Origin of the sequence: Terrabacter sp. LjRoot27 (genome assembly GCF_964254175.1) — a bacterium.
GTDB lineage: Bacteria > Actinomycetota > Actinomycetes > Actinomycetales > Dermatophilaceae > Terrabacter.
Map to the genome: position 1 here is coordinate 4,031,684 of NZ_CAXUSS020000001.1, position 112,423 is coordinate 4,144,106.

The 112,423-nt window shown below is 71.9% G+C and carries 104 protein-coding genes, 3 tRNA genes and 1 riboswitch (2 of these 108 cut by a window edge); of the genes, 50 read left to right on the forward strand and 57 right to left on the reverse strand.

Translation table 11 applies throughout. The annotated features are described in order from the left end of the window. Nucleotides 1-415 carry the 3' portion of a lactococcin 972 family bacteriocin gene (locus ACSQ2D_RS18570; protein WP_435987389.1) on the forward strand. The gene continues 68 nt to the left of window position 1, outside the view, so the window shows 415 of its 483 coding nt (coding positions 69-483); its start codon lies off the left edge, out of view; its stop codon occupies nt 413-415. Next, nucleotides 412-1,014, forward strand: a complete 603-nt coding sequence (locus tag ACSQ2D_RS18575) for a hypothetical protein (RefSeq protein ID WP_435987390.1) — start codon at nt 412-414, stop codon at nt 1,012-1,014. The genes ACSQ2D_RS18570 and ACSQ2D_RS18575 overlap by 4 nt, the downstream gene beginning before the upstream one ends. Nucleotides 1,015-1,199: 185 nt before the next feature. On the opposite strand, the gene ACSQ2D_RS18580 is transcribed toward ACSQ2D_RS18575, so the two are convergent. The 3 genes from ACSQ2D_RS18580 to cysK form a co-directional block, all read right to left on the reverse strand. Further along, nucleotides 1,200-1,287, reverse strand: a tRNA-Ser gene (locus ACSQ2D_RS18580). A 168-nt stretch (nt 1,288-1,455) separates the two neighbouring features. Continuing rightward, a complete protein-coding gene (gene cysE, locus ACSQ2D_RS18585; RefSeq protein WP_435987391.1) occupies nt 1,456-2,205 on the reverse strand; it encodes a serine O-acetyltransferase in 750 nt (249 codons plus the stop codon). A 69-nt stretch (nt 2,206-2,274) separates the two neighbouring features. Further along, a complete protein-coding gene (gene cysK, locus ACSQ2D_RS18590; protein WP_435987392.1) occupies nt 2,275-3,204 on the reverse strand; it encodes a cysteine synthase A in 930 nt (309 codons plus the stop codon). A 276-nt stretch (nt 3,205-3,480) separates the two neighbouring features. Between cysK and ACSQ2D_RS18595 the strand changes: the two genes are divergently transcribed. The 5 genes from ACSQ2D_RS18595 to ACSQ2D_RS18615 all read left to right on the forward strand — a co-directional run bounded on the left by ACSQ2D_RS18595 (nt 3,481) and on the right by ACSQ2D_RS18615 (nt 8,966). Then, complete coding sequence (locus tag ACSQ2D_RS18595) at nt 3,481-5,817, forward strand: heterodisulfide reductase-related iron-sulfur binding cluster (protein ID WP_435987393.1); 2,337 nt, start codon at nt 3,481-3,483, stop codon at nt 5,815-5,817. 171 nt (nt 5,818-5,988) lie between these two features. Continuing rightward, on the forward strand, nt 5,989-6,717 hold the full coding sequence (locus ACSQ2D_RS18600) for a hypothetical protein (RefSeq protein ID WP_435987394.1): 729 nt from the start codon (nt 5,989-5,991) through the stop codon (nt 6,715-6,717). A 9-nt stretch (nt 6,718-6,726) separates the two neighbouring features. Next, the gene (locus ACSQ2D_RS18605) at nt 6,727-7,530 is read left to right on the forward strand and encodes a hypothetical protein (RefSeq protein ID WP_435987395.1); all 804 of its coding nucleotides are present in this window, start codon (nt 6,727-6,729) and stop codon (nt 7,528-7,530) included. 13 nt (nt 7,531-7,543) lie between these two features. Then, nucleotides 7,544-8,236, forward strand: a complete 693-nt coding sequence (locus ACSQ2D_RS18610) for a hypothetical protein (protein ID WP_435987396.1) — start codon at nt 7,544-7,546, stop codon at nt 8,234-8,236. Between the two features lie 4 nt (nt 8,237-8,240). Further along, nucleotides 8,241-8,966 (forward strand): transporter substrate-binding domain-containing protein, encoded by a 726-nt coding sequence (locus ACSQ2D_RS18615; RefSeq protein ID WP_435987397.1) that lies wholly within the window; start codon nt 8,241-8,243, stop codon nt 8,964-8,966. 125 nt (nt 8,967-9,091) lie between these two features. Here the strand turns inward: ACSQ2D_RS18615 and ACSQ2D_RS18620 are convergent, their stop codons facing one another. The 3 genes from ACSQ2D_RS18620 to ACSQ2D_RS18630 all read right to left on the reverse strand — a co-directional run bounded on the left by ACSQ2D_RS18620 (nt 9,092) and on the right by ACSQ2D_RS18630 (nt 12,566). Then, the gene (locus tag ACSQ2D_RS18620; protein WP_435987398.1) at nt 9,092-9,541 is read right to left on the reverse strand and encodes a DUF779 domain-containing protein; all 450 of its coding nucleotides are present in this window, start codon (nt 9,539-9,541) and stop codon (nt 9,092-9,094) included. 14 nt (nt 9,542-9,555) lie between these two features. Then, nucleotides 9,556-11,079: an acetaldehyde dehydrogenase ExaC gene (exaC, locus tag ACSQ2D_RS18625; protein WP_435987399.1), complete on the reverse strand. Its 1,524-nt coding sequence runs from the start codon at nt 11,077-11,079 to the stop codon at nt 9,556-9,558. A 251-nt stretch (nt 11,080-11,330) separates the two neighbouring features. Continuing rightward, the gene (locus ACSQ2D_RS18630) at nt 11,331-12,566 is read right to left on the reverse strand and encodes a GAF domain-containing protein (RefSeq protein WP_435987400.1); all 1,236 of its coding nucleotides are present in this window, start codon (nt 12,564-12,566) and stop codon (nt 11,331-11,333) included. Nucleotides 12,567-12,732: 166 nt separating this feature from the next. On the opposite strand from ACSQ2D_RS18630, the gene ACSQ2D_RS18635 reads away from it, so the two are divergent. Together ACSQ2D_RS18635 and pip are read left to right on the forward strand one after the other, a co-directional pair. Beyond that, nucleotides 12,733-13,458, forward strand: a complete 726-nt coding sequence (locus ACSQ2D_RS18635) for a hypothetical protein (RefSeq protein WP_435987401.1) — start codon at nt 12,733-12,735, stop codon at nt 13,456-13,458. Nucleotides 13,459-13,483: 25 nt separating this feature from the next. After that, nucleotides 13,484-14,455 (forward strand): prolyl aminopeptidase, encoded by a 972-nt coding sequence (gene pip / locus ACSQ2D_RS18640; protein ID WP_435987402.1) that lies wholly within the window; start codon nt 13,484-13,486, stop codon nt 14,453-14,455. Between the two features lie 143 nt (nt 14,456-14,598). Here the strand turns inward: pip and rpmG are convergent, their stop codons facing one another. The 7 genes from rpmG to dcd all read right to left on the reverse strand — a co-directional run bounded on the left by rpmG (nt 14,599) and on the right by dcd (nt 19,931). After that, nucleotides 14,599-14,766 carry a 50S ribosomal protein L33 gene (rpmG, locus tag ACSQ2D_RS18645; protein ID WP_435987403.1) on the reverse strand — a complete coding sequence of 56 codons (168 nt, stop codon included), beginning with the start codon at nt 14,764-14,766 and terminating at the stop codon, nt 14,599-14,601. A gap of 216 nt (nt 14,767-14,982) precedes the next feature. After that, on the reverse strand, nt 14,983-15,906 hold the full coding sequence (locus ACSQ2D_RS18650) for an ABC transporter substrate-binding protein (protein ID WP_435987404.1): 924 nt from the start codon (nt 15,904-15,906) through the stop codon (nt 14,983-14,985). Further along, nucleotides 15,903-16,760: an ABC transporter permease gene (locus ACSQ2D_RS18655; RefSeq protein ID WP_435987405.1), complete on the reverse strand. Its 858-nt coding sequence runs from the start codon at nt 16,758-16,760 to the stop codon at nt 15,903-15,905. The genes ACSQ2D_RS18650 and ACSQ2D_RS18655 overlap by 4 nt, the downstream gene beginning before the upstream one ends. Next, entirely contained in the window at nt 16,757-17,398 is a 642-nt protein-coding gene (locus ACSQ2D_RS18660; protein ID WP_435987406.1) for an ABC transporter permease, read from the reverse strand. The genes ACSQ2D_RS18655 and ACSQ2D_RS18660 overlap by 4 nt, the downstream gene beginning before the upstream one ends. Further along, a complete protein-coding gene (locus tag ACSQ2D_RS18665; RefSeq protein WP_435987407.1) occupies nt 17,395-18,546 on the reverse strand; it encodes an ABC transporter ATP-binding protein in 1,152 nt (383 codons plus the stop codon). Before ACSQ2D_RS18665 ends, ACSQ2D_RS18660 begins: the two co-directional genes overlap by 4 nt. Before the next feature lie 51 nt (nt 18,547-18,597). After that, nucleotides 18,598-19,356: a serine aminopeptidase domain-containing protein gene (locus ACSQ2D_RS18670; RefSeq protein WP_435987408.1), complete on the reverse strand. Its 759-nt coding sequence runs from the start codon at nt 19,354-19,356 to the stop codon at nt 18,598-18,600. Further along, on the reverse strand, nt 19,353-19,931 hold the full coding sequence (gene dcd / locus ACSQ2D_RS18675) for a dCTP deaminase (RefSeq protein WP_435987409.1): 579 nt from the start codon (nt 19,929-19,931) through the stop codon (nt 19,353-19,355). The genes ACSQ2D_RS18670 and dcd overlap by 4 nt, the downstream gene beginning before the upstream one ends. Before the next feature lie 138 nt (nt 19,932-20,069). Between dcd and ACSQ2D_RS18680 the strand changes: the two genes are divergently transcribed. Further along, complete coding sequence (locus tag ACSQ2D_RS18680) at nt 20,070-21,611, forward strand: AAA family ATPase (protein WP_435987410.1); 1,542 nt, start codon at nt 20,070-20,072, stop codon at nt 21,609-21,611. An 82-nt stretch (nt 21,612-21,693) separates the two neighbouring features. On the opposite strand, the gene ACSQ2D_RS18685 is transcribed toward ACSQ2D_RS18680, so the two are convergent. Together ACSQ2D_RS18685 and ACSQ2D_RS18690 are read right to left on the reverse strand one after the other, a co-directional pair. Beyond that, nucleotides 21,694-22,563 (reverse strand): SMP-30/gluconolactonase/LRE family protein, encoded by an 870-nt coding sequence (locus ACSQ2D_RS18685; RefSeq protein ID WP_435987411.1) that lies wholly within the window; start codon nt 22,561-22,563, stop codon nt 21,694-21,696. Further along, a complete protein-coding gene (locus ACSQ2D_RS18690; protein ID WP_435987412.1) occupies nt 22,563-22,994 on the reverse strand; it encodes a hypothetical protein in 432 nt (143 codons plus the stop codon). Before ACSQ2D_RS18690 ends, ACSQ2D_RS18685 begins: the two co-directional genes overlap by 1 nt. A 109-nt stretch (nt 22,995-23,103) precedes the next feature. On the opposite strand from ACSQ2D_RS18690, the gene ACSQ2D_RS18695 reads away from it, so the two are divergent. After that, a tRNA-Gly gene (locus ACSQ2D_RS18695) sits at nt 23,104-23,177 on the forward strand. An 83-nt stretch (nt 23,178-23,260) separates the two neighbouring features. On the opposite strand, the gene ACSQ2D_RS18700 is transcribed toward ACSQ2D_RS18695, so the two are convergent. Then, nucleotides 23,261-23,812 carry a C40 family peptidase gene (locus tag ACSQ2D_RS18700; RefSeq protein ID WP_435987413.1) on the reverse strand — a complete coding sequence of 184 codons (552 nt, stop codon included), beginning with the start codon at nt 23,810-23,812 and terminating at the stop codon, nt 23,261-23,263. 1 nt (nt 23,813) lies between these two features. Continuing rightward, a riboswitch (cyclic di-AMP (ydaO/yuaA leader) is annotated at nt 23,814-23,956 on the reverse strand. A gap of 419 nt (nt 23,957-24,375) precedes the next feature. On the opposite strand from ACSQ2D_RS18700, the gene ACSQ2D_RS18705 reads away from it, so the two are divergent. Next, nucleotides 24,376-24,870 carry an FBP domain-containing protein gene (locus tag ACSQ2D_RS18705; RefSeq protein WP_435987414.1) on the forward strand — a complete coding sequence of 165 codons (495 nt, stop codon included), beginning with the start codon at nt 24,376-24,378 and terminating at the stop codon, nt 24,868-24,870. Between the two features lie 159 nt (nt 24,871-25,029). Beyond that, nucleotides 25,030-25,103, forward strand: a tRNA-Gly gene (locus tag ACSQ2D_RS18710). Nucleotides 25,104-25,239: 136 nt separating this feature from the next. On the opposite strand, the gene ACSQ2D_RS18715 is transcribed toward ACSQ2D_RS18710, so the two are convergent. Beyond that, nucleotides 25,240-25,455, reverse strand: coding sequence for a hypothetical protein (locus tag ACSQ2D_RS18715; RefSeq protein WP_435987415.1), 216 nt, complete (start codon nt 25,453-25,455; stop codon nt 25,240-25,242). A gap of 278 nt (nt 25,456-25,733) precedes the next feature. Here ACSQ2D_RS18715 and ACSQ2D_RS18720 point away from each other — a divergent pair, with 278 nt between their 5' ends. Next, complete coding sequence (locus ACSQ2D_RS18720) at nt 25,734-27,596, forward strand: acyl-CoA dehydrogenase (protein ID WP_435987416.1); 1,863 nt, start codon at nt 25,734-25,736, stop codon at nt 27,594-27,596. 122 nt (nt 27,597-27,718) lie between these two features. On the opposite strand, the gene ACSQ2D_RS18725 is transcribed toward ACSQ2D_RS18720, so the two are convergent. The 9 genes from ACSQ2D_RS18725 to ACSQ2D_RS18765 form a co-directional block, all read right to left on the reverse strand. Then, on the reverse strand, nt 27,719-28,345 hold the full coding sequence (locus tag ACSQ2D_RS18725; RefSeq protein ID WP_435987417.1) for a CGNR zinc finger domain-containing protein: 627 nt from the start codon (nt 28,343-28,345) through the stop codon (nt 27,719-27,721). A gap of 75 nt (nt 28,346-28,420) precedes the next feature. Further along, nucleotides 28,421-29,428 (reverse strand): N-acetyltransferase family protein, encoded by a 1,008-nt coding sequence (locus ACSQ2D_RS18730; protein WP_435987418.1) that lies wholly within the window; start codon nt 29,426-29,428, stop codon nt 28,421-28,423. Between the two features lie 96 nt (nt 29,429-29,524). Continuing rightward, entirely contained in the window at nt 29,525-30,904 is a 1,380-nt protein-coding gene (locus ACSQ2D_RS18735) for an acyltransferase family protein (RefSeq protein ID WP_435987419.1), read from the reverse strand. 166 nt (nt 30,905-31,070) lie between these two features. Next, nucleotides 31,071-31,364, reverse strand: a complete 294-nt coding sequence (locus ACSQ2D_RS18740; RefSeq protein WP_435987420.1) for a DUF6458 family protein — start codon at nt 31,362-31,364, stop codon at nt 31,071-31,073. 99 nt (nt 31,365-31,463) lie between these two features. Continuing rightward, entirely contained in the window at nt 31,464-32,342 is an 879-nt protein-coding gene (locus ACSQ2D_RS18745; protein WP_435987421.1) for a hypothetical protein, read from the reverse strand. A 72-nt stretch (nt 32,343-32,414) separates the two neighbouring features. Further along, a complete protein-coding gene (locus ACSQ2D_RS18750) occupies nt 32,415-34,310 on the reverse strand; it encodes an NHL domain-containing thioredoxin family protein (RefSeq protein ID WP_435987422.1) in 1,896 nt (631 codons plus the stop codon). Then, nucleotides 34,307-35,113 (reverse strand): carbon-nitrogen family hydrolase, encoded by an 807-nt coding sequence (locus tag ACSQ2D_RS18755; RefSeq protein ID WP_435987423.1) that lies wholly within the window; start codon nt 35,111-35,113, stop codon nt 34,307-34,309. Before ACSQ2D_RS18755 ends, ACSQ2D_RS18750 begins: the two co-directional genes overlap by 4 nt. Nucleotides 35,114-35,245: 132 nt before the next feature. Continuing rightward, the gene (locus ACSQ2D_RS18760) at nt 35,246-35,449 is read right to left on the reverse strand and encodes a DUF6767 domain-containing protein (RefSeq protein ID WP_435987424.1); all 204 of its coding nucleotides are present in this window, start codon (nt 35,447-35,449) and stop codon (nt 35,246-35,248) included. A 55-nt stretch (nt 35,450-35,504) separates the two neighbouring features. Continuing rightward, nucleotides 35,505-37,616 carry a cytochrome c oxidase assembly protein gene (locus ACSQ2D_RS18765; RefSeq protein ID WP_435987425.1) on the reverse strand — a complete coding sequence of 704 codons (2,112 nt, stop codon included), beginning with the start codon at nt 37,614-37,616 and terminating at the stop codon, nt 35,505-35,507. A gap of 26 nt (nt 37,617-37,642) precedes the next feature. On the opposite strand from ACSQ2D_RS18765, the gene ACSQ2D_RS18770 reads away from it, so the two are divergent. Beyond that, the gene (locus ACSQ2D_RS18770; RefSeq protein WP_435987426.1) at nt 37,643-38,506 is read left to right on the forward strand and encodes a maleylpyruvate isomerase family mycothiol-dependent enzyme; all 864 of its coding nucleotides are present in this window, start codon (nt 37,643-37,645) and stop codon (nt 38,504-38,506) included. Nucleotides 38,507-38,698: 192 nt separating this feature from the next. Next, complete coding sequence (locus ACSQ2D_RS18775) at nt 38,699-39,487, forward strand: sigma-70 family RNA polymerase sigma factor (protein WP_435987427.1); 789 nt, start codon at nt 38,699-38,701, stop codon at nt 39,485-39,487. Nucleotides 39,488-39,594: 107 nt separating this feature from the next. Here ACSQ2D_RS18775 and ACSQ2D_RS18780 read toward each other — a convergent pair whose 3' ends face one another. Next, on the reverse strand, nt 39,595-40,350 hold the full coding sequence (locus ACSQ2D_RS18780) for an ANTAR domain-containing protein (RefSeq protein ID WP_435987428.1): 756 nt from the start codon (nt 40,348-40,350) through the stop codon (nt 39,595-39,597). 231 nt (nt 40,351-40,581) lie between these two features. On the opposite strand from ACSQ2D_RS18780, the gene ACSQ2D_RS18785 reads away from it, so the two are divergent. Both ACSQ2D_RS18785 and ACSQ2D_RS18790 read left to right on the forward strand, forming a co-directional pair. Continuing rightward, the gene (locus ACSQ2D_RS18785) at nt 40,582-41,094 is read left to right on the forward strand and encodes a MarR family winged helix-turn-helix transcriptional regulator (protein ID WP_435987429.1); all 513 of its coding nucleotides are present in this window, start codon (nt 40,582-40,584) and stop codon (nt 41,092-41,094) included. A gap of 1 nt (nt 41,095) precedes the next feature. Continuing rightward, a complete protein-coding gene (locus ACSQ2D_RS18790; RefSeq protein ID WP_435987430.1) occupies nt 41,096-42,841 on the forward strand; it encodes an MDR family MFS transporter in 1,746 nt (581 codons plus the stop codon). Between the two features lie 164 nt (nt 42,842-43,005). Here ACSQ2D_RS18790 and ACSQ2D_RS18795 read toward each other — a convergent pair whose 3' ends face one another. The 7 genes from ACSQ2D_RS18795 to ACSQ2D_RS18825 form a co-directional block, all read right to left on the reverse strand. Then, nucleotides 43,006-44,235, reverse strand: coding sequence for an MFS transporter (locus tag ACSQ2D_RS18795; RefSeq protein ID WP_435987431.1), 1,230 nt, complete (start codon nt 44,233-44,235; stop codon nt 43,006-43,008). A 64-nt stretch (nt 44,236-44,299) separates the two neighbouring features. Then, nucleotides 44,300-45,037 carry an enoyl-CoA hydratase-related protein gene (locus ACSQ2D_RS18800; protein ID WP_435987432.1) on the reverse strand — a complete coding sequence of 246 codons (738 nt, stop codon included), beginning with the start codon at nt 45,035-45,037 and terminating at the stop codon, nt 44,300-44,302. A gap of 55 nt (nt 45,038-45,092) precedes the next feature. Then, nucleotides 45,093-46,169 (reverse strand): acyl-CoA dehydrogenase family protein, encoded by a 1,077-nt coding sequence (locus ACSQ2D_RS18805; protein ID WP_435987433.1) that lies wholly within the window; start codon nt 46,167-46,169, stop codon nt 45,093-45,095. Next, nucleotides 46,169-47,314, reverse strand: coding sequence for an acyl-CoA dehydrogenase family protein (locus tag ACSQ2D_RS18810; protein ID WP_435987434.1), 1,146 nt, complete (start codon nt 47,312-47,314; stop codon nt 46,169-46,171). Before ACSQ2D_RS18810 ends, ACSQ2D_RS18805 begins: the two co-directional genes overlap by 1 nt. Nucleotides 47,315-47,737: 423 nt before the next feature. After that, on the reverse strand, nt 47,738-48,994 hold the full coding sequence (locus ACSQ2D_RS18815; protein WP_435987435.1) for an Nramp family divalent metal transporter: 1,257 nt from the start codon (nt 48,992-48,994) through the stop codon (nt 47,738-47,740). Between the two features lie 126 nt (nt 48,995-49,120). Then, entirely contained in the window at nt 49,121-50,584 is a 1,464-nt protein-coding gene (locus ACSQ2D_RS18820) for a hypothetical protein (RefSeq protein WP_435987436.1), read from the reverse strand. Nucleotides 50,585-50,628: 44 nt separating this feature from the next. Further along, nucleotides 50,629-51,261 carry a hypothetical protein gene (locus ACSQ2D_RS18825; RefSeq protein WP_435987437.1) on the reverse strand — a complete coding sequence of 211 codons (633 nt, stop codon included), beginning with the start codon at nt 51,259-51,261 and terminating at the stop codon, nt 50,629-50,631. Nucleotides 51,262-51,502: 241 nt separating this feature from the next. Between ACSQ2D_RS18825 and ACSQ2D_RS18830 the strand changes: the two genes are divergently transcribed. After that, complete coding sequence (locus tag ACSQ2D_RS18830) at nt 51,503-51,862, forward strand: TraR/DksA C4-type zinc finger protein (protein WP_435987438.1); 360 nt, start codon at nt 51,503-51,505, stop codon at nt 51,860-51,862. An 83-nt stretch (nt 51,863-51,945) separates the two neighbouring features. On the opposite strand, the gene ACSQ2D_RS18835 is transcribed toward ACSQ2D_RS18830, so the two are convergent. Further along, on the reverse strand, nt 51,946-56,625 hold the full coding sequence (locus ACSQ2D_RS18835; RefSeq protein WP_435987439.1) for a multicopper oxidase domain-containing protein: 4,680 nt from the start codon (nt 56,623-56,625) through the stop codon (nt 51,946-51,948). A gap of 326 nt (nt 56,626-56,951) precedes the next feature. Between ACSQ2D_RS18835 and ACSQ2D_RS18840 the strand changes: the two genes are divergently transcribed. Next, nucleotides 56,952-57,296, forward strand: a complete 345-nt coding sequence (locus ACSQ2D_RS18840) for a helix-turn-helix transcriptional regulator (protein ID WP_435987440.1) — start codon at nt 56,952-56,954, stop codon at nt 57,294-57,296. Nucleotides 57,297-57,341: 45 nt separating this feature from the next. Here ACSQ2D_RS18840 and ACSQ2D_RS18845 read toward each other — a convergent pair whose 3' ends face one another. After that, nucleotides 57,342-58,019, reverse strand: a complete 678-nt coding sequence (locus ACSQ2D_RS18845) for an NADPH-dependent F420 reductase (protein WP_435987441.1) — start codon at nt 58,017-58,019, stop codon at nt 57,342-57,344. A gap of 97 nt (nt 58,020-58,116) precedes the next feature. On the opposite strand from ACSQ2D_RS18845, the gene ACSQ2D_RS18850 reads away from it, so the two are divergent. Beyond that, entirely contained in the window at nt 58,117-58,737 is a 621-nt protein-coding gene (locus ACSQ2D_RS18850) for a TetR/AcrR family transcriptional regulator (RefSeq protein ID WP_435987442.1), read from the forward strand. A gap of 6 nt (nt 58,738-58,743) precedes the next feature. On the opposite strand, the gene ACSQ2D_RS18855 is transcribed toward ACSQ2D_RS18850, so the two are convergent. Beyond that, nucleotides 58,744-59,352, reverse strand: coding sequence for a TetR/AcrR family transcriptional regulator (locus ACSQ2D_RS18855; RefSeq protein ID WP_435987443.1), 609 nt, complete (start codon nt 59,350-59,352; stop codon nt 58,744-58,746). Nucleotides 59,353-59,417: 65 nt separating this feature from the next. On the opposite strand from ACSQ2D_RS18855, the gene ACSQ2D_RS18860 reads away from it, so the two are divergent. Next, nucleotides 59,418-61,559: an MDR family MFS transporter gene (locus ACSQ2D_RS18860; protein WP_435987444.1), complete on the forward strand. Its 2,142-nt coding sequence runs from the start codon at nt 59,418-59,420 to the stop codon at nt 61,557-61,559. 221 nt (nt 61,560-61,780) lie between these two features. Then, nucleotides 61,781-62,602: an oxidoreductase gene (locus tag ACSQ2D_RS18865; protein WP_435987445.1), complete on the forward strand. Its 822-nt coding sequence runs from the start codon at nt 61,781-61,783 to the stop codon at nt 62,600-62,602. 71 nt (nt 62,603-62,673) lie between these two features. Here the strand turns inward: ACSQ2D_RS18865 and ACSQ2D_RS18870 are convergent, their stop codons facing one another. The 3 genes from ACSQ2D_RS18870 to pdhA are packed head-to-tail and all read right to left on the reverse strand — an operon-like array spanning nt 62,674 to nt 66,293. Beyond that, nucleotides 62,674-64,131, reverse strand: coding sequence for a dihydrolipoamide acetyltransferase family protein (locus ACSQ2D_RS18870; RefSeq protein ID WP_435987446.1), 1,458 nt, complete (start codon nt 64,129-64,131; stop codon nt 62,674-62,676). 15 nt (nt 64,132-64,146) lie between these two features. After that, a complete protein-coding gene (locus tag ACSQ2D_RS18875; protein WP_256794467.1) occupies nt 64,147-65,139 on the reverse strand; it encodes an alpha-ketoacid dehydrogenase subunit beta in 993 nt (330 codons plus the stop codon). Further along, a complete protein-coding gene (gene pdhA, locus ACSQ2D_RS18880) occupies nt 65,139-66,293 on the reverse strand; it encodes a pyruvate dehydrogenase (acetyl-transferring) E1 component subunit alpha (protein ID WP_435987447.1) in 1,155 nt (384 codons plus the stop codon). The genes ACSQ2D_RS18875 and pdhA overlap by 1 nt, the downstream gene beginning before the upstream one ends. Nucleotides 66,294-66,526: 233 nt before the next feature. Between pdhA and ACSQ2D_RS18885 the strand changes: the two genes are divergently transcribed. Next, complete coding sequence (locus ACSQ2D_RS18885) at nt 66,527-66,910, forward strand: hypothetical protein (protein ID WP_435987448.1); 384 nt, start codon at nt 66,527-66,529, stop codon at nt 66,908-66,910. Between the two features lie 54 nt (nt 66,911-66,964). Here ACSQ2D_RS18885 and ACSQ2D_RS18890 read toward each other — a convergent pair whose 3' ends face one another. The 7 genes from ACSQ2D_RS18890 to hisC form a co-directional block, all read right to left on the reverse strand. After that, complete coding sequence (locus ACSQ2D_RS18890) at nt 66,965-68,350, reverse strand: AAA family ATPase (protein ID WP_435987449.1); 1,386 nt, start codon at nt 68,348-68,350, stop codon at nt 66,965-66,967. A gap of 75 nt (nt 68,351-68,425) precedes the next feature. Continuing rightward, nucleotides 68,426-68,947: a hypothetical protein gene (locus ACSQ2D_RS18895; protein WP_435987450.1), complete on the reverse strand. Its 522-nt coding sequence runs from the start codon at nt 68,945-68,947 to the stop codon at nt 68,426-68,428. A 13-nt stretch (nt 68,948-68,960) separates the two neighbouring features. Next, the gene (locus ACSQ2D_RS18900; protein WP_435987451.1) at nt 68,961-69,368 is read right to left on the reverse strand and encodes a glyoxalase superfamily protein; all 408 of its coding nucleotides are present in this window, start codon (nt 69,366-69,368) and stop codon (nt 68,961-68,963) included. A 77-nt stretch (nt 69,369-69,445) separates the two neighbouring features. Next, nucleotides 69,446-70,213, reverse strand: a complete 768-nt coding sequence (locus tag ACSQ2D_RS18905) for a hypothetical protein (RefSeq protein WP_435987452.1) — start codon at nt 70,211-70,213, stop codon at nt 69,446-69,448. Next, nucleotides 70,210-70,989, reverse strand: a complete 780-nt coding sequence (locus ACSQ2D_RS18910) for a hypothetical protein (RefSeq protein ID WP_435987453.1) — start codon at nt 70,987-70,989, stop codon at nt 70,210-70,212. The genes ACSQ2D_RS18905 and ACSQ2D_RS18910 overlap by 4 nt, the downstream gene beginning before the upstream one ends. A gap of 10 nt (nt 70,990-70,999) precedes the next feature. Continuing rightward, nucleotides 71,000-71,716, reverse strand: a complete 717-nt coding sequence (locus ACSQ2D_RS18915; protein WP_435987454.1) for a hypothetical protein — start codon at nt 71,714-71,716, stop codon at nt 71,000-71,002. Between the two features lie 80 nt (nt 71,717-71,796). Continuing rightward, nucleotides 71,797-72,954: a histidinol-phosphate transaminase gene (hisC, locus tag ACSQ2D_RS18920; RefSeq protein ID WP_435987455.1), complete on the reverse strand. Its 1,158-nt coding sequence runs from the start codon at nt 72,952-72,954 to the stop codon at nt 71,797-71,799. A 146-nt stretch (nt 72,955-73,100) separates the two neighbouring features. Here hisC and ACSQ2D_RS18925 point away from each other — a divergent pair, with 146 nt between their 5' ends. Both ACSQ2D_RS18925 and ACSQ2D_RS18930 read left to right on the forward strand, forming a co-directional pair. Further along, entirely contained in the window at nt 73,101-74,189 is a 1,089-nt protein-coding gene (locus ACSQ2D_RS18925) for a 6-phosphofructokinase (protein WP_056774416.1), read from the forward strand. Between the two features lie 4 nt (nt 74,190-74,193). Beyond that, nucleotides 74,194-74,571, forward strand: a complete 378-nt coding sequence (locus ACSQ2D_RS18930) for a phage holin family protein (protein ID WP_435987456.1) — start codon at nt 74,194-74,196, stop codon at nt 74,569-74,571. Between the two features lie 85 nt (nt 74,572-74,656). Here ACSQ2D_RS18930 and ACSQ2D_RS18935 read toward each other — a convergent pair whose 3' ends face one another. Continuing rightward, nucleotides 74,657-75,373 (reverse strand): RibD family protein, encoded by a 717-nt coding sequence (locus ACSQ2D_RS18935; protein WP_435987457.1) that lies wholly within the window; start codon nt 75,371-75,373, stop codon nt 74,657-74,659. A gap of 121 nt (nt 75,374-75,494) precedes the next feature. Between ACSQ2D_RS18935 and ACSQ2D_RS18940 the strand changes: the two genes are divergently transcribed. The 3 genes from ACSQ2D_RS18940 to ACSQ2D_RS18950 all read left to right on the forward strand — a co-directional run bounded on the left by ACSQ2D_RS18940 (nt 75,495) and on the right by ACSQ2D_RS18950 (nt 80,440). Then, entirely contained in the window at nt 75,495-76,691 is a 1,197-nt protein-coding gene (locus ACSQ2D_RS18940; RefSeq protein WP_435987458.1) for an exonuclease SbcCD subunit D, read from the forward strand. A gap of 1 nt (nt 76,692) precedes the next feature. After that, entirely contained in the window at nt 76,693-79,686 is a 2,994-nt protein-coding gene (locus ACSQ2D_RS18945) for an AAA family ATPase (RefSeq protein WP_435987459.1), read from the forward strand. A 373-nt stretch (nt 79,687-80,059) separates the two neighbouring features. Further along, nucleotides 80,060-80,440 (forward strand): DUF1304 domain-containing protein, encoded by a 381-nt coding sequence (locus ACSQ2D_RS18950; protein ID WP_435987460.1) that lies wholly within the window; start codon nt 80,060-80,062, stop codon nt 80,438-80,440. Nucleotides 80,441-80,463: 23 nt separating this feature from the next. Here ACSQ2D_RS18950 and ACSQ2D_RS18955 read toward each other — a convergent pair whose 3' ends face one another. Further along, complete coding sequence (locus tag ACSQ2D_RS18955; RefSeq protein ID WP_435987461.1) at nt 80,464-80,844, reverse strand: VOC family protein; 381 nt, start codon at nt 80,842-80,844, stop codon at nt 80,464-80,466. Between the two features lie 146 nt (nt 80,845-80,990). Here ACSQ2D_RS18955 and ACSQ2D_RS18960 point away from each other — a divergent pair, with 146 nt between their 5' ends. Continuing rightward, the gene (locus ACSQ2D_RS18960; protein WP_435987462.1) at nt 80,991-81,644 is read left to right on the forward strand and encodes a TetR/AcrR family transcriptional regulator; all 654 of its coding nucleotides are present in this window, start codon (nt 80,991-80,993) and stop codon (nt 81,642-81,644) included. 82 nt (nt 81,645-81,726) lie between these two features. Here ACSQ2D_RS18960 and ACSQ2D_RS18965 read toward each other — a convergent pair whose 3' ends face one another. Together ACSQ2D_RS18965 and paaN are read right to left on the reverse strand one after the other, a co-directional pair. Beyond that, nucleotides 81,727-83,067 (reverse strand): MFS transporter, encoded by a 1,341-nt coding sequence (locus ACSQ2D_RS18965; RefSeq protein ID WP_435987463.1) that lies wholly within the window; start codon nt 83,065-83,067, stop codon nt 81,727-81,729. Between the two features lie 43 nt (nt 83,068-83,110). Then, complete coding sequence (gene paaN, locus ACSQ2D_RS18970) at nt 83,111-84,835, reverse strand: phenylacetic acid degradation protein PaaN (RefSeq protein ID WP_435987464.1); 1,725 nt, start codon at nt 84,833-84,835, stop codon at nt 83,111-83,113. A gap of 104 nt (nt 84,836-84,939) precedes the next feature. Between paaN and ACSQ2D_RS18975 the strand changes: the two genes are divergently transcribed. Together ACSQ2D_RS18975 and paaI are read left to right on the forward strand one after the other, a co-directional pair. Then, nucleotides 84,940-86,160: a 3-hydroxyacyl-CoA dehydrogenase NAD-binding domain-containing protein gene (locus tag ACSQ2D_RS18975; RefSeq protein ID WP_435987465.1), complete on the forward strand. Its 1,221-nt coding sequence runs from the start codon at nt 84,940-84,942 to the stop codon at nt 86,158-86,160. Further along, nucleotides 86,157-86,609, forward strand: a complete 453-nt coding sequence (paaI, locus tag ACSQ2D_RS18980) for a hydroxyphenylacetyl-CoA thioesterase PaaI (RefSeq protein ID WP_435987466.1) — start codon at nt 86,157-86,159, stop codon at nt 86,607-86,609. The genes ACSQ2D_RS18975 and paaI overlap by 4 nt, the downstream gene beginning before the upstream one ends. A 150-nt stretch (nt 86,610-86,759) precedes the next feature. Here paaI and ACSQ2D_RS18985 read toward each other — a convergent pair whose 3' ends face one another. Next, nucleotides 86,760-88,298: a DEAD/DEAH box helicase gene (locus ACSQ2D_RS18985; RefSeq protein ID WP_435987467.1), complete on the reverse strand. Its 1,539-nt coding sequence runs from the start codon at nt 88,296-88,298 to the stop codon at nt 86,760-86,762. Nucleotides 88,299-88,713: 415 nt separating this feature from the next. Between ACSQ2D_RS18985 and ACSQ2D_RS18990 the strand changes: the two genes are divergently transcribed. The 6 genes from ACSQ2D_RS18990 to ACSQ2D_RS19015 all read left to right on the forward strand — a co-directional run bounded on the left by ACSQ2D_RS18990 (nt 88,714) and on the right by ACSQ2D_RS19015 (nt 94,972). Further along, the gene (locus ACSQ2D_RS18990) at nt 88,714-89,730 is read left to right on the forward strand and encodes a ScyD/ScyE family protein (protein WP_435987468.1); all 1,017 of its coding nucleotides are present in this window, start codon (nt 88,714-88,716) and stop codon (nt 89,728-89,730) included. Nucleotides 89,731-89,929: 199 nt separating this feature from the next. Further along, nucleotides 89,930-90,835, forward strand: a complete 906-nt coding sequence (locus tag ACSQ2D_RS18995) for an ABC transporter substrate-binding protein (protein ID WP_435987469.1) — start codon at nt 89,930-89,932, stop codon at nt 90,833-90,835. 8 nt (nt 90,836-90,843) lie between these two features. Continuing rightward, on the forward strand, nt 90,844-91,788 hold the full coding sequence (locus ACSQ2D_RS19000) for an amino acid ABC transporter permease (protein ID WP_435987470.1): 945 nt from the start codon (nt 90,844-90,846) through the stop codon (nt 91,786-91,788). Beyond that, nucleotides 91,788-92,699 (forward strand): amino acid ABC transporter ATP-binding protein, encoded by a 912-nt coding sequence (locus tag ACSQ2D_RS19005; RefSeq protein WP_435987471.1) that lies wholly within the window; start codon nt 91,788-91,790, stop codon nt 92,697-92,699. Before ACSQ2D_RS19000 ends, ACSQ2D_RS19005 begins: the two co-directional genes overlap by 1 nt. A gap of 174 nt (nt 92,700-92,873) precedes the next feature. Next, nucleotides 92,874-94,193: a phenylacetate--CoA ligase PaaK gene (gene paaK / locus ACSQ2D_RS19010; protein WP_435987472.1), complete on the forward strand. Its 1,320-nt coding sequence runs from the start codon at nt 92,874-92,876 to the stop codon at nt 94,191-94,193. Next, nucleotides 94,190-94,972, forward strand: coding sequence for a DUF402 domain-containing protein (locus tag ACSQ2D_RS19015; protein WP_435987473.1), 783 nt, complete (start codon nt 94,190-94,192; stop codon nt 94,970-94,972). Before paaK ends, ACSQ2D_RS19015 begins: the two co-directional genes overlap by 4 nt. A gap of 39 nt (nt 94,973-95,011) precedes the next feature. Here ACSQ2D_RS19015 and ACSQ2D_RS19020 read toward each other — a convergent pair whose 3' ends face one another. Further along, nucleotides 95,012-97,069 (reverse strand): galactose-binding domain-containing protein, encoded by a 2,058-nt coding sequence (locus ACSQ2D_RS19020; RefSeq protein ID WP_435987474.1) that lies wholly within the window; start codon nt 97,067-97,069, stop codon nt 95,012-95,014. A gap of 179 nt (nt 97,070-97,248) precedes the next feature. Between ACSQ2D_RS19020 and ACSQ2D_RS19025 the strand changes: the two genes are divergently transcribed. Further along, nucleotides 97,249-97,470: a hypothetical protein gene (locus ACSQ2D_RS19025; protein ID WP_435987475.1), complete on the forward strand. Its 222-nt coding sequence runs from the start codon at nt 97,249-97,251 to the stop codon at nt 97,468-97,470. Nucleotides 97,471-97,507: 37 nt separating this feature from the next. Here ACSQ2D_RS19025 and ACSQ2D_RS19030 read toward each other — a convergent pair whose 3' ends face one another. After that, nucleotides 97,508-97,885, reverse strand: coding sequence for a GntR family transcriptional regulator (locus ACSQ2D_RS19030; protein WP_435987476.1), 378 nt, complete (start codon nt 97,883-97,885; stop codon nt 97,508-97,510). After that, nucleotides 97,882-98,610: a hypothetical protein gene (locus ACSQ2D_RS19035; protein ID WP_435987477.1), complete on the reverse strand. Its 729-nt coding sequence runs from the start codon at nt 98,608-98,610 to the stop codon at nt 97,882-97,884. Before ACSQ2D_RS19035 ends, ACSQ2D_RS19030 begins: the two co-directional genes overlap by 4 nt. 175 nt (nt 98,611-98,785) lie before the next feature. Between ACSQ2D_RS19035 and ACSQ2D_RS19040 the strand changes: the two genes are divergently transcribed. Genes ACSQ2D_RS19040 through galE form a run of 7 tightly spaced genes read left to right on the forward strand, consistent with a single transcriptional unit; the run spans nt 98,786 to nt 107,355 of the window. Further along, entirely contained in the window at nt 98,786-100,264 is a 1,479-nt protein-coding gene (locus ACSQ2D_RS19040) for a cytochrome ubiquinol oxidase subunit I (protein ID WP_435987478.1), read from the forward strand. A gap of 16 nt (nt 100,265-100,280) precedes the next feature. Continuing rightward, nucleotides 100,281-101,330 (forward strand): cytochrome d ubiquinol oxidase subunit II, encoded by a 1,050-nt coding sequence (cydB, locus tag ACSQ2D_RS19045; RefSeq protein ID WP_435987479.1) that lies wholly within the window; start codon nt 100,281-100,283, stop codon nt 101,328-101,330. Between the two features lie 51 nt (nt 101,331-101,381). Further along, nucleotides 101,382-103,052 carry a thiol reductant ABC exporter subunit CydD gene (gene cydD, locus ACSQ2D_RS19050; RefSeq protein ID WP_435987480.1) on the forward strand — a complete coding sequence of 557 codons (1,671 nt, stop codon included), beginning with the start codon at nt 101,382-101,384 and terminating at the stop codon, nt 103,050-103,052. After that, nucleotides 103,049-104,920 (forward strand): thiol reductant ABC exporter subunit CydC, encoded by a 1,872-nt coding sequence (cydC, locus tag ACSQ2D_RS19055; protein ID WP_435987481.1) that lies wholly within the window; start codon nt 103,049-103,051, stop codon nt 104,918-104,920. The genes cydD and cydC overlap by 4 nt, the downstream gene beginning before the upstream one ends. Before the next feature lie 11 nt (nt 104,921-104,931). Beyond that, nucleotides 104,932-105,345: a BlaI/MecI/CopY family transcriptional regulator gene (locus ACSQ2D_RS19060; RefSeq protein WP_435987482.1), complete on the forward strand. Its 414-nt coding sequence runs from the start codon at nt 104,932-104,934 to the stop codon at nt 105,343-105,345. Between the two features lie 55 nt (nt 105,346-105,400). Then, nucleotides 105,401-106,297 carry a M56 family metallopeptidase gene (locus ACSQ2D_RS19065; protein ID WP_435987483.1) on the forward strand — a complete coding sequence of 299 codons (897 nt, stop codon included), beginning with the start codon at nt 105,401-105,403 and terminating at the stop codon, nt 106,295-106,297. A 41-nt stretch (nt 106,298-106,338) separates the two neighbouring features. Continuing rightward, entirely contained in the window at nt 106,339-107,355 is a 1,017-nt protein-coding gene (gene galE / locus ACSQ2D_RS19070; RefSeq protein WP_435987484.1) for a UDP-glucose 4-epimerase GalE, read from the forward strand. Nucleotides 107,356-107,744: 389 nt separating this feature from the next. On the opposite strand, the gene ACSQ2D_RS19075 is transcribed toward galE, so the two are convergent. Both ACSQ2D_RS19075 and ACSQ2D_RS19080 read right to left on the reverse strand, forming a co-directional pair. Next, the gene (locus tag ACSQ2D_RS19075) at nt 107,745-109,088 is read right to left on the reverse strand and encodes an MFS transporter (RefSeq protein WP_435987485.1); all 1,344 of its coding nucleotides are present in this window, start codon (nt 109,086-109,088) and stop codon (nt 107,745-107,747) included. Nucleotides 109,089-109,097: 9 nt separating this feature from the next. Beyond that, on the reverse strand, nt 109,098-109,541 hold the full coding sequence (locus tag ACSQ2D_RS19080) for a YybH family protein (RefSeq protein ID WP_435987486.1): 444 nt from the start codon (nt 109,539-109,541) through the stop codon (nt 109,098-109,100). A 157-nt stretch (nt 109,542-109,698) separates the two neighbouring features. On the opposite strand from ACSQ2D_RS19080, the gene ACSQ2D_RS19085 reads away from it, so the two are divergent. The 4 genes from ACSQ2D_RS19085 to purB all read left to right on the forward strand — a co-directional run. Continuing rightward, on the forward strand, nt 109,699-110,244 hold the full coding sequence (locus tag ACSQ2D_RS19085) for a low molecular weight protein-tyrosine-phosphatase (RefSeq protein ID WP_435987487.1): 546 nt from the start codon (nt 109,699-109,701) through the stop codon (nt 110,242-110,244). A 4-nt stretch (nt 110,245-110,248) separates the two neighbouring features. After that, nucleotides 110,249-111,040, forward strand: a complete 792-nt coding sequence (locus tag ACSQ2D_RS19090) for a VOC family protein (protein WP_435987488.1) — start codon at nt 110,249-110,251, stop codon at nt 111,038-111,040. A 27-nt stretch (nt 111,041-111,067) separates the two neighbouring features. Continuing rightward, the gene (locus tag ACSQ2D_RS19095) at nt 111,068-111,862 is read left to right on the forward strand and encodes a VOC family protein (protein ID WP_435987489.1); all 795 of its coding nucleotides are present in this window, start codon (nt 111,068-111,070) and stop codon (nt 111,860-111,862) included. A gap of 107 nt (nt 111,863-111,969) precedes the next feature. Then, nucleotides 111,970-112,423, forward strand: the 5' portion of a protein-coding gene (gene purB / locus ACSQ2D_RS19100) for an adenylosuccinate lyase (protein WP_435987490.1). It continues 959 nt past the right edge of the window; 454 of the gene's 1,413 nt are visible here — the first part of the coding sequence; the start codon lies at nt 111,970-111,972; the stop codon falls past the right edge of the window.

Genomic DNA, 112,423 nt, shown 5'->3' on the forward strand with positions numbered 1-112,423 from the left:
GATGACCGTCTCGGCCGCTGCAACCGGCCCCGCCGGACACTCGCCCGCGTCTCCCCGCTCCGGCACCGTCGTCGACAGCTCCGGTCGGGTCATCGGTGGGTGGCTGGAGCTCGGCGCACCCGGCCCGTCCACCCATGGAACGTCGTCCACGACGTCCCTGACGTCTGGACCCCAGTCCTCGTCCGGGCGCCAGGACGTCGGCGGCGGTGTGTGGACGTACGGCTCGTACGACGAGAACGGCTACAAGCACTGCTGGTCGAAGTACTACAACATCTACGACTACCACTCGGCGACCGCGGCGATGAGCACGACGAAGAAGGTCTACGCCTGGCAGTTCGAGTACGCCGACGCGCACATCGCCGAGTCCATCGGCATCGGCGTCACGTGCAAGGTCTACTGGGGCGTCTACCCGTGAACGCCGTCGTGGGCCGGCGCGTCCTCGTCGCCGCCGTCCTCCTCGGCGCCGGCTCGGTGCTGCTCGGAGCCCTCGCCTCCGGCTACGGCCCGCTGTCGCTGCGCCCCGACCCCGGCCTGCCGTGGCTGAGGGTCGTCAGCACCTTCATGGGAGCCCCGTGGGCCTGGGCGCTCTTCGGGCTCGTGCTCGGGTATGCCGTCCCGACGGTGCGCGCGTCGGCGCTGACCGCGACGGGCGGGCTCCTCGTCGCGGTCCTCGCGTGGTACCTCGCCAAGGCGGCGGTCGGCATCACGCCCTGGCTCGAGTGGGACGCGATCGCGCTCTGGTCTGCGGCGGCCATCCTCGCCGGACCGGTGCTCGGGCTGCTCGGGCACCTGGCCCGGCGCCCGACCTGGACGGCGCTGCCCGCGGCCCTCGTCGCACCGGCCCTCATGGTCGTGGACGCACGACGGACGTCCGGCGTCGGCGGACTCAGCACGTCCGACACCCGGGCCCTCGTCTACGGGGCTGCCGTCGGGCTGGCCTTGGCGCTCGTGGCCCGTGTCGCCCTGGCAGGACGCAACGGCCTCGACCACGAGGGACGACGCGCTCCGTCCTGATCGCCAACGGCGCGAGACTCCGCAACGCGCGGAGGGCGTGGGACTCCGCGCCGACGGAGCGGTTCGCGGAGGGCGTGGGACTCCGCGCTGGTACCCGGCTCGTTCCTCGCCCGGGCCCAGCGCTCCCCTTCATCTCACGCCTCCGCAACGGCTCCGAAGGCGCTCCGCGCCGACGGAGCAGTTTGCGGAGGGCGTGGGATTCGAACCCACGATGGGCTGTGAACCCATAGCGGTTTTCAAGACCGCCGCACTCGGCCACTATGCGAGCCCTCCAGTGTCCGCGGAAGTCTAGCCGCGGCCTCCCCACCCGTCCGAATCATCCCGGCGACGGCCTTCGCGCGTCGTGATGCGCGGCATGGTGCTGCCTCTGGTGGGGTCCTCACGCCGCCGGACGCAGGACCATGTGCAGCACCAGTCGGCAACCATCACCGAGCGGATGGGTCAGATGTACATCGCCGGGTCGAGCCACTGGTTGGTGGCGTCGCGCTTCGGGAACCGGATGACCGCCGGGATGCCCGTCGCCACGGCCCCCGCGGGGACGTCCTTGACGACGACGGAGTTCGCGCCGATCTGGACGTCGTCACCGACGCGGATCGGCCCGAGGACGCGAGCGCCGGCGCCGATCGTCACGCGGTTGCCGACCGTCGGGTGACGCTTGACGTGCTCCATGGACCGGCCGCCGAGGGTGACGCCGTGGTAGATCATGACGTCGTCGCCCACCTCGGCGGTCTCGCCGATGACGACGCCCATGCCGTGGTCGATGAAGAAGCGCCGCCCGAGCCGGGCCGCCGGGTGGATCTCGACGCCCGTGATCGAGCGCGCCACCGTCGCGAGCACCCGAGCCGGAAGCCGCCCACCCGGGCGCTTCCACAGCTCGTGCAGCCCGCGGTGCGCCCAGATGGCGTGCAGGCCGGGCGACGTCAGGACCATCTCGAGCCGTGAGCCGGCCGCGGGGTCGCGCTCGATCGCGCCGTCGACGTCCTCGAGGACGCGGTCGGCGAGCTTCCACACGCGGCCGAGCGGGCCGGCATACGACCGCTCGCCGGGGACGACGGCGGCTGCGTGGGAGGTCGCAGTCGCCGCCGGCTCCCCGGTCACCCCGACCGCCTCGGCCGCGCCGTCACCGCGCACGAGCGTCAGCGGCTTCTCGGCCGGCCTGGGCTCGTGGTCGATCTGTGGTGCGGTGCTCATGCACGACTCCTCGGTGGCGATGCAGGTGGGGCGGGCGGACCCGGGCGGACCCGGGCTGACGGGACGACGTCAGTCGACGAGACCCTCGAAGAGGATCGTCGACAGGTAGCGCTCGCCGAACGACGGGATGATGACGACGATCGTCTTGCCGGCGTTCTCGGGGCGCTGGGCGACCTGGACGGCGGCGGCGATGGCGGCGCCGGACGAGAGGCCGACGAGCAGCCCCTCCTCGGTCGCGGCGCGACGGGCCCACTTCACGGAGGTCTCGGCGTTGACGTCGATGACCTCGTCGTAGACCTCGGTGTCGAGGATCTCGGGGACGAAGTTGGCGCCGATGCCCTGGATCTTGTGCGGACCGGGCTGGCCGCCGTTGAGGATCGGGGACTCCTCGGGCTCGACGGCGATGATCTGGACACTCGGCTTGCGGGCCTTGAGCACCTGGCCGACACCGGTGATGGTGCCGCCCGTGCCGATGCCGGCGACGACGATGTCGACCTCGCCGTCGGTGTCCTTCCAGATCTCCTCCGCGGTGGTCTTGCGGTGGATCTCCGGGTTGGCCTCGTTGGCGAACTGGCGGGCGAGCACGCCGCCGCGCTCGGCGGCGATCTCGTCGGCCTTGGCGACCGCACCCTTCATGCCGGTCGACGGGTCGGTGAGGACGAGCTCGGCTCCGAAGGCACGCAGCAGCGCGCGGCGCTCCTTGCTCATCGACTCGGGCATCGTCAGCACGACCTTGTAGCCGCGGGCCGCGCCGACCATGGCGAGAGCGATGCCGGTGTTGCCCGACGTGGCCTCGACGATGGTGCCGCCGGGCTCGAGCTGCCCGCTCGCCTCGGCCGCGTCGATGATCGCGACGCCGATGCGGTCCTTGACGGAGTTGGCGGGGTTGTAGAACTCGAGCTTGGCGGCGACGGTCGCCTGCGCCCCGTCGGTGACCTTGTTGAGGCGCACGAGCGGCGTGTTGCCGATCAGCTTGGTCACGTCGTCGTAGATCGGCATTGCTGGAGCCCTTTCGGCTGGGTATGGCGGAGCGGTCTGTCGCCTCGATTGTCTCCGACAACCGAGTTCTCGTTATGCATATTCCAACACGTCGTTATCCGTTGCCAAGCCCGCGCCCATGATCCGGGCGTCCCTTGAGCCGGCCACACGGCATACGGCCTCCCTCCTACCCCGCCGGCGCATGCCGCCCACCGCGGGACGAAGGGGACGAGCGTCACGCCGCGACGGCCGTCACAATCACTAAGCGCTTGCTCACGCGTCAGTAGACTCCCCGGCATGAGTGCGCTCCAGATCGTCGCCGTCGTCGTGTGCCTCGGCGTCACCGCTGTCGCCGTCGCCCTGCTCGTCAAGACGGTCAACCACTTCCTCGCGACCTTCCGCCTCGGCCAGCCCGAGGACCGCGGCGACGACAAGGGAGCCCGCACCCGCACGCTGCTGCGCGAGTTCCTCGGCCACACGCGCATGTCGCGGCTGCCGGTCGTCGCGATCGCGCACTGGTTCACGATGGTCAGCTTCGGCGTCCTCTTCTTCACCCTGCTCAACGCGTTCGGCCAGCTCTTCGCGCCGGAGTTCGTGCTGCCGGTCATCGGCCACTTCTTCCCCTACGAGTGGATCACCGACTTCTTCGCCTTCGCGGGCTTCATCAGCATCCTCGTGCTCATGGCGATCCGCCAGAAGAACCACCCGCGCTCCGCCGCCGGTGAGGACGGGCGCCGCAGCCGCTTCTTCGGCTCCACGTGGTGGCAGGCCTACTACGTCGAGCTGACGATCCTCGGCGTCACGCTCTGCATCGGCCTGCTCCGCGCGCTCGAGTGGACCCTCGCCCGCAAGACCGGCACCGGCATGGACACCGCGCTCCACTTCCCGCTGACGGGCTGGATCGGCAACTTCTTCACCGGCCTGTCGGTCGGCGCCATCGAGAACCTCATCGTCGTCATCGCCGCGATCAAGATCCTCATCTCCTTCGCGTGGATGATCACCATCGCGCTCCAGCCGACGATGGGTGTCGCCTGGCACCGCTTCCTCGCCTTCTTCAACATCTTCTTCAAGCGCCACGCCGACGGCCGCACGAGCCTCGGCGAGCTCCAGCCGATCAAGGTCGACGGCAAGCCGCTCGACTTCGAGAACGTCGACGAGCTCGACGAGGACGCCGCGCTCGGCGTCGGCAAGGTCGAGGACTTCACGTGGAAGGGCCTGCTCGACTTCACGACGTGCACCGAGTGCGGGCGCTGCCAGAGCCAGTGCCCGGCCTGGAACACGGACAAGCCCCTCTCCCCCAAGCTGCTCGTCATGACGCTGCGCGACCACGCGCACGCCAAGTCCCCGTGGCTGCTCGCCTCCGAGGAGGTGCGCGCGGGCGGCATCGAGTCGGCCGAGGGCTTCAGCGACGCCACCAAGGGTGCGGTCGCGACCGAGCAGCTCGTCGGTGAGACCGGCTACGACATCCGCCACCCGCTCCAGGCCTACAACCCGCACGGGCCCGACGCCGTCATCGACGAGGACGTGCTGTGGTCGTGCACGACGTGCGGCGCCTGCGTCGAACAGTGCCCGGTCGACATCGAGCACGTCGACGCCATCGTCGACATGCGTCGCTACAAGAACCTCATCGAGTCGGCCTTCCCCGCCGAGCTCAACGGCCTCTTCAAGAACCTCGAGAAGAACTCCAACCCGTGGGGACTCGCGCCGCGCCTGCGGATGGACTGGGCCAAGGACCTCCCCTTCGAGGTCAAGCAGGTCGGGCAGGACGTCGAGGACCTCTCCGAGGTCGACTACCTCTTCTGGGTCGGCTGCGCCGGCGCCTACGAGGACCGCGCCAAGAAGACGACCCGCGCCGTCGCCGAGCTGCTCGACACCGCGGGCGTCTCCTTCGCCGTCCTCGGTGACGGCGAGGCCTGCACCGGCGACTCGGCCCGCCGCGCCGGCAACGAGTTCCTCTTCCAGATGCTCGCCCAGCAGAACGTCGAGACCCTCAACGAGGTCGGCGCGACGAAGATCGTCGTCACGTGCGCGCACTGCTTCAACACCATCAAGAACGAGTACCCGCAGCTCGGCGGACAGTACGAGGTGCTGCACCACACGCAGCTGCTCAACCGCCTCGTCCGCGAGAAGCGCCTGACCCCCGTCGCCCGCCCGGGTGACGCCGTGGCCACCGGTGCGGCGTCGACCGGCGCCAAGGTCACCTACCACGACCCCTGCTACCTCGGCCGCCACAACCAGGTCTACGCGCCGCCGCGCGAGCTGCTCCAGATCCTGCCCGGCGTCGAGTACGCCGAGATGGAGCGCAGCAAGGAGAAGTCCTTCTGCTGCGGCGCCGGTGGCGCGCGCATGTGGATGGAGGAGAAGCTCGGCACGCGGATCAACACCAACCGCACCGAGGAGGCCCTCGCGACGGGCGCCGAGCGCATCGCCGTCGGCTGCCCGTTCTGCAAGGTCATGCTCTCCGACGGACTCAACGCCGCGATCCAGGACGGCAAGGCCACCGACGCCGTCGAGGTCGTCGACGTCGCCCAGATGCTGCTCGCCGCCGTGCGTCGCGGCGACGGCGGTGGGGAGCCCGACGAGGCGGAAACGCCTGAGCCCCAGCCGGACCCGGAGCCCGCACCGGTCGCCTGACCGCGCCGGACGGCATACGCCCGCTGCCTGACGAAGGCCCCCTCCGCACCCGCGGAGGGGGCCTTCGCGTATGCCGTCCGGCGGCGTCGGCGTGTATCAGCGGGTCGCGCCGGCACCACTGACTCCCTGCAGCCGGCGCACCGCAGCCGGGCCGAGCACCGGGGGGAACCCATGAGCCTGACCGACACCTCCGAGGTCTTCGTCTCCGCCGAGGAGTCAGCCCTCAACGACCTCGTGACGGCGCTGTGCACCGCCAGACCACACCTGCTGTCGTACGGGTCGCCGGCCTTCGTGCCGGTCTCGGACGTCAACGACACGCAGATGCCACCGATCCTCTTCCCCGGCACCGGAGGGATCCAGTGGCACGTGCGCTTCGCCGTGCCCCACCTCGACCTCTACGACGAGGACACGCCGCTCCCGCCCGAGCTGACACTCGGGCCGGGGCAGTTCAGCGTGTCGACGAAGGTCCGGATCTGCGTCGACTGCCCGAAGGACCGGCACGACCCGAAGGACGACCCGCACGACCCCCAGGATCCGCACGGGGACCATGGCGGGGACCACCCGAACGAGCCGGACGACCCGCGCTGGGACGACAAGCCGGGCAAGGCGCAGAACCCCGTGTGCACGTCCGTCGAGCTGTATGCCGTCGGGCACCTCGTCGGGACGACGCTCGACGGGCAGCCGGCACTCGGCTTCGCCGTCGACGCGGTCGAGCTCGTCGACGTCGCGCCGAACGACCTCGAGTCGGTGCTCGAGTGCCTCATCGGCCAGATGCTCCGCGCCGTCCTCACGACGATCCGCGTCCCGGTCTCGGCCCTGCGCGTCGGCGCCTTCACGCTGACCCCGACGGTCGGCCCGCTCATCGACATCGACCGCGTGCTCGCCCGCGGCAACCTCTAGGAGACCACCATGTCCGAGATCATCGCCGCCATCGACGAGGGTGCGGCCAACGACTTCCTCGACACCGTCGTCGCCGGGCTCGGCCCGCAGTCGACGAGCGGCTCGTCCAGCCTCGGGCCGTTCGCGGTCAGCTACTCCGTGAGCGGCACCCTGAGCAACGGCTCCGTCGACCTCATCCCGCCGGGCACCATCCGGGTCGCCGACCTGCGCCTCGACTGGAGCGCGAGCGCCACGCTGTCGCTCGACCTCGGCGACTTCCTCCCCGAGATCCACATCCCCCAGGTCTGCATCGACATCCCGTGCGTCGGTACGGTCTGCACGCCGCGGATCGACATCACGTGGCCCACCGTCTCGGTGCCCGTGTCGTTCGGCGACTTCGTGCGGGCCACCGTCGACCTCGGGCTGTCCGTGGCGCTCGTCGGCGGCCTGTGGAAGGTCGAGGGGATCGTCCAGGGCGTGCCGAGCCTCGCCTTCGGCCCGGGGACCGCGGCGATCGTCGCCGGCATCGGGCTCGCCGTCGCGGCCGCCGTCGCGTGGGTGCCGCTCATCGGACCGTTCCTCGCCGGTCTCGCCATCGCCGTCACCGCGGCCATCGGGATCGCCGGTCTCACCGGCTGGCTCGGGCCGATCATCACGCCGTTCATCTCGGGCACCCGCTTCCCGATCTACGAGCAGCCCGAGTGGTTCGAGGTGCTGCCGGCGACGTCGGCGATCGACCCGGCCGTCTCGGTCCACATCGACGCCATCGGCGCCGAGGTCCAGCACAACGCGCCCGAGGACGAGCTCGTCCTCAGCGCCGACATCAGCGCCTGAGGAGGGCGGAACCATGAGCGACCACTTCGACAGCAGGGCGCTGCGCCAGACCGACTGCTACGGGCAGCGGTTCATGAGGCCCGGCACCTACGCCTACGCGATCGGCCACGCCGGCACCGCCGCCATGGCCCAGGACCACCCGTACGTCGTCGTCGTCGAGGGTGACTCACCCAAGCGCGGCGAGATGGCCCAGACGCTCGTCACCGTGCGGGCCGAGGGCAAGGCCTTCGTGCCGGACGCCCCGAAGGTGACCGTCAACGCGGGCGACATGGTCATGTGGCACTGCCCCGACCCGCACGCCCGACCCTTCGCCGTCTCGGGCGAGAAGGACTTCTTCTCGAGCGACCGCCTCGTCAACGAGTCGGGCTACTCCCACGCCTTCACGTGCACCGGGACCTATGAGTGGGCCGATGCCCACGGCTCCGGCGCCACGGGCGTCGTGCGCGTCTCGGCGCCGGACTCGAGCTCGGACAAGGGCATCCGGGCCTGGCAGAGCCAGCAACGACAGGGCGTCCTCGTCATGGTCAAGGACGGCCAGGCGGAGCCCGCCGAGGTCGACGTCGTGCTCGGCCAGACGGTCTTCTTCGCCGTCGTCGCCGGTCCCGGCATCTCGGTCACCGACACGGCCGTCATCGAGGCCGAGCGGCCCGTGCCCGGGATCGCCTTCTACCGCAAGCCCACCCGTGGGAAGGACGCCGTAGCCTGACCAGGTGAACGCGACCCCGACGCCCGCCATCGCCCAGGACCTCGCGCCGACAGGCGTCCTGCGCGCCTCGATCAACCTCGGCAACCCCGTGCTCGCCCAGGGCACGCCGGAGGCACCCAGCGGGGTGACCGTCGACATCGCGCAGGCCGTCGGGGAGCGGCTCGGTGTGCCCGTCGAGCTGGTCTGCTTCGACGCGGCGCGACGATCGTTCGAGGCCATGGCGACGGGCGCGGCCGACCTGTGCTTCCTCGCCGTCGACCCGGCCCGGGCGACCGAGGTCGCCTTCACGGCGCCCTACGTCGTCATCGAGGGCGTCTACGTCGTGCCCGTCGGCTCCCCCGTGCGGTCGGCCGCCGACGTCGACCGCGACGGCATCCGGGTCGGGGTCAAGCAGGGCTCGGCCTACGACCTCTTCCTCACGCGCACGCTGGCGCACGCGACCGTCGTGCGCGGCGACGAGGGCGTCGACGTCTTCGTCACCGAGGGGCTCGAGGTCGGTGCCGGCATCCGGGAGCCGGTCACGGCCTTCGCCGCGGGCCACGACGACGTGCGGGTCGTCGACGAGGCGTTCATGCAGATCGAGCAGGCCGTCGGCACGACACGGACCCGCACGTCCGAGACCGTCGCCTTCCTGCGCGACCTCGTCGAGGAGCTCAAGGCCAGCGGCTTCGTCGCCGATGCGTTGGCGCGGTCGGGGCAGTCCGGCGCCGCGGTCGCCCCGCCCGCCTGACGGCATACGCCCGCCTGACGCCACACGCCCGCCTGACGGCTCAGGGCACCGCCGGAAGACGGGCCGCGACGACGTGGAGGTCCGCACCCCCGCACAGGGGTGCGAACCTCCACGGCCGCGTCGGCTCAGCCGACCCGGCCCACGGTCGGAGCGGTGATGCCGAAGGCGTCCAGCTCCTCGCCGGTCAGCAGTCGCGAGCGGATGAGGAAGCGCACCCCCTCGGGCGCCTCGACGGAGAAGCCGCTCCCGCGGCCCTTCACGACGTCGACGGTGAGGTGCGTGTGCTTCCAGTACTCGTACTGCGAGACCGACATCCAGAAGCCGATGGGCGCCTCGACCCCGTCGACGGCGAGGTCGGCCAGGTGCACGTCGGCCTCGCTCGTGATGAAGTCACCGGCCGGGAAGCACATGGGAGAGCTGCCGTCGCAGCAGCCACCCGACTGGTGGAACATCAGCGGACCGTGGATCCCGGTGAGGCGACGGAGCAGGTCCGCCGCCTCACCGGTGAGGTCGACCCGGCTGGGGGAAGCCGATGGCTCACCGGGTGCGACCGTCTCTGGGGGCGTGGTGGCCACGGTGGCCGACCCGCTCAGAAGAACCCGAGCGCGTCGGGCGAGTAGGAGACGAGGAGGTTCTTCGTCTGCTGGTAGTGGTCGAGCATCATCTTGTGGTTCTCGCGGCCGATGCCCGACTGCTTGTAGCCACCGAACGCGGCGTGCGCCGGGTACTGGTGGTAGCAGTTCGTCCAGACGCGACCGGCCTTGATGCCACGACCCATCCGGTACGCGCGCGAGCCGTCGCGGGTCCACACGCCGGCGCCGAGGCCGTAGAGCGTGTCGTTGGCGATCGAGAGCGCGTCGGCCTCGTCGTCGAAGCTCGTGAGCGAGACGACCGGACCGAAGATCTCCTCCTGGAAGATCCGCATCGAGTTGTCGCCCTCGAAGATCGTCGGCGCGACGTAGTAGCCCTCGGCGAGGTCGCCGTCGAGCACGTTGCGGTCGCCGCCGGTGAGGATCTTGGCGCCTTCCTGACGGCCGATGTCCATGTAGGAGAGGATCTTCTCGAGCTGGTCGTTGCTCGCCTGGGCGCCCATCGTCGTCTCGGTGTCGAGCGGGTTGCCCTGCTTGATCTTCTCGACGCGGGCCACGGCGTCGGGCACGAAGTCGCTGTAGATCGAGCTCTGCACGAGGGCACGCGACGGGCACGTGCACACCTCGCCCTGGTTGAGGGCGAACATCGTGAAGCCCTCGAGTGCCTTGTCGTAGAAGGCGTCCCGCTCCTGCGCGACGTCGTCGAAGAAGACGTTGGGGCTCTTGCCGCCGAGCTCGAGGGTGACGGGGATGATGTTCTGGCTGGCGTACTGCATGATGAGGCGGCCCGTCGTCGTCTCGCCGGTGAAGGCGATCTTGGCGATGCGGGGGCTCGAGGCGAGCGGCTTGCCGGCCTCGACGCCGAAGCCGTTGACGACGTTGAGCGTGCCTGGGGGCAGCAGGTCGCCGATGAGCTCGACCACCTTGAGGATCGACCACGGGGTCTGCTCGGCCGGCTTCAGCACGACACAGTTGCCGGCGGCGAGGGCGGGGGCGAGCTTCCACACGGCCATGAGGATCGGGAAGTTCCACGGGATGATCTGTCCGACGACGCCGAGCGGCTCGTGGAAGTGGTAGGCGACGGTGTTCTCGTCGATCTCGCTGCTCGAACCCTCCTGTCCCCGAAGGACGCCCGCGAAGTAGCGGAAGTGGTCGACGGCCAGCGGGAGGTCTGCGGCGAGGGTCTCGCGGACGGCCTTGCCGTTCTCCCACGTCTCGGCGACGGCGAGCGACTCGAGGTTGGCCTCGATGCGGTCGGCGATCCGGTTGAGGATGAGCGAGCGCTCGCCGAGGCTCGTCCGGCCCCAGGCGGGTGCGGCGGCGTGGGCGGCGTCGAGAGCGGCCTCGATGTCCTCCTCGGTGCCGCGGGCGACCTCGCAGAACGGCTTGCCGTTGACCGGCGAGATGTTCTCGAACCAGAGGCCCTTCTTCGGGTCGACCCAGTTGCCGCCGATGAAGTGGCCGTAGCGGTCGAGGACGGTGACGAGCGAGTCCGGTGAGCCGGGCGGTGCGTAGACGGTCATGGTTGATCTCCCAACATCCTTGGTGGTTCCCCTCCCAGGGGTTGGCGTGACCGTAGGCAGCGCAACGTTGCAACCACGTTGCGTGGCGTATGCCGGGTGGCGGAGTGACGGCATACGCCCGGTTTGTGGCCTCTCGACGTTGGGAAGGCGGCCACTCGTGGCCTCTCGACGTTGGGAAGACGGCCACTCGTGGCCACTCGTGGCCGCTCGACGGGTGACTTGAGACGTCGAGAGGCCACGAACCGGGCGGGTCAGGCGGGGCCGAGCTCGCGGTCGAGGCGGTGGATCTGGTTCTGGACGAGGGGCATGAGCGGGGATCCGGGGCCGAGCACGCGTGCCTGCGCCCGCCACATCTCGTAGTCGTCGGCCCCCGAGGCCGAGCGGGTCCACGCGGACATGAGGTCGGCCCGCCCGCTGCCGAGGACCGCGCGCCGCAGGTCGCCCTCGACGCTCACGCGCAGCCGGACCACTCCGGGGGCCGTCGACCGCGGCAGCAGGGGACCCCGGTAGGCCCGCATCGCACTCGCGACGTCTCCCGCGGCGAGGTGGGCCTCGACGCCGAGCCAGTCGCCCGACAGCTCGGCGACGAGCCGGTACGGCCGCGAGGCGAGGAGGTCCTCCCCGAGCAGGCTGCGCAGCCGACCCATCTCGACCCGGAGCGTCGAGGCGCTGCTGTCCTCCTCGTAGAGCAGAACGGCGAGCTCGTCACCCGAGAGCCCACGGGGCGCCGAGGCGAGCAGGAGCAGGATCTCGCTGTGCCGTGGGCTGAGGCGCACCGTCCGGCGGTGGCCACGGCCGTCGTCGACGGTCAGCAGGGCGTCGTTGCGGCCGAGCGACTCCATGAGCACCGAGAGCCCGCGCGCCGTCGCCTCCGGCTGGGCACCGCGGCCGCTGACGAGCATCTCCCGGGCCAGCTCGGACTCGGCCATCCGCGCCGCGGCGCGCACCATGGCCATCGTCTGCGGCACGACGATGTCGTCGCCGCCGGTGATGTCGAGGACCCCGAGGACGCTCTGGTCGGACGGGTCGTGGATCGTCGTGGCCGCGCAGCTCCAGCGCTGGACGGAGTGCCGGAAGTGCTCGGCGCCGATGACGTTGACCGACTGGTCGAGGCGCAGGGCCATGCCGGGGGCGTTGGTGCCCGCGAGGCGCTCGTCCCAGTTGCTGCCCTCGACGAAGCCGATGGACTCGGCGCGGCGCAGCACGCTCGGGGTGCCGCACACCCAGAGCAGCTGGCCGGACGCGTCGGAGACGGCCATGACGGCGTCGCAGTCGCGGGCCGCCTGCCCCAGCACGTCGTCGAGCAGCGGGAACACGCGCGCCAGGGGGTGCGCCTCGCGGTGGTCGCGCAGGGCGTCCGCCGGGAGCGTGATCGGGGCGTCGACGGTGTCGACCTGCACCCCGGCCGCGGCGGAGCGCAGCCACGAGTCGGCGACGTGGGCGCGGACCCCGCTGCTCTCGGACTCGGCGTGCGCGTCGACGGGCATGGGCCGATTGTGCACGCACCACGACGTCCGGCGAGGGGACTGCGGGCAATCCCACAGCGACCAGCCCGGTGCCGGGTTGGACAGAAGGGGTGGTCAAGCAGCCGATTGAGGCGCACCATGAAGGAACCCGCGCAGGATCCTTCATGGGAAAGTCCGAGGAGCGACGATGTCACGACGAGCCCCCTTCGTGCCCGACGGCGTGCCGGTGCTGTCGCGCGGCCGCCACCGCAGCTCGCGCAAGGGCGCGTGCTTCATGGAGATGGCCTCGTTCCTGGCCGGCGAGCGGTGGAGCGACCACCCGGAGTGCACGCACCCGGTGCTCGCGACCCTCGCACGCTGCGTCAACGACATGCTCGACGAGACCCACCGCCAGCGCCTCGTGACGATGATCCCCGAGGTGGTCGGCCTCAACCCGGACGACCCGAGGGTCACGACCGCGCTCGTGCTGACCACCGCCCGGGCCGCGCTCCCCGTCGCTGCAGAGGAGCGCCAGAACGTCATGGCGCTCGCCATCCTCAACGCCGAGGGCATCCTCGCCGAGCAGGACGGCCGCAGTCCGGGGCAGCTCTCCGCGGCCTCGCGCGCCGCCCTGACCACCGCGCCCGCAGCAGAGCGCTGGGCGCGGATCCACTTGGCACGGATGGGGTTCAACACCGCCGCCGTGCGCCCGGCCAACGCCGCCAAGGTCGTCGCCCTCGCCGTGGACGGCATCGCCCGTGCCTGTGTCGACGACCCCGAGGAGCGTCTCGTCACGCTCCTGCGCGACGGCATCGACGTCGTGGCCGCCTTCGCGCCGCTGGCGCCGGAGCCGGTGCGCGTCACCTGGGCCGTGCCCGAGTCGACGCCCGCGACCCCCGAGCCCGCCCGGCAGGCCAGGACGTTCGCGCGCTGACCCCCCGGGTGGCATCCTGACCTCTGTGTTCGCCGCCCATGAGCCGTTCGAGACCGGCACCCTCGTCACGGGTGACGGGCACGAGGTCCACTGGGAGCAGTCCGGTCGCCCGGACGGCACGCCGCTCCTCGTCGTGCACGGCGGTCCCGGGTCGGGTGCGTCACCGTGGTGGACCGAGTTCTGCGACCCCGATCGCTACCGCGTCGTGCTCGTCGACCAGCGGGGCGCAGGACGCAGCCGACCGCATGCGGGCGACACCCGGGATGCCCTGCGGCACAACACGACCGCCCATCTGATCGGCGACTTCGAGCGGCTCCGCGAGCAGCTCGGCATCGACGCCTGGGTGCTCTTCGGCGGGTCGTGGGGCTCGACCCTCTCGCTCGCGTATGCCGTCGCGCACCCCGAGCGCGTCAGTGCGCTCGTGCTGTGGGCCGTTGTCACGACCCGGCGGCACGAGGTCGAGTGGCTGACCCGGACGATGGGCGAGGTCTACCCCGCGGAGTTCGACGCGCTGCTCGCGTCACTGCCGGCGGATGCCGACCGAGGCAACGTGCCGCTGGCGGTGAACCGGCTGCTCCTGCACGACGACCCCCTCGTGTCCGACGAGGCCGCCCGGGCGTGGTGCGCCTGGGAGGACCGCATCGCGACCCTCTCGGGGCCGGTGGTCCCGAGTGCCCGCTTCCAGGACCCCCGCTTCCGACTGGGCTTCGCGCGCCTCGTCACGCACTACTTCGGGCACCACGCCTTCCTGCCCGACGACGCCATCACGGGACGTCTCGACCGGATCGCCGACGTCCCGGCCGTGCTCGTGCGCGGCCGACTCGACATCGCCTCCCCGCTGCGGGTCGCGCACGAGCTGGCACAGGCGCTGCCCCTGGCCGAGCTGCACGTCGTCGAGGACGACCTGCACGGCCCGGGCAGCGAGGGCGAGCGGATCCTCGTCGAGGCGCTCGACCGCTTCGCCGACCCCGCAGGACCACCCCACCCTCGCCCCTGACCCACGCCTGCCCCCTGACCCGACCACGAAGGCACTGCCGGAGCCCAGGTGACGGTGCCGGACGGCATACGACGGTGGCCACGTCCGAGGTCGGACGTGGCCACCGGGTCGTGCGCCGCCGGTCTCGCGGCGGGCACCTGACGTCAGCGGGTCTCGCGGAAGTCGACGTGCTCGCGGGCGACGGGGTCGAACTTGCGCAGCACCATGCGGTCGGGGTCGGTGCGGCGGTTCTTGCGCGTCACGTAGCTGTAGCCGGTGCCGGCGGTCGAACGCAGGGTGACGACGGGACGCAGGTCGGTGCGCTTGGCCATATGGGTGCTCCTCGGGTCTCGGGGTCGCGGATCTTCGCGACTGTAATGAGAACCATTCTCGATGGTGCTACATTCCCGGTACGGCCGAGTCAGCCCGGCCGGGTCCCGTCGGGGCACGACCGAGGCCCCCGCATCCGACGCGGGGGCCTCTGTCGTGTCCGGTCGACCGCAGACGTGTGCCGTCAGCCGCCCGGTAGCTGCCGAGAGTCGGGCGGCTCAGGCCAGACCGGCGCTCGCGAGCCAGGTCTTGGCGACCTCGCTCGCGTCCTTCTTGTCGACGACGACCTGCTTGACCATGTCGGCGAGCGACGTCGTGTCGAGCTTGGCCGAGACCGCGTTGAGAGCTGCCTTGAGCGAGTCGGCCTTGTCGGAGCGGACGAGCGGCACGACGTTGTCGGAGCCGAAGAGGCTCTGCGGGTCGTCGAGCACGACGAAGCCGTTGGCAGCGATCGACGGGTCGGTGCTGAAGATGTTGGCGGCCTTGACCTGGCCGTTCTTCAGCGCCTCGACCGTGGCCTGGCTCTGCAGCGGACGGAACTCCTTGGGCGTCACCTTGTAGACGGACTCGAGGCCGACGAGGCCGCGCTGGCGGGTCTTGAACTCCGGCGGGGCGCCGAGGGTCAGCTCGTCCTGGTGCGCCGCGAGGTCCGGGATGGCCTTGAGCGACCACTCGTCGGCCGTCTGCTTCGTGACGGCGATCGAGTCCTTGTCCTCGGCCACCGACTTGTCGAGGACCGTGAGGCCCTGCGGCACCGCCTTCTGGAGGCTGGCGTAGACCTCGTCGGGCTGCGTGGCCTTGGCGGCCTTGTCGTAGTAGGTGAGCAGCGAGCCGGTGTACTCGGGGAGCACGTCGACCTCGCCGCCGGAGATCGCCTTGAGGTAGGTCTCACGGCTGCCGATGTTGAACTGGCGGGCGGCCGTCATGCCCTTGGCCTCGAGCGCCTGGGCGTAGATCTCGGCGAGCAGGGCGCTCTCGGGGAAGTCGGCGGAGCCGACCTTGACCGAGCCGGCGGCGCCGGTCGATCCGCCGGCAGCGGGGCTCGAGGCGGGGGCGAGGGGGTCACCGCCGCCACCGCAGGCGGCGAGCGGCACCACAGCGGCGAGGAGCAGGCCCGCGGCGAGGAAGCGCGTGCGTGTCATGGTCGGTCCCTTTCGGATGGGGTGCCCGTGGCGGCGGTCGCCTCCACGGGGCCGGTGCTGCCGGAGCCCACGAGCGCGGCCTGCCGCGGGTCGGGGTCCGAGCGGTCTGCACCGTCGGGGTCTGGTTCGGAGTGGGGATCGGAGTTTCGTGCGCGTGAACGGGCAACACGCGCAGCCCGCCCGGAGATTCCCGGTGAGACGGCCCTCTTCTCGAGCAGGGCCAGGAGGCCGTCGGCGACGAGGGCGAGGACGGCGACGAGGATCGAGCCGCAGACCATCTGGACGTAGTCGCGCGAGGCGAGCCCGTCGATGAGGTAGCGGCCGAGGCCGCCGAGGCTGACCGAGGCGGCGATGGTGGCGGTGGCGATGACCTGGAGGGTCGCGCTGCGCAGCCCGCTGAGGAAGAGCGGCAGCGCGCACGGCGCCTCGACCTTGGTCAGCACCTGCCAGCCCGTCATGCCCATGCCGCGCGCCGCGTCGCGCGCGGCGGGGTCGACGCTCTCGATGCCGGCGTAGGTGCCGGAGAGCAGCGGGGGGATCGCGAGCAGGACGAGCACGGTGATGCTCGGGATGACGAACGCGAGGTCGCTCTGGATGAGCGGCCCGACGAACATCGACACGGCGAAGAGCAGCCCGAGGGTCGGGACGGCGCGAGCGGCGTTGGCGCCGGTGACGAGCCAGCGCAGGCGTCCGGAGTGACCGACCCAGGCCCCGAGCGGCACAGCGATGACGAGCGCGATGAGCAGCGTCAGGACGGTGTAGAGCAGGTGCTCGAGGAGGCGGTTGGGCACGCCGTCGGTGCCCTGCCAGTTGGCCGGGTCGGTGAACCAGGCCCAGATCGTCGCGAGGCTCATGCGGCCACCGCCCGGGTCCACGGCGTCAGGACGCGCGACACGACCTGGATGACGAGGTCGAAGACGAGCGCGAGGAGCAGGCACGCGACGATGCCGACCCACACCTCGGTCGGGAACGAGCGGGCGTAGCCGTCGGTGAGGAAGTAGCCGAGCTGCGAGATGCCGATGAGCGAGGCGACGCTGACGATGCTGACGTTGCTCACGGCCGCCACGCGCAGGCCGGCCGCGATGACCGGCACCGCGAGCGGCAGGTCGACGGCGCGGAACCGGGCGAACGAGCCGTAGCCCATCGCGATGGCCGCCTGCTGCGTCGACCCGTCGACCGAGGAGAGCCCGTCGGCGACGGTGCGGGTCAGCAGCGCCACCGTGTAGACGGTCATCGCGACGATGACGTTGACGGGGTCGAGGATCTTCGTGCCGAGCAGCGGCGGCAGGAGGATGAAGAGGGCGAGCGACGGGATCGTGTAGAGCAGGCCGGTCGTCGTGAGGAGCACCGCGCGCAGCCGCGGACGGCGCGCAGCGAGCCAGCCGAGCGGCATGGCGATGACGAGACCGAGCACGAGCGGCAGCCCCGCGAGCCAGGCGTGCTGGCCGGCGCGGGACATGATCTCGCCGATGTGGTCGAGGGCCCAGGTCACCGGGCGGTCGCCTCCTCGGCCGGGGTCGAGGAGGCGGCTGCGTCGCGCCGGGCCTCGATCGCGGGGATCACCTCGGCGGCGCGGATCGTGCCGACGAGCCGGCCGTCCTCGTCGGCCACGACACCGCGCCCGCTCGGCGAGGACAGGGCCGCGTCGAGCAGGGCCCGCAGCGACCCGCTGGTCGAGGCCACGGTGCCGCCGCGGTGCAGGACCGTGCGCGTCACCTCGGACTCGACGGCAGCCGCCCGGACCCAGCCCAGCGGCTCACCCGCGTCGCCCACGCACAGCACCCATGGCGTACCGATGGCCCTGACCTCGTCGGCGGTGGCGCCGAGGGCCACCGTCGGCTCGTCGGTGAGCGACAGCTCTGGGGCCGCGGCGAAGGACAGCGCGCGGTAGCCGCGGTCGCGGCCGACGAAGCCGGCGACGAAGTCGTCGACGGGGTCGGCGAGGAGCGTGGCCGGCGAGTCGAGCTGGGCGAGAACGCCGCCCACGCGCAGGACCGCCACCTGGTCGCCGAGCTTGACGGCCTCGTCGATGTCGTGGGTGACGAAGAGGATCGTCTTGCCGAGGTCGGACTGGAGCCGCAGGAACTCGTTCTGGAGCTGCTCGCGCACGACGGGGTCGACGGCCGAGAACGGCTCGTCCATGAGCATGACGGGCGGGTCGGCCGCGAGCGCCCGGGCCACGCCGACGCGCTGCTGCTGGCCGCCGGAGAGCTGGGCGGGGTAGCGCCTGGCCATCGCCGGGTCGAGGCCGACGCGCTCGATGAGCTCCATGGCTCGCGACCGCGCCGTGCGCTTGTCGGTGCCGAGCAGCCGCGGGACGGTCGTGACGTTGTCGAGGACCGTGCGGTGCGGGAAGAGACCCGCGTGCTGGATGACGTAGCCGATGCCGCGGCGCAGCTCGGCGACGTCGAGCGAGGCGGTGTCACGGCCGTCGATGGAGATCGTCCCGGACGTCGGGGTGATCATGCGGTTGACCATGCGCAGGGTCGTCGTCTTGCCGCAGCCCGAGGGCCCCACCAGGACGGTGATCTTGCCGGTCGGGGCCTCGAGGGTCAGGTCGTCGACGGCGACCGACCCTGCTCCCCCGTCGGTGCCGGACGCATCGGCGTAGCGCTTGGTCACGCCCTCGAAGCGGATCATGCCCCACAACGTACCCGTCTGCGCCGACCGCGCCGCGATCGTCGTCGAGGGTCAGATGTCGACCGTGACGCCTCCGGCGTGCACGACCCGGGCCACGACGGCCCCGATGGGGCCCGAGCGCGGCTCCCCGCTGCCGCCCAGCTCGCGCGCGAAGGTGGCCTCGACGACCTCGGTGACGAGGGCGGTCCAGAGTCGGGCTCGCACGAGCATCGCGTGGTCGGCCCGGGCGACACGCACGAGGGAGGCGTCGAGCCCCTCGGCCTGCATCTGCTCGACGGCCCGGCGGGTGCGGGCGAGGGAGCAGATGACGTCGCGGTCGCCGTGGATGAGCACGGTGCGCCGACCGGCCCCCGGCTGCGGGTCGCCCGGCTCGACCCACGGCGCGAGCCCGACGACGAGGCGCACGTCGGGCTCGTCGCCGACGAACATCGCGACACGTCCGCCCATCGAGTGGCCCACGAGGGCGATCGGCACGCCGGGGTATGCCGCCCGCACCTGTGCCAGCGCCCACCGCGCGTCCTCGACGGGCATCGCGTCGCCGTTCCAGCCACGGACCCGGAAGCGGAGTCGGGCGACGGCCATCGGACCGGGCACCCTCTTGAGGGACCGGGCGAAGGGCACGAGGCGCGCGACGTTGTGCGACCACGGCCGGTTGGGCTCGTGGCCGTCGACGGCGCCGCCGTGCATGACGAGGGCGACGACGGTGGCGCCCGCGGGCCGGGCGTCCCAGACGAGCGAAGCGAACGGCATACCTTCGCCGTCGGCCGCAGCGGCCGCAGCGGCCGCAGCGGGCGCGAGGTCGGCGCTCACACCTGGGTGCGGTGGAAGCTCGCGAACGACCGGCTCGCCGTGGGACCGCGCTGGCCCTGGTAGTGCGAGCCGTAGGCCGCTGAGCCGTAAGGGTTCTCGGCCGGCGAGCTGAGGCGGATGAAGCAGAGCTGACCGATCTTCATGCCCGGGTAGAGCATGATCGGCAGCGTCGCGACGTTGGACAGCTCGAGGGTGACGTGGCCGGAGAAGCCGGGGTCGACGAAGCCGGCGGTCGCGTGGGTCAGCAGGCCCAGGCGCCCGAGCGAGCTCTTGCCCTCGACGCGCGCAGCGAGGTCGTCGGGCAGCGTCACGGTCTCGAGCGTCGAGCCGAGGACGAACTCGCCCGGGTGCAGCACGAAGCTGTCCTCCTCCGGACCGACCTCGACGAGGCGCGTCAGCTCGGGCTGCTCGGCGGCCGGGTCGATGTAGGGGTACTTGTGGTTGTCGAAGAGCCGGAAGAACTTGTCCAGCCGGACGTCGACGCTCGACGGTTGGACCATCGCGGGGTCCCACGGGTCGAGCACGACCCGCTCGGCAGCGATCTCGGCCCGGATGTCCTTGTCGGAGAGCAGCACGGGACGAGGCTATAACGCCGCACCGGTTTCGCCCCGACAGTCCCGCCGACAGCCCCCCGACAGTCCCCCGACAGTCCCGCGCGACTCTCCCGCCCCGTGGACGCCCCACGGACGCCGCCGGCGACCTATCGTCACGTCATGGACCCCTCGGACCCCTCCGCCGCCTCTGGCACCGGCGCCCGGCGCGCCGACGACGCCCTGCTCGCCGACTTCCACTCCGTCCTCCGCCGGATCCTCGAGTCGCTGCCGGCCGACGACGCCGGACAGCGCCTGTCGGATGCCCTGCGCGAGCACCTCGGGACCCCGCCGCACCTGCTCGCCGTCGTCTCGTCGACCGTGCCACCCCACCGGCTCGTCGACGCGGACATCGCCCTCTCCGAGGTCGCGGGCGCCGACCCGGACGCCACGGTCATCGGGATCGCCGGCGACGCGCGCCACCACATGTCGCTCGGCGACCTCGTGCAGCGCATCCACGGTCCCGGCATGTCGGTGGGCCAGGTCGACTACGACCGGATGCCGACCGGCCCCGGCAAGGACGACCAGCGACAGGTCGTGACGTCCGGGATCCGCCTCTTCCACTTCGACGGCCACCCGGTCGCGGTCCGGCAGCAGGGCATGAACCGGCAGTTCGGGCGCGAGTCCGGGACCATCGAGGTCGTCGCCCGCGACCGCGACGTGTCCGACGCGCTCATGGCCCGCATCCAGGAGCTCATGGACGAGCGGAGCGTCATCCGCGGACAGGTCGTGACCTTCGGCTCTGACCCCTACGGGCCGGGCATGGCCGGCGTGACGTTCATCGAGCGTCCGACGGTCGACGCGGCGGCCGTCGTGCTGCCCGACGGCGTCCTCGACCGGGTGGCCCACCACGTCATCGGGATGGGTGAGCACCGCGAGCGGCTCGTCGCGCACGGCCAGCACCTCAAGCGCGGCGTCCTGCTCTACGGCCCGCCGGGCACCGGCAAGACCCACACCGTCCGATACCTCCTCTCGGCGACGCCGGGCACGACGGCCGTGCTCCTCAGCGGCGGCTCGCTGCGCTTCATCCACGACGCCGCCAAGGTCGCCCGCGCCCACCAGCCGGCGATCGTCGTCCTCGAGGACTGCGACCTCGTCGCCGAGGACCGGTCGTTCGCCCCGATGGGGGCCTCTCCCCTGCTCTTCGAGGTGCTCGACGCCCTGGACGGCCTCGACTCCGACTCGGACGTCGCCTTCGTGCTCACGACGAACCGCGTCGAGGACCTCGAGGTCGCCCTGTCGCAGCGGCCCGGCCGGGTCGACCTGGCCGCCGAGATCCCGCTGCCCGACGCCGAGGGCCGACGCGAGCTGCTCCGCCTCTACGGCGGGCACCTCTTCGGTGCCGAGGCCATCTCGGCCGCGGCCTCGCGGGCCGAGGGCACGACGGCGTCCTTCGCCAAGGAGCTCGTGCGCCGCGCCGTCCTCGCGGCGGCCGTCGCCGACGAGCCGCCCGGGGACGACCACCTCGGCCACGCCCTCGACGAGCTCCTGTCCGACGCGCAGGCCCTGACGCGCAGCCTCCTGGGCGTCGGCGCCCCGGACGAGGACGGCGTCGCCGTCGACCCCGGTGGTATGCCGTCCGGCCGGCTGCGGTCGCGTCGCCCCGTCATGCTCCTCGGCCCGTCCACCGACGGAGGCATGACCCGCCCGGGACCACCGCCGTGAGGTGACGCAGACGAGCGGGGCCGGGGCCGCTCGCGCGACCCGGGCACACGGCATACGCCCCCGGTGGCGTGCAGGCCGCCGCTCAGCCGGCGAAGGCGCGCACCGGCTGACCCGGCACCGCGACGCGCACGCGGAAGACGGCACCGGCCACGGGCTCGGGGTCGTCGAGGTTCTCGCGGGACGTCGTGACGTAGAGGTCGCGCAGGTCGTCGCCACCGAACGTGCACGCCGTCGTGAGGCGCGCGGGGACGATGACCTCGGCGAGCACCTCGCCCCCGGGCGAGTGGCAGCGGACGCGGCCCGCACCGTTGAGCGCGACCCAGACGTTGCCGGCGCTGTCGACCGTGAGCCCGTCCGGATGGCCGACGTCGTGGGTGACGAAGGGCCGCCGGTCGGTGAGCTCGCCGTCGACGACCGTGAAGACGTCGGTGCGACCGGTCGGGGTGTCGTCGTAGTAGGCCAGCCGGCCGTCGGGCGAGAGGTCGATGCCGTTGGAGATCGTCACGTCGGGCAGCAGGGTCGTGACCTCGCCGGTGGCGTCGACGCGGAAGAGGGTGGCGCTGCCGGGCACGCGGTCGTAGCCCATCGTCCCCGCCCAGAGGCGGCCGAGGCCGTCGACCCCGCCCTCGTTCATCCGGACGGACGGGTCGTCCCAGAGGTCGAACCACGGGGTGGGTGCGCCGTCCGGCTCGTCCGCGCGCGCCAGCCCGCGCTCGGTCGCGACCACCCATCCGCCGGACCGGCGGGGCCGCACGAACGCTGCGACGTCGCCGACGTGCAGGCGGTCGACGGAGCCGTCGGCACGCAGGGTCAGCACGTCACCGGCGAGGAGATCGACCCAGCGCAGACCGCCCCACGTCGGCGACCAGACAGGTCCCTCGCCGTGGTAGCAGAGGGCATCGGTGACCTGCTCGAGCTCGCCCGTGACGACCGGGCCGCGGTCGGCGGCCATCAGTCCCACCACACGCCGACGTAGTGGTGGCCCTCGGGGACGACCGGTCCGTCGACGAGCCACTCCGCGCTCGCGGCGGGACCCCCGCTCGACTCGGTGTCGGCGTCGATCGTCATGGCGTCGACCTCCTCGGGCAGCAGCGTCGTGATGACGGCCACCCCACTGGCATACGGCCACTCGTCGTCGGGGAAGTCCTGGAACTCGAGCACGTCGAGCTCGACCCGGACGTCGTGGACCTCCGGGTGGTCGCGCAGCTCGAAGAGCACCCGGCGCACCGTGTCGAGCGGCATGTCCTCGGGACGGTTGGGCGCGATGCACCACTCGCAGTCGTTGCCCTCGAAGAACTGCTCGAGGGTGACGGCCACCTGGGCACTCGCCCCACCGCGCTCGCGGACGTGGTCGACGAAGGCGGTCTGCTTGGCGAGATCCATGACGGTTTCGGCCCCTGGGGTCGCGTTCCTGGCACTGGCGCGGTGTCGGCTACACTGACGCCGCGTGCCGCCTTGCGGACCCTTCGCGGGGCACCTCCGGGCGGCCCGTGCGAGCGTAGCTCAATGGTAGAGCGCCAGCTTCCCAAGCTGGATACGCGGGTTCGATTCCCGTCGCTCGCTCCACACGACACGAGGGCCCCGACCGTATGCCGGTCGGGGCCTTCGTGCGTCACGGGCCGTCGGGGCCGTCGGTGCGATCGATGGGGTCAGGGCATGCGGCCCGCGACCCAGCTCGTCGTCCAGATCCTCGAGAGCTGGACGCGCTGGCCGGGCTTGGGCGAGTGCCAGACCTTCCCGTAGCCGGCGTAGATGCCGACGTGGTAGGCCCGACCTCCGGACATGAAGAAGATGAGGTCGCCCTGCTGGAGGTTCGACTTGCTGATGCGGACGCTGGCGAGCCTCTGGGCGTTGGCGGTGCGCGGGACGCCGACGCCGAGACGGGTGCGGTAGGTGTAGTAGACGAGGCCGGAGCAGTCGAACGCCGACGGCCCCGCCGCGCCGTAGCGGTACGGGTCGCCCTGCTGGGCGGCCGCGACCTTGACGGCCGTCCGTCCTCGCGCGGCTCGCACGGCGGCCGAGACGTAGGCGACCGGTTTGGCCTTGATCGTGACAGGCGCGGTGCCCGCGCTGGGGGCCGCCTGGTGCGTCACCGACGATGTCGGCGCGCTACCCGTCCCGACGAGGAGGGCGGCTGCGAGAAGTGGCGTGATCGCCAGGGACTGCAAGGGAATTCGGCGTGCAAGGGTAGAAGTGGGCATGGTGGATTCCTTCCCACGCCTGTGAGGTGAGCTGTCGGGTTCGGGCGGAAGATGCCCGGCCGCTGATGCGGCTTCACCCCAAGGACCGGCTGGCCGGCCCGAAAGTGGGTCCCCCACTCCTGTCCGTTATTGCGTGGCTGCCCCACCGGTGGACAGGACTCGGCGTCCGGTGGGCCGCTCGGGGGAGACCCCGGGCGATGAGCATCCATCGACGGTGACAGACAGGTCACGAAAAGGTCGCGAAACGGCAGATTATGGCAATAGTTGACAGGTCAAATGCCGCCTCGGCGGACATTCGACACATCCGCGGAGGCTGGATGGGCACTCCCGGACGCCCACGGCATACGCCCTCGGGGGCCGGGCGGCCGGATATTCGGTGGACCACCGGGGACGTCGCGACGCACCATGGACGCTGCTCCGTCGGAGCACGTCAGTCGTCAGCGGGGAGGCCCGCGGAGAGGTGGGTGGCCGTCATGGCCTGCTCAGCGGTCACGGTCCCGCTCCACCTCCCCCACCCCGGCTGACCGGGTCACCCGGTCCTGCCCGTCTGACAGGAACAGACCGTGAAACCATTGACGGACAACGAGATCCGCGCCTCCTTCGTCAACGCCTCCCGGCGTGAGGCGAAGCAGGCCACCCTTCCCGCCGACCTCGACCTCGGCGCCCGATGGGAGTCGCTCGACTACCTCGGCTGGGTCGACCGCAGCAACCCGCAACGGGCGTATGCCGTCGTCCCCGTCGACGACGAACCCGTCGGCTTCCTCCTCCGGACCGCTGAGCGGACGCGCAAGGCGAGCGCGATGTGCGCGTGGTGCGAGGACGTCTTCGCGACGAGCGAGGTGGCACTCTTCGTGGCCCGCCGGGCCGGGGCGTCCGGCCGCGAGGGCAACAGCCTCGGCACCCTCGTGCACGCCGACTTCAGCTGCTCGACGCACGTCCGGCGCCTGCCGAACGGCATGGAGGGCGGCCTCGACCCGCTCGCCCTCGTCGAGCGACGCGTCGAGGAGCTGCGGGCTCGGTCGTCGGCCTTCGCCCGCCGGCTGCGCGACGGCTCCTGACGGTCGCCCGGGCCTGACGCGCTGGGGCTCGACCTCGGCGCTCGGCCGGGTCAGGCCGGGGCGGCGGGCGGCTGGGACCTGCGGGCACCACTGGGTCGAGTATCCGGCGCGTCCGTTTGGACGACGCACCCCGAGTCTTGCTACGGTTGGCGACGCCTCGCAGGCGTAGTTCAGTAGCAGAACAGCCTTCTTCCAGAAGGAAGACGTACGTGCAATTCGTGCCGCCTGCTCCAGTCCAGAAGGGCCCGGTCACCGCGACCGGGCCCTTCTGCTGTCCGAGCACAGGTGCCGTCCGAACACGTGTGCCGTCCGGGCACGCATGCCGTCCGGCCCGGACCCGAGCGCCGCGTCGGCAGCCGCTCAGCGCGGTCAGCGCTCGTTGCCGCGCCGGTAGTTGCCGGTCGCCCGGGCCAGGGCGTGCTGGACGGCGTCCTCGTCGTCGCCGTCGAGCACCCGGTCGAGCCGGCGGGCCGCGGCGCCGGCGATGACGGCGACGAGCCGTCCCCTGCGGGTCACCCGAACCTGGCCCGAAGCGGTGCGCTGCCAGCCGAAGGGGTCGTCGACGAGGCGGCGGCGGGCGTCCATGGCCCCATCCCAGCGGGTCCCGGCCCGCGGCGCACCTCGTGTGCGCCCCGCCGCCTCGGGGACGATGGTGTGGCACACGCACGGGCCCGGCGGCATACGCCCTCAGAGCCGCTCGTGCCGGTCGTGCCGCTCGTGGCGCTCGTGGCGGAACCGTGACCTCTCCCCCTTGCGATCGTTACCCGTCAGTAGCATCATGGAAGTGACCGGCCAGTAACTTGGCGCGCCCGCCGACGACAGTGCGGACGCACGACGAGCGACAGAACGCGGAGGGTCCCCGGATGGGCCACTACAAGAGCAATGTGCGTGACCTCGAGTTCAACCTCTTCGAGGTCTTCAACCGTCAGGACGTCCTCGGCACCGGCATCTACGCCGACGTCGACGTCGACGCGGCCAAGGACATCCTCCGCGAGGTCTCGCGCCTCGCCGAGCACGAGCTGGCCGACAGCCTGCTCGAGAGCGACCGCAACCCGCCCGTCTATGACCCGGTCAGCCAGTCGGTGACGATGCCCGAGTCGTTCAAGAAGTCGTTCAAGGCCTACGTCGACGGCGACTGGGGCAACCTCGACGTCCCCGCCGAGCTCGGCGGCATGGTCGTGCCGGCCTCGCTGCGCTGGTCGGTCGCCGAGATGGTCTGCGGCGCCAACCCGGCCATCCACATGTTCACGGCGAGCTACTCGTTCGCCAACCTCCTCTGGCACCTCGGCACCGACGACCAGAAGAAGCTCGCCAAGCACATCGTCGACCGCGCGTGGCACACGACGATGGTGCTCACCGAGCCCGACGCCGGCTCCGACGTCGGCGCCGGCCGCACCAAGGCCGTGCAGCAGCCCGACGGCACGTGGCACATCACCGGCGTCAAGCGCTTCATCACCTCGGCCGAGAGCGACATGGTCGACAACGTCGTCCACTTCGTCCTCGCCCGCCCCGAGGGTGCCGGCCCGGGCACGAAGGGCCTCAGCCTCTTCATCGTCCCGAAGTTCCACGTCGACCTCGAGACCGGTGAGCTCGGCGAGCGCAACGGCGCCCACGTCACCAACGTCGAGCACAAGATGGGCCTCAAGGTCTCCACGACGTGCGAGGTCACCTTCGGCGAGCACGAGCCGGCGGTCGGCACTCTCCTCGGCGACGTCCACGACGGCATCGCCCAGATGTTCAAGGTCATCGAGAACGCCCGGATGTTCGTCGGCACCAAGGCGATCGCGACGCTCTCGACCGGCTACCTCAACGCGCTCGAGTACGCCAAGGAGCGCGTCCAGGGCGCCGACCTCACGCAGATGACCGACAAGGCGGCGCCGCGCGTCACCATCACGCACCACCCCGACGTCCGCCGCTCGCTCATGCTGCAGAAGGCGTATGCCGAGGGCCTGCGCGCGCTCGTCATCTACACCGCGAGCCAGCAGGACGCCGTCAACCAGGCGCAGGCCGGCAACCCGACCGTGCCGCTCGAGAAGGGCTCGGCGGCCGAGGTCGCCAACCGGATCAGCGACCTCATGCTGCCCCTCGTCAAGGGCCTCGGCTCCGAGCGCGCCTGGGTGCTGCTCGGCACCGAGTCGCTCCAGACCTACGGCGGCTCGGGCTTCCTGCAGGACTACCCCGTCGAGCAGTACGTCCGCGACGCCAAGATCGACACCCTCTACGAGGGCACGACCGCCATCCAGGGCCTCGACTTCTTCTTCCGCAAGATCGTCAGGGACAAGGGCCAGGCCCTGCAGCACGTCGCCGGGCAGATCCAGGAGTTCGCCAAGGACCTCGGTGGGTCGCTCGACACCGAGCGCGAGCTGCTCGGCCGGGCGCTCGAGGACGTCCAGGGCATCGTCGGCCACATGATCGGCGACGCCATGAAGAGCGACCCGCGGATGGGCGGCGACACGGCCAACCTCTACAAGGTCGGCCAGAACACGACCCGCCTGCTCCTCGCGGCCGGTGACCTCGTCGTCGGCTGGCTGCTGCTCCGTCAGGCCGAGGTCGCGCAGGCGGCCCTGGACGGCGGTGCGTCCGGCAAGGACGCCGACTTCTACCGCGGCAAGGTCGCGGCGGCCTCCTTCTACGCCAAGAACGTCCTGCCGAAGCTCGCCGCCGAGCGCGCCATCGCCGAGGCCGTCGACAACGACCTCATGGACGTCCCCGAGTCCGCGTTCTGACGCGCACCACCCCTCACCTCGAGGCGCCCCTCCCCACGTGGGAGCGGGCGCCTCGTCGTTCCCGGGCCGTGTGCGTATGCCGTCCGGCCCGGCACGCGCGGGGCTGACCGGTCGGCGGCGGCTCAGGAGAGAGCCGGGTCGCGCGACGCCTGCTGCCGCGCCGCCCAGGCCCGGGCCTTGGCACGGTTGCCGCAGACGGACATGATGCACCAGCGCCGGCGGCCCGACGGGTTGAGGAACACCCAGCCGCACCCGTCTCCCGGGCAGGCCGAGACGTGCCCGCCCGCCTCGGACGTCAGCAGGGCAGCGGCGGCCAGCGCGACGGCATACAGCGGCTCGTGCAGGCCGGCGTCGCGCGTGAAGTGCCAGTGGACCGATCCGCCTGTCGCCATGAGCGTCTGGGCCTGTCGGGCCTCGACGGCGAGGGTCGACACGCGCGTCAGGGCCGCGCGCCTGGCGACGCCGACCACGAGGTCGTGGACGTCGCGGCGCAGCCTGCGGATCTCCCGGAGCACCGCGTCGGCCGTCACCCGGTCGCGTCGGGCCGAGCGTCGGAGACGGGCCGCCGCGACCTCGTCGACGAGGCCGCACTCCCGGGCCCAGACGACGAGGTCGTCGTAGTCGTGGAGGTGATCGACCTGGTCGGTCGCGACTGCCGCCCAGCCGGCGAGGGTGTTGACGAGCTCGAGGGCGGGGTCGCCGGCGATCCGGAGAGGGAGCTCGCATCCGTCGACGTCGTACGTGTGCACGAGACGATCATGGCCTGTGACAGCTCGGCCGCCCAACCCGTCTTGTGTAGATAACCGGTTAACCGGTTCTGTCGGTCAGGCCAACGACCGCTGGTAGGCCGGGCACAGCTCGACGATCTGGAAACCGAGATCCTCGTTGATCGAGACCATCCACGCGTTCGTGTCGTCGTTGCCGGTGACGACACGCTGCCGCTCGGGGTGGTCGGCCTGCAGCCGCCTGAGGTTCTCGACCTTGAGGGCCATCCCGAGCCGGCGTCCCCGGTGGTCGCGGTGCACGAGCGTCCCCCACTGCCAGGCCACGCCGGGTGCGCCCGAGGGGAGCATGAGGTCGGTGTAGGCCACGACGTCGCCACTGTCCTCGTGGACCGCGACCGTCGTCAGGCGCACCCGCCCCTGCGCGCTCGTGACCTCGAGGTACTCCCGGTAGCGGGCGGGTGTCAGCGACTCCTCCTCGAACGCGATGTCACCCGTGGGCGCGTCGACGGCGAGCTGGTTCATGACCGCGCAGAGCGACTCCTGCAGGTGCTCGGGCACGCCGCCGACGTGGGTCTCGAGGCGGTAGGCGCCCTCCCAGCGCGGGCGCGCCTGCTCGGCGTGCCGGGCGAGGAGCTCTTCGTCGACGGGCAGCCGGAGGTGGCGCATGATCTCGGTGTTGCTGAGGTGGAAGCCGTGCCGCTCGGCGAAGCGGCGGTAGTCGTGACCCTCGGACTCCGGGGGCACGAGGAAGTCGACGACCATCGTGACGCGCCCTTCCTCGCGGGCCCGCTCGACGAGCCGCTCGACGAGGGCGGAGCCCGCGCCTCGCCCGCGGTGGGCCGGGTCGACCTGCACGTCGAACCACGCCATCGTCGTGTTGTCCGACAGGGGCAGCCACAGCGACGCGACTCCGACGAGGTCGTCGCCGTCGAAGGCTCCCCACATCTCCATGCGCTCGGCATCGTCGACGTGGCGCCACTCGACGAGCGTCTCGGCGAGGGAGGGCGGCTCGTTCCACGGGCGCTCGTGACCCTTGCTGGCGATGATGACGTCGTACGCGCGGGCGCAGACCGCGTCGTCGTGCACGTCGATGAGGGTCGTCTCCATGCCACGACGGTAGGGGGCCACGCGTCGGCGCGGCCATCGAGTTTCCGTGGGACGGGGCGCTCACTCGACGGGGACGGAGCGCTCACTCGCCGGGGGTCAGGTCAGGGGCGCGCGCGGGCGGGTCGAGCGCAGCAGGAGCAGCCCGACGGCCAGGACGACGAAGCCGACGATCGGGGTGACGTCACCGACGAGGAAGAAGACGGGCCGGTTGCCCAGCACGTCGACGCCGACGATCGAGATGATGAGGATCCCGAAGAAGAGCACGCCCGCCGACACCGCGGCGACGGGGTCGACCCAGCCGCGCGTCTCCGGCGAGGCGTCGGCCACCGAGCGTGACCCGCGGTCGAAGCGGACGAAGACGGCGACGAGCAGCGCCGTGACGACGGCGAGCACGGCGAAGAGGATCGGCCGGGTCAGCCACCACTGCCACGACGCGACGGGCGGCTGGACGATCCCGAGGGCGCGCATCGCGAGGAGCACCGTCATGAGCGCCGTGAGGTGCCAGAGGAAGGCGGTCATCGCGAAGGGGCCGGCCAGCACGACCGCTCGCCAGACGCGGGGACGGGCGAGCACACGCGCCATGACCGGTCGCAGCACGACCGCGAGGCCGCAGATGCCGATGCCCTGGGCGAGCAAGGCCGCGGTGGGTGGCGCCATGTTGGAGACGGCCTCGCCGGGCAGCCCCACCATCGAGGTCGGGTAGGGACCGAACGCGATGGCCAGGCCCATCGCACCGAAGCCCACGACGGCCATCACCCACCCACGGCCGGTCGTGAGCAGCCCGTCGCGCCAGGCGAACCCGAGCTGGTGCAGCGCCAGCCACACGAGGGCGAAGTTGAGGTTGCCGACGAGCTCGGGCCCGCCGCCGAAACGCACGACGTCGACGATGCACGCCAGCGCGACGAGCACCACGACGACGCCGAAGCCCCAGCGCCGGTGCAGGCTACGCATGAGCGGGGCGAAGGCGCAGGCCCCGAGGTAGATCCCGACGAACCACAGCAGCTGCGGCACCATGACGAGGGCGTCGCGCGCGAGCCGCCCCGCGTCGCCGGGCCGTGACGTGAGGCCCGACAGGTCCGCGACGACGCCGAGCGCGACCCAGACGGCGAGGAAGGCGAGGGTGGGACGCAGCAGGCGCGCCGCGCGCGCCCGGAAGAACGCGGCATACCGTCCTCGGCGGTCCGGGTGGCGACGCTCGAGCGACTCGAGCGTGTGGGCGTGGGCGACGCCCCCGACGAGGAAGAAGAGCGGCATGACCTGCAGCAGCCAGGTGAGTGGCTGGAGAGCCGGCACCACCGCGAGCGCGTTCGTGATCTGCCCGTCGGTCGTGATCGCGACCATGAGCCAGTGTCCGAGGATGACGACGAGGAGCGAGCCGACGCGGAGGGTGTCGACCCACCGGTCGCGGTCGGCAGGGGTCGCGGCGTCGATGTCGGACGCCGTGCGGGGCGCTGCGTCGGGGTGGGTCCTGCTCACGTCTCATCGAAGCACGAACAGGGGCCCGCGCAGGTGAGTTCCCCTGCTCAGACCGCCACCCGACAGGAGGTGTCGCAACCCCGCCCCACACGTCGAGAGGCCACGAACCGGGCTCCGGTTCGTGGCCTCTCGACGTGCGGGGCCCGGTTCGTGGCCTTTCGACGGTCTAGATGGTCCCGTCGCGGGGCTCGACGCGCCGCTCGACGACCTCGTCGCCGTCGACCCGGCGCTCGACGACGTCGGGAGCGCCACGGCGCTCGGTGACGACCGTGTGCTGGGTGCGCGCGCGCTGGGCGTTGAGGACGAGCGCGAGGATGATCGCGAGCGCGCCGGCCACCATGAGGATGATCCCGATCGTGTTGCCCGTGCTGCTGCTCAGGTTGAGGACGCTGGAGTCGATGTTCGTGAAGTAGAAGATCGCGCCGACGACGAGCAGGAAGATCCCGAGTCCGATACCCATGAGGTCTCCTTGGCTGGGGTACGCCCTGGACGCGCACCTGCGTGGCACATACCCGCAGGTGGGCCCACCGTCACGTTCCCGGCGACCGCGGGGCCGGGATCAGCGGGCGCGGCGGCGCCCGAACGCCAGCGACACCGCGGAGACGACGAGCATGACGACCCCCACACCCACGGCGATCGCGATCTCGTAGTAGAGGTTTCGCGCAGCGAGGCCGTAGGCGGCGTCGGCGATGGTGCGCGCCACCTCGGGGTCGACGCGGCGCATGAGCGGCTCGCGCGACACCATGACGACGAGGGCGAGCGCGAGGGACGTCGCGATCCAGCCGATCGCGATGAGCGTCGTCGCCGTGCGCCAGCGCCGCGCCAGCGCGATCGACAGCAGCGCGAGGGCGCCCACCACGAGCGGCGCCCAGGGTCCCCAGGCGTCGGCGATGCGGTATGCCACCTGCGCCTTCTGCAGGTCGGTGGCCTTGACGAGGGGGATCGTCACGACCGGCGCGATCGACCCCGCGTCGGGCACCCCCGCCTGCTCGAGCGTCGAGGTCAGGGCCGGGACGGGGATCGTCAGGCGCACCGAGACGCGCCCCTGGTCGTCGAGCTTCGTGTCGGCCCGACCCTCCATGACGGCGATGAACTGCGTGTGGAGCGCCCGGATGCCGGTGGTCCATGCGGCGGTGACCTGCGGGCTCGCGACGAGGGCGGCCGCCTGGGTGCGGATCGGCGCCTCGAGGGCCTTCTCGATGGCCGGCTGGAGGTCGACCGCGCCGAGGACGCCCTGGACGACGCCGTCGGTGAGAGCCTCCTGCACCTGCGGCTTGGTGACCACGGGCCGCAGCTCCTCGACGAAGACGTCGGTGCGCGTCAGCATGACCGACGCCCAGAAGCCGAGGAGCGAGACGGGCAGCAGCACGATGGCCAGCAACCCGCACACCGCCGAGAGGACCGAACGTCCGCCGCCACCGGATGCCTGTCGTGCCACGCCTGCCGCCTTGTCGTCGTCGTCGTCGTCGTCCGCTGGTCTCGCCCCGACCTCCCGACCTCCCGGGTCGGGTCAGGTCGGCTGGTCCCCGGCCTGGACCCCCCGGAGGTCGAGAGTCAGTGTGGCATCGGCGCTGGGGTCGAGGGTGACCGGGATCCCCCAGTCCTGCTGGAAGAGGTGGCACGCGGCGTGCTCGGGCACCTCGCCCGTCTCGGGGTCCCCGTCGCACGCGGCGGCCTGCACCGAGATGTGGAGCGTGCCTGACCCGATGCCGTCGCGCAGCACGAGCGTCCGCGTCAGGCCCTCGGCCCGCCCGGCGCCGGAGACGAGGAGGGCGTCGGGCGTCGCGGACACGTCGAGGCGCGTCGGGTCTCCCCACCGCAGGTCGAGCTTCTGCCCGGTCGGCGGCACGAATGTCACCTCGAGGGCGACCTCGCCGGCGGGTAGCGGCGTCGGTGGCCGCTGGGTGCGGTGAGCGGGTCCGTCGACACGCTGGGCGGCCTCGGGCAGGGCCACCCGGGTGAGGCGGTGGGCGGCGGACTCCACGACGACGAGGCGCACCTCGCCGGTGTCGGGGTCGTGCTCGACGACGGCGTCGCTCGGTTCGGACAGCCCCTGGGCCAGCGTCGACACCTGACCCGTCACCGGGTCGAAGCGTCGGACCGCCCCGTTGTAGGTGTCGCTGACGGCGACGGACCCGTCGGGCAGCTCGGTGACCCCGAGCGGGTGCTGGAGCAGCGCCTCGGCGGCGTCCCCGTCACGGTGCCCGAAGTCGAAGAGCCCTGTGCCGACGTGGGTCTCGACGACGAGGCCGCCGTCGGCGTCCGTCGTCACCGACCGCACGGCGGAGGTCTCGGAGTCGGCCACCCAGACGCGGTCGCCGGAGGCGGAGGCGGCGAGCCCGGACGGCTGGGCGAACCACGCCTCGCGCGCGGGCCCGTCGACGAGTCCCTCGTTGGACGTGCCCGCGACGACCTCGACGTGACCGTCCTCGAGCGTGGCACCGGGCGTCCACGCCCACAGCTGGTGGGTGCCCGCCATCGCGACGATGAGCCGGCCGCCGAGCCAGGCGAGGTCCCACGGCGTCGACAGCGCCTGCTCGAGGGCGGGGCCCCCGCCGGTGCGTTCGCGCAGCTGCGAACCGGTGCCGGCCACGACGTGGACCGACCCGTCGGAGAAGCGGATCCCCTTGAGCTGGTGGTTGACGGAGTCGGCCACGAGCAGGTCGATGCCGAGCCGGTCGGCCACCTCGGGCGTCGCGAGCAGGACACCTTGCGGCTCGTTGAGGACGCCTTCGCCACCCCAGCGGGCGCGCTCGCTCTCCAGGTCCTCCTCGAGGTGCACGACCTCGTGGTCGGCCGTGTCGCTGACGACGAAGGACCCGTCGGGCAGGGCGACCGCCTTGCCCGGGAAGCGCAGCGCCGTGTCGGGGGCGGGCGGCGGGACGTAGGGGTCGTCGCCCGGCTGGAGCGTGCCCTTGGCCCGGTGCTCCTCGACGAGCTCCCTGACCAGGGACGCGAGACCGGGACCGTGCCCCTCCCCCGACATCGACGCGACGACGTAACCCTCGGGGTCGAGCACGACGAGCGTGGGCCAGGCGCGGGCGGCGTAGGCCTTCCACGTCACGAGCTCGGGGTCGTCGAGCACGGGGTGGTGGACGGCATACCGCTCGACGGCGGCGACCAGCGCGTCGGCATCGGCCTCGTGCTCGAACTTCGGCGAGTGGACGCCGATGATCGTCAGCGCGTCGGGGAACTGCGCCTCGACCGGCCGCAGCTCGTCGAGCACGTGGAGGCAGTTGACGCAGCAGAAGGTCCAGAAGTCGAGGACGACGACGCGGCCGCGCAGGTCGGCGAGGGACAGCGAGCGGCCGCCGGTGTTGAGCCACCCGCGGCCGACGAGCTCGGGCGCCCGGACCCTGACGCGGGAACGCAGCGAGGCGGGCTCCACCCCGGCGCCGGCGCTCACGGGAGCCTCCGGTCGGTCAGCACGGGGAAGGTGCGGCGCCACTCCGGCGTCGCCGCGGTGTCGATGTCGATGCTCAGCACCTCCTCGTCAAGGCCGGCGGCGGCCAGAACCTTCCCGGTGGCGTCGACCACCTGCGAGTGCCCGCCCATCTCGTGGCGGGCGTGCGTGCCCGCGGTGTTGCACTGGATCACGACGCACTGGTCCTCGACGGCCCGAGCCTGGCCGAGCAGGGTCCAGTGCGCGACGCGCTTGCGCGGCCAGGCCGCCGGGATCACGAAGACCTCGGCCCCGCGCTCGAGGAGGCGCCGGTAGAGCTCGGGGAAGCGCAGGTCGTAGCACGTGGAGAGGCCGACCGGGACGGTGCCGCCGTCGGCGACGGGCACGTCGACGACGACGAGCTCCTCGCCTGCGTCCATGAGGCTCGGCTCGCCCTCGCCGAAGCCGAAGCGGTGGATCTTGCGGTACGTCGCGACGAGCTCGCCCTCGGGCGAGAAGACGAGGCTCGTGTTCCACAGGCCACGACCGCCGGCTCCGGTCGGCTCGGCTCGCTCGACGATCGACCCGCCGTGCAGGGTCACGCGCGCGTCGCGGGCCGCGGCGGCGAGCGCCTGCGCGACGGGACCGTCGACGGCCTCGGCCCGCTCGTCCCACGCGGTGTAGTCGAAGCCGCCCGCCGGCCAGAGCTCGGGGAGGACGACGAGGTCGTGGCCCGCCTGGGCGCGCACGAGGTCCGCGACGCGGGTGGTGCGGGCGGCGACCGACTCGTCGTCGCCGTAGGCCAGCTGGATGAGCGCAACCTTCATGGTCCAACTCTCACACGCCCGCGTGGGGCCCTGGCGCGTGGTCCCGTCACCCGGGCAGCGCGTCGGGGCTCACGGCACACGGCCGCGGTCGGGTTCTCCGTCCGGACGCCTGGGGACGACGCGACTGGTGGGTCAGGAGGCTGCAGCAGGCGGGGTGCCGAGCTGCGCCGCATGGCGCTCGCGGCGCCGCTCCGCGAGCTCCTCGCGCAGCTCCGGGTCGGTCCGGACGAGGTAGACGAGTCCGCAGTCCTGCGGTCCGCTCGCCCCCGGGAAGCACAGGGTGCACGGCTCACCGAGCCGGACCGGGCACCGGGGATTCGACGTTCGCTGCGACATGCGGCCTCCTCGACCTCGATACTACAGGTCGTAGTAGCAAGGTCGGGTGCGCGGGTCAGCGCCGGCGGCCCTCGTCACGGCGGGCGAGCGCGGCCAGCCGCTCGTTGTATGCCGTGAGCTCGGCATCGCCGTCACGGTCGGCCCGGCGGTCCTGCCGCACCGACTCCGCACTGTCGGTGCGGAACCACTGCAGGGCGACGGTGAGCGCGAGCACGAGGCTGGGCAGCTCGCCGATGGCCCACGCGACACCGCCGCCGTAGCGCTGGTCGGCGAGAGGGTCCGTGACCCAGGGGATCTTGATCGTCTCGAAGAAGTCGCCGCCGAGCAGGGTGGTGCCGCTGATCATCGCGACGCCGAAGAAGGCGTGGAAGGAGATCGTCGCGAAGAGCACGACGAGGCGCAGCGCCGGGCTCCAGCGCTTGGGGCCGGGGTCGACCCCGACGAGCACCCACGCGAAGAGGTAGCCCGTGAGGACGAAGTGGGCGGTCATGAGCAGGTGCCCCGTGTGCGTCTGCAGGGCGAGCTGGAACAGGCCCGTCCAGTAGAAGACGACGAGGCTCATGAAGAAGAGGACGGCCGCGAAGACCGGGTTGCCGACGACGGCGAGGAACCGCGAGTGGACGAGCGAGAGGAGCATCTCGCGCGGGCCCAGCGTGCCGTCCCGGCGCGGCCGGACGGTGCGCAGCGCGAGCGTCACCGGCGCACCGAGCACGAGGAAGATCGGGACGACCATCGCCTCGAGCATGTGCAGCGTCATGTGCCACGAGAAGGCGACCCGGCCGTAGATGCCGAGCACCCCGTTGGTGGCATAGAGGAAGAGCAGCCAGCCGACGACCCAGCTGAGCGTGCGCATCACCGGCCAGGCGTCGCCGCGGCGGCGCAGGCGCACGACGCCGGCGACGTAGAGCCCGATCGCGAGCAGGCCCGTGGCGAGGAACAGCCACTCGACCCGCCAGGCCGTGAGCCACGACATTGCCGTCGGGGCGGCAGGTGCGGGGTAGCCGGTCAGCGAGAGCGCGGCGCTCGGGTCGGAGACCGTCTCGGGCACGGGGGGCTCGCTGCGCGCGAGCGCGGTCGCGACACCGAAGGCCAGCGCCATGACGAGGGACTCGGCGACCGCGAGGCGCACGAAGAGCCGCCCCCGGAGTCCCCGCAGGGCGTCGGCGCCCGAGGCGTCCGTGCCCGACGTGCCTGCGCCTGAGGTGCCGGTCGCGTCGATGCGGTCGAGGGTGACACGCCGGTGCCAGACGCCGGCGACGCCCAGGACCGCGAACGCCAGCACCTTGACGAGGACCAGGACGCCGTAGGGCGTGGCCAGGTCGGACCACGACCCGAGCCGGGTCGTCGCCGACATGACCCCGGAGACCCCGAGCGTGACGAAGCACCAGAGGGCGACGGTCGAGTAGCGGCGCGCGACGACGCCCAGGGCATCGCCGAGGGGACGGCGCAGCACGATGAGCGCGAGGAGGCCACCGACCCAGACGGCGGCGCTCAGCAGGTGGGCGGCGATGGCGTTGACGGCGGTCTCGTGGTCGGCGGAGCCGCCCGCGTGGCCTGCGAGGCCGAGGACGAGCAGGCCGAACGCCGAGACGACGGTCAGTGCCAGAGCCACCGCGCGGGAACGGCCCACGGCGGCGACGGATGCGACGACGAACGCGACGACCGTGCTGATGAGCCCCACCCGGAGCGGCTCGATCGACCACACCGACCCGGTGAGGTTGCGGCCGAAGAGGGGGTCACTGAGCGGCATACCCGCGGCGTCCGCGAACGTGAAGACGACGCCGACGGCCCCGGCCACGGCCCAGACGAACGCCGCGGACGTGGCGACCCGGAAGGCCGCCGTGCGGCGCGGCTCGTCGAGCGCGGCGCTCTCGGCGCGGGTGCGGCCCGGGATCATCGTCGCGGCGAGGAGCAGCGAGCCGATGGTGAGCGAGGCGGCGACGTCGTGGACGACCCGGACGAGCGGCAGCGCCCAGCGCACGACCGGGCCCGCGTCGGTCAGACCGCCGGGCAGCGGGGCGGCTGCGCCGGTGTACCGGGCAGCGACGAGGCTCGCGAGCAGGCCGACGACGACGACGCCGGCGAGGACCGCCGCGACGCCACCGGACCGCGGGGAGGCGGGACCCGTCCGCGGACCGGCGAGACCGTCTCGCTGCAGGGTTGGCATGCCTCAAGGGTAAGTAGTCTGATGACATGCCCATGCACCCGGCCGCCCCCGACGACCGCAACGGACTGATCGACGCGTTCGACCACTCCGTGCAGTCGATCATCGACCTCGGGCACTCCTGCCGAGACGAGGACTTCGAGATCCAGACGGAGTGCCCCGGCTGGACCGTCAAGGACCAGATCGCCCACATCGTCGGAGCCGAGAAGTCCTTCGCCGGGATGCCCCGTCCGCAGGTCGACGTCCCGGACTACCCGCACGTCCACAGCGACTTCGCCCGCTACGTCGAGGTCGACGTCGAGGCCCGGCGCGGGATGTCGGGGCGCGAGGTCGTGGCCGAGCTCGCCGAGTTCCACCCGCAGCGCGTCGCCGACCTGCGCGCGTCGGACGCCGACGTCGACACCGTGATCGGCGGCTTCTTCGGCCCCGAGACGACGTTCGGCCAACACCTGCACCGCCGCATCGTCGATGCCTGGGTGCACGAGCAGGACCTCCGCGCCGCCCTCGACCGCCCCGGCAACCTCGACTCCGCGAGCGCCGCGGTCTTCACCGCCGACATCCTCGCCGCCCTCCCGCGCATCGCCTCGCGCGTCGCCGGCATCGGCGCCGGCCATGCCGTCGTGCTCGACGTGAGCGGTCCCGTCGTCGCGCGCGGTGGGGTGCGCATCATCACCGGCGACGATGGGCGCCCTTACGGGGAAGCGCTTTTCAGCGGAAACGACCGACCCGAGGGCGAGGAGCAGCTCGACGTCACGTCGATCCACCTCACGACAGATGCGCTGACGAGACGCGCTGCCGGACGGCGTGGGGTCGACGAGATCCACTACACCGTCACCGGTGACGAGGAGATCGCCCGGCGGGTGCTCGAGGCGCTCGTCGTCGTCACGCACTGAGGCCTTGCGCCTGTCGGCAGCCCTCCCCTTCGGGAACACCCGCGGGCTCCGCGCTGCTCGCGCCCGCGTATACACCTCCGGACCCCTCGACGGGGTCGAAGTCCACCTTGTGTATATGGGGGCAACGGCCTAGCGTCATTGGTAGTCGGTCAAGCCAGCGCCGCATCGGGGATCCGATCCATCGGAGTTGAAATGACCGACCCATCCGTGGGTCCGCGCAAGGATGCGCGAACCAGAGAGCTCATCAAGACCCTGCGCACGTCGGACTCGTCGTCCGAGCGCGCCACCGCCCTCGAGACCGTGACCGTGCTGCACATGCCGCTCGCCCGTTCTCTCGCCCACCGCTACTCGGGCAAGGGCCTCGACCGAGAGGACCTCGAGCAGGTCGCGTTCCTCGCACTGCTCAAGGCGCTCCAGCGGTTCGACCTGTCCAAGCCGACCGAGTTCGGCGCCTACGCGACGCCCACCATCACCGGTGAGCTGCGCCGCCACTTCCGCGACCACGGCTGGCTCGTCCGCCCGCCGCGCGAGCTGCAGGAGCGACGCCAGCTCGTCACCGACACGAGGTCACGGCTCGAGCAGCGACTCGGCCACGACCCGGACGTCGGCGAGCTCGCCGACGAGCTCGACATCACGCTCGACGCCGTCAAGGAGGCCCAGGTCGCGGCGACCAACCTGCGCCCGGCCTCCCTCGACGCGACGACGGCGGACGGGGGCCGCCCGGTCCTCGACCTGATCGACGCGCGAGGCGACTCGGGGTCCGACCCGGCGCTCGACGAGAGCATCGTCGTGCGCACGGCCCTCGGGCGGCTGCCCGCCCGGGACCAGAAGCTCGTCGAGCTCCGGTTCGGCGGCGACATGACGCAGGCCGAGATCGCCGAGTCCATGGGGCTCAGCGCCATGCAGGTGAGCCGTCTGCTCCGCCGCACGCTCGACGAGCTGCGCCGCCAGCTGTCCGCGGAGGGCATGGCCTCGGCCTGACCCTCCGCAGCTCCGTCCAGTGGTCCCGACGCCCGTGAGGCGCGTCGGGGCCACTCGTCGTTCGTGGGCCCCTCCGGGATGCGCCCGTGAGCCGGGAGCCGGCCCGGTCAGACCTGCGAGTCCGCGGTGGCGCCGCCACCCGGGCCGGCGTGGCCGAACTGCGACTCCTGGCCCTCGATCACCTGCGAGGCCACCTGGGCCAGCTTCATGTTCAGCTCCTGCGAGGTGCTGCGCAGCAGCTCGAACGCCTCCTGGCCGGTGATGTGGTGCGCGGCCATGAGCAGCCCGACGGCCTTGCCGATCTCGCGGTTGCTCGTCAGCCCCTGTCGCAGGGTCGCCGCCTCCTCGCGCGCCCGGATCGCCATGAGCGCGACCGAGGCGAACGAGGCGATGACGGCACCGACGTCGGCCGACTTCGAGGTGAGTCCGCCGGGGGTGTCCGAGAAGAGGTTGAGGGCACCGACCTTGTCCCCCTCGAGGAGGAGGCGGTAGCCGATGGCCGACCGGACCGGCGTCTCGGCGACGATGCGCTCGGTGAAGCGCGGCCACGGGGTCTTGGCGTCCGTGAGGTCGGCGTCGTGCTGGTAGGCCTCGGAGACGATGGCGTCGACGCAGGGGCCCTCGCCGACCTCGAGCTCGATCTGGTCGATGCGCCGGGCGATGTCGTCGGTGCTGGCGGCCGTGACGTAGCGGTCGCGCGTGCGCACGAGGAGCGAGGCGCGGTCGCAGCCCTCGACGAGCCGGTGGGCTGAGTCGACGAGCGACTGGTGGATCGAGCCGGCGTCGGCCCCGGCGTAGATCAGGGCCGACATCTGTCGGAAGGCGTCGTTGATCGTCGGATCGACGGGAACGTCGCTCGTCATGTCACTCCCTGCACATCTGGCCCGGCGATTCCGCACACTGCTGGACGGTTCGGGCGCGTGAGTCATCCTCGCACCTCCCCGAGGGCGCGAGACCACAGACAACCACATGAGTCCCGTGCGTGGCGAGGGGATCCGATGGCTGGACAAACCTTCGACATGCAAGTTGACACCAGGGCCTCTCCGGCAAATACTTGCGTGCTGCAAGCAAGTAGTTGGCTGAGGGGGCACGCGATGGCGGTGAGCAAGGACGAGGCGAACGACGTCTTCCTCGGGCTCCTGCGCGTCCAGAAGCTGCTCGTCGCGGCCAAGCACACCGCCCCGCGGCTCGAGGACGGCGTGGACGTCACGGCATACCCCGTGCTCTTCGTCGTCGCGGGCCAGGGCACGGTCCGCATCTCCGAGCTCGCGACGACGCTGCACAACGACGTCTCCACCGTGAGCCGCCAGGTCAGCTCGCTCGTCACGAGCGGCCTGCTCGAGAAGAGCGCCGACCCCAGCGACGGTCGAGCCTGGGTCGTCTCCCTGACCGAGCACGGCCGCGCGGCCGTCGGCCGCATCCAGGCCAGCCGCGCCACGTGGTTCCAGGGGCTGCTCTCCGACTGGGACGGCCCCGCCACCGAGGAGTTCGTCGACCGGCTCCGCGAGCTCGGCGACGCGCTCGACGCCAACCTCCGGGCCCGGGGTGCAGCGCCGCCCCCCATGCCCTTCGACTCCACCAGAGCCCAGAAGCAGAAAGAGGACTGACATGTCCGACACCACCGCCGAGCCGCCGCGCGTCGACGCGACCGCGGACTCACCCGCCGGTGCAGGCCCCGACCCGCGACCGGTGCTCTCCCACAAGGAGATCCTGACCATCCTCGTCGGGCTCATGATGGGGATGTTCCTCGCCGCGCTCGACCAGACCATCGTCGCGAGCGCGATGCGCGTCATCGCCGACGACCTCAACGACCTCGCCGGACAGGCCTGGGTCACGACGGCATACCTCATCACGAGCACCATCGCGACGCCGCTCTACGGCAAGCTCGGCGACATCTACGGGCGCAAGAAGCTCTTCATCTTCGCCATCACGATCTTCACGCTCGGCTCGATGCTCTGCACGCTCGCGTGGTCGATCCCGTCCCTCGCGGCCTTCCGCGCCGTCCAGGGCATCGGCGCCGGTGGCCTCTTCTCGTTGGCGCTCGCCATCATCGGCGACATCGTGCCGCCGCGTGAGCGCGCGAAGTACCAGGGCTACTTCCTCGCCGTCTTCGGCACCTCGAGCGTGCTCGGCCCGGTCATCGGCGGCTTCTTCGCCGGCCAGGAGACGATCCTCGGCGTCACCGGCTGGCGCTGGGTCTTCCTCGTCAACGTGCCGATCGCCGTCGCGGCCCTCATCGTCGTGACCCGCACCCTGCACCTCAAGCACACGCGCCTCGACCACCGCATCGACTACTGGGGAGCGCTCAGCCTCTCGGTCGCGCTCGTGCCGCTGCTCATCGTGGCCGAGCAGGGCCGCGAGTGGGGCTGGGACTCGGCGACGTCCATCACCTGCTACGCCATCGGCCTCGTGGGTCTCGTCGCGTTCTTCCTCTTCGAGCGCGCCATGGGCGAGGAGGCACTCATCCCGCTGCGGCTCTTCACGAACCGCACCGTCGCGTCGTCGTCGGTCGCCTCGGTGTTCATCGGCATGGGCATGTTCGGCGGTCTCGCCGCGATCCCGCTCTACCTGCAGATCGTCAAGGGGTCGAGCCCGACGCAGGCCGGCCTCCAGCTGCTCCCGATGACCCTCGGGATCATGGCCGGCTCGATCATCTCGGGCCAGCTCATCTCCCGGACCGGTCGCTACCGCCACTTCCCCATCATGGGAGCGGCGATCCTCGTCCTGTCGCTCTACGGCTTCCACTTCGTCGGCGCGGACACCCCGCTGTGGAAGACGATGATCGGGATGTTCTTCTTCGGCATCGGTCTGGGCTTCAACTTCCAGCCGCTGACCCTCGCCGTGCAGAACGCCGTCGACCGCCGCGACATGGGCGTGGCCACGTCCTCCGCGACGTTCACGCGCCAGATCGGTGGCACGCTCGGCACCGCGGTCTTCCTGTCGATCCTCTTCTCGCAGGCCGGCACGAAGATCTCCGAGGCGTTCACGGCGATCGCGCCGACGCCGGCCTTCCAGGCGGCCCTGCGCAACCCGACCGGCGGCGACCCGGCCGCGAACAAGGCGTTCATCGAGCAGCTGCAGGCCGCGCAGCAGTCCGGCGGCACGGGTGCGGGCGTCGGCGGGGCAGCCCTTTCGGACAGCTCGTTCATCAACCAGCTGGACCCGCGCCTGGCGCAGCCGTTCCTCGTCGGCTTCTCCGACGCCATGTCGGTCGTCTTCGTCGTCGCGGCCGGGGTGCTCGTCTTCGCGTTCATCGCGACGCTCTTCCTGCCGAACATCGACCTCGGCCCCAAGCCCGGCCAGGCGGCCCCGGCGAAGGACGAGGACGTCGTGGTGGCCCCCGCAGGCCACTGAGCCAGGGGCTCCGCCCAGCTCAACCGTCGAGAGGCCACGATCTGTGGCCTCGTAGCACTCGAAAGGCCACTTCTCGTCAGAGAAGTGGCCTTTCGACGTGGTGGCACCCGCGAAACGTGGCCTTTCGACGGTTCGAGCCGGAGGACGTATGCCGTGGGCTCGGGTCAGCGGAGGTCGTGCAGCTCGCGGCGGGTGAGGAACGCGCGCGTGCCGAGGGCCATGACGAAGGCAAAGCCGCCGGCGATGATCGCGACCCAGTAGCCGTGCTGCGGGCCGACGTGGTCGACGACGGTGCCGGACACGGCGGAGCCGGCGGCGATCCCGATGATCAGGCCCGTGAGCACGATCGTCATGCCCTCGTTGAGCTGGGCCTTGGGGACGATGCGCTCGATGAGGTTCATCGTCGTGATGAGGGTGGGCGCGGTGGCCATGCCCGCGACGAGCATGAGACCGGCGAGGATCCAGAGGTTGCCGGCGAAGAGCACCGGGATCTCGAGGACCGCCATCCCGAACGTCCCGGCGATGAGGAGCTTGACGAGGCTGCGGCCGTGCGAGACGTGCCCGAAGACGAGGCCCGCGGAGGCCGACCCCACGGCATACAACGCGAGGATGGCGCCGGCGGCGCTCGGGGCACCCGCCTCCTGGGCGACGGCGAGCGTCACGACCTCGTTGACGCCGAAGATCGCGCCCGTCATCACCATGATGAAGGCGAGCGGGATGAGGCCCGGCACGGTGTAGGCGTGCTCGGTCGGGCGCTCGTGGTGCGGGACGACCGGTGGCTCGGTCGAGCGCGCCGAGATGAAGGTCAGGACGCCCACCGTGTAGGCGAGCGCGGCGAAGGCGAAGCCGGCCTCGGGGAAGAGCGTCGTCGAGAGCCAGATCGCGAGGACCGGGCCGATGACGAAGGTGACCTCCTCCATGACCTGCTCGAACGACATCGCCGCGTGGAGGTTCTTCGGGTCGTCGGCGAAGATGTGCGACCACCGGGCGCGGGCCATCGTGCCGAGGTTCGGGATGGCCCCGCACAGCGGGAAGGTGATGAAGAGCAGCCACGACGGCCACCCCCGCATCGAGACGAGCAGGGTCATGACGACCCAGAAGCCCGACCAGAGGAAGAAGGGGATGGCGACCCGGCGCTGGCCGTAGCGGTCGACGAGCCGGCCGAGGAAGGGCGCACAGAGCGCCAGGGAGACCATGCCGACCGCCACCACGGCTCCGGCGAGCGCGTAGGAGCCGGTGCGTGCCGCGACCATCGCGACCACGGACACGGCGAACATCGAGCCTGCCGAGCGGGCGATCAGCCCGCCGGTGATGAAGACGCGTGCCCCCGGTACCTCGAAGAGAGGTCGGTAGGACGCCAGCACTGGTGCTCCTTCGCGGTGGGGGACGGCCAACTTCCCCATCCTTGCACCACGACCCCGGAGGATCCGAAATGCCCGTTTCGTGGTGAGGCGTGCCTCACACCCCGTGCTTGCGGCGCAGCGACCACATCTGCGGCGAGCGCTCGAGCTCGACGGCGACGTCCCAGGGCAGACCCCCGGGCGCCGTCTCGCGGCGGAAGCTCGCGACCGTCCGTCGGGCGAGCGCCGGGTCCTTGGCGACGCGTCCGGCGATCGCCATCGCCTCGTCCAGCACGTCACCGTCGTCGTATGCCGCCCAGGCGAGACCCAGCGCCACCGCGCGGTCGCCGTCGACCTCGTCGCCGAAGAGACCGAGGGCCGCGGCGGCCTCGCGCCCGGCGACGCGGTTGATGAGCGTGAAGTGGCCGCCACCGGGGTGGATGCCGATCTGGGCGAAGCCGGGGAGCAGCCGGGCCGTGCGCGAGACGATGCGCAGGTCGGTGGCGAGCGCGAGGTTGAGGCCGGCGCCGACCGCGGCGCCGCGCACGGCCGCGACGGTCGGGACGGCGACCGCGCCGATCGTCGTGAAGGCGGCATAGACGGTCTCGAGGTTGCGGTAGGCCTCGTCCTCGACGGGGTCACGACCCGTGTCGGCGAGGACGCTGCGGACCGCTCCCGCGCAGAAATGGGCCCCGCCCGTGACGACGACGGCGCCGACCTCGTCGTCGGCCTCGGCCGTGCGGGCGGCATCGATGAGCGCGCGCGACATCTCGACGGAGAGCGCGTTGCGGCGCTCGGGCGCGTCGAGGGTGATGAGCGCGACGCCGTCGGTCACGTCGTAGCGGATCTCGGTCATGCGGCGAATCTCCTTGCCTGCCAGCCAGGCCGGCGGTTCAGGTGCGTGAGGGTCTTCAGCGGGCGCGCTGCGTCTTGGCACGGCCCGTCGTGATGAGGGTCCAGAGACGGTCGTGGCCGGCCGACGAGGCGAGCGCCGTGAGGGTCTCGTCCCAGTCCTGGAGCGAGCCGTACTCGCTGCGCCGGGCGAGGATCGGGCGGGTCAGGGTGTGCAGATCGTGCTCGAGGGTCGTGCCGATCGCCCCGAGCACCTGGTGCGAGCCACGGACGACGACCGAGGCGGCGTGCCCGACGCACGACTTGGCGACGCCGACGGCGAAGAGCATCCCGGGGTCGGTCCAGTCGGACGCGGCCGCCCGGGCGACGGCGGCGTCGGTGGCGGCACGGGCCAGGGCCGTCTCGCAGGCGATGTCGGACACGAGGTGCTGCACCGCCTGGAACCGCCCGATCGGTCGGCCGAACTGCTCGCGCTCGCGCACGTGCTCGAGGACGACGTCGACGACGCGTTCCATGGCCCCGACGACCTGGGCCGAGCGGGCCAGCGCCCCGCGGAGGTGGAACTGCTCGCCGATCGCGTGGTCCACCACGGTGCCGGCCTCGAGGTCGTCGAGGTCGAACTCGACCGTGTCACTGGGCTCCCCGGCCAGGTTGCGGCGCTCCTCGACGCCGACCCGGTCGATCGGCACGTCGGCGACCCGCCACTGGTCACGGTCCTCCCAGAGGGCCACGATGCTGCTCGCGTCGCGCGCCCACGTGACGTTGAGGGCGACCCCGGACGGGTCGGGACGGCATACGGTCCGCAGGCCACCGTCGTTGGGCAGCCCGGCCGCCTCGAGGAGCCAGCCGCCGAGCACGTCGTGCTCGGCGAGCGGCACCGGGGCGGCGGCCCCGGCGGCGAGGCCGAGCAGGGCCGCGGCATCGACCCAGCCTCCGCCGCTGCCGCCGGCGGACTCCGTGCCCGTGAGGCGGGTCAGGCCGAGGTCCTCGAGCCGTTGCCACAGGCCGCGGTCGAGGTCGACGACGGCGGTGGGCGTCGCGCGGGTGGCGCGGTAGTCGGCGAAGAGGTCGGTGAGGACCGCGACGAGGTCGGGGTCCGGCGTCGTGGGGGCGGCGAGGTCGCGGAGGTCGGTCATCAGCGCATCCCCAGACCGCGGGCGATGACGCCGCGGAGGATCTCGTTGGTGCCGCCACGGAGCGTGAAGCCGGGACGCTGGAGGATCGCCGCGTGCAGGAGCGTGTCGAGCTCCTCGTCGAGGGCCCAGCCCGTCGCGGTCAGCGTGTCGACGTAGTCGGCGATGTCGCCCTCGCCCGTCGTCCCGAGCACCTTGACGACCGCGGCTGCGGTGTCGGCGTCCTCGGCGTTCTCGAGCGCGGTCGAGACGGCGAACGACATGTGGTGCAGGGCCGCGACCCGGGCGACGTGGCGGCCCAGGCCCGGGTCGGTGGGCAGGCGGCCGTCGTCCATGGCCTGCGCGGCGGCGGCGAGGAGCTGGAAGGTGGACAGGACGCGCTCGGGCCCGCTGCGCTCGTGGGCGAGCTCGGACGTGACCTGCGACCACCCCTCCCCCACCTCCCCGAGCACGCGGTCGTCGGGGATCAGGACGCCGTCGAGGTGCACCTCGTTGAAGTGGTGGTCGCCGCCCATCGAGATGATCGGGCGGATCGTGACGCCCGGCGCCCGGAGGTCGACGATGAACTGGCTCAGCCCCTCGTGGCGGTGGGCCGGGTCGAGCGGCGCCGACCGGGCGAGCGCGAAGAACGCGTCGGCCTCGTGGGCGCCGGAGGTCCACACCTTGGTGCCGGTGAGCCGCCAGCCGCCGTCGACCCGCTCGGCGCGCGTGCGGACGCTCGCGAGGTCGGAGCCCGAGTCCGGCTCGCTCATCCCGATGCCGAAGACGACCTCGCCGCGGCTGATCCCGGGCAGGAACGCCTGCTTCTGCTCCTCGGTGCCGTAGCGCAGCAGCGACGGGCCGATCTGGCGCTCGGCGATCCAGTGGGCCGCGACGGGAGCCCCGACGACGAGCAGCTCCTCGGTGACGACGAAGCGCTCGAGGAAGGTGCGTCCCTGGCCGCCGTACTCCGTCGGGATGACCATGCCGAGCCAGCCGCGCCGCCCGAGCTCGCGGGTGAAGTCGCGGTCCCAGCGGGTCAGCCACGTGTCGACGTGCGGCACGAACGCGCCGGCCGCGACCTGCTCGGCGAGGAAGGCGCGCACCTCGAGACGCAGCTCGGTCAGCGCGGGCAGCTCGCGGGCACCCGGAGGGACGAGACGGGCCATGCTCACCTTCCTCACGCGACGTCGCAGCGGTTCGTGCGCCACTCTCCCACACGGTCCCTCGCGGGACCCGAGGCCGTATGCCGTCCCGCCGAGTGCCGTCCGCCACACCCCTTCCGCACCCCGCTCCACCCCATCAGCTCGAGTAAGCGCCCGGCCCCACTCGAGTGAGCGCTCGTTCACAGTCGAGTGGCCCCGCCGTCACACCAGCCCCAGGTCGAGTGGCCCCCTCGCCTCACGTGCCCCAGCAGCCACAGGACGGGTGGGGCCATGCGGCCACTCGAGGGGGAGGTCCCCTGTCCGGGTGCGGCGGGTGGGGCCATGCGGCCACTCGAGGGGGAGGTCCCCTCCCCGGGTGTGGCGGGTGGGGCCACGAGGCCACTCGAGTGGGACGGGGCGCTCACTCGACCGGCGTGCGGGGGTGGGTCAGAAGCCGGTGGCGACGAGGTAGCCGCAGAGGCCGACGATGACGGCGGTGATGAGCACGGCGACGGCCGTGGTCAGGCGGTGGTTGACGAGCACGCCCATGATCCGGCGGTCGCGGGTGAAGAGCAGGAGCGGCACGAGCGTGCCCGGCAGCGCGAACGACAGGACGACCTGGCTCCAGACGAGCGCGTTCGTCGGCTCGACGCCGAGGCCGAGGATGACGAGCGTCGGCACGACGGCGAGCATCCGGCGCAGGAGTGGCGCGATGGGCCGGCGGCCGAAGCCCTGCATGACGACGTCGCCGGTCTGGACGCCGACGAGGGTCGAGGCGAGACCCGACGCGAGGAGCGCGACGGCCAGCATCGTCGCGGCGATCTGACCCGCGTTGGCCGCCAGGGCGGCATACGCCGTCTCGATGCTCGCGCCCGCCTCCGAGGGGAGGGCTGCCGCGAAGACGACGAGGCTGATGTTGGCGGCCCCCGCGATCGTCATGGCGATGACGACGCTGCGCACCGTGCGGCGGCCGCTACGCAGCCGCTCGGCGTGGCTGGCCTCGGTGCCGTCGTCATGACCGCGCGACGCGGCCGAGTGGAAGTGCAGGGCGTGCGGCATCACCGTGGCGCCGACGATGCCGACCGCGAGCAGGGCCGCCGAGGAGTCGAGCGGCCCGGGCACGACCGAGCGCAGCAACGCGACCCGGTCGACGTCCGCGACGAGCACCTGCCACAGCAGCGACCCGATGATGACGACGAGCAGCACGAGCACGACGGAGTCGAAGTGGCTGCGGCCGCGGACCTTGAGGGCGAGGACGACGAGGCTGAAGAGGGCCACGCAGACGGCCCCGGCCATGAGGGGCATGCCGAAGAGGAGCTTGAGCGCGATGGCGCCGCCGACGACCTCGGCGAGGTCGGTCATGATGACGACGAGCTCGGCCTGCGCCCAGAGCAGCAGCCGGCCGACACCCGGGAAGCGCTCGGCGCTGTGCTCGGCGAGGCTCTTGCCGGAGGCCATGCCGAGCTTGGCGGCGAGGTACTGGATGACCATGGCCGAGCAGCTCGCGAAGACGACGACCCACACGAGCGTGTAGCCGTGCTCGGCCCCGGAGGTGATGTTGACGCCGAAGTTGCCGGGGTCGACGTAGGCGATGGCCGCCAGCAGCGCCGGGATGAGGGTGCGGGGCGCGCCGATGGTGCCGCCGAGCCCGCGCTCCGGCGACCGGTCGTCCACGCGCGGCTGCTGCGCCACTCGCTCACCCATGGGACACAGCATCGAGCCTCGGGGACGCGCGCGCCAACTCCCCGGGCACGAGTGCGACCAAGGCCTCACCCCGCGACGACCCCGCGACGGCCCGGCGACGCGTCCGGGAGCCCCGGGCGCGCGCCCTCAGCGGGCCGACGCCACCCCGAGGAGCGCGGCGATCCCGAGGGCGCTGCGCGGGTCGTAGGCGGCGGTCCACAGGCCTCCGTGCGCGGCGGCGTACGCCTCGTCCTGCCAGGCCGTCGGCTGAGCCGGCGAGCCGGTGCGAAGGTCGTGGACGAGCAGGGCGGCCATGAGCGTGTTGGCCGTGCCGGGCTCGAAGACCTCGATCCCGAAGCGGTGGGCGCCGGCGTAGGCCGCGGCGAGCGCTCGGTTCTTGACGACGGAGCGGGTGCGCGTGGGCGGGGCCACCTTGAGCGACACGAGGCCCCCGTCGGCGCGGTATGCCGTCGCCCGCCACCGCTGGAGACGCTTGGCGAGCAGGTAGTTGGGTCCCTGCTGGAGCACGACGCTGTCGTTGATGCCGGGGTCCTGGCCGGGCACGTAGTTGCGGCGGAGCAGCCGTCCACCGCTCACGGTGCGCAAAGGCACCCGCAGCACCTTGGACGTGCGCCGGTGGGCATAGCTGTCGACGGAGCGCTCGACGGCGGCACCGGGGACGGCGAAGACATCGGTCGGGGTGGCGAGGAACGCGAGGGCGACGTCGTCGCGACCCTTCACCTCGACGACCCGTCGGGTCAGGGCGTCGACGGCCATCGAGACGCGGACGTTGGTCTCGCCGTCCGCGTAGACGTAGTTGCCGATGGCGAGGGGGCCGTCCAGGCCCTCGACCCACCGGGTCACGGCGCCGAGGTCGTGGACGAGGTCTCCACCGGCGCGCGCGTCGAGCGGCTCGTCACCGGGGCGCACCGGGACGGTCATCGACCCTGCGAGCCGTCGCGTGTCACCGATCAGCCTGTCCCACAGCTCCTTTCGCGGCAGATCGACGGCGGCGACGTCGGCGCCCCAGCGCAGCAGCGAGCGCAACGGGCCCATCTCGGCAGCGGCTCCGAGCACGACGACGGTGCGGTCGGTGAGGTCGAGCCAGTCGGGGTTGTCGATGACGAGACCGACTGCCTCGGCGCACGTGGGCTCGATGGTCCCGGCCTCGACCCAGAGGTCGAGACGACGGCGCAGCGCGTCACCCGAGAGGCGCTCTCCGGCATACGGCACGGAGAGGGTGCGGTCGGGGACGCCGGTGCCGCGCACGGTCTCGGAGCCGAGCGGGGTCACGCTCTCGTCGGGGGCGACGGCCGTCTCGAGCGGTCGGTCGCCGTCGTCGGAGGCCCAGCGCATGCGCTCGTGCAGGGAGTCGAGCCCGCTCGTGGCAATGGCCTGCGCGGCACCCGGGACCGCCACCCCGGCCTCGACGAGACGCCGGAAGTGGGGGAGGTAGCCCTGGCGCCAGTTCGTCTCGCGCTCGGCGGAGGCCGCGCCGACCGGGTCGACACCGCGCAGGGCGTCGGCCACCACGGCACGTCCGGTGGCGGTCGTGCTGCGGCGTCCGGACGTCGGGTCGAGTGGGAAGACCACTCCTCTGGGGTCGCTCATGGGGCCCATCCTGCCGGGTGCGCGGGGCGATCCGTCGAGGACGCTCAGCCGTCGCGGAGCCGGTGGTCGACGACGAGGTAGGACACCCTCGCCGTGGCGAGGTTGCCGGCACGGTCCCGCACGAGGCACGTGACGGTGTGCGGTCCGAGACGGCGGGTGCTCGGCGCCCGATCTCCGTTGCAGCTCTGGCGGGCGACGCCCGACAGCGCGTCGGTCGCCCGGGGCACGGCGACGACGACGCCGTGGCGCTGGACGACCGCCGGGGTGGCCACCGGGTCGAGGGTCGGCGGCGTGCCGTCGTAGCGGTAGGAGAAGCCGAGGTAGGACGCCGAGCGCCCCACGCCGTCCGCACACGTGCCGTAGACGGTGCGCGGCACTGCCGTGTCGACGGCGACGACGGATCCGCTCTGGCACCAGGCGATCCCGCCGTCGCGGTCCTGAGCCGCCCAGCGGTAGCGGGTCGGGGCGGCATACCACCCCTCGGCGTTCGGGCCACCCTCGAGACGGAGCCCGCGCGGCGGCGGCGTGTCGCCGACCGAGGACGCCGCTCCGACGCCGTGGACGCTACGCGGCGCTCCCTGGACCCCGGTCAGACCGAGCCCTCCCCACGCGAGCACCGCCAGTCCGGCGACCCAGGCCAAGCCGTAGGCGCTGCTGTGCGCTCGTCCGTCCGTCACGGCCTGCTCCCTCGCACTTGGCTGCCCGGTCGGCACCCGTCACAGGTCGGAACGCCTTGAGCCCTCGGCTGATACGCCGTGCAGCAGATCCGTGCCGATGTCGTGGGACGGGTCGCCCATGCCGTGACATCGGGGACACCGTTGCCGGTGCGCCAGCGCGGGAAGGGTCCTCCAGGCGCCGAGAGGGTGTGGTGCACCACTCGACCCGGCCGGCCCGACCGAACCGGAGGACCATGGAGACATGAGCACGAAGACGGCCGCCCAGGCGGCAGAGCTGACCGCGGACCGGGCCACCGAGGTCGAGCGCCTCACCGGGCTGCGCCGGGAGTTCGCCGACGTCGTCGAGGCGTCCGAGGCGAACATCGCCGACGACGAGCACGACCCCGAGGGCTCGACGATCGCCTACGAACGCACCCAGATCGGCGCCCTCATCGAGCAGGCGGAGCGGCACCTCGACGAGATCGACGCCGCGCTGCAGCGGATCGCCGACGGCGGCTACGGACGGTGCGAGGTGTGTGGAGAGTCGATCCCCGATGAGCGGCTGTGCGCCAGGCCCACGGCTCGGACCTGCATCGCCCACGCGGGGACTGCCCTGCGCTGACCGGTCGTCCGGAGCAGCACCCGAGCAGCAGTGAGGACCCGCGACTGCGGGCCCTCACTGCTGCTCGATCTGCTAGAGCCGCGTCACGGCGCCGCAGCCACCGTGAACGGTGCCGAGTCCACCGTCGCTACGACGTTCACGGCGCGCACCCTGAAGAACCAGGCCTGCCGGCTGATGTTTCCCGTCGTGTAGGTGGTGGTGTTGGCGGGCAGGGCCGCCGACTGGCCGGAGACCGTCGCAAAGGTGCTCGATGTGCTCCACTGGACGACGTAGCTCGTCTCGTTGCTGACGTCGCCCCAGGTCAGGGTTGCCCTCTCGTTGGATCCGGCCCGGACGGCCGTGCCCGTCGTGATTGCGGGCTGTCCGGGGGCCAGCACCGGCACGGTGACAGCGTTGCTCGGCACCGACGTGCCGGCCACGTTGACGGCCCTCACCCGGTAGTCGTAGGTGTTGCCGGGCGACACCGAGTTGTCCGTCATCGTCACGGTGCCCGTGTTGGCGCGAGCGGGCGGGGTTGCGATCGGAGCGAACGCGCCCCCGTTGGTGGCCCGCTCGACCACGAAGCCGGACTCGTTCGTGGCGTTGTCACGCCACGTCAGGCTCACCCTCGGACCGGCCTGCAGCGTTGCGGTCAGGTTCGTCGGCGCCACCGGCGCGTTGACCCCGAGGGTGGCCGACATCGACTTCGCCGACAGGCTCGGGAACTCGGCACCGTAGCCGACGGTGTTGAGCGCGACGACGCGGTAGAGGTAGGCCGCTGTCGGGCTCGACGTCGAGTCGGTCAGGGTACGCGTCTGGTGGACGTTGGCCTGGTTTAGCGGGGCGACGACCGTCCCTACGTCGGACCATGTCGTCCCGTCAGAGGTCCGCTGGACGAGGAACGAGGTCTCGTTGATCGAGTTGTCGTTCCAGGTCAGAGTCACGTGGCGGTTGTTGCCGTTGCCTGTGACCACCGCAGCTCCCGTGGGCGGCCAGGTGGCCTTGTTCGGCGGGAGCGCCAGCGACTCCGGCCGCATCATGTCCATCTCCTCGTGGCTGAGGATGTGGCAGTGGATGACGTACTCCCAGCCGAAGTTCACGAGGGAGTTGACGATGGTGCCGGTCGGGTTGCCTTGCGGGTCGATGTTGTTGAAGCCCACCGTGGAGTTGATCGGCATCATGGGGTTGAGCGGTCGGATGGCGTTCGGCACCTCGAAGGGCACCTGAGGGACCACCGGCCGCAGTGCGACGATGGTGTCCTCGAGCGGGCTCATCCGGACGGTGTCCTTCCACCCGAGCTCGTTCGCGTCCGGCGGGATGATGATGTTGTCCCACGTGACCCGGTTGAGCACCTGCACGTCGTAGAGGTGGAAGTGGATCGGGTGCGTGTCCACACCGTTGTGGGTGAACCGCCAGATCTGCGTCCCGTCCTTGGCGTCGGTGATCGGAGTGACCTTGACGTCCGCCGGCGGCAGGTTGGTGCCGTCGATGAGCTCGGTCGACGGGTTGACGTAGGGGTAGAGCGTCACGTTCTGGGCACCCGGCGTCGGAGGCTGGGCCTCGACCCCGAGGTTCGCCTGCATGCGCCCGTACTCGTCGAAGGTCGTCGAGTTCATCTCGTCGTGGATCGCCTTGGGTTCCAGTCCCATCGTCATCTTCGTGGCCGGGGCCGCGAGGGTGTTGAAGCCGAACGTGCCTGTGTCGTTGACGCGCACGAGGCCGTCGCACTTCTGGACGTTGCTGGTCTTGACGTTGCAGTTGCTGCTCGCGGCGAAGGTCGTGCCGTACGCCGAGTTGTAGGCAGCCTGCCCGACGATGACGGGGTGCTGGCCGGACTCGAAGACGCCGGATCCGTTCGCCTGGTGCTTGAAGGCGTCGGCGAGTGCGGTGACGTTGAAGGCCTTGGCCGGGGTCGCGGCCGCGATCTTGACCTGCATGACGGTGCGGGTGTTGGGTCCGTAGCCGGGCAGGGTGCTGGGCGCACCCGCGGGGCTGAGGTCCGGTCCGCCCGTGTAGTAGTCGTAGGACGGCACGCGTGCCGGGAAGGCGGCGGGCGCGTCGTTGTAGAGGATCAGGGTCTTCCCCGCGAACTTCGAGAAGTCGACGACGACGTCGGCGCGCTCCGCGGGAGCGAGCAGCAACGAGTGCTTGTCGACGTTGCCGACGTCGAAGCGCGTCGGGTCGGTGATCCACGTCGTCGGCTGCTGTCCGTCGATGACCGCGGGAGCCGGCAGGAATCCGCCTTCGCTCGCGATCTGCACCCAGTCGGGACCATAGGCGTCGTTGTTCGCACCTTCAGGTGTGGGCGAAACGACGGGGTCCGTCTGTGCCGCAGCGAGTTCCGAAGCCTTGAGCTTGACCTCGCTCTGACCGTTGCCGTTGGCCGGGTCGGGGTCGGCCGTGTACCACTGGAAGTTGAAGAACCGGTCGTTCGCGGCGTTGAGCATCCGCATCCGGTAGGTCTTCGGCTGCAGGGTGACGGTCGGGTAGGCGACGCCGTTGACGATCGGGGTGTCGTTGAACTGTTCCATGCCGGCCGACACGTTGGGAGTCCCGGGGATCTGCTCCGGCTCGCAGAACGGGTCGGTCTGGTACTGCCAGGTCGACGGGTCGTCGAGGTTGCAGTTCGGGTCGTAGTACGGGTTCGCGATCGGTCCGAAGGTGGTGCCGGTGGCTGGCGGCCAGAACCACGGTCCGTACATCCAGCGGCCATAGGCACTCATGCCACCGGGGTCACCCGGGTTCTGCGCAGGCATGTAGACGTGGTGGTACCAGAAGCTGCCCTTGGTGCCCCACCGGCTCTCGTCCCACGTCGGGTCCTGGCCGTATGCCGTGACGTTGCCGTTCCCGTCGACCGTGTCCTTCAGCTGCGCTGCCCCGGGCACGAAGGTGCGGTCCTGGACGATGAGCGGCAGGGTGTCTGCGGCGGTCGGGATCAGGCCTGCGTTCACGAGCGCCTTCTCGGCGTTGTCGGTGATGGTGTAGCCCGCAGCCTCACCGGCATACACGTTGAGCCGGGTGATGCCCCAAGCGTGGTCGTGGTAGAACATCAGCCGCGCGCTCTGCTGGTTGGTGTAGTAGAAGGTCGAGCATCCGTCGTCCTTGGCGACACAGACCGCCGGCGACGTGGGGACGCTCGGGTCGGACAGCATGTCGGGGACGTTCTGCACGCTGACGCCCTGAGGCCACGTGGTGCTCTCGCCGGCGGGGGTGATCCACTGGTGCGGCGTCCCGTCGCTGATCCATGGCGTCGTCCCGCCGTGGAGGTGCAGGGTGGCGCGGTTGTCCTTGAAGCAACCGGCACCCTTGGGCTCCTGGGTGCACTCCGGGTTGCGGACCTGGTCGGTCACGGTGCCGTCGTTCGTCGGCGCCGCCATGTCCATCGGGCCCATGCCGGAGCCCATCATCGAGCTGTCGGTCGGCAGGAAGAGGTCGCCGTCGGCCCCCTTCGGGAGCAGGTTGCGGAAGACGATCCGCACGGGACGGTCCTTCGTCGCTGCGATGATCGGGCCGAGCCACTGTGGCGCGGTCACGCCGGTGTAGCCGGCGATCGCCTGCTTGTCACCGTTTTGGAGCTCGTTGAAGAGCGCCACGCCCTGGCCGGGGACCGCAGTGGTCGACAGCTGGACGTACCCGCGCACCAAGGTGGCGGGGAGGTCGGACGAGAACTTCGTGCGGTACTGCACGAGACCGATCACGTACTCGTCGGCAGCCTTGCCGTTGTACGTCTTCGCCTCGGGGACCGCCAGCGGGATGAACTTGTTGGCGGGACCCGTCGCAGCGTCGGCACCGAGCGCCTGGGCGACGGCGGGGCAGCCGGCCCCGGTGATGCCGGGGTTGCACGCGACGGGCAGCTCGTCCTGGAACTTCTTCATGCCGGCGGTGAGGTAGCCAGTCCCACCGTTGGTGACGGTGATGGACTCCAGCGACCCGACATCAGTCGTCAGCGTGCCGCTCGCCCCTGTGCCGGTTCCGGACGGGTCCGTGACAGCCACGGAGGCCGCGGTGTATCCCGAGCCGGGGACGTCGACGGCGAGCCCGACGAGCTTGAGCGTCGCCTCCGCGGAGGCCGGGCTCGACCCGCTGATCGGGTCGGCGAGCGTCCCGTCGAGGACCTTGACGCCGGGGGCGGTCGTGTAGCCGGAGCCCGGGTCGTCCACGGTGACCTTCTGGACCACGCCACCGACGAGGTCCGCCTGCTCGACGTGGCCGGCCGCACGTGTGCCGTTCGGGTCGTCCGGGAGGTCGAAGAGGACGGTCGGCATGGTGTAGCCCGTGCCGCCGTCCGTCAGGGCCACTGCGTCGACGCCACCGGAGGGCGTCACGCTGGCGCCCGTCCCATCACCTGTCACGGTGGCTGCCAGGCCTGTGTAGCCCGCACCCGAGGCTGTGACCGACGCGGAGACGACCGCGCCGGTCGTCTTGACCGTCGCGGTCGCCGTGGCCTGCGTACCGCTGGCGGGGGCGTTGACGATCACCGTCGGTGATGCTGAGTAGTCGTGCCCCGGAGCCGTGAGGTCGATTGCTGCGATGCTGCCGTCGGCCGGGTTCACCTGGGCCACAGCCGTTGCGCCGCTGCCGGTGCCGTCCGTGATGCTGACTGTCGCGGTCGGCGTCGTCAGCGGGCTGTTGGCCCAGTTCGGCCACGGACCGAAGTAGTGGGGCACCTTCGTGGAGTCCGTGGGGCCCGTCGGTGGCGACGCTGCCGCGACCGTGGCCGGCACCACCCCCGCCTGCATGCCGAGCGCGAGCACCGTCGCGGTGCTGGCAACGATCGCCGACAACCATCTTCTCGGACTGCTTCCTGGCATCTTTCCCACCTGCCCAATGACCTGCTTCGCATGTCCAGCGAATTCACAAAGGTTAGACAGGAATGGCCGCCAGAACACCCTCTTCGCGGGCATTGAAGATGCGAAATCTCTTGCGCCACAAGGGATTCCTGAATTGCATCTCCACCTTTCCCATTCTTGCCCAATCATGGTCACAATCAACGGAACCAGACACGTTCCGGACCTCAAAAGGGGACGAACTCCACGTTCCATGGGCACGTGTGACGAAGCCCTCTTCGCCTTTTCCAGCCATGGCCCCGAGCCGGATCTACCGTCGAGACATGAGCAGGAAAGGATGGACCTTCCTCTCGAACCACGGACACGTTCTGGTCTGCCTGGCGGACGACCCCGACATGCTCCTCAAGGAGGTCGCATCGACCATCGGGATCACCGAGCGGTCAGTTCAACAGATCGTGTCCGACCTCGAGGAGGCACACGTCATCACTCGACACCGCGAGGGGCGGCGCAACCGCTACGTGGTCCGACGCGAGGTGCGCTTCAGACACCCCTTGGAGGCAGGGCTGCGCGTCGGCGACTTCATCGATCTCGCCCGGCGACGCCCGCGACTGCGGATGACCGACGCCTCGCCTCGCCTCACCCCCGTGCGCGAGCGCGACATCCAGTGACGATGCCGGCAACCTCACCACCGACGCCATCACTCGCACCCACTGTCAGCGGACGATGCGGAAGTTGAACATCGGCGTGCCCAGGGCTCCCCAGAGGCGCAGCCAGACCGGCAGCAGCATCTCGGTGCCGCGGGCGGTGGTGATGTCGCCGAGGTCGATGACGTCCGCGTGACCGAACTCGGTGAGCAGCGCGGTGACGGCCGCCTTCGCGTCGGCGTCGTCGCCGGAGACGAAGACGCTGCTGCCCTCGGGGAGGGAGGCCGGTCGCACCATGAGCTCGGCGGTCAGCGTGTTGAGCGACTTGACGACCCTGGCCTCGGGAAAGGCGCGCTGGATCTGCTCGCCGAGCGAGTCGGAGTCCTTGACGAAGAGGGTGGGCGGCATGCCGGCCGAGAAGTCGAGCGGGTTGGAGATGTCGAGGAGCACCTTGCCGGCGAGGGCGTCGGCGCCGGCGAGGCCGAGCACCGCGAGCGAGGCGTCGCCGCTCGTCGCGTTGACGACGACCTCGGCGGAGGCGGCCGCCTCGGCGAAGGTCGCGAGCGCGATGCCGGGGTGGGCCGTCGCCCACGTGGCGAAGGCGGCATTGCCCATCTGGTCGGGCTCGGTGCGGGCGAGGGTGCTCGCCGGGTCACGGGTGCCGATGGTGACCGCGTGGCCGAGCTCGTCGAGACGGGCGGCGATGGTGCGGCCGACGGAGCCGGTGCCGAGAACTGCGTAACGCATGGGAGGTCCTTGGGGGTCGAGACAGAAATAGACAGATCTGTCTATTGATTCGGACCGTAGCAGACAGATCTGTCTACTCGCAAGGTACGATGGACCCATGGCACGGACAGCGAGCGCAGCTCGGCAGCGGATCCTCGACACGGCGTTCGGGCTCTTCTACGCCCACGGCATCCGCGCGGTCGGGGTCGACCGGATCATCGCCGAGTCCGGGGTCGCCAAGCAGACCTTCTACAACCACTTCCCCGCCAAGGACGACCTCGTCCTCGCCTACCTCGACGTCGTCGACACGACATGGTCGGGCCAGCTGCACGCCGCCGCTGAGGCGGCGGGGCCGGCACCCGCCGACCAGCTCGTCGGGCTCTTCGACGCCCTCGACACGGCCTGCCGGCGCGACGGCTACCGCGGGTGCGCCTTCATCAACGCCGCGGCCGAGAACGAGCCAGGCACGGCGATCCACGCCCGCACCCTCGCCCACAAGGACTCGGTGCGCGACTGGGTCCGCGGGCTCGCGGCCGACGCCGGGACTCCTGACCCCGACGGCCTGGCCCGCACGCTGACACTGCTCCTCGACGGCGGCCTGGCGAGCGGCTCGCTCGACGCCCGCCCTGACGCTCCCCGCGCGGCCAGGTCCGCGGCCGAGGCGCTCGTCTGCGCAGCGCTCGTGGACGCAGCGACCGCGAGCGGAGCGACCGGGGGCGCGGCGACCACCACGCACTGAGGCCGCTCAGCGCAGGCCGGCGGCGATGCGGTCGAAGGCCTGGTCGATGTTGCGCTCGAGGCGTCCGGAGCCGCCGTTCTGCTGGTGCTCGATGCAGGCCCGGACGGCCGCGATCGCCACGGCCACGGTCAGGCGCGCCTCGAGCGAGGAGCCCGGCTGGGCGCCGAGACGCCGCTCGAGGGCCCCCGTCAGGGCGTTCTCGATGCGGATGTTGTTGCCGACGAGGGCCGGGGCGAGCGACGGCTCGCCGAGCAGGATGCGGCGACGTCGGGCGCGCAGCTCGCGGTCGATCGACGCGGGCGCGAGCATGCCGGCGAGGATCCGGCGCAGGGACTCGAGGGGCGTCTCGCCCTCGACGTCCTGCTCCAGCGCGGCGGCATACGACTCGAGCTCCTCGGCCGTCGTGCCGATGACGGCGGCCTCCTTGGACGGGAAGTAGTTGAAGAACGTGCGCGCGCTGACGCCGGCCCGGGCCGCGATCTCCTCGGTCGTGACGGCGGCGAAGCCCTTCTCCTCGACGAGGTCGAGGGCGGCGAGGTTGAGCGCGCGGCGGGTCTCGCGCTTCTTGCGCTCACGCAGGCCGCACGACTCGTCGGTCAGCAGGTCCGTGCTCATGCCCTCATCGTGACACGTTCACTGCATGGACTGCAATTTTGCAGTGACTGCACTTTCGGCGTACGGTGGAGAACATGCCACAGAAGACCCAGGGGGTAGCCACCGACACCGCGACCGCATCAGCCAGCGGGGCGACCGTCACCAAGGCGCCCGGACTCGACCGCCCGACCCGCAACATCTTCATCGCGCTCATGCTCGGCATGCTCGTGGCGTCGATCAGCCAGACCATCGTCGGCCCGGCCATGCCGCGCATCGTCGCCGAGCTCGGCGGCATCGACCACTACTCGTGGCTCGCCACCGCGGCCATGCTCGTCAGCGCGATCACCGTCCCCATCGTCGGCAAGATGAGCGACCTCTACGGTCGCCGCGGCTTCTACCTCGGCGGTCTCGTCGTCTTCATGGCCGGCTCGATCCTGTCCGGCTTCGCCCAGAACTTCTGGTGGCTCATCGCCGCCCGCGCCATCCAGGGCGCCGGCATGGGCACGCTGATGCCGCTGTCGCAGACGATCATCGGCGACATCATCCCGCCGCGTCAGCGCGGCAAGTACCAGGGCCTCATGGGCGGCGTCTTCGGGCTCGCCTCGATCCTCGGTCCGCTCGTCGGCGGCTTCGTCACCGACAACTGGGGCTGGCGCTACCTCTTCTTCATCACGCTGCCCGTCGGCGTCTTCGCCTTCTTCGGCATCAGCCGCTTCCTCCACCTCGAGCACACGCCGCGCGAGACCGTCGTCGACAAGGCCGGCATCGCCGCGCTGTCGATGACCCTCATCCTGCTCCTCGTGCCGACCTCGCTCGGTGGCACGACACTCGCGTGGGGGTCCCCCGCCATCATCGGGATGTATGCCGCCGGCATCGTCCTGCTCGGCGTCTTCATCGCCATCGAGCGCAGGGCCGTCGAGCCGGTGCTGCCGCTGCGCCTCTTCAAGAGCCCGCTCTTCACGCTCTCCAACATCGCGGCCTTCATGGTCTCGGTCATGATGTTCGGCGCGATGATCTACCTGCCGGTCTACGCCCAGGGCGTGCTCGGCGCGTCGGCCACGAACTCCGGCCTCATCCTCATGCCGATGTCCGTCGCCATGATCGGGCTGTCGATCATCTCCGGACTCGTCATCACCAAGACCGGTCGCTACAAGCTCCAGACCATCGCGGGCATCCTCATCATGGGCGTCGGCTTCTGGCTGCTGACCCAGCTGCACTACGGCTCGAGCCAGCTCGACCTCACGCTCTCGATGATCGTCTTCGGCGTCGGCCTCGGCATGGCGCTGCAGGTCTTCACGCTCATCATCCAGAACTCCTCGCAGCGCAAGGACCTCGGCGTCGCGACGGCGTCGACGCAGTTCTTCCGCAACGTCGGCTCGACGGTCGGCACCGCGGTCTTCGGCACGATCATGACGAGCGGGCTCGCCGGCAACATCGCCTCGCACCTGCCCGCCTCGGTCGTCCAGCAGATGCAGGCGTCCGGCCAGGAGATCAGCGCCGGCTCGGTGCTCGACCCGGCGGCCCTCGCCACGCTGCCGCCGCAGATCGCGACCGGCGTCCAGCAGGGCCTGGCCGACTCGCTGCACACGGTGTTCGTCTGGGGTCTCGTGCCCTTCGCCTTCGCCCTGCTCGCCGCCCTCTTCATCAAGGAGGTGCCGCTGCGCGACACCGTGCACACGCCCGACGAGGCCGGCATCGAGCTGCTCGACACGATGTCGCAGTCGGCGCCCGACGACGAGCTCAAGGTGCCCCTGGGCCGAGAGGCCGGCAACACGCGTACGCACGAGCGTCTGCTCGGACTGCGCCTCGGCCTGCTCGCCGACTCGGCGCTGCGCGGCGACCGTCCGCTCCTGAGCCAGGCCGTGACGCGGCTCGGTGAGGGTGACCTCGACGCCGGCGCGGCGCTGCTGCACCGCACGTCGCGGATGCTGACGACCGAGGACGCCACGCTCGCCGCCGAGACCGAGCGGTTCGCCGTCGAGGTCGCGGCCCGGGCCAAGGTGCCCGGCGGCATCCTCGACGAGGCGCTCAAGCGCGAGCTCGCCACGGCCGTGGCCGAGCGCGACGCCCGGACGGTCATGACGACCGTCGAGCCGACCGTGGCCGAGCGCCACGAGGCGGTCGACATCCGCCTCCTCTCCGCCGTCGGTGACGACCTCACCGCCGCCTACCTCGTCGACCGGCAGAACGCCAGGGTCGCCGAGCAGGCCGAGGCGTCGGTGCGCTGACCGCGTCCCACTCCCCGACCTGAACCGTCGAGAGGCCGCCTGGCCGCTTCCGACACATCGAGAGGCCAGTTCTCGTCACGAGAGCTGGCCTCTCGGCTGCGTCCGGGCGGCCGGGCGTGACCTCTCGACGGTCGAGGGGTGGGGGCGTATGCCGTCCGGCCGGGCCACGCCGGGAGGTGGCCGCCCCATCGGGTGCCGACCACACCGCATACGGTGTCGGGATGAGCAAGGTAGCCCTCGTCACCGGCGCGTCCTCCGGCATCGGCGAGTCCATCGCCGTCCACCTCGTCGAGTCCGGGTGGACGGTGTACGCCGTCGCCCGCCGGGTCGAGCGCATGGCCGCGCTCGAGTCGCGCGGCATCATCCCCTTCGCCATGGACGTCACCGACGACGCGTCGATGGTCGCCGGCATCGACCGCATCATCACCGAGCAGGGGCAGATCGACGCCCTCGTCAACAACGCCGGCTACGGCTCCTACGGGCCCGTCGAGCACGTGCCGATCGACGAGGCGCGGCGGCAGTTCGAGGTCAACGTCTTCGGCCTCGCGCGGCTGACCCAGCTCGTGACACCGCACATGCGCACCCGGCGCCGCGGCCGGATCGTCAACATCTCCAGCATCGGCGGCAAGATCTACGAGCCGCTCGGCGCGTGGTACCACGCCACGAAGTTCGCCGTCGAGGGCTTCAGCGACAGCCTGCGCATCGAGCTCGCACCCTTCGGCATCGACGTCGTCATCGTCGAGCCCGGCCCGATCATCTCGGAGTGGAACACCATCGCCCGCGAGAGCATGGTCGAGCAGTCGGTGGGCACCGTCTACGAGGACCTCGCGCGCCGGATGGCCGTCATGTTCGAGCGGGTCGACACCCCACGGATGAGCTCCGGCCCCGAGGCGGTCGCCGAGAAGGACCTCAAGGCGCTGGAGGCCGCGAACCCGGCCGCCCGCTACCCCGCCGGGCGCGGCGCGCGCGCCATCGTCACGGCCCGCCGGCTGCTGCCGGACCGCGCCATGGACGCCGTCATGCGGCGGGCGCTCTCCGGCTGACCCGACACACCCTCCCGACGTCGAAAGGCCACGAACCGGAACCGGTTCGTGGCCTTTCGACGGTTGGTGGGTCAGCCCCAGACGAGGGCCTGCGCCGGGTCGGCGAGGATCGCGGCCAGGTCGGACAGGAAGCGGCTGCCGAGCTCACCGTCGATGAGACGGTGGTCGAAGCTCACCGCGAGCTGCGTGACGTGGCGGATGGCGATCTCGTCGTTGCCCTCGGCATCCGTGACGACCCACGGCTGCTTGCGGATCGCACCGAAGCACACGATGGCCGACTCCCCCGGGTTGATGATCGGGGTGCCGCTGTCGACGCCGAACACGCCGACGTTGGTGATCGTCATCGTGCCGCCCGACATCTCGGCCGGCTGGGTGCGCCCCTCGCGAGCGGTGGCGGTGAGCCGGCCGATGGCCTGCGCCAGCTCGAGCATCGTCATGGCGTGGGCGTCCTTGATGTTCGGGACGATCAGACCGCGCGGGGTCGCCGCGGCGATGCCGAGGTTGACGTAGTTCTTCTGGACGATCTCCTGGGCGGCCTCGTCCCACGTCGCGTTCATGCCCGGGTTGCGCTTGACCGCGAGGACGAGCGCCTTGGCGAGCACGAGCAGCGGCGTGACCTTGACGTCCTTGAACTCACGGTTGCCCTTGAGGCGCTCGACGAGCTCCATCGTCTTCGTGACGTCGAGGGTGATCCACTCGGTGACGTGCGGGGCGGTGAAGGCCGAGCCGACCATCGCCTGCGCGGTCATCTTGCGAACGCCCTTGATCGGTGTGCGCTCCTCGCGCTCACCGGCGCCGAACGGCATACGCGGGGTCACCGGCGTGGTGGCGGCGCTGGCCGAGTCGGCCTGTGCCGCAACGCCGTTCACGGCGGCACCGCTCACGTGGTTCGTCACGTCGTCGCGCGTGATGATGCCATCGGCGCCCGTCGGCGTGACCGACGCGAGGTCGATGCCGAGGTCCTTGGCGAGCTTGCGCACGGGCGGCTTGGCCTTGGGCCGCCCGCCGGTGGCACCTCCGGTGACGGACGGCGCCGGCGACTCGACCCGGGGAGCCGGAGCGGCAGCCTCGGCCACCGGTGCGGCAGCCGCGACCTGCTCGGTCTCGGTCGGGGCGGCAGCCACCGGAGCCGCAGCCATGCCCTTGCGCGCGCGACGGGCCGTGGCGCCCGCCTTGGCGCCGTAGCCGACGAGGATCGCCTCGGAGCCGCCACCGGCGGCACCCTCGGCGGGGGCGGCCTTCTCGCCCGGGATCGACGGTGCGGCGGCGGGAGCGTCGTCGCCGCCCTTGCCGTCGTCGATGGAGATGATCGGCGTGCCGACGTCGATGGTCTGGCCGACCTCGACGAGCAGCTCCTTGACGGTGCCGGCCCACGGGATGGGCAGCTCGACGAGCGACTTGGCGGTCTCGATCTCGAGGACCATGTCGTTGACCTTGACGGTGTCGCCGGGCGACACCTTCCACTCCACGATCTCGGCCTCGACGAGACCCTCACCGGGATCGGGCAGGTTGAACGTCTTGATTGCCATGTGTGGCAGCCCTTCTCAGTACGCGAGCGCGCGGTCGACGCCGTCGAGGATGCGGTCGAGGTCGGGGAGGAACTCCTCCTCCATCCGGCTCGGCGGGTAGGGGATGTTGGCGCCGGCGACGCGGACGACCGGGGCCTCGAGCTCGTAGAAGCACTGCTCCGTGACCTGCGCCGAGATCTCGGACGCCATGCCGAGGAAGCTGCTCGCCTCCTGGACGACGACGAGGCGACCCGTCTTGCGGACCGACGTCACGATGGTGTCGATCGGCAGCGGCGAGAGCGAGCGCAGGTCGATGACCTCGATGCTCGTGCCCTCGGCCTCCGCGGCAGCGGCGGACTCGAGCATCGTCTTGACGACGGGGCCGTAGCCCAGCAGCGTCACGTCGGTGCCCTCACGGAGCACGTTGGCCTCGAAGAGGCCGCGCGGCGCGGTGGTCGCGGTCGTGTCGTACTCGGCCCGGTCGTGGTAGCGGCGCTTCGGCTCGAAGAAGATCACCGGGTCGTCGCAGGCGACGGCCTGCTGGATCATCCAGTGGGCGTCCTCGGGGTTGCTGCACGCGACGACGCGCAGGCCCGCGGTGTGGGCGAAGTAGGCCTCGGGGCTCTCGGAGTGGTGCTCCGGGCTGCCGATGCCGCCGCCGAACGGGATGCGGATGACCATCGGGATCTTGACCGCGCCGAGGGCACGGGCGTGCATCTTGGCGACCTGGCTGACGATCTGGTCGAAGGCCGGGTAGACGAAGCCGTCGAACTGGATCTCGCAGACGGGGCGGTAGCCGCGCAGCGCCATGCCGACCGCGGTGCCGACGATGCCGGACTCGGCGAGCGGGCTGTCGATGACGCGGTCCTCGCCGAAGTCCTTCTGCAGGCCCTCGGTGATGCGGAAGACACCACCGAGCTTGCCGATGTCCTCACCGATGAGCACGACCTTGGGGTCGGCCTCCATGGCCTTGCGCAGGCCGTTGGTGATGCTCTTGCCGAGCGTGACCTTCTCGAGCTGGCCGGCCATCAGTTCGCCTCCTCGAAGCTCGCCTTGTACGCGAGGTAGGCGGCACGCTCCGCCTCCATGACGGGGTGGTCCTCGGCGTAGACGTGGTCCCACATCGTCTCGCCGGCCATCGTCTCCATCGTGACGCAGCCCTCGCGCAGCTCGGCAGCGAACTGGTCGGCCTCCTCGTCGATGCGCGCGAAGAAGGCCTCGTCGGCCATGCCCTCGTGGGCGAGGAGGGTCTTGAGGCGCAGGATCGGGTCGCGGAACTTCCACTCCTCGACCTCGGCCGAGACGCGGTACTTCGTCGGGTCGTCGGCCGTGGTGTGCGCACCCATGCGGTAGGTGTAGGCCTCGATGAGGAGCGGGCCGTTGCCGTTGCGGGCCTCGTCGAGGCAGTGCTGCGTCACGGCGTACGTCGCGAGGATGTCGTTGCCGTCGACGCGGACGCCGGGGAAGCCGAAGCCGCGGGCGCGCTGGAAGAGCGGGATGCGGGTCTGCTTCTCGACGGGCTCGGAGATGGCCCACTGGTTGTTCTGGCAGAAGAAGACGACGGGTGCGTCGAAGCTCGCCGCGTAGACGAACGCCTCGTTGACGTCACCCTGCGACGAGGCGCCGTCGCCGAAGTAGCAGATGACCGCGGTGTCGCGGTCGGGATCGCCGGTGCCGACGTTGCCGTCCATCCGCACGCCCATCGCGTAGCCGGTGGCGTGCAGCGCCTGCGCCCCGATGACGATCGTGTAGAGGTGGAAGTTGTTCTCCTGCGGGTCCCAGCCACCCTGGCTGACACCGCGGAAGAGCTGCAGCGAGCTCTGCGGGTCCATGCCGCGCACGAAGCCGACGCCGTGCTCGCGGTAGGTGGGGAAGACGAAGTCGTGGGGCCTCAGCGCACGCCCGGAGCCGACCTGGGCGGCCTCCTGGCCGAGCAGGCTGGGCCACAGACCGAGCTCGCCCTGGCGCTGGAGCGCGTAGCCCTCGGCGTCGAGCCGGCGGATGAGGACGAGGTCGCGGTAGAAGCTCCGCAGGTCCTCGGGCGTCAGGTCCGCGACGTACTTGTCGTAGTCGGGATGGGACACGCGCTGACCCTCGGGGGTCAGCAGCTGGATCATGTCCGGGCCACCGTCGCCGACCGCGGGGGTCGGCTCCTGCAGCTCGGCGACAACCTTGTCGCTCACTGGGGCTCCTTCGCCGGTGAGACCGGCCTACTCGTTCGGCCCGCAAACGGGGGTCACCCGCTCGTCGGCTTCTGGGGGCGCAGGGCCGCCGTTCGTGACGACGGACACGTGCTTGGTCCTCGACCCGGAACTTACCGGAGAGCCCTGCGAATCTCACAATGCGGGACGGTCGTGCCCCCGCCAACCCGCAGCGCCCGTGCGAGGATGGCCCGACCAGACGAGGCAGGGGAGACATGGGAGCGCCGGACCGCAGCAGCGCCTGGGCGATCAGCCGGGCCTGGTGGTCACTGCCTCGACGGACCCGGCGCGAGCTCGTGCTCGCGGCCGTCAAGGGGCGCCGACCTCGGACGGACCTGCCGACCTGGCGGACGACGCTCGCCTGGGCCGAGCTCTACCCGGCTCTGGCCATCCCTCAGGTCCTGATGGCCCTGTGTTTCCTCTACCTGGCCGGGCGGGGCATCTACGACCAGTTCGGCTGGCTGGTCGGCACCTTTGCCTGCTATCTGCTGGTCGCGGCCGCGTGGACGACATTCGCGACCTCCCGGATCCGGCGCAGCGCCGGGCCCGTGGACCCTGGTCAGTCACCGGACCGCCGCGCCGACACCGTCACCCCCTGAGCCGTCGCGAGCGATGGCGTATGCCGGGTGCTCGCGTCACGCTCGCCGGCGCGCTCAGCGCCGGGTGCCCCACGTCCAGGCCGGCGTCGTGAGCAGCCCCTGGCCCTGCACGAGGGTCTCACCGAGGTCCTTGACGAGGGTGATGCCGCGGGCCGGTGAGCCGAGACCCACCGGCACCTCGTCCTCGTCGTCGGGATCGACGACGGCGAGCTCGCGGATCAGCGCGTCCGAGTGGGAGACGACCATGACCTGGCTGCGCTCGGCCGCGGCACGGACGAGGCGCGCGAGCGGTGGGAGGAGGTCGGGGTGCAGCGACGTCTCGGGCTCGTTGAGGACCATGAGCGACGGCGGGTCGGGCGTCAGCAGGGCTGCGACGAGGAGCAGGTAGCGCAGCGTGCCGTCGGACAGCTCGGCACCCGTGAGCGGTCGCAGCATGCCGGGCTGGTGCAGCTCGACGTCGAAGCGGCCGCTGTCGACGGTGACCTCGAGGATCGCCCCGTCGAAGGCGTCGGCGACGGCTCGGTCGAGCTCGGAGCGGCCGTTCTCGCGGATCGTCTGGAGCGCGGCGGCGAGGTCGCGGCCGTCGTCGGCGAGCACGGGCGTGCGGGTGCCGACCTGCGGAGTCCGGGCCGGGGCCTCGGCGTCGGCGCGGAAGCCGTCGTAGAAGCGCCAGCCACGGATCATCCGCCGCACCCGGAGCAGCTCGGGCGCGCGCTCGGGATCGGCCAGCTCGGTCAGCATGCTCTCCCACGGGCGCAGCGAGCGGGTCAGCTCGGTCCAGCCCGGCCGCTCGGCGCGTCGGACGGCTGCGGCATCGGGCGCGCCCGACGACCGGTAGGCGGCCGACCGTGACCCGGCTCGGGAGCCGGGCGCCTCGACCGGGTCGGACTCCCACTCGGCGGCGTCGGCGTCGTCGGGTCCCCACTCCGCCCCCCAGCCGTCGTCGCCCCCGCCCGACGCTCTCGTCTCGACGACACCCCAGCGGCGCCGCACGAGCACCGAGCCCGGGCGCATGACGGGCCCGGCCCAGACGACCTCGCGCTTGATCTCGGGGTCGCGCAGGAACGCCGACGGCGTCCCTGCCTCGCTGCCCGTCGACTGCTGCGGCAGTCCGAGGTCGACGAGGTAGCCGAAGTCGTCGGAGGCGAAGCCGAGCCGGAGTCCGATCGGGCCCTTGCGCCGCGTGCCCTGCACCGCGTGGCCCCGGTCACGGGCGCCCCCGAGCGTCGCAGGCCCGGCCCACAGCGCGGACTGGAGACCACCCTCGCGCGCGAGCGTGCCGATGACGTCGCCGCGGCCGCAGCCCGCGAGGAGCCGGAGCGAGCGGTAGAGGCTCGACTTGCCGCTGCCGTTGGCGCCCGTGACGACGTCGAGGCCGTGGAGCGGCACGACGACGTCGCGCAGCGAGCGGTAGCCGGACACGGCAACGGCGGTGAGCATGCGTCGACCGTAGGCGGCACGTGCGACACCCGGGGGCGCCTGGCCTCGCTTCGGAGCGACCGGGTCAGGCTCTGCTCAGGCCGGTGTCGGCTCCCCAGGAGCCTCGTCCGCGCCGCCCCGACGACGGACCAGGACGGCGACCATGACGAGGAGCGCCACGGCCCACAGCGCGAAGGCCACAGCCGGGAACATGGCGACGACTGTGCGTGTGAAGCTCGGTGGCCCTCCCGGGGAGAACCAGCCAAAGCTCCCCACGTCCACGCTGAGGGCCACTGCAGCCGTCGCGATCGCGGCGACGACAGTCACCGCGGCGACCGTCCCGATCTGCCGACGACCGGCTCGGCGCCCGGGAACCCGGAGCCACAGCACGGCCGCCCCGACGCCGAGCGCCGCCGCGACTCCCAGCGCGACCAGCACCGCAACCGAGCCCTCGACCTCGGTGGACGACACCTCGGTGAGTGGACGGACCCGTCCCCACAGCCAGATGTCGAACAGGGGCACCATCGCGCCTGCCGGGGACTGCGCCGTCATGTGCTCGGTGGGCCAGACCATCGCGGCGACGAGCAGCGCCGCACCGACCGCCAGCAGGGGCGTCACGACGCGACGCACGTCAGGCCTCGGGGTCCGCGCCGTCGCCACCGGCCCCGGCGGACCAGGCGGGCAGCTCCTGCAGCGACCAGCGGTTGCCGTCGGGGTCGCTGAAGTGCACGAAGCGCCCCCACGGCTGCTCGTCGACCTCGGAGACCTCGACACCGCGACCGACGAGCTCCGCGCGGATCGCGTCGGCGTCGGCGACGACCATCTGGAGGTTGTCGAGGCCGCCGGGGACGATCTCGGTCAGTCCCTTGCCGAACGCGATCGAGCAGGCCGACCCGGGCGGGGTCAGCTGCACGAACCGGATCTCGTCACTGACCGTGTGGTCGTGGTCGAGGACGAAACCGACCCTCTCGACGTAGAACTCCTTGGCCCGGTCGACGTCGGTCACGGGCACGGCCACCAGCTCGAGCTTCATGTCCATGCCCAGACGGTAGGCCCGCCCACCGACACGTGGGGGTCCGGACACGGCCCGTTTTCTCGGACGGCCGGACCCGCCGCTCAGCTGTCGCCGTCGGTCGGCGGGGGCGCCCCCGAGCCCGTGCCCGTCGGGAAGGGCGTGTCGCTGAAGCCGACGGCAGGCGCCCGCCCCGTGCCGACCGGACCCGGGTCCATCAGGGTGGCGACGAGCGGCGGGGTCGCCTCGACCAGGGCGTGACGCTGCCGGAGCCGCGCCGCGACGCCGGCCACCGCGCCGGTGACCGAGTCGGCCACGCGGGGCAGCAGCACGGGCACGACGAGGACGGCGAGCGCCACCGTGAGCAGGGCGACCGACACGACCTCGAGCCAGCCGACCGTCGTCGTCACGACGACGAGCCCCGGCTGGAGCCCGATCGTGCGGTCGTCGACCGACAGCCGCTGCACGAGGGAGCCGGCGACCGTCGCGAGCGCCAGCGCCGTCCCGACCGCCGACGCGAGCTCACCGGGCCGCCCGGCACGGACGAGTCGGAGGAGCAGCCCGGCCGCGGCGAGCGCCAGGACGACGACGAGGAGCACGAGCCGCGGCACCGGGTCGGGTCCGGAGAACGCGTCGAGCAGCACGCCGTCGGAGGTGTAGACCACCTCCCGTCCCCACGACCAGATCAGCTGCTCGTAGCCCTTCGTGAAGTCGCCGACCTCCGGGACGCGGACCGCGACGACCTTCGTCGGCCACACGGCGGTGGACGCCGCCAGCAGCACGCCGACGCCGCCGATCGCCACCCCCGCAACACGCGTACGCCATCCCGCCCCGGCGGCCGGGTCGGCGTCGTGGGCGGGGCCGTCGGTCATCTCGGCGGCCGGAAGCGGTCCGGGTCGTCGGTGGGGTCGTCGGTGGGGTCGTCGGAGAAGCCGACGCCCGTGCCGGCGTGCTCACGCCTCGTGGCGGCGCGCCGGTCGGGCCCCCCGGGCACGTCACGGATCGTCGCGATGCCGACGCGCGGCGCGGCCGGCTCGGCCCCGCCTCCCACATCAGCCGCTTCGTCGCGCGCCCCCTGACGCCGGGCGAGCGCCCGGGCGCGGGTGGCTGCAGACCGCACCAGCGCGACCGTGGGCCGCAGCACGAGGAGCACGAGGGAGACGACGAGCAGCACGGCGGACGCCACTTCGAGATGGCCGGCGGGCAGGGTCTCGACCGCGAGCTGGTCGCCGTCGCCGAAGATCTCCGAGATCGCGACTCCCAGCCTGCGTCCCAGGCCGCCGACCACCTGTGACGCGGCCCAGGCGAGGCCGGCCGCACCGAGGACCAGGCCGTCGCTGCCGTCCCGCAACGCACACGCGACGACGCCCGCGAGACCCGCGGCCAGTGCCACGACGAGGAGCACGAGGCCGGTCGTGTTGCCCACGTCGACCTGGCCGTCCGCGTTGGCCGTCGTGTCGGCGACGTGACCCCAGCTCCAGACGGACAGCCGGAACGGCGACGCGTCGGGCTCGGCCGTCTCCGGCGGCTTCTGGAGGATCGCGTGCGTGGGCAGCACGAGCGTGGGCAGGGCGAGCAGCACCCCGAGGAGCCCGACGAGCGCGGCCGTCAGCCGTCCGGGGATTACGTGCTTCCGGAGGTCCGTCACGCCCACGCCGTCACCGTCCCGTCCCCGTGGTCGCCGCCGGATCCGCCCGCCCGCGGTCGACGTGGGCCGACTCACCGTCGTCGAACGACACGGGCTCGGTCGTCAGGTGCTCACCGACGGGACGCAGCCCGGCTGCCCCCGTGCGGCCCATCGCAGAGCCGACCGCCGGAGGTCCGGCCGGCGCCACCGGGACCACGGCCTCGCCCGACGACCGGATCGCGGACGCCACCATGACCACGAGCGCGACGACGAGCACCACGGCTGCGGCCGTCTCGAGCGACCCCGCCGTCGTCATCTGGGTGCGGACGGTGAGGCCCGACGCGCCCTGGTCGACCTCACCGAGCGACCGGCCCACCCGGTCGGACACGGTCGTCAGCACCCGGCCGGCCAGCAGCCCGAGGGTGACGAGCGCGACAACGCGGCCCCACACGCCGCGGCGAGGGACCCAGACGCCGACACCGACGAGCGCCGCGACGAGGAGCACCACGAGGACGGCGAGCCCGAGCAGGTTCCACTGGTCGCGCAGCTCGACCCCCTCGAGACCGGTCACACGGACCCGCCCCCAACTCCACTCCCACTGGCGTGACAGGAGCGAGCCGTGCTCGCGGTCGGCGACCGCCATCTCCCACGTCGGCGAGACCAGGGACGGCAGGACGAGCAGGACACCGAGCAGCGCGAGGCCGCCGCTGACCCAGCGGTCCGTGAGCCGCTCCAGCACCGTGCCCATCCGCGACCTCCCGCGCGAGACCCGCAACGACTGCCGCGCGACCCCGCGCGACCAGCCCATTGTCGCCCCGATCGGCTCGGTCAGCGGGCGCCGAAGCGTTCGGCGACCTCGATGAGCCGCGAGTTGGCCTCGACCTCGCCGATCGTGACGCGCACGCCGTCGTCGCCGTACTGGCGCACCGTCAGGCCCGCCTCGGCGCACGCCTGCGAGAACGCCGTCGAGTCCCCGCCGAGCGGGAACCACACGAAGTTCGCGTCGGACCGGGGCAGCGTCCAGCCCTGGTCGCCGAGGGCCTGCACGACCCGGTCGCGCTCCGCGACGAGCGACTCGACGCGCGCGTTGAGCTCGTCGAAGGCGTCGAGCGAGGCGATGGCGGCGACCTGTGCGACCGAGTTGACGCCGAAGGGCGTGGCCGTCTTGCGGAGGGCAGCGGCGACGGGAGGGTGCGCGACGGCATACCCCACCCGGAGGCCGGCGAGGCCGTACGCCTTGGAGAAGGTGCGCAGGACGACGACGTTGGGGCGGTGGCGCCAGACGTCGAGCCCGCGCACGGCGTCGGGGTCGCGGACGAACTCGACGTAGGCCTCGTCGACGACGACGATGACGTCGCTCGGGACCTTGTCGAGGAACGCCTCGAGCTCGGCCTGGTGGACGCACGGCCCGGTCGGGTTGTTGGGCGTGCAGACGAGGATGACGCGGGTGCGGTCGGTGATCGCGGCGAACATCGCGTCGAGCCGGTGCCGGGCCTGCTCGTCGAGGCCGACCATGACCGGCTTCGCGCCGGCGAGCTGGGTGACGATCGGGTAGGCCTCGAACGAGCGCCACGCGAAGACGACCTCGTCGCCGGCGTCGCAGGCGGCGTTGACGATCTGCGCGAGCACCGCGACCGAGCCGGTGCCCGTCGCGAGGCACTCGGTCGGGACGTCGAGCGCCTTCGCGAGCCGCTCGGTGAGCGCCGTGACGGCCATGTCGGGGTAGCGGTTCACCGTGGCCGCGGCGTCCTCGATGGCTGCGAGCACCGACGGGAGCGGGCCGTAGGGGTTCTCGTTCGAGGAGAGCTTGTATGCCGTCACGCCGGCAGGTGCCGACGCGGGCTTCCCGGGCTTGTAGTCGGGCATCTGGGCCAGCACGTCGCGGAGCCGGACGGTGGCGTCGGACGCCTGCGGGGCGGCATACGCCTCCTGCGGGGTGGCGCTCTCGGTCACGCTCTCGCTGACGGTCTCGGGGCTGTCGGTCATACCCGAACTGTAGAGCCAGTGTCCACGCGAGCGACCGGCCCATGGACGCTCTCCTGACGGCGACGCCGGTCTGTGGCTAGGCTCACATCGTCGCGCCACCGCCGCCTCGACATCTTCTTCATGCCCAGCCTCACGAAAGTCAGATCATGCGCATCGGCATCCTCACCGGGGGCGGGGACTGTCCCGGCCTCAACGCCGTCATCCGGGGCGCGACCCGCGCCGCCGAGGTCACGTACGACAGCACCGTCATCGGCTTCCGCAACGCGTGGCGCGGGGTCATGGACAACGACTACGAGATCCTCGACGTCGACCGGTGCCGCGGCATCCTGCCCCTCGGCGGCACGATCCTCGGCACGAGCCGAGACCAGCCGTTCGCCCACGAGGACGGCCTCAAGCGCGTCCGCAAGGCCTACGACCGGCACGGCCTCGACGCGATCATCGGCATCGGCGGCGAGGGCTCGATGGGTGTCGTCAACCGCTTGCACGAGAACGGTTTCCCCGTCATCGGCGTGCCCAAGACGATCGACAACGACATCTCGCTGACGGAGATGACGTTCGGCTTCCAGACCGCCGTCCAGATCTGCACCGACGCCATCGACCGTCTGCACACGACCGCCGAGAGCCACCACCGCGTCCTCGTCGTCGAGGTCATGGGCCGCCACGTCGGCCACATCGCGATCTGGTCCGGTCTCGCCGGCGGCGCCGCGATCACCCTCGTGCCCGAGGAGCCCTTCGACGTCGACGAGGTGTGCGAGCGAATCGTCCACCGGCACAAGAAGGGTCGCTTCGCGACGATCGTCGTCGTCGCCGAGGGCGCGCTGCCCAAGGCCGGCACCATGGACATCCCGGCACCCGAGGTCGACAAGTACGGCCACCAGATCCTCGGCGGCATCGGCTCGATCCTCGCCCGTGAGATCCAGGGCCGCACCGGCATCGAGAGCCGGATGACCGCGCTCGGCCACATCCAGCGCGGCGGCTCGCCCGTCGCGTTCGACCGCGTCCTCGGCACCCGCTTCGGGGTCGCTGCCGTCGAAGCCGCCCTCGACGGCGCGTGGGGCCAGATGGTCGCCCTGCAGAAGGGCCGCATCGAGCGCGTGCCCGTGGCCGAGGCCATCGGCTCGCTCAAGATGGTCGAGCCGGACCTGCTGCGACTCAACGCGATGTTCCAGCCGCGGATCCCCGGCGATGAGCACCCCGGTCTTCCCGCCGATGCGCCTGCGCCCGTGGAACACTGAGCGCATGCTCCTCAACTTCGCGCTGCAGACGGTGATCAACGCCGTCGCCCTGTGGATCGCCGCGTGGGCCATCCCCGGCATCACGTTCGGTGGCGGGTCGACGAGTCAGGTCATCTGGACCGTCGTCCTCGTGGCCCTGATCTTCGGCATCCTCAACACCTTCATCAAGCCGATCCTCAAGCTGATCTCGCTACCGCTCATCATCCTGACGCTGGGGCTCTTCGTCTTCATCGTCAACGCCCTGATGCTCGAGCTGACGTCGTGGCTCGCCGGCAAGCTCGACCTGCCGTTCCACGTCGAGCACTTCTTCTGGGACGCCGTCTTCGGCGGCCTCATCATCACCTTCGTGTCGATGCTGCTCAGCTTCATCAAGACCGACTGAGCCCAACCGCCCGCAGCGCGCGTTCCGTGAGCCCGCCCTCCACGTGGAGGGCGGGCTCACGGCATTCCGGACCGACCCTGTGCGGTCAGCGGTGGGTCGCGTAGCGCAGGAGGAGCGCGCCGTCGTCGAAGCGCTCGACGTCATCCAGCCGCAGGCGTATGCCGCCGGGTGGGCCCACGTGGGGCAGCGCGACGAGCCGCTGACCCTCGGGGTCGCTCGAGACGACCGGGTCGAGCAGGACGACGATCTCGTCGACGAGGTCGGCGGCGAGCAGCGCGCCCGTCAGGGCGCCCCCACCGTCGGTGCGGACGGCGCGCACGCCGTGGGACGAGGCGAGGTGCTCGAGCGCTGCCGCGAGGTCGACCCGGTCGGTCGCGGGGTCGGTGGCCTCGACGTGCTCGATCCCGCGGTGGTCGAGGTAGCGGAGGTAGTCGGGCGGCGTGTGGCGGGTGACGAGGACGACGACGTCGCGGTACCACGGCTGGGCCAGCGCGTGGATCCAGCCGCGCACGACCCCGCGGCTGTCGGGGACGACGAGGAGCGGGCGGGGCTCGGTGACGAGCGACTCGAAGCCGGGCACGACGGGAAGGCGCTTCGGCGGCGGGAGCGTGCGCTGCTGGTCCTCCTCGGTCTCGGTCGGCCCGAAGACGAGGGCGGTCGTGCTGCCCATGAGGATCGCGTCGACGGGCCAGCGGAAGCCGAGGCGGTAGTAGCGGTCGGGGTGGGTGTCGAAGCCGACGACCTTCCCGTCGACGCTGACCTGGTTGTAGACGACGACGCTGGGACGCACGGGATGCTCCATGAGGGCACGATAGGCGCCGGCGCCGACGGCCCGGCGAGCTCGCACGACCGTTCGCCGACGGCCGAGGCGGTCACGGGGTGTCGGCTGTGAGGGTGTCGGCGCGGGGACCTACCGTCGTGGCATGCGGTTGCTCCACACCTCCGACTGGCACCTCGGGCGCACGCTCCACGGCGTGAACCTCCACGAGGCGCAGTCGGCCGTGCTCGAGCGCATCTGCGAGCTCGTCGAGGACCCGCCCGACGGCATCCCGGTCGACGCCGTGCTCGTCGCGGGCGACGTCTACGACCGCGGCGTGCCGCCGGTCGAGTCGGTGCAGCTCTTCGAGTGGACGCTGTCCCGGCTGTCGGCCGTCACGACCGTCGTCGTCACGTCCGGCAACCACGACTCGGCGATCCGCCTCGGCTACGGCGCGGGCCTCTTCCGCGACAGCATCCGCATGGTCACCGACCTCGGCCAGCTCGACCTGCCGGTCCGGCTCGAGGGCAGCGACGGCGTGCAGGCCGCGGTCTACGGCATCCCCTACCTCGACCCCGACCATGCGCGGGTGGCGCTGGCGGGTGGCGGTGAGCCGCTGCCGCGGTCGCACCAGGCCGTCGTCGGGGCGGCGTGCGACCGCATCCGAGCCGACCTCGCCGACCGGCCGGGCGTGCGCTCGGTGGTCCTCGCGCACGCCTTCGTCGCGGGCGCCGAGCCGAGCGACTCCGAGCGCTCGATCATGGTCGGCGGCGTCGACCGGGTGGCCGGCACGGTCTTCCACGGTCTCGACTACGCCGCGCTCGGTCACCTCCACGGCCCGCAGGCGCCGGAGTCCGCCGAGGGGTCGGTCGTGCGCTACTCCGGCTCGCCGCTGCGCTACTCCTTCTCCGAGCAGGACCACCAGAAGGTCGTGCTCCTCGTCGACCTCGACGCGTCCGGTCCCGCGCGCGTGACCCCGGTGGAGATCGTGCAGCCGCGCGCCATGGCGACGCTGCGCGGTCGCCTCGACGAGCTGCTCGAGTCCCCCGCCTTCGCCGGCGCCGAGGACGCCTGGGTGCGGGTCACGGTCACGGACCGGGTGCGCCCCGACTCGCTCATGGACCGCCTCAAGTCCCGCTTCCCGCACGCCCTCCAGGTCTTCCACGAGCCCGAAGGGGCGATCGACCGCGGCCGCGCCGGCACGACCGTCGTCAGCGAGCGCGACCCGCGCGAGCTCGGCTCCGACTTCATCGCCTACGTCACCAAGACCGAGGCGAGCGGCGGCGAGGTCGACGTCTTCGAGGCCGGCTTCGAGGCCGCGGTCAGGGCCCAGCACCGGGCCGAGGCGCAGGAGGTGGCGTGACGTGCAGCTGCACCACCTGTCCATGACGGCCATCGGGCCGTATGCCGGCACCGAGGTCATCGACTTCACCACCGTCGGGCGCGCCGGGCTCTTCCTGCTCGAGGGGCCCACCGGCTCGGGCAAGTCGACGATCATCGACGCCATCACCTTCGCGCTCTACGGCAAGGTCGCCCAGGCCTCGGCCGACGTCGAGCGAATCCACTCCCACCACGCCGACCCGCGCACCGTGCCCGTCGTCGTGCTCGTCTTCGAGACCCAGTCGGGGCTCTACCGCGTGCAGCGCACGCCGCGCTTCGAGCGGCCCAAGTCGCGCGGCGACGGCACGACGGTGCAGCAGCCGACGATCAAGCTGTGGCGCCTCCAGACGCCCGACGACCTCGAGGGTGGCGAGCTGCTCTCGACCAACATCGGCGACTGCGACGACGAGATCACCCGCGCCGTCGGGCTCACGCGCGACCAGTTCGTGCAGACCGTGATCCTGCCCCAGGGCGAGTTCGCCACCTTCCTGCGGGCCCGGTCCGAGGACAAGGGCAAGCTCCTCGAGAAGGTCTTCGGCACGGCCTTCTTCCGGCGGGTCCAGGACGAGATCGTCGAGGCCGGGCGAGCCGCGCAGGCGCGGCGCCAGTCCGCGGTCGACGAGATCCGCCTCGCCGTGCACGCGCTCGCCGTGTCGGCCGGTCTCGAGACCGAGCGGCGCGACACGCTCGAGGCCCTGAGCCGGACGACGCCCGAGGCCCTCGACGCCGAGCTGGCCCAGGTCGTCGACGAGCTGACGACGCGCGAGCGCCACGCGGGCAAGGCGAGCCGCGAGGCCATCGAGACCCACAAGCAGATGGCCGACATGGTCAGCGACGCCCGGTTGCGCATGCAGCGCCGCGAGCGGCTGATCCAGCTCCAGCAGCAGGAGCACGACCTCGGCAGGCAGGCGGTGACCTTCCAGCAGCTCGGCGAGGAGGTGGCCCGGGCTCGCCAGGCCCGTCCCGTCGCCGGCGCCGTGCGCACGCTGGCCCAGTCCGAGGCGACCCTCAAGCGTGCCGAGGCCGCCCTGACGCAGGCCCGCGCTCGCGTCGAACCGGCGCTGCGCGACCGCGGACCTGCCGCCCTGCGCGAGGCCGCAGCCCAGGCCCGTGAGGTCGTCGGCTCCCTGACCGGGGCCATCGTCCTCGAGGGCGCGCTCGCCGGACGCGTCGCGGAGCTGGCGCGGCTGCGCGAGCAGCTCGACGGCACACGCCGGTCGGTGGAGTCCGTGACGACCGAGCTCGAGGCGCTGCCCCGCACGATCGCCACGCACGAGGCGGCACTGACCGAGGCGCGCCGGCTGGCGGCTCTGCTCGACGGCCGTGCGACCGAGGGCGAGCGGGCGAAGGTCCGGCTCGAGGCTGCAGTCGAGCACGCGTCCGCCCTCGCGCGCGTGCCGCGTGCCGAGTCGGCCGCGACCGAGGCGTTGGGCACCCTGGCGTCGGCCGAGACGTCGCTCGCGGGGCTGCGCCGGGCGCGCATCGACGGCATCGCCGGCGAGCTCGGGCTGTCGCTCGTCGACGGCGACCCGTGCCCGGTGTGCGGCTCCGTCGAGCATCCCTCCCCTGCCCACCCGACGCTCGACGCGGTCACGCCCGAGCAGATCGACGCCGAGGAGTCCCGCGTCGTCCGGCTCCGCGAGCAGGCCACCACCGCCACGGAGGCCCTCGGGGCCCTCCGGTCCGAGGTGCGCGAGCTCGCGGCCCGGTGCGAGGGCCTCGACGTGGCCGCTGCCCGTGCGCAGGCCGAGGCGGCCGCGCGCGAGCTCGCGGCGTCGGTCCAGGCCCGCGCCGACGTCGTGGCGGGGGCGGCGCGCGTGACCGAGCTGCGCGACCGCGTCGACACGCTCTCCGCCGAGGCGAGCCGCCTCGGCGCCGACCTCGCGCGCGGCGACCAGTCCGTCGTCGACCTCGACGGCCGCATCGCCGAGGAGACCGCCGTCGTCGAGCAGGCCCGCGACGGCCACCCCAGCGTCACGGCGCGACGCGACGCCCTCGTCGCCGGAGCCTCCCGCATCGACGCCCTTGTCGACGCCCTGGGCCAGCGTGACGTCGCTGCCTCGTCCGTCGCCGAGGACACCGCGGCCCGCGACGCCGACCTCGCGCAGTTCGGCTTCGCCGACGTCGCCGAGTGGATGGCGGCCGACCGCGGAGCCGAGTGGATCAACGCCAAGACCCAGGAGATCGCGGAGTTCGAGCGGGCCTGCACCCAGGTGCGCGCAGGGCTCACCGGGCCCGAGCTCGCCGACGTCCAGCTCGACGCCCTCTTCGACGACATCGAACAGCTCGAGGCCCTCGCCGCCGCTGCCAAGAAGGACATGGAGATCGCGAGCAACGAGCACGGCAGCCTCCGCGACCAGGTGACGCGCACGAAGCGACGGGTCACCGACATCCGCGAGGCCCTGACCCGCAACGCCGCCGTCATCGCCGAGACCGCCGACGCCGTGCGGGTCGGGCAGCTCGTCGCGGGCAACGGCGACAACCAGCTCAACCTCGACCTCGCGAAGTACGTCCTCATCCGCCGCTTCACCGAGGTGCTGTCGGCCGCCAACACCGAGCTCGGCCGCTTCTCCGGCGGGCGCTACACGCTCGAGCACACCGACGCCAAGAAGGGCAACGCCAAGTCGGGCCTGGGGGTGCGCGTCCACGACATGCACACCAACCAGGTCCGCGAGGTCGGCACGCTCTCCGGCGGCGAGACCTTCTACGTCTCCCTGTCGCTCGCGCTCGCCCTGGCCGAGGTCGTGCGCGCCGAGTCCGGCGGCGTCGACCTCGGGACGCTCTTCGTCGACGAGGGATTCGGCACCCTCGACCCCGACGTGCTCGACGACGTCATGCACACCCTGGAGGGGCTGCGTGAGGGCGGGCGAACCGTCGGGATCGTCAGCCACGTCACCGAGCTGAAGTCGCGCCTCGCCGACCGCATCGAGGTGCTCGTCAAGCCCGACCGCACGAGCACCCTGCGCATCACCGCCTGACCACGACTCCAACGGCGCACCCATCTCCCAGTCGAGTGGCCCCGCAGTCACACACGCCCGCCCCATCCCCCGTCGAGTGGCCCCGCAGAAACACACGCCCGCCCCAATCCCCTCGTCGAGTGGCCCCGTCGTCACACGACAAGGGGATGGGATGGGATCGGTGGGGAGACGGGGCCACTCGACGGGGTGGTGGCAGGGGCTGGTGGGGTCACGGGGCCACTCGACGGGGTGGTGGCAGGGGCTGGTGGGGTCACGGGGCCACTCGACCGGGTGGTGGCAGCGGGTGGTGGGGTCACAGGGCCACTCGACGGGGTGGGGCGGGGGCTGGTGGGGTCATAGGGCCACTCGACGGGGCGGGGCCTACGATCCGAGCATGAGGATCGCCGCGAGCGTGTTCGTCGGGCTGGCCGCACTGCTGCACGTCTTCATCTTCTGGATGGAGAGCGTCGGCTGGACCCGTCCGGAGGTGTGGAAGCGCTTCGGCGTCGCCGACCAGGCGGCGGCCGACGTGACCCGGCCGATGGCGTACAACCAGGGTTTCTACAACCTCTTCCTCGGGCTGGGCGCGGCCCTCGGCCTCGTGCTCTGGTGGACCGGCCACGACACGGCCGGGCGCACCCTCGTCCTGTTCTGCACCGGCTCGATGGTTGCTGCCGCGGCCGTCCTCGTCACGACGGGCCGGAGCTACGTGCGAGCAGCGCTCACGCAGGGCACCCTGCCCCTCGTCGGCCTCGTCCTGACACTGCTCACCTGAGGGCGCCCGAGGCTCACCTGCGCTCAGCCGCTCGCCGGCTCGAACAGCTCGACCGGGTTGCCCGACGGGTCCTCCACGAGGATCTGGCGGCCCCCGGCCCCCTCGGCCATGACGCCCCGGAACGTCGCGCCCGCTCCACGCAGCCGCTCGACCTCAGCGTCGAGGTCGTCGGTCACGAGCTGGAACCGGCTCCATCCACCCGGGGCGGGAGATCGCCCGTCCCGCTCTCCCGCGTGCCCGGCACCGCCCGCGCCGGGCTGGTTGAGCAGCAGGCGCAGGTCGCCCCGCACCAGGATCGCGAAGCCCGGGAGCGGGCCCATCTCGACGTCGAAGCCGAGGTGCTGGGTGTAGAACCCCACGGCGGTCGCGACGTCGTCGACGATGTAACGCACTCCGACGGCCATGGCTCGTGCCTCCGTCTCTCGTCGATGTCCTGACCTCGACGACGCTACGCCGACTGCGTCATCTATGCAACGGTTGCGTTTCACACCGAAACGACAGCGTACGATTAAAGAGACGGCCGCCCCAACCCGGACAGGAACCCCCGACAGTGAACAGCACCGAACGCCCGGAGCGACGGCCGGACCCTCGCGTCGAGCGCACCCACGAGGTGGTCAAGCGGGAGGCGCTGGCCGAGCTCGCCTCGCGGGGCTACGGCGCCTTCACGATCGAGTCGGTCGCCAAGCGCAGCGGGGTGGCCAAGAGCACCATCTACCGTCACTGGCCCGGCAAGCTGGCGCTCGTCGCAGACGCACTGGAGACCCTGAACGTCCAGCCGCCCGGCGACGCCACCCTCGTCCCGACATCGGCGCTCGACCGGGTCGACCAGCTGCTGCGCCACCTGTCCGGTGCCTTCGCCGACCCCGCGATCACCGGATGCACCCCGGCGCTGATCGAGGCAGCCGAGCACGACCGCGACGTCCGCGCCTTCCACCACGCCTACGCGGCGACACGGCGGCGAGCCCTCGTGCAGGCCATCGCCGACGGCGTGGCGGACGGGACTTTCCCGGCGAGGGTCGACCCGGACACGGCCGCGATCGCCCTGGCCGGCGCCATCGTCTACTGCCGCGTCATGACGGACGCGCCCTTCCGGCCCGGCGACGTGCCGACCCTCATCGAGACGGTCCTCGGCGTCACGGCGGACCAGCCGGGCGCCCTCGCGCCCCAAGATCCTCGGGATGGCGCAGACGCCGCCCAGCCCTAGGTGTACTCGGCCAGCACGTTGGTGACACGTAGGCGGCCGCGCGACCCGCGACCTTCCAGGGACGACGCTCACGGGACGACGCTCACGCGACGGCGGAACCGCGCTTCACGCGTGCCGCTCCGACGACGAGGATGACGACGCCCACCGCGGCCGATCCCGCCGCGAGCACCGAGTAGCCGAGCGACCCGACGACGACGCCCGCCGCCACGCCTCCCCCGGCACCGGCGAGGCCCATGAGCACGTCGGCCAGCCCCTGGGTCGCGGGACGCTCGTCGGTCGTCACGACCGACGTGAGCAGGGTCGAGCCCGACACGAGCGTGCACGACCACCCGACCCCGAGCAGGAAGAGGGCCACGAGCAGCAGACCCGACCAGCCGGCCTGCGAGCGCGACGCGAGCAGCGATGCGAGCGTCAGCACGACCCCGCCGGCCATGGCGACGGGCGGCGCTCCCCACCGGTCGACCGCGGCACCCACGAGCGGCGACAGAGCGAACATCCCGAGGATGTGCACCGAGATGACGAAGCCGATGACCTCGAGCTCGGCATGACCGTGCTTCATGTGGATCGGCGTCATGACCATGACGCTGACCATCACGAGGTGGCCGAGGGCCATGACGAGCATCGCCTGGAGGGCACGAGGGTTCGAGCGCACCACCGCGAAGCCGCGGCGCATCGAGCCGTCGTGGTTGGGCACGTCGGCGACCCCGCCGGATGCCGGGTCGGCCACGACGTCGGCAGGCTGAACCCCGCCTGCAGCATCGGACGCGGCGGACGCTGCGGACGCTGCGGACGCGGCGGCGCGCCGGCCCTCCTCGCGGTCGGCGGCGTCGAGGGCGCGAGCGGTGAGCAGCGGGTCGGGGCGCAGCAGTCGGTCGACGACGAGCCACGCCAGCACGAAGCCGACGAGCGAGAAGAGGAACGTCCCCGCCAGCTCGGGCAGACCGAGGGTGTGCGCGAGGGCCTTGCCCGGGCCCACGAGGTTGGGACCGACGACGGACCCGATCGTCGTGGCCCACACGACGGTCGACAGGTCGCGCCCGCGATGCGTCGGGTCGGCGAGGTCCGCCGCGGCGTACCTCGTCTGGTTGTTGGCGGTCGTGCCGCCGCCGAAGAGGAACATGCCGACGACGAAGTGCGGGAACGACCGGACGACGGCGGCCACGAGCACGAGAGCCGCACCGACGAACGCCACGGCCAGGCCCCACCGGAGCCCGACGCGGCGGCCGCGGGCGGCCGTCGCGCGGGCGACGGGGATCGTCAGCAGCGCCGTGCCGAGCACCTGGGCGGTCGTGCCGACGCCGGCGAGCGCCTCGGTGCCGCTGAGGTCCTCGGCAAGGAGCGCGCCCACGGCGATGCCGCAGGCCATGCCGACACCACTGAGGATCTGGGACCCGACGAGGGTCCGGACCACCTTGCGCTGCAAGGTCGCCCGGTCGAGCTGAGCTGGAGCGAGGACCACCGGCCGCTCAGACGTGACGGCGCGACGTGATGACGCGGAAGCGGTTCGCGACGAAGGCGGCGTCGGTGTAGGCGGCGTTCGCGGCGGGGTTGGCGCCGGTGCCGTGGAAGTCGGAGAAGGCCGCCGTCTGGTTGACGAAGATCTGCCCGGTCAGGTTCTCGGACAGGGCGACCCCGCCCTCGGCAGCCGCGTCGCGCGCCGCGTCGAGCACGGCGTCGCTCGTCGAGTAGACGGCGGCGGTCATGGCCCCGTGCTCGCGCACGGTGTCGGCGAGCTGCGCGAGCGACTGCTCCGTCGAGGCCGTCCGGATGAGGAAGCCGACGGGACCGAAGCACTCCTGCGTGTAGACGTCCTCGCGGGCGACGTCGACGGCGACGAGCCCCGGTGCGCGCACGACGGCGTCGCCCCACGTCGGGTGCGTGACACGGCGGGAGTCGAGCACGACCCGGCCGTCGGCGTCCTCGGCGATCGAGGCGAGGGAGTCCGCGTTGGCGCGGACCTGGTCGTTGACCGTCGCGCCGAGCAGCTCGACGGCCTTGGCGTCGTCACCGGTGAGACGACCGACGGCAGACGCGAGACGGTCACCGAACTCGTCGAACGACAGGTGGCCCTCGTCGGTCTCGACGCCGGCCTCGGGCACGTAGAGGTTCTGCGGCGCCGTGCACATCTGGCCGGAGTAGAGGGTGAGGCTGAAGGCGAGGTTGCCGAGCATCCCGCGCAGGTCGTCGGTGGAGTCGACGACGATCGAGTTGAGACCGGCCTTCTCGGTGTAGACGAGCTTGCCGTGCGCGGCCCCGGACTCCTCGAGCCACGCGCCGAACGTCGGGCCGCCGGTGTAGTCGATGATCGCGACCTCGTCGCGCTCGGCCAGCGTCTTGGCGAGCCCCTGCCCGTCCGCCTCGGGCGCGAGCTGGACGAGGGCGGGGTCGAAGCCCGCCTCGGCCAGGACCTCGCGCGCGACCTCGACGGAGATCGCGAGCGGCAGCACGGCGCGCGGGTGCGGCTTGACGACGACCGGGTTGCCGGTGACGAGCGAGGCGAAGATGCCGGGGTAGGCGTTCCAGGTCGGGAAGGTGTTGCAGCCGATGACGAGCGCGACCCCGCGCGGCACGAGGCGGTAGTCCTTCTGCATCCGCGTCGGCGCGGGCTTGCCCTCGCGGTCGCGGCCCGGCTTCTCCCAGACGACCGACGCGGGCACACGCTCCTGCTCGACGAGCCCGGCAGCGACGGCCTCGACGGCGCGGTCCTGCGCGTGCGGTCCCCCGGCCTGGAAGGACATGACGAACGGCTGACCGGACGTGTGCATGACGGCGTTGGCGATCTCGAAGCTGCGCTTGTTGATGCGGTCGACGATCTCGACGCACACCGCGGCCCGCACCTGCGGTCCTGCGTCGCGCCACGCCGGCATCGCCGCGCGCGCGGCGGCGAGTCCGGCCTCGACGTCGAGCGCCGGGTAGGTGACCCCGAGGGTCGGCCCGTAGGGCGACACCTCGCTCCCCACGAACGTCCCGTCGGTCGGCTGGCCCGACAGGGCGGCATACGCCCCGCCCAGGTGGGCCTCGTGCGCGGCGAGCCCGTCGGCCGCGGCGGTCTCGCCGTAGACGCGGGGGCTGGGCGACTCGGGGTAGCGGGAGTACCAGCTGCGGCTCGTCAGGGCCTGACGGATCTCGTCGAGGACTCCCGCGTGCGCGTCGAGGAGGGGGTGGGTGGGCGTCGTTGCCGGTGCAGTCACGGGTCGATGCTAGCCCCGGCCCCCACCATGGCCGTATGCCGTCGCGCGCAGCCCGCGACCGCCCGCCGCGCACCCGGGGCGGGCCACGCGGCAGGATGGCGAGCATGGACACGGACACCACCGAGGCCGGCGCAGCGCACACCCACGAGTCCGCCTTCGGACCGGTCGGGGTCATCGGGGCGGGAGCCATGGGTGCCGGCATCGCCCAGGTCGCGGCGACCGCGGGCCACGCCGTGACCCTCGTCGACGCCGTGCCGGGCGCCGCGGGCGCGGCGGTCGAGAAGATCGGTGCGGCCCTCACGCGGCACGTCGACAAGGGCCGCCTGTCCGCCGACGACGCGTCGGCGGTGCTGGCGCGCATCACGCCGGCCGCCTCGATCGAGGAGCTGCCCGAGTGCGGGCTCGTCATCGAGGCCGTCCCCGAGGACCTCGACCTCAAGCGTCGGATCTTCGCCGACCTCGCCGACCACCAGCCGTCGACGACGGTGCTCGCGACGAACACGTCGAGCATCGACATCGACGACATCGCCGCCGAGGTGCCCGACCCCGAGCGCGTGCTCGGCCTGCACTTCTTCAACCCGCCGCCCGTCATGCGCCTCGTCGAGGTCGTGCACGGCAAGCGCACCGCCCGGGCGTTCGTCGAGCACGCCGTCGCGCTCATGGACGCGTGGGGCAAGACGCCGGTGCGGTGTCGCTCGACCCCGGGCTTCATCGTCAACCGCGTCGCGCGCCCCTTCTACGGCGAGGCGCAGCGCATCGTCGAGAGCGGCGTCGCCGACCCGGCCACGGTCGACTGGGTGCTCCGCGAGAAGGGCGGCTTCCCGATGGGGCCGCTCGAGCTCACCGACTTCATCGGGCAGGACGTCAACCTCGCCGTCGGCACGTCGGTGTGGGAGCAGACCGGGCGCGACGAGCGCTATGCGCCGACGGCCTTCCAGCAGGGTCTCGTCGAGGCGGGCCGGCTCGGCCGCAAGACGGGCTCGGGGGTGTACGCGTATGCCGCCGACGGCTCGGTCACCGGCGCCGAGCCGGACGTCGAGCTCGCCGAGCGCCTCGTCGGCGGACCGGTCGCGACCGACCCTCTCGCTCGCACCCTCGCGATGCTCGTCAACGAGGCCGTCGACCTCGTCGCGCGCGGCGAGGCGAGCGCCGACGACGTCGACACGGCGATGCAGCTCGGCACCCGCTACCCGAAGGGCCCCATCGCCTGGGGGCGCGAGATCGGCTTCGACGTCGTCGCCCGGCAGGTGGCCGAGCTCGACGAGGCCTTCCCGGGCGGTCGCTACCGGCCGAGCCCGGCCCTGACCGACGGGAGCGTCACGTGAGCGAGACCCAGCTGCCCGCCGGCGGCGGGGACGGCCACGACGTCGAGGCCGGGGTCGCGTTCGCCCGGCAGATGTGGGACGACGACGTGGCCTCGCGGCGCCTCGGCATGGAGGCCGCCGTCGTCGAGCAGGACCACGCCGTCGTGCGGATGGCGATCCGCGACGACATGGTCAACGGTCACGCCATCTGCCACGGCGGCTACATCTTCACCCTGGCCGACTCGTGCTTCGCGCTCGCCTGCAACTCGCGGGGGCGCCTCACGGTGGCGGCCGGGGCCGACATCTCCTTCACCGCGCCGGGCCGGCTCGGTGACGTGCTCGTCGCCGAGGGCCACGTGCGCTCGGCGTTCGGGCGCAGCGGCATCACGGACGTGACGGTCAGACGGGAGTCGGACGGTCAGATCATTGCCGAGTTCCGCGGCCGGAGCCGCAGCCTCAAGCGCCCCTGACCCTGACCATCCACCGTCGAGAGGCCACAAACCGGAGCCCCGCCACACGTCGAGAGGCCACAAACCGGGCGTCCCTGACCGCGAGAGGCCACGAACCGGGGAAACTGAGCCCGGTTTGTGGCCTCTCGACGGTTGAAAAGAGGGTGTGGGTCAGCGGGAGCGGCGGCCACCGGCACGGGTGCCGGCGGAGAACGCCGCGGCACTGCCGCTGCTGCTGCTCGTGTAGACCGTCGACGAGCCGCCACGACGGCCGGAGCCGCCTGCGCCGCCGGCCGACCGGCGACCGCCGGTCTGGCCCTCGCCGCCCTGACCGGAGCGACCACGGCCCGAGCCGCGGCCACCGGCGCCGGGCCCACGACCGCTCTCGCCGACCGCGCGACCTGCGCCACGGCCACCACCGGTGGTGCCGCCGCCCTGTCCACGCGCACGACCACGGCCGCGGCCGGAGCCGCCGGACGCCGAGTTCGAGCTCGAGCCCGAGCGGGCCGGGGCGTCCTCGCGGACGAGGCCGCCGGCATACGATCGGTCGCCGGGGGCGAGCTCGGTCAGGAGCGGGTGGCCGAGCTGGACACGCGTCGTGGTCGGCTTGATGCCGGCCTTGCGGGTCAGGTCGCGCACGTCACGCACCTGCTCGTCGAGCATCATCGTCACGACGATGCCGTCGTTGCCGGCGCGGGCCGTGCGGCCCGAGCGGTGGAGGTAGGCCTTGTGCTCGACGGGCGGGTCGGCGTGGATGACGAGCGCGACGTCGTCGACGTGGATGCCGCGAGCGGCGATGTCGGTCGCGACGAGCGTCTGCGCCCGGCCCGAGTGGAAGTCGTCCATGTTGCGCGTGCGGGCACCCTGGCTGAGGTTGCCGTGCAGCTCGACGGCCGGAACTCCCGAGGCGTTGAGCTGCTTGGCGAGCTTCTTGGCCCGGTGCTTGGTGCGCGTGAAGACGACCTTGCGGCCGGGGGCCGCGGTGAGATCGAGGATGACCGGCAGGTGTGAGCCGTTGTCGACGTGGAGCACGTGGTGGCTCATCGTCGAGACGGGCGACTGCGCAGAGTCGGCCTCGTGCGTCACGGGCTGGTGGAGGAACTTGTTGACGAGCACGTTGATCGCACCGTCGAGCGTCGCCGAGAAGAGGAGGCGCTGGCCGTTGCGGGGCGTCTTCTCCATGATCCGGCGCACGCCCGGCAGGAAGCCGAGGTCGGCCATGTGGTCGGCCTCGTCGAGGATCGTGACCTCGATGCTGTCGAGGTTGACGTGGCCCTGCTGCATGAGGTCCTCGAGGCGACCGGGGCAGGCGACGATGACGTCGACGCCGTTGCGGAGGCCCTGGACCTGCGGGTTCTGGCCGACGCCGCCGAAGATCGTCTGCGAGTTGAGCCCGAGCGCCTTGGCGAGCGGGGCCATCGCGGTGTCGATCTGCGTGACGAGCTCGCGGGTCGGGGCGAGGATGAGCGCGCGCGGACGGCGGGCCAGACGGCTCCGACGCGACTGCGAGAGGCGCGTCAGCAGCGGCAGCAGGAAGGCGTACGTCTTGCCGGAGCCGGTGCGGCCACGGCCGAGGACGTCGCGCCCGGCCAGGGAGTCGGGCAGCGTCGCGGCCTGGATGGGGGTCGGGGTGGTGATGCCGAGACCGTCGAGGATCGTGACGAGGTCGGCGGGCACGCCGAGAACGGCGAAGTTCGTGTCAGTGGACACAGGTGGGTACTCCAAAAAGTGGAAGCGGTCGTTCTGCCCGGCGCGAAGGGCCTCAGCTGTGAGGTGTCGCGGCGCAAGAGCGAATCGACGGGGCCGGCGATACTCCGCCAGGCCAAGAAGAAGCGGCCCGAGGCAGAACTGGGCGGGCCACTGGGACAAAGACTACCCGAGCGGACGCCGAGGACGCTAACCGGGTCGATTCCGCGGACAGACGCGCCCTGCGCTCCTACCGTCGATGGCACGACGTCAAGGGACGCCACAGGGGCGGTCGGGCGCGGGGACTCAGGCCCCCCTTGATATCGAGTAGGGGGTTTGACACATGGCACGAAAGCTACGCGTGAAAGCCGTGGCTGCGGTCGCCTGCGGGGTGGCCGCGATCGGACTGGCGGGCGCACCGGGGGCGACCGCCGACAGCATGAACTGGCACAAGGTCCTCTCCGAGTTCCAGCTCGGACCGTTCAACCTCGCGGTGAACCAGCAGAAGGTCTACGTCGCCGACGGGTTCTCCGGGACCCTGACGCGCACCGGCGGGTCGGCGCCCCTCGCCGAGGCGCCCGGGCTGGCCGGGATCGACTTCTCGCCCGACGGCACGGCATACGCGTACGCGTGGAGCAACGACGACCACACCGTGGCCGCCCTCACCATCCACGCGAGCGGCAGACCGGATGTCGTGGCCGACCTCGCCCAGTACGAGGCCGTGCACAACCCGGACGGGGCCGTCACGTACGGGATCGTCGCCAACGGCAACCCGTGCGCCGAGGAGATCCTCGGCGGGCTCACCGGAGGCCCGGCCACCTACACCGGCATCACGGACACGCACCCGTACTCCGTCGCGTGGAGCGCGTCGGGCTGGTACGTCGCCGACGCCGGCATGAACGCCGTGCTCAAGGTCGACCGGACGGGACACGTGTCGACGGTCGCGGTGCTCCCGCCGCAGCCGGTGACGCTGACCCAGCCGATGGTCGACGCCATCGCGGGTGAGGCCGGGGCACCCGCCGGAGCCTTCGACTGCCTCGTCGGGGTGACGTACGCCTTCGAGCCCGTGCCGACCGACGTCGAGGTCGACCAGAACGGCGCCCTCTACGTGTCGATCCTGCCGGGCGGCCCCGAGAGCCCGGCCCTCGGCGCCCGCGGCAAGGTCTTCAAGGTCAACGCCTCGACCGGAGCGCGCACCACGGTCGCGAGCGGGCTGCTCGGCGCGACGAACGTCGCCGTCGCCTCCGACGGAACCCTCTACGCCACCGAGCTCTTCGGCGGGAAGGTGACGAAGTTCGCGCACGGCACGCGGTCCACCGCTGTCACCGTCGACCGGCCGCTCGCCGTCGAGGTCCACGGCGGCTACCTCTACGTGGGTCAGTTCGCCGACATCAGCTTCGGGCCCAACGGGCCGGAGATCAACGCGCCGGGCAGCGTCATCCGCTTCAAGCGCTAGCCCGCGACACGGCATACGCGCGTATGCCGTCAGGGAGCGCCCCGGGCCGGCTCGCCCGGGGCGTTCCTGTGTCCCCGCTAACGGTTCGGCACCATCCGTGGGCACCCGCACCGAAAGGTGGAAGGATCGGCCAATCAGCCGGCGCCCCGTCGCGCCTGATCGCCCAGAACGACCTGTTCGCCCCGGAAGGACCATCTTGATGCGTCGCATGTCCCTCATCGCCGTCACCGGTTTCGTCGCCGCCGGCCTCACGCTCTCCGCCTGCGGGTCGGACTCGATGTCCACCACGCCCGGCGCGGGCGGCACCCCGGCCGGGACGTCGGCCGCCGGGGGTGGCGTCGACCAGGCCCTCGCGGCCAAGGTCCCCGCCAAGATCAAGTCCGCGGGCAAGATCGTCGTCGGCACCGACCCGACCTACGCCCCCAACGAGATGCTCGGCACCGACGGCAAGACCGTCGAGGGCTTCGACATCTCGGTGTTCAACGCCGTCGCCGCCAAGCTGGGCCTCAAGACCGAGTACGTCCCGGCCGGGTTCGGCACGATCATCCTCGGCGTCACGAGCGGCAAGTACGACGTCGGCGTCTCGAGCTTCACCATCAACCCTGAGCGCAAGAAGCAGGTCAACATGGTGAGCTACTACAGCGCCGGCACGCAGTGGGTCGTCGCCAAGGGCAACCCCGAGAAGGTCAGCATCGACGACGCCTGCGGCAAGAGCATCGGCGCCCAGAAGGACACCGTGCAGGCCGAGGACCTCGCCGCCCGCAGCAAGAAGTGCACCGACGCCGGCAAGCCGGGCATCACCCAGGTCATCCAGACCGGTCAGGACCAGGTCACGGCCGACGTCGCGAGCGGCAAGACGGTCGCCATGCTCGCCGACTCGCCCGTCGGGCTGTATGCCGTGAAGCAGACGGGCACGCTCGAGGCCCTCGGCGAGATCTACGACTCGGCCCCCTACGGCTACGTCGTGCCGAAGGACCAGACCGACTTCGCCAACCTGCTCGTCGAGGCGCTCAAGGCGGCCAAGGCCGACGGCAGCTACGAGGCGGCGCTCAAGCAGTACTCCGTCGAGGCCGGCGCCGTCGACACCTTCGCCGTCAACCCCTGAGCACGCCGATGACCGACTCCACCTCGGAACGGCCGGGCGTCATCGACGCCCGGCCGGTGCGCCACCCCGGCCGATGGGTCGCACTGGCCGTCATCCTCCTGCTCATCGGCATGATGGTCAGCTCGTTCCTGACCAACCCGCGCTGGAACTTCGCCAAGGCGCTGGAGATCATGCAGCAGACGCCGGTGCTCGAGGGGCTCTGGAAGGGCACCATCGTCGGCACCATCGGCTCGATGGCCATCGGCATCGTGGGCGGCATCATCATCGCCGTGCTCCGCCTGTCGGAGAACCCCATCCTGCGCGGGGTCTCCTTCGTCTACACGTGGTTCTTCCGCGGCATCCCCCGCCTCGTGCTCCTCGCGATGATCGGCAGCGGTGTCGGCTTCCTCTACAACAAGCTCGACTTCGGGGTGCCGTTCGGCCAGCAGCTCGCCTCGTTCATGGGGCTGTCGAGCGACTTCACCTTCTTCACCCTCAACGTCAACCAGTTCTCGAGCACGCTGCTCGCCGGCATCATCGGCCTCGGCCTCTCCGAGGCCGCCTACATGGCCGAGATCGCCCGTGCCGGCATCCTGTCGGTCGACCGCGGCCAGGCCGAGGCGGCTGCCGCACTCGGCATGAACCGCGGCCAGGCCATGCGCCGGATCGTGCTGCCCCAGGCGATGCGCGTCATCGTGCCGCCGACGGGCAACGAGACCATCGCCATGGTGAAGGACACCTCGCTGCTCTCGGCGATCCCCGTCATCACCGAGCTCTACTACCAGACGAGCGCGATCGGCAACCGGACGCTGCTCATCATGCCGGCGTTCGTCGCCGTGACCGCGTGGTACCTCATCGTCGGGTCGGTCCTCATGGTCGGGCAGTACTTCCTCGAGAAGCGCTTCGGCCGAGGTTTCGGCACGGGTGCACCCAACAAGCGCTTCGCGCGACCGGCCGGGGCGGGAGGCGCCTGATGTCAGACACCACCACCACGTCGGGGCCCGACGCACGCTCGCGCACCGGCGAGGACCAGCCGCTCGTCCGGGCCCTCAACGTCCTCAAGAGCTTCCACGGCAACGAGGTGCTCAAGGGCATCGACCTCGACGTGCACCGCGGCGAGGTGGTCTGCCTCCTCGGGCCGTCGGGCTCGGGCAAGACGACGTTCCTGCGCTGCATCAACCAGCTCGAGGAGATCGACGGCGGCCGCATCTGGGTCGACGGCGACCTCGTCGGCTTCCGCGACGACGGCGGGCAGCTGCACCACCTCACCGACAAGCAGGTCGCCGCGCAGCGCCGCGAGATCGGCATGGTCTTCCAGCGCTTCAACCTCTTCCCGCACATGACGGCCCTCGAGAACGTCATGGAGGCACCGGTCCAGGTGCGCGGGACGGGCAAGAAGCAGGCGAAGGCGCGGGCTCTCGAGCTGCTCGAGCAGGTCGGGCTCGGTGACAAGCCGAGCGCCTACCCGGCGCAGCTCTCGGGTGGCCAGCAGCAGCGCGTCGCCATCGCCCGGGCGCTCGCCATGGACCCGAAGCTCATGCTCTTCGACGAGCCGACGTCGGCCCTCGACCCCGAGCTCGTCGGTGAGGTGCTCCGCGTCATGCGCGACCTCGCCGACCAGGGCATGACGATGATCGTCGTGACGCACGAGATGGGTTTTGCGCGCGACGTCGCCGACCACGTCGTCTTCATGGACGGCGGGGTCGTCGTCGAGCAGGGCAAGCCGAAGGACGTCATCGGCAACCCGCAGCACGAGCGGACGCGGTCGTTCCTCAAGCGCATGCGCACGGAGCACGACGAGGCACGTGCCGACGACGACGCGGCCGCGGCCGCTGCCCAGGGCTCCGACTCCGCCTCGGCGGGCGCGACGCCCCCGGACGCCTGACCGTCGAGAGGCCACTTCCGGTCGCCTCCGCCACCTCGAGAGGCCACGTCGTGCGACACGACGTGGCCTCTCGTCCGTCTCCGGGGGGCCACCATCCGCCTCTCGACGGGCACCGGGGACAACGGGCGGCCTCTCGATGGTTGGGCCCGGGTCTCGTGGGACACAATGGCGGCCATGACGACGGAGTCACCCGAGAGCCGCCCGAGCCTGCCCGACCACGAGATCCCCACGATCGGGGTCGACGAGCTGCGGGACACCCAGCTCGAGCGGCTCAAGCGGACGGTGCGGACGGCATACGACAACGTCCCGCACTATCGGGAATCCTTTGATGCCAGGGGTTTCCACCCCGACGACCTGACGTCGCTCGACGACGTGGGCCGTATGCCGTTCACGACCAAGGCGGACCTGCGCGCCAACTACCCCTTCGGGATGTTCGCCGTGCCGCGCGAGCAGGTCGTCCGCGTCCACGCGAGCTCCGGCACCACGGGACGCCCGACCGTGGTGGGCTACACGAAGGACGACATCGACACGTGGGCCGACCTCATGGCCCGGTCGATCCGGCTGGCCGGCGGCCACCCGGGTGACGTCATCCACGTCGCGTACGGCTACGGCCTCTTCACCGGCGGCCTCGGCGCGCACTACGGCGTCGAGCGGCTCGGCGCGACCGTCGTGCCGGTCAGCGGCGGCATGACCGAGCGGCAGGTGCAGCTCATCCGCGACTTCCGACCGCGCGTCATCATGGTCACGCCGAGCTACTTCCTCAGCCTGCTCGACGAGATGGAGCGCGAGGGCATCGACCCCGCCGCGACGAGCCTCGAGGTCGGGATCTTCGGCGCCGAGCCGTGGACCGAGTCGATGCGCCGGGAGATCGAGCGCCGCACCGGGATGGACGCCGTCGACATCTACGGCCTCTCGGAGGTCATGGGGCCCGGCGTGGCCCAGGAGGCCGCGACGACCAAGGACGGCCTGCACATCTGGGAGGACCACTTCTACCCGGAGGTCATCGACCCGGTCACCGAGGAGGTGCTGCCCGACGGCGAGGTCGGCGAGCTCGTCTTCACGTCGCTGACCAAGCAGGCGATGCCGGTCATCCGCTACCGCACCCGCGACCTGACCCGGCTGCTGCCGGGCACGGCCGTGCCGTCGATGCGGCGGATGGAGAAGGTCACCGGCCGCACCGACGACATGATGATCGTCCGCGGCGTCAACGTCTTCCCGACGCAGATCGAGGAGCACGTGCTCGCCGACCCGCGCCTGTCTCCCTACTTCCAGTGCGTCCTGACCCAGCCCGGCCGGATGGTCGAGCTGACCGTGCTCGTCGAGCCGCTGGAGCGTCTCGAGGCCGGCGCGGCCGAGCAGATCGCCCGCACGCTCGAGCACACGATCAAGGCCCGCATCGGCACGACGTGCCGCGTCGAGGTGCGCGATCCCGGGTCCATCGAGCGGTCCATCGGCAAGGCCCGCCGCATCGTCGACGAGCGGCCGAAGGCATGAGCGCACCGTCCGGCGGGCCGGTGCTCGAGCCGTATGCCGTCACGGCGCCCGACGGGGCACGTCCCCTCGGCGTGCCGCCCTTCCTCGAGCCCGGCGACGTCGTCATGTGGCGCTACCGCGACCACGCGTGGGAGCCGGGACGCCCCGAGACCGCGTCGCCGATGCGGGTCGTCCGCGACGACGAGAGCGGCCTCGTCGCGTGGCTCGCCCCCGGCACCGTGCACCTGACCAAGCGGTATGCCGACGGCTCGGACCTGCGTGACGTGCCGATGGGTGAGCGCTTCCTCCGTGACGCCCGTCGGGTGCAGGCCCGGTCGCGCTGGCGCGGCGCCGGCATCCTGCGGATCGCCCCGGTCGGGGTGCCGTGGTCGGTCTGGCTCTTCTGGGACGTCCCCGACGTCGACGGTGCGCCGACGGACCCGGCCGACCCGGCGGCATACGACCGCTGGGAGTTCGAGGGGTGGTACGTCAACCTCGAGACCGTCCACCAGCGCGCCGGCACCGAGACGTTCACCGGCGACCACGTGCTCGACCTGTGGATCGAGGCCGACGGCACGGTCAACGTCAAGGACGCCGACGAGCTCGAGGCCGCGGTCGAGCAGGGCCGCGGGAGCGCCGAGCAGGCCGACGCCATCCGGCACAACGCCGAACACGCCCGCGCCTCCTTCGCCGCCAAGGACTGGCCCTTCGCCGACGAGTGGACGCGGTGGCGGCCCGAACCGACGTGGACGGCACCAGGCCTGGGTGACGAGCGCTGGGACATCGACCTCGTCGACTGACGCTCGCCGCGACCTGTCCCGGCGGCTCGCCGGCCCGGGTCAGGTGGCCTGGACGCCGACCTCCCACAGCGAGTAGCCGTACGACGTGGCGCGCTTCGTGCCGACGACGCGGACGTAGCGGGCCGTCGTCGGGGTGAAGGCGAGCACGTCGAGGCCACCGTCGGCTCCCGTGCGGCTCGCGACCGTCGTCCAGCTCGACCCGTCGGTCGAGACCTCGACGCGGTAGTCGCGGGCGTGGGCCGACTCCCAGTCGAGGACGACGCGGCCGACCTGCAGCGCGGACCCGAGGTCGACGCGCCACCACTGGTTGTCGCTCCAGGCGCTCGCCCAGCGGGTGTCGCGCCTGCCGTCCAGGGCGCGGGGCGCGCGGAAGTCGGTGAAGAGGTCCCACTGGTAGCTGCTGGCCGTCGCCGGGCGACCCGTGGCGAGGTCGGTCGGCGACGTCCACGTCTGGGCGGCGCGGGCCGTCCGGAGGTAGGACTCGGCACCCAGGGCGAGCTCGTCGACGACCTGCTGGCCGCCGAGCCGACGCATGTCCTCGACCCAGTCGGGGATGAGGCCGTAGTGCGGGACGCCGTCGACGTTGTAGTCCCACGTGCGCTGGCCGGTGACCTGACGATCGGCCGAGGCGCCCCCCAACGTCGTGAAGGGGTAGGTCACGGTCGAGCCCGGCCGCGGTGCCGGAGTGCCGCCGAAGCCGTTCATGTCCATGCCGAAGCCGTAGCCGACGTGGTACTTCGCGCGCAGCGCCTCGTCCGTGTGCATCGTGTCGACGAACTCGTCGGCGTCGTGGCCGTACTGGGTGACGAATCCGCCCAGCCGGTAGAGGCGCTCGGTGAAGTGGGTGTCCATCCACGAGTGCGACGAGACGACGCCGGGGTAGTTCGCGGCCTCGAGGAGGTCGAGGGTGCGCGAGGCCGCCTTGACGCTCATGTGGTCGACCTCGACGACCATGCCGCGTCGCATCATCCCGGCTAGGGCGTACTCCCCCAGCGACGAGAGCCCGCGCGGGTTGCAGTGCGGCCCCTCGGGATAGATCGGCAGGACGAGGCCGAGCGGGAGGTAGGGCGCGAGCTCCTTGGGGATGACGCCGTTCGCGACGGTGTGGTCGTGCAGCTCACCCGTGCATGTCTGCACCTGCCACCACTGGCCGGTGTTGAGAAAGTTGCCGAGGTTGACGATGACGCCCTGCGTGCCCTCGTCGAAACGCACGCCGCACAGGGCGTTGTCGAACTTGTGGCAGAGGAACATCGAGCGCACGCCGAGGCCGTGCAGCTCGGTCAGCCCGGCGTCGATCTGCGCCTTGGTGCAGCCGGGGACACCGAGGGTGAGCTTGCAGCCGAAGGGGTTGCTCACCTCGACGCCGAGGATGACGGCGAGCTTGCCCTGGGCGACGTAGGTGCGGGCCTCGTCGGCGGAGTACGCGATCCGGAACCAGCCCTTGCCGGTACCGCCGTACTGCTGGTCGACGAACGCCTCGAGCTTCTTCGTCTCGGCGATCTGGCGGCGCACCGTGTCCATGTCGTCGCAGGAGTAGCGGTTGACCTGGGTCGGCAGGCTGCACAGGACGTTGTTGTTGACGGCGTCGGCGACCATGATTCGCTGGCCGCCGCGCCAGGCCCGCTCGACCCACCTGTAGTACATCTGCTGGTGGGTGAGGCTGCTCCAGGCCGGCCAGTCGGCGAAGGTGGGCCAGCCGACGGGGTCGTGGGTGGTGAGGGGGTCGCCGCCGGACTTGTTGGTGAGGTTCTCGATGAGCGCGGCCTGGCCGTTGGGGTAGTGGTTGTCGCAGTCCTTGAGCGCATCGGCGATTCCGTTGGCGCTGAACGTCGCCCCGCAGACGATGTTGCCGCCGAAACCGACGTTCGACATGAGGTGGGTGTGCGCGTCGACGTAGCCGCGCACCGTGCCGTCGGGCTGCGTGCCGCTGAACGGCGGTCCCGTGACGTCGACCTGCGAGTCGGGACTCTGCGGGTTGACCGGCGTGTACGGATCACCTGCGGCGGCGGCCGTGCTCAGTCCCGCCGCCCCGACCACGGCAGCAGCGGCGGCGGCGACGAGGGGTCGACGGATGGTCCGGAACCAGCGCTTCGTCATCGAAGCCTCCCCGAGGAGTGAGGGTCTCCTGATTCCGGCGAAGTTACCACCGGCAAGGGCGCTGCGCGCGCCGAGAACGTATGCCGTCCCGCCGGCATGACGTATCACCGTCGCGACCCTCCACTCTGACCGTCGAGGCTCGCAGACTCCGCGAGCCGTACGAGCACAAGGAGCACGTCATGGGCATCCCTCCACACGCCGCACGCCTTGCCGGAGCCTGGGCCGTGCAGACGACCCGGCCGGCCACCGCGCCCGCCCCGGCCGTTGCACGCACGGGCCGTCGTGACCGGTCGCGCCGGATCGACACGAGCCGCCTCCTGCACCCGCTGCGCCGGCCGATCCCGCTCTCACGCAACGACGCCCAGAGCCCGCTCGGCACCCAGCCCGCCCGGCACGCCTGACCTGCACGCCTGACCCGGGGACCCGGCATACGACCGCTCAGCCGGTCTGCGCCTTCAGCGCCGCCCGGACGAGGTCGACCGCTGCAGCGGCGTCGAGTCCCGCGTCGCGGGCAGCCGCGGCGAACTTCGCCGCGAGCGCCATGACGGCGACGTCGGCCGTGTGCTCCCCGGAGGCCACGACGGTGCCGGCGCGCCGCCGCGTCTCGACGAGACCGGCGGCCTCGAGCTCCTTGAAGGCGCGCGCCACGGTGTTGGCGGCGAGGCCGAGGTCGGCGGCGAGCGCCCGCACGGTCGGGAGCCGGTCGCCCGGCAGGAGACGACCCGTCGCGATGAGCCCGGCCAGCTGGGCGCGGACCTGCTCGAAGGGGGGCTCCGCGACCTCGAGGTCGACGACGATGCGCAGGTCGTCGGTCACCGGGACGTCACCTCCACCGGCAGGTTCCCGGCGACGGACTCAGCCGCACGGCGCGACCGCGGCACGGCAGGCGCGTCCCACAGGAGGGAGCAGAGCGCCACGACCAGGGCCACGAGACCGAGGGCGATGAGCGAGAAGGCGACGCTCTGCGTCCAGTCCCAGGGGGCCCGGGGCGCGGCCGGCAGGTCCAGCTGTGGCCCGATCGTCAGGCAGAGCCCGGCGGCGGTGACGAGCGCCCCTGCCGCCGACCACCGCAGCACCCGGACCCGCGACCCGAGTCGCGGGGCCCGGCCGAGCCCCGGGTCGTCGACGAGCCCGACGGCGCAGAGCACGAGCCCGCCGACGACGTAGCGCGTCCGACGCACCGACTCGGTGCCGCGACGGATGTCGAGGGATGCCTCGCGGCGAGGGCCGGATGTCGACCGGCGGGGCGCCCAGCGCTCGGCCACCGCCGCGACGATGATGCCGGCGACGGCAGCGAGCGCCGGTACGGCGGGGTGGGCGGTCGCACCCTCCCCCGACGACGACGCGACGGACCGGTCGACGCCTGCCTGGGCGACGGCATACGCAAGGAGTGCGCCGACGACGGAGCCCAGCGCGGCTCGGCGACGGGCCCGCGCGGCGAAGGCGTCGAGCCGGCGTGCGCCGAGCCACCGCGCGAGGTTGACGACCAGCGCGAGCAGCACCACCGGCCCGAGGTACCACGTGACGACGCGAGCATCCATGCCGAGCCCTTTCCCTGACTTTGTCGCAATCATTTAATCCATTGCTACAAAGAACGTCAAGGGCGACGCGTGAGCGGCGTCACGCACATCCTTGGACAGCATGGCCGTCCGGCGCACGACCACCGGCTAGCATCTACTACGTCATGTAGTTCTGGAGCGACCTCGCGGAGCCCCCATGGATGCAACGGACCTGGCACGGTGGCAGTTCGCCATCACCACCGTGTACCACTTCCTCTTCGTGCCGATCACGATCGGCATGTCCCTCATCGTCGCCGTCTTCCACACCGCCTGGGTGCGCACGCACAACCCGCAGTGGATGAGGCTGGCCAAGTTCTTCGGCAAGCTCTTCCTCATCAACTTCGCGCTCGGACTCGTCACCGGCATCGTGCAGGAGTTCCAGTTCGGGATGAACTGGAGCGACTACTCGCGCTTCGTCGGTGACATCTTCGGCGCGCCGCTGGCCGTCGAGGCCCTGCTCGCCTTCTTCCTCGAGTCGACCTTCCTCGGCCTGTGGATCTTCGGCTGGGGGCGCCTGCCCGAGAAGCTCCACGCGGGGACGATGTGGCTCGTGCACATCGGCACGGTGCTGTCGGCGTACTTCATCCTCGCCGCCAACTCCTTCATGCAGCACCCGGTCGGCTACACGTACAACGCCGCGAGCGGCCGCGCCGAGCTGACCGACTTCTTCGCGGTGCTCACCAACAAGGTCCAGCTCGTCACCTTCCCGCACGTCATCTTCGCCGCCTACATGGCCGGCGCCGGTGTCGTCATGGGCGTCTCGCTCTGGCTGATGCGCCGCGAGGCCAAGCGCGCCGTCGACGACGCACAGGACGTGGCCCGGACCGACGCCCCGATGTACCGGACGGCCACGCGCATCGGCGCGGTCATGACGCTCGTCGCCGCCATCGGTGTCACCATCACCGGCGACGTCCAGGGCAAGATCATGACCGAGGTGCAGCCGATGAAGATGGCGGCGGCCGAGGCGCTCTACGAGTCCGTCCCCGCGGGCGAGGGAGCACCCTTCTCGGTGCTCACGGTCGGCTCGCTCGACGGCTCGCACGCCAACGCGATCATCGAGGTCCCCGGCCTGCTCAGCTTCCTCGCGACCGGCAACTTCCAGGGCGCGGTGCGCGGCATCAACGACCTCAAGGCCGAGTACGCCAAGACGTACGGCGCGAGCGGCAACCCCCGGGTGGCCGACGTCGCGACCGCCTTCGTCCCCAACATCCCGACCACCTACTGGACGTTCCGTCTCATGATCGGGCTCGGCATCGTCACGGCGCTCATCGCCATCGCGGTGCTCTGGATGACGCGCAAGGGACGCACGCCGACGGCGAGGTGGCTGACGTATGCCGCCGTGGCCGCTCCGCTCCTTCCCGTCCTCGCCAACAGCTTCGGCTGGATCTTCACCGAGGTCGGCCGACAGCCGTGGCTCGTCTTCGGCCTCATGACGACGGCCAACGGGGTCTCCCCGAGCGTCTCGATGGGCGAGGTCATCACGTCGATGGTCGTCTTCACGCTCCTCTACGGAGCGCTCGCCGTCGTCGAGATCAAGCTCTTCCTGCACTACGTCCGCAAGGGGGCCGAGCCCTTCGAGGAGCCGCAGGACCCCGCCGACCGGGACGAGGACGCACCCCTCGTCTTCGCCTACTGAGAAGGGCTGAGCTGCAATGGATCTCGCCACCTTCTGGTTCATCGTCCTCGGCGTCCTCTGGACGGGCTACCTCGTGCTCGAGGGGTTCGACTTCGGCGTCGGCATGCTGCTGCCCGTCCTCGGCGGCAAGCGCTACGCGTCCGACGCCGTCGACGCCGAGAAGCGCCGCCGCGTCCTGCTCAACACCATCGGCCCGGTCTGGGACGGCAACGAGGTGTGGGTGCTCACCGCCGGTGGCGCCACGTTCGCGGCGTTCCCGCACTGGTACGCAACGCTGTTCAGCGGCTTCTACCTGCCGCTGCTGCTCATCCTCGTCGCGCTCATCCTGCGCAACCTCGGCTTCGAGTACCGCCACAAGCGGCCCGAGGCACGGTGGAAGGCCCGCTGGGACCTGGCGATCTTCTGGGGCTCCCTCGTGCCCGCGCTCCTCTGGGGTGTCGCGCTGACCAACATCGTGCGCGGCGTGCCGATCGACGCGAACAAGGAGTTCACCGGCAACCTCTTCACGCTGCTCAACCCGGCCGGGCTCCTCGGGGGTCTCGTCTTCGTGGCGCTCTTCCTCACCCACGGCGCGATCTTCGTGGCGCTCAAGACCGACGGGAAGATCCGTCACGAGGCGCGGCAGATCGCCGAGCGCGTCGGGCTCGTCGCCGCCGTGCTCGCCGTGGCCCTGCTCCTCTGGATCGGCCTCACCGACGGCAAGCTCGCCTCGTGGGTCACCACGGTGGTCGCGGCGGCCGCCCTCCTCGGCGCCCTCGCAGCCAACCGCGCGGGACGTGAGGGGTGGGCCTTCATCGGCACGGCCGTCACCATCGCCATGGCGGTCGCGACGTACTTCCTCGTGCTCTTCCCGAACGTCATGCCCAGCTCGACGAACCCGGACTGGAACCTCACCATCGCGAACGCGTCGAGCACCGACTACACCCTCAAGGTCATGACGATCGTCGCGCTGATCTTCACGCCGATCGTGCTGATGTACCAGGGCTGGACGTACTGGGTCTTCCGGAAGCGCTTGACCGTCAAGCACATTCCCGAGGACGCACCACGCGAGACCGTCTCCCGCTGACCTTCTGGTCCAGACGACCAGCCCGTCCGACAGATCGAGAGAACACGCTCCGTGAAGCCCTTCGACCCGCGACTCCTCCGGGCGGTCCCTGCCGCCCGGAGGCCCGTCGCCGTCCTCGCCGCGACCGGCATCGCGAGCGGTGTCACGACGATCGCCACGGCCTTCGGGCTGTCGGCGGTCGTCGTCGCGGTCGTCGAGGGGACCGACCTCACCTCTCCCCTCGCGTGGCTGCTCGGGCTCTTCCTCGTGCGGGCGTTCCTGGCCGCCACGACCGAGCGGGTCGCCGCCTGGGCGGGCGTCTCCGTCTCCTCGGCGCTGCGGGCGACGCTGCTGCACCGGTGGGGCACCGTCGACGCCGACGCACGGCTCGAGCCGGGCGCCGCCGTCTCGCTGGCCACCTCGGGCACCGCAGCCGTGGAGCCGTATGCCGCCCGCTTCCTCCCGACGCTCGTCACCGCGGCCGTCGTGCCGGTGCTCGCCATCGCGACGCTCGTCGTCGTCGACTGGCCGAGCGCCCTCGTCGTCGCGCTGACCCTCCCCCTCCTACCCGTCTTCGCAGCCCTCATCGGCAAGGCCACCGCCGAGTCGACCGAGCGCCGCTGGGCCGCCCTCGCCTCGCTGTCCGGCCACTTCCTCGACGTCGTCCGCGGCCTGCCGACGCTCGTCACCTACGGCCGGGCCCACCGCCAGGCCACGACGGTCCGCGAGGTCAGCGACCGGCACCGGCACGCCACGATGGAGACCCTGCGCATCGCCTTCCTGTCGTCCGCCGCGCTCGAGCTGCTCGCGACGATCTCCGTCGCGATCGTCGCCGTCACCGTAGGCCTGCGGCTCTCGCACGGCTCGATGACGCTCGGCGCCGGGCTCGTCGCCATCCTGCTGGCGCCCGAGGCGTACTGGCCGGTGCGCCGGGTCGGCGCGGAGTACCACGCGGCCGCCGACGGGGCCGTCGCGCTCGACGCGATCCTCGCCCAGCTCGACCCCTCCCCGGCCATGGCCGAGTCCCCCGCACCGAACGCGGCGTTCGGTGGGGTGTCGCCGGTGGTCGGCCGGGCCGGGGAGGTGCGGGTTGCCGGCGTCACCTACGCGTATGCCGGGTCGCCGGCTCCCGTCGTCCGTGACCTCGACCTCGTGGCGGGTCCCGGGCTCACGGTCGTCACCGGTCCCTCCGGCGTCGGCAAGTCGACGCTGCTCGACCTGCTCGCCGGACTCCGGCGCCCGGGCGCCGGCACCGTCGAGGCACCCCCCTCGCACTACGTGACCCAGCGACCCTTCCTCTCGACCGGCTCGGTGCGCCAGGCCCTGACGATCGGCCACCCGGCCACCGACGACCAGCTCTGGGAGGCCCTGCGCGCCGTCGGGGTCGACGGGGTCGTCGCGGCGCTGCCGGGTGGGCTGTCCGCCGACCTCGGCGACGACGGCTTCGGCCTGTCCGCCGGCCAGCGGCAACGGCTGGCCCTGGCCCGCGCCTGGCTCGCCCCGGAGACGCTGCTGCTGCTCGACGAGCCGACCGCGCACCTCGACCCCGAGGGCGCAGAGCACGTCGCCGCCCTCGTCGCCGAGCTCGCCGAGCGCCGGGTCGTCGTCGCCGTCACCCACCGCGACGAGCTGCTCGCGCACGCCGACCACCACCTCGTCCTGGCCGCTCCGCTCGAGGTGGTCCCGGGGGCGGCGTCGCTGCCGGGACCACCTCGAGACGCGGGAGAGGAGAGCGAGCGATGAGCGCCGTCCCCACGCCCGACCCCCGCGTCGAGGTGACCGCGCGCCCCACGTCGGTGCCGGCATCACCTCGAACCGGCGGCGCGCGTCAGCGGGTCTGGTGGCCCTCGGCGGGCACGGTCCGCGGCGGGCTGCTCGGCGGGATCGCCACGGCGTCCGGCATGGCCCTGACCGCGACCTCTGGATGGCTCATCGTCCGGGCGTCGCAGCAGCCCGTCATCCTCACCCTGCTCACCGCGATCGTCGCCGTCCGCGCCTTCGGCATGGCCCGACCGGTCTTCCGCTACTGGGAGCGCCTGACGAGCCACGACGCCGCGCTCGGGATGCTCGCCGACCGACGGACGTCCGCCTACGAGGCACTCGTCCCGCTCACGCCCGCCCGGCTCGGACGACGCCGCCGCTCCGACGTGCTGACCGGGGTCGTCGACGACCTCACCGACGTCGTCGACGCGCAGGTGCGGGTCACCGTGCCCGTCATCTCCACGGCGGTCGCCGGCGGCATCGCCATCGCGCTCACCCTGGTGCTGTCCCGTCCTGTCGGCCTCGTCATGCTCGGGCTCGGCGTCGCCGTGTGCCTCATCAGCCTTCTCGCGACCCGGCTCGAGTCCCGCTCCCTGCCGGAGCTGCTCTCCGCCCGCGCCGAGGTGACCCGCGTCAGCGAGCTCATGGCGAGCCAGTCGGGCGAGCTGCGCGCCGTCGGCGGCTGGGCCACGGCGCTCGGCTGGCTCGACGACGCCCACACCTCCCTCGACCGCATCACCCGACGCATCAGCGCCGGTCGTGCGGCCGCCGCCTCGCTCTACCTCGTCGCCGTCGGCGCGGCGGTCGCCGCAACCGCGGTCATCGCCCAGGACCTCGCCGTCTCGACGCCGGTCAAGGCCCTCCTCGTGCTGACACCGGTCGCCGTCTCCGAGGCCGTCACCCCGCTCGTCGACGCCATGCGCGCCCTCGCCCGGGCCCGCGGCAGCGAGCGCCGCATCGACGCCCTGCTCGACCTCACCCCCGCCGTCGCCGACGCGGCCGGGCACGCTGCCGACGCGGGCGACCCCGGCCCCGCGGCCGGCGACACGTCGGGCACCCGGCCCGGGCACCCGGCATACGCCGGCTGTGACGTCACGACGCGGGCACTCACCGCCTCGTGGACGGGCGCGCGCACCGACCTCGCGCCGACCGACCTCGACGTGCCGGCCGGCAGCCGCATCGCCGTCACCGGACCGAATGGCAGCGGCAAGTCGACGCTGCTCGCCGTGCTCGCCCGCCACCTCGACCCGTCGGGCGGCACCTACCAACTCGGCGGGACCGACGTGCTCGGCCAGCCGCTCGAGGAGACCCGCGCACGCATCGCCGTCGTCGACGACGAGACCCACGTCTTCGCCACGAGCCTGCGCAACAACCTGACGCTCGCGCGGCCCGACGCCGACGACGCCGCCGTCGAGCGTGCCCTGCGCGCGGCCGGTCTCACGTCTCTCCTGGAGAGCCTGCCCGACGGCCTCGACACGACGCTCGGGTCCACGGGACGCGGGCTCTCCGGCGGCGAGCGCGCCCGCCTCGGCATCGCCCGCGCCCACGTCAGCGGGCGGCCCGTCGTGCTCCTCGACGAGCCGGTCGCCCACCTCGACCCGCCCACGGCCCGCGCCGTCGTCGAGGACCTGACCCGGCTCGGCAGCGCACCGGGTACGACAGGGGTGGCGGGCACGAACGCGCCCGCGCAGACGATCATCATGGTGACCCACCGCGACGACGGCGCCGACCTGTTCGACCGTGTCCTCGAGGTGCGCCGCCCGCCATCGGGGACGATGTCCTCCAACACCGCAGTCCCGGTCCGCCACCCAGGCGACCGCACGCACGAAGCCGACCCACCCGGTCGGTAGATTGGAACGCCATGCCCAGCACACCCCGCAACCGACTCGGCGACCTCGAGCGCGTCGTCATGGAAGAGCTCTGGACCACCGCCGACGCCCACCCCGAGGGACGCACGGTCCGTGAGGTCCACGACGCGATCGGTGTCGAGCGCGGGCTCGCCTACACGACCCTCATGACGGTCCTCGACCGGATGGCGAAGAAGGACCTCGTCCACCGCGAGCGCGATGGTCGCGCCTGGCGCTACACCGCTGCGTCGACCCGGGCCGAGCTGACGTCCGAGTCGCTGCACCACACGCTCGGCGAGCTCGCCGGCGACAAGCGACGCACCGCGCTGCTGCACTTCCTCGACGAGTCGACGCCAGAGGAGATCGACGAGCTCAAGGCAGCACTCGCCGAGCTCGAGGCCCGCCGCCCCGACGCCGCGAAGCGCTGACTGGAAGCGCTGACCGACCGATGACCCCGTCCGCGGCCCGCCGCACCACCTGACCGTGCTCGTCGTCGCGGCCCTCGTCGTCCTCGCGGTCCTGCTCGCGTGGCCGGTGCCGCGTGTCCTGGCCCGCGCGACGTCGCTGCGTCGGGCGCCACGGGCCGCTCTCGTGCTGTGGCAGTCGACCGCCGTCGCCGCCGTGCTCGCCGCGCTGCTCGCGGCGCCGGCCGCCATCCCGCTGCTCGTCGGGCGCCAGGTGCGGCTCTCGGAGCACTGGGTGACGCTCGCCGTGGCGGCCGCGCTCAGCGGCGTCGTCGCCGTGCGCCTGCTCCTCTCGGGTGACCGCGTCGGACGCAACCTGCGCGCGGCCCGCCGGCGCCACCGTGACCTCGTCGACCTGCTCGGCGTGCCCGGCGAGGGCGCCGACCGGCACATGCGCGTCCTCGAGCACACGACCCCCACCGCCTACTGCGTCCCGGGCGTCCGCCGTCGCGTCGTCCTGACGCAGGGCACTCTCGACCGGCTCGGCCCCGACGAGCTGTCGGCGGTCCTCGCGCACGAACGCGCCCACCTCAGTGCCCGCCACGACCTCGTCATGGAGTTCTTCACCGTCGTCCACGAGGCGATGCCCGGCTTCCTGCGCTCCGAGGCGGCCCTGCGCGAGGTGCACCTGCTCATCGAGGTGCTCGCCGACCGCGCCGCGGTCCGGCACGCCGGCGCCGTCAGCACCGGACGCGCCATCGTCGCCATGGCCGGCGGACCCAAGCCCGCCGGCGCCATGGCGATGGCCGACAGCAGGCGCGTCGCCACCGCCCGCATCGGGCTGCTCGACGCCGAGCGGATCGCCGGCCTGCCGGTCCCCGTCGTCGCCGCGATGATGTATGCCGTGTCGGCCGTCCTCGTCGCGACGCCCCTCGCGCTCTACCTCGGCGCCATCGCCGAGCTGACGCTCGTCTGAGGGCCTGCCCTCGCACGCGGCCGCCTCGATAGGGTGGCGCCATGCGCGTACTCGTCAGCGGCGGAGCCGGCTACATCGGCTCGCACACCGTGGTCCAGCTCGTCGCGGCGGGGCACGAGGTGCTCATCGTCGACAACTTCGGCAACAGCAAGCCGACGGTCGTCAACCGTCTCGAGGCGCTGACCGGCACGCACCTCGACGTGCGGTCCTTCGACCTGCGCGACCACGACAAGACCGAGCACCTCTTCGCCAACGAGAAGATCGACGCGGTCATCCACTTCGCCGGACTCAAGGCCGTCGGCGAGAGCGTCGAGCTGCCGCTCGAGTACTACGAGAACAACCTCGTCTCGACCTTCTCGCTCGTGCGCGCGATGCGCCGCCACGGCGTGACGAAGCTCGTCTTCAGCAGCTCGGCCACGGTCTACGGCCACAACAGCCCGCCGCTGACCGAGGAGATGTCGACGGCGGCGACCAACCCGTACGGCTGGACCAAGGTCATGATCGAGCAGATTCTGCGCGACGTCGCGGCTGCCGACCCGTCGCTGCGGATCGCGCTGCTGCGCTACTTCAACCCCGTCGGGGCCCACGCGAGCGGCACCATCGGCGAGGACCCCCAGGGCATCCCCAACAACCTCATGCCGTTCATCGCGCAGGTCGCGGTCGGGCGGCGCGAGAAGCTGCTCGTCTTCGGAGACGACTACCCGACGCCCGACGGCACGCCGCTGCGCGACTACATCCACGTCGAGGACCTCGCCGCGGGCCACCTCGCGGCGCTGGCCAAGCTCGGTCAGGTCGACGAGCCGGTGTCGACGTGGAACCTCGGCACGGGGCACGGCACGAGCGTCCTCGAGGTGCTGCACGCCTTCGAGCAGGCCGTCGGTCGCGAGCTGCCCTACGAGGTGGTCGGCCGCCGCGCCGGTGACCTGCCCGAGTCGTTCGCCGACCCGTCGCGGGCGAACGCCGAGCTCGGCTGGCGCGCGGAGCGCACCATCGAGGACATGTGCGTCGACCAGTGGCGCTGGCAGAGCGCCAACCCCACCGGCTACCCCGACGCCTGACCCGGGCCCGCTCCCCGTACCCCACACCGAGACGACCACTCGACGCGCATACGGCACCCCTCCACCACTCGAGTGGCCCCGTCGTCACACGAACGACTCGAGTGGTCACTCCCGCACACCACCCACCACTCGAGTGGTCACTGCGCACACCACCCACCACTCGAGTGGTCACTGCGCACACCACCCACCACTCGAGTGGTCACTCCCGCACAGCACCCACCACTCGAGTGGCCCCGTCGTCACACCCGCGCCGCGCCTGTGCGTGTGACGACGGGGCCACTCGACGGTGGGGCGTCCCGGATTGGTGTGACGACAAGGCCACTCGAGTGAGCGGGTGGTCACTCGTGTGGGGCGGGGTGCTCACTCGACGTTGGGTGGGGTGGGGTGGGTCAGGGCTGGGGGTCGAAGGCGTCGTAGTGGCGGAAGGACGGGACGCGCGCGACGGAGACGATGACGAGGACGACGACGAGGACGCCGCCGACGACGGACGGCACCCACGTCGCCGTCAGGGTCGCGAGCGTGCCGGCGAACATCTGACCCAGCCGGGGTCCGCCCGTCACGACGACGGTGAAGACGCCTTGGGTGCGGCCGCGCAGGTGGTCGGGCACGGCCGCCTGGAGGATCGACTGCCGGAAGATCGCGCTGATGTTGTCGGACCCACCGGCCACGGCGAGGCACAGGGCCGCGAGCGCGAGCGCCCACCGGTTGGCATCACCGAAGTCCATCGACTCGACCGCGTGCCCGCCGAGCTCGGTGACCGCGAGGACGATGCCGAAGCCGAGGATGGCGAGGCCGTAGCAGACGATCGCGTTGCGGATGGCGAGACCCTGCCAGCGCAGGCCGGTGACGCGCCCCGACCCGAGGCTCGAGACGATCCCGCCGACGGCGAAGGACGCGAGCAGGATGCCGGCCGTGACCGACCCGCCGCCGATGACGATCGCGCCGACGGCGGGGAAGAGCACCATCGGCTGGCCGAACGTCATCGCGATGATGTCGACGATGAAGCTCATCCGGACGTTGGGGGCGCGGCGCAGGTGCGCGAGCCCGTCGACGACCGAGCGGAAGCCACCGGTCGTCGGCCGCTCCCCCTCCGGTCGGATGCGCGGCAGCGTCCAGAGGCCGAAGAAGCCGGCGAAGAAGAGGACGACGTCGACGGTGTAGGTCCAGGCGTAGCCGGCCCGCGCGACGAGGACGCCGGCGACTCCCGGCCCGACCGTCACCATGATCCCCGCCGAGATGCCGAGGAGCGCCGCCGCCTTGGGCAGCTGCTCCTTGGGCAGCAGGCGCGGCGTGATCGCCTGGCGGGTGGCCGAGGCGATGGTCGCGGCGACGGCGTTGACGGTGGTGATGACGTAGAAGACCCAGACCGGGGTGATGCCCGCCCACACCAGGGAGGCGAGGACCACGGTCGAGGCCCACGCGACCGTGGACGCGGACAGGGCCACCGCACGCCGGTCGAAACGGTCGGCGATGGCGCCGCCGTAGAGCCCGGCGACGATCATGGGCAGGAGGGAGAACCACGCGACGAGCGAGACCATGAAGGTCGAGCGCGTCAGGTCGTAGATGTGCAGGCCGACGGCGGTGTTGGTGACGAACGTGCCGATGCCGGCGAGCGTGTTGCCGAACCAGAGCCGGGCGAAGGGCGGGCTGACCCGCAGCGGCGTCAGGTCGATGAAGTGCGACCGACGAGCGGCCGGGGCAGGTGCCTCAGGGCCTGGAGGTGCGTCGGTCACAGAGCGAAACTACGCCACCGCCAGGTGCCCCGTCGGGGCGGGCAGGCAGGCCTCGACCTCGCGCAGGCGCGAGCCGTCGCGGACCCACACCCACCGGCCGCCGGCGGTGCGCCGGGCCACCTGGGTGCGCACCGTGCCGTCGGCCGTCGTCGACGTCGTCATGGCGAGGCCACCGGTGACGACGGCACGGGCCGACACCGCTGCCCCCGACACCACCGGCCCCGGCTCCCCGACCGAACCCAGGACGCCCGCTGCCAATGCGGCAGCGAACGCCGAGCGGATGGCGGCCGAGCCCGCCGCCTCGCGACCGCGCGGAAGGCTCACGACGGCGTCGGCGGCATACAACCCCACGATGCCGTCGAGGTCACCCGCGGCGACGCAGGCGGCGAAACGGGCCTCGAGGGCCTCGGGGGCACTGGCCCCCACGGCGGACGCGTGCTCGGTCGTCGTCATGGCCACACCGTCCCACCGGCCACCGACAGCCCCACCGACCCCACGGCCAACCCCCGTACCGGCCGGAGCGACGCCGCCCGACCGCTCGGCGACCCCGTGACGAGGTGACACTGCGCTTCGGGCCTCGCGGCGCGATCCGCGGTGTTCAATGGGCACCATGTCGTCTCGCCCACTCCACGTCACCTTCGTGTGCAGCGGCAACATCTGCAGGTCACCCATGGGGCACGTCATCCTCCAGCGCCTCGTCGACGACGCCGGCATCGCCGAGCACGTCCGGGTCAGCTCGAGCGGCACCGGCGACTGGCACGTCGGCGAGCACGCGGACCCACGAACCGTCGAGGTCCTCGCCGAGCACGGCTACGACGGGTCGCGTCACCGGGCCCGCGAGTTCGACCCCGAGGAGTTCGACGACCTCGACCTCGTGCTCGCCTCCGACGAGGGGCACGTGCGCATCCTGCAGCGGCTCGCCCGCACGCCGCACAACCGGGGCAAGATCCGCCTCGTGCGCGAGTTCGACCCCGAGGCGGTCGCCGCCGGCACCCTCGAGACCGGCGACCCGTGGTACGGCGGAGCCGAGCACTTCGCCCGGTGTTTCGCGGAGGTGGAGGCGGCCTGTCATGGCATCCTTCACCACGTCAGGGACCAGCTGGACGGCCGGCTGGCCGGACACGCGCACTCCCAGCACGACCCGGAGCAGCCCTGACCCGATGCGAGACCTGAATCTGACCGTGCCCGACTATCCCTATGGTTCCCCGTGCTGGGTCGACCTGCTCGTCAGCGACGTCCCGCGCGCACAGACGTTCTACAGCGAGCTCTTCGGCTGGCGGTGGCTGGCCGGTGACCCCGCGACCGGCGGCTACACGATGGCCCTGCTCGACGGCCATCCCGTCGCCGGCATCAGCCGCAAGCCCGAGACGGCGCCGATCCCCAGCCAGTGGACGACCTACCTCCGCGTCGGTGACATCGACGTCGCCGCGCGCGCCATCCACGCCTACGGCGGACGCACCCTCGGCCGGCCCGTCTCCATCGGCGCCCTGTCGCGGACCCTCATCGCCGTCGACCCCGGCGGGTCCTACTTCGGCGTGTGGGAGCCGGGCGACCTCCCCGGCAGCGGCATCCTCGACGAGCCCGGCTCGCTGACGTGGAACGAGCTGCTGACCCGCGACTACGAGCTGGTGCAGAACTTCCAGTTCGGCGTCTTCGGCCACGAGTTCACCGACGAGACCGAGCCCGACGGCCCGCGCTGGGCCACGGCCCACACCGGCGACGGCAACCCGGCCTACGGTCTCGCCGAGATCGACGGCGAGTGGCCGGCCGAGATCCCGCCGCACTGGGTCGCGTCCTTCGCGACCCGCAACGTCGTGCCCGGCCTGGCGCGCGCGCTCGACCTCGGCGCGACGCTCCTGCAAGGACCCTTCGACGGGCCCTACGGCGTCGGTGCGGTGCTGAGCGGGCCTGAGGGAGAAGTGTTCTCGCTCCTCGTCCCCGACCTCGACTGAGCCCACCACACACACCTGGAGCCGCACGTGCCCGTCCACGAGGAGCCCTTCGCCCCCGGAACGCCCTGCTGGGCCGACGTCATGGTCGACGACCTCGACCGCGCCCGCGACTTCTACGGCAGCCTCTTCGGCTGGACCTTCGAGGACCTGCCGCCCGAGGCCGGCGGCTACGTCATGGCCCGCAAGGACGGCCACGTCGTCGCCGGTGCCATGGCCAAGAACCCGGACGATCCCGGACAGGTCAGCGCGTGGACGGTCTACCTCGCGACCGACGACGTCGAGGTCACCGCCGACCGGGCACGCGCGGCCGGTGGCGTCTTCTTCCTCGAGCCGATGGACGTCGTGCAGGTCGGCCGCATCGCCGTCGGCGCCGACCCGGCCGGCGCCGCCTACGGACTCTGGCAGTCCAAGGAGCACACGGGCACCGACCTCGTCGACGAGCCCGGCGCTCTCTGCTGGGCCGAGTCGATGAGCCGCAGCTACGAGGCGAGCAAGGCCTTCTACTCCGACGTCTTCGGCTACCGCCTGCAGGAGATCGGCGAGGGTGGCTTCCAGTACTCCGTCGCAACCCTCGACGGTGACAAGCCCGTCGGCGGCATCGGCGCCATCCCCGCCGCAGCGCCCGCCGACGTGCCGTCGCACTGGATGGCCTACTTCGCCGTCGCCGACGCGGACGCGGCCGCCGACCGGGTCACGGCCCTCGGCGGTTCGGTCATGCAGCCGCCGTTCGACACCCCCTACGGCAGGATGGCGCTCGTCGCCGGCCCCCAGGGTGAGACGTTCTCCGTCATGCAGCTCCCCGAGCAGCCCGCCACCGACTGAGGTCCCGACCGACCGAGGGCGTATGCCGCCCAGCCGGGACCGCGCCCGCCCACCGACCGCGCCGGACGGCATACGAACCACTCCTCGCGCTCTGGGAGGATGTCGGCATGGCTTCGCTTGCTGACGCAACCCCGCCCATCGCGCTCGGGGCGCTCGACGGTCGCTACCGTGGCGCCGTCGCGCCGCTCGTCGACCACCTCTCCGAGGCGGCGCTCAACCGGCAGCGCGTGCACGTCGAGATCGAGTGGCTCGTCCACCAGACGACCCACGGCGTCGTGCCCGGCGTGCGGCGGCTCACCGACGACGAGATCGCCGCGCTGCGAGCCGTCGTCGAAGACTTCGGCACCGACGAGGTCGCCGAGCTCGGCGAGATCGAGCGCGTCACCGTCCACGACGTCAAGGCCGTCGAGTACTTCCTCAAGAAGCGCCTCACCGCGATCGCCCCGGCCGACGAGGACAAGGGACTCGCCGAGCTGATCCACTTCGGCTGCACGAGCGAGGACGTCAACAACCTCTCCTACGCCCTCATGGTCAAGGGCGCCGTCGAGCAGGTCTGGCTGC

What these genes read in the sequence shown, in the direction of transcription:
- cysE (WP_435987391.1), bottom strand. Translation starts at nt 2,205, where the DNA reads ATGAGCACCGCACCACAGATCGACCACGAGCCCAGGCCGGCCGAGAAG.
- cysK (WP_435987392.1), bottom strand. Translation starts at nt 3,204, where the DNA reads ATGCCGATCTACGACGACGTGACCAAGCTGATCGGCAACACGCCGCTC.
- ACSQ2D_RS18595 (WP_435987393.1), top strand. Translation starts at nt 3,481, where the DNA reads ATGAGTGCGCTCCAGATCGTCGCCGTCGTCGTGTGCCTCGGCGTCACC.
- ACSQ2D_RS18600 (WP_435987394.1), top strand. Translation starts at nt 5,989, where the DNA reads ATGAGCCTGACCGACACCTCCGAGGTCTTCGTCTCCGCCGAGGAGTCA.
- ACSQ2D_RS18605 (WP_435987395.1), top strand. Translation starts at nt 6,727, where the DNA reads ATGTCCGAGATCATCGCCGCCATCGACGAGGGTGCGGCCAACGACTTC.
- ACSQ2D_RS18610 (WP_435987396.1), top strand. Translation starts at nt 7,544, where the DNA reads ATGAGCGACCACTTCGACAGCAGGGCGCTGCGCCAGACCGACTGCTAC.
- exaC (WP_435987399.1), bottom strand. Translation starts at nt 11,079, where the DNA reads ATGACCGTCTACGCACCGCCCGGCTCACCGGACTCGCTCGTCACCGTC.
- ACSQ2D_RS18630 (WP_435987400.1), bottom strand. Translation starts at nt 12,566, where the DNA reads ATGCCCGTCGACGCGCACGCCGAGTCCGAGAGCAGCGGGGTCCGCGCC.
- ACSQ2D_RS18635 (WP_435987401.1), top strand. Translation starts at nt 12,733, where the DNA reads ATGTCACGACGAGCCCCCTTCGTGCCCGACGGCGTGCCGGTGCTGTCG.
- rpmG (WP_435987403.1), bottom strand. Translation starts at nt 14,766, where the DNA reads ATGGCCAAGCGCACCGACCTGCGTCCCGTCGTCACCCTGCGTTCGACC.
- ACSQ2D_RS18650 (WP_435987404.1), bottom strand. Translation starts at nt 15,906, where the DNA reads ATGACACGCACGCGCTTCCTCGCCGCGGGCCTGCTCCTCGCCGCTGTG.
- ACSQ2D_RS18655 (WP_435987405.1), bottom strand. Translation starts at nt 16,760, where the DNA reads ATGAGCCTCGCGACGATCTGGGCCTGGTTCACCGACCCGGCCAACTGG.
- ACSQ2D_RS18665 (WP_435987407.1), bottom strand. Translation starts at nt 18,546, where the DNA reads ATGATCCGCTTCGAGGGCGTGACCAAGCGCTACGCCGATGCGTCCGGC.
- ACSQ2D_RS18680 (WP_435987410.1), top strand. Translation starts at nt 20,070, where the DNA reads ATGGACCCCTCGGACCCCTCCGCCGCCTCTGGCACCGGCGCCCGGCGC.
- ACSQ2D_RS18685 (WP_435987411.1), bottom strand. Translation starts at nt 22,563, where the DNA reads ATGGCCGCCGACCGCGGCCCGGTCGTCACGGGCGAGCTCGAGCAGGTC.
- ACSQ2D_RS18690 (WP_435987412.1), bottom strand. Translation starts at nt 22,994, where the DNA reads ATGGATCTCGCCAAGCAGACCGCCTTCGTCGACCACGTCCGCGAGCGC.
- ACSQ2D_RS18700 (WP_435987413.1), bottom strand. Translation starts at nt 23,812, where the DNA reads ATGCCCACTTCTACCCTTGCACGCCGAATTCCCTTGCAGTCCCTGGCG.
- ACSQ2D_RS18715 (WP_435987415.1), bottom strand. Translation starts at nt 25,455, where the DNA reads ATGGACGCCCGCCGCCGCCTCGTCGACGACCCCTTCGGCTGGCAGCGC.
- ACSQ2D_RS18720 (WP_435987416.1), top strand. Translation starts at nt 25,734, where the DNA reads ATGGGCCACTACAAGAGCAATGTGCGTGACCTCGAGTTCAACCTCTTC.
- ACSQ2D_RS18730 (WP_435987418.1), bottom strand. Translation starts at nt 29,428, where the DNA reads ATGGAGACGACCCTCATCGACGTGCACGACGACGCGGTCTGCGCCCGC.
- ACSQ2D_RS18740 (WP_435987420.1), bottom strand. Translation starts at nt 31,364, where the DNA reads ATGGGTATCGGACTCGGGATCTTCCTGCTCGTCGTCGGCGCGATCTTC.
- ACSQ2D_RS18755 (WP_435987423.1), bottom strand. Translation starts at nt 35,113, where the DNA reads ATGAAGGTTGCGCTCATCCAGCTGGCCTACGGCGACGACGAGTCGGTC.
- ACSQ2D_RS18760 (WP_435987424.1), bottom strand. Translation starts at nt 35,449, where the DNA reads ATGTCGCAGCGAACGTCGAATCCCCGGTGCCCGGTCCGGCTCGGTGAG.
- ACSQ2D_RS18765 (WP_435987425.1), bottom strand. Translation starts at nt 37,616, where the DNA reads ATGCCAACCCTGCAGCGAGACGGTCTCGCCGGTCCGCGGACGGGTCCC.
- ACSQ2D_RS18770 (WP_435987426.1), top strand. Translation starts at nt 37,643, where the DNA reads ATGCCCATGCACCCGGCCGCCCCCGACGACCGCAACGGACTGATCGAC.
- ACSQ2D_RS18775 (WP_435987427.1), top strand. Translation starts at nt 38,699, where the DNA reads ATGACCGACCCATCCGTGGGTCCGCGCAAGGATGCGCGAACCAGAGAG.
- ACSQ2D_RS18780 (WP_435987428.1), bottom strand. Translation starts at nt 40,350, where the DNA reads ATGACGAGCGACGTTCCCGTCGATCCGACGATCAACGACGCCTTCCGA.
- ACSQ2D_RS18785 (WP_435987429.1), top strand. Translation starts at nt 40,582, where the DNA reads ATGGCGGTGAGCAAGGACGAGGCGAACGACGTCTTCCTCGGGCTCCTG.
- ACSQ2D_RS18790 (WP_435987430.1), top strand. Translation starts at nt 41,096, where the DNA reads ATGTCCGACACCACCGCCGAGCCGCCGCGCGTCGACGCGACCGCGGAC.
- ACSQ2D_RS18800 (WP_435987432.1), bottom strand. Translation starts at nt 45,037, where the DNA reads ATGACCGAGATCCGCTACGACGTGACCGACGGCGTCGCGCTCATCACC.
- ACSQ2D_RS18805 (WP_435987433.1), bottom strand. Translation starts at nt 46,169, where the DNA reads ATGACCGACCTCCGCGACCTCGCCGCCCCCACGACGCCGGACCCCGAC.
- ACSQ2D_RS18810 (WP_435987434.1), bottom strand. Translation starts at nt 47,314, where the DNA reads ATGGCCCGTCTCGTCCCTCCGGGTGCCCGCGAGCTGCCCGCGCTGACC.
- ACSQ2D_RS18815 (WP_435987435.1), bottom strand. Translation starts at nt 48,994, where the DNA reads ATGGGTGAGCGAGTGGCGCAGCAGCCGCGCGTGGACGACCGGTCGCCG.
- ACSQ2D_RS18820 (WP_435987436.1), bottom strand. Translation starts at nt 50,584, where the DNA reads ATGAGCGACCCCAGAGGAGTGGTCTTCCCACTCGACCCGACGTCCGGA.
- ACSQ2D_RS18830 (WP_435987438.1), top strand. Translation starts at nt 51,503, where the DNA reads ATGAGCACGAAGACGGCCGCCCAGGCGGCAGAGCTGACCGCGGACCGG.
- ACSQ2D_RS18840 (WP_435987440.1), top strand. Translation starts at nt 56,952, where the DNA reads ATGAGCAGGAAAGGATGGACCTTCCTCTCGAACCACGGACACGTTCTG.
- ACSQ2D_RS18845 (WP_435987441.1), bottom strand. Translation starts at nt 58,019, where the DNA reads ATGCGTTACGCAGTTCTCGGCACCGGCTCCGTCGGCCGCACCATCGCC.
- ACSQ2D_RS18850 (WP_435987442.1), top strand. Translation starts at nt 58,117, where the DNA reads ATGGCACGGACAGCGAGCGCAGCTCGGCAGCGGATCCTCGACACGGCG.
- ACSQ2D_RS18855 (WP_435987443.1), bottom strand. Translation starts at nt 59,352, where the DNA reads ATGAGCACGGACCTGCTGACCGACGAGTCGTGCGGCCTGCGTGAGCGC.
- ACSQ2D_RS18865 (WP_435987445.1), top strand. Translation starts at nt 61,781, where the DNA reads ATGAGCAAGGTAGCCCTCGTCACCGGCGCGTCCTCCGGCATCGGCGAG.
- ACSQ2D_RS18870 (WP_435987446.1), bottom strand. Translation starts at nt 64,131, where the DNA reads ATGGCAATCAAGACGTTCAACCTGCCCGATCCCGGTGAGGGTCTCGTC.
- ACSQ2D_RS18875 (WP_256794467.1), bottom strand. Translation starts at nt 65,139, where the DNA reads ATGGCCGGCCAGCTCGAGAAGGTCACGCTCGGCAAGAGCATCACCAAC.
- ACSQ2D_RS18885 (WP_435987448.1), top strand. Translation starts at nt 66,527, where the DNA reads ATGGGAGCGCCGGACCGCAGCAGCGCCTGGGCGATCAGCCGGGCCTGG.
- ACSQ2D_RS18890 (WP_435987449.1), bottom strand. Translation starts at nt 68,350, where the DNA reads ATGCTCACCGCCGTTGCCGTGTCCGGCTACCGCTCGCTGCGCGACGTC.
- ACSQ2D_RS18900 (WP_435987451.1), bottom strand. Translation starts at nt 69,368, where the DNA reads ATGGACATGAAGCTCGAGCTGGTGGCCGTGCCCGTGACCGACGTCGAC.
- ACSQ2D_RS18905 (WP_435987452.1), bottom strand. Translation starts at nt 70,213, where the DNA reads ATGACCGACGGCCCCGCCCACGACGCCGACCCGGCCGCCGGGGCGGGA.
- ACSQ2D_RS18915 (WP_435987454.1), bottom strand. Translation starts at nt 71,716, where the DNA reads ATGGGCACGGTGCTGGAGCGGCTCACGGACCGCTGGGTCAGCGGCGGC.
- hisC (WP_435987455.1), bottom strand. Translation starts at nt 72,954, where the DNA reads ATGACCGACAGCCCCGAGACCGTCAGCGAGAGCGTGACCGAGAGCGCC.
- ACSQ2D_RS18925 (WP_056774416.1), top strand. Translation starts at nt 73,101, where the DNA reads ATGCGCATCGGCATCCTCACCGGGGGCGGGGACTGTCCCGGCCTCAAC.
- ACSQ2D_RS18930 (WP_435987456.1), top strand. Translation starts at nt 74,194, where the DNA reads ATGCTCCTCAACTTCGCGCTGCAGACGGTGATCAACGCCGTCGCCCTG.
- ACSQ2D_RS18935 (WP_435987457.1), bottom strand. Translation starts at nt 75,373, where the DNA reads ATGGAGCATCCCGTGCGTCCCAGCGTCGTCGTCTACAACCAGGTCAGC.
- ACSQ2D_RS18940 (WP_435987458.1), top strand. Translation starts at nt 75,495, where the DNA reads ATGCGGTTGCTCCACACCTCCGACTGGCACCTCGGGCGCACGCTCCAC.
- ACSQ2D_RS18950 (WP_435987460.1), top strand. Translation starts at nt 80,060, where the DNA reads ATGAGGATCGCCGCGAGCGTGTTCGTCGGGCTGGCCGCACTGCTGCAC.
- ACSQ2D_RS18955 (WP_435987461.1), bottom strand. Translation starts at nt 80,844, where the DNA reads ATGGCCGTCGGAGTGCGTTACATCGTCGACGACGTCGCGACCGCCGTG.
- ACSQ2D_RS18975 (WP_435987465.1), top strand. Translation starts at nt 84,940, where the DNA reads ATGGACACGGACACCACCGAGGCCGGCGCAGCGCACACCCACGAGTCC.
- ACSQ2D_RS18990 (WP_435987468.1), top strand. Translation starts at nt 88,714, where the DNA reads ATGAACTGGCACAAGGTCCTCTCCGAGTTCCAGCTCGGACCGTTCAAC.
- ACSQ2D_RS18995 (WP_435987469.1), top strand. Translation starts at nt 89,930, where the DNA reads ATGCGTCGCATGTCCCTCATCGCCGTCACCGGTTTCGTCGCCGCCGGC.
- ACSQ2D_RS19000 (WP_435987470.1), top strand. Translation starts at nt 90,844, where the DNA reads ATGACCGACTCCACCTCGGAACGGCCGGGCGTCATCGACGCCCGGCCG.
- ACSQ2D_RS19005 (WP_435987471.1), top strand. Translation starts at nt 91,788, where the DNA reads ATGTCAGACACCACCACCACGTCGGGGCCCGACGCACGCTCGCGCACC.
- paaK (WP_435987472.1), top strand. Translation starts at nt 92,874, where the DNA reads ATGACGACGGAGTCACCCGAGAGCCGCCCGAGCCTGCCCGACCACGAG.
- ACSQ2D_RS19015 (WP_435987473.1), top strand. Translation starts at nt 94,190, where the DNA reads ATGAGCGCACCGTCCGGCGGGCCGGTGCTCGAGCCGTATGCCGTCACG.
- ACSQ2D_RS19020 (WP_435987474.1), bottom strand. Translation starts at nt 97,069, where the DNA reads ATGACGAAGCGCTGGTTCCGGACCATCCGTCGACCCCTCGTCGCCGCC.
- ACSQ2D_RS19025 (WP_435987475.1), top strand. Translation starts at nt 97,249, where the DNA reads ATGGGCATCCCTCCACACGCCGCACGCCTTGCCGGAGCCTGGGCCGTG.
- ACSQ2D_RS19035 (WP_435987477.1), bottom strand. Translation starts at nt 98,610, where the DNA reads ATGGATGCTCGCGTCGTCACGTGGTACCTCGGGCCGGTGGTGCTGCTC.
- ACSQ2D_RS19040 (WP_435987478.1), top strand. Translation starts at nt 98,786, where the DNA reads ATGGATGCAACGGACCTGGCACGGTGGCAGTTCGCCATCACCACCGTG.
- cydB (WP_435987479.1), top strand. Translation starts at nt 100,281, where the DNA reads ATGGATCTCGCCACCTTCTGGTTCATCGTCCTCGGCGTCCTCTGGACG.
- cydC (WP_435987481.1), top strand. Translation starts at nt 103,049, where the DNA reads ATGAGCGCCGTCCCCACGCCCGACCCCCGCGTCGAGGTGACCGCGCGC.
- ACSQ2D_RS19060 (WP_435987482.1), top strand. Translation starts at nt 104,932, where the DNA reads ATGCCCAGCACACCCCGCAACCGACTCGGCGACCTCGAGCGCGTCGTC.
- galE (WP_435987484.1), top strand. Translation starts at nt 106,339, where the DNA reads ATGCGCGTACTCGTCAGCGGCGGAGCCGGCTACATCGGCTCGCACACC.
- ACSQ2D_RS19080 (WP_435987486.1), bottom strand. Translation starts at nt 109,541, where the DNA reads ATGACGACGACCGAGCACGCGTCCGCCGTGGGGGCCAGTGCCCCCGAG.
- ACSQ2D_RS19085 (WP_435987487.1), top strand. Translation starts at nt 109,699, where the DNA reads ATGTCGTCTCGCCCACTCCACGTCACCTTCGTGTGCAGCGGCAACATC.
- ACSQ2D_RS19090 (WP_435987488.1), top strand. Translation starts at nt 110,249, where the DNA reads ATGCGAGACCTGAATCTGACCGTGCCCGACTATCCCTATGGTTCCCCG.